Consider the following 115,343-nt stretch of genomic DNA (forward strand, 5'->3'; position numbering starts at 1 on the left):
GCAGCACCGGTGATCATGTTTTTCACATAGTCGGCGTGGCCTGGGCAGTCAACGTGCGCATAGTGGCGAGACGGGGTTTCATACTCAACGTGTGCAGTGTTGATGGTGATACCACGTGCTTTTTCTTCCGGGGTGCTGTCGATCTGGTCGAACGCACGCGCCTGGCCACCGTTGGTTTTAGCCAGAACGGTAGTGATAGCTGCAGTCAGGGTGGTTTTACCGTGGTCGACGTGACCGATGGTTCCCACGTTTACGTGCAGTTTGTTACGTTGAAATTGCTCTTTCGCCATGGCGATATTCCTTACGTTATGCCTTCATCACTTTGGATGAAGGCATCAGTTCAAATTTAAACCGTAGCTTATTTGCTACGAGCTTCAATAACGGCCTGCGCAACGTTGTTCGGCGCGTCGTCATACTTCAGGAACTCCATGGAGTACGAAGCACGACCTTTGGTCAGAGAGCGCAGCTGAGTTGCATATCCGAACATTTCAGACAGCGGGACTTCAGCGTGGATCTGAACGCCAGTAGCGTTAGATTCTTGCCCTTTGAGCATACCACGACGACGGCTAAGGTCACCGATTACGTCACCGGTGTTCTCTTCTGGGGTCTCGACTTCAACCTTCATGATAGGCTCAAGCAGAACTGGCTGCGCTTTCTTAAAGCCATCTTTAAAGGCAATAGACGCGGCTAGTTTAAACGCCAGCTCAGAGGAGTCAACGTCATGGTAAGAACCGAAGTGCAGACGAACACCCAGATCCACAACCGGATAACCGGCCAGTGGGCCTGACTTCAGCTGCTCCTGGATACCTTTATCAACCGCAGGGATGAATTCGCCAGGAATTACACCACCTTTGATATCGTTGACAAATTCGTAACCTTTCGGGTTCGAACCTGGCTCCAGTGGGTACATGTCGATAACAACATGACCGTACTGACCACGACCACCAGACTGCTTGGCGTGCTTACCTTCAATACCGGTAACTTTAGAGCGAATCGCTTCACGATAAGCAACCTGTGGTTTACCCACGTTTGCTTCAACGTTGAATTCACGCTTCATACGGTCAACGATGATGTCGAGGTGCAGCTCACCCATACCGGCGATGATGGTCTGGTTGGTTTCTTCATCAGTCCATACGCGGAATGATGGATCTTCCTTCGCCAGACGACCCAGAGCCAGACCCATTTTTTCCTGGTCAGCTTTGGTTTTCGGCTCAACGGCGATAGAGATTACCGGCTCAGGGAATTCCATGCGCTCAAGAATGATGACGTTGTCTGGATCACACAGCGTGTCACCCGTGGTTACGTCTTTCAAGCCGATCGCTGCTGCGATGTCGCCCGCACGAACTTCTTTGATCTCTTCACGTTTGTTGGCGTGCATCTGAACAATACGGCCCAGACGCTCACGGTTTGACTTAACCGGGTTGAACACGGTGTCGCCAGTGTTAACCACACCCGAGTAAACGCGGAAGAAGGTCAGGTTACCAACAAACGGATCGGTAGCGATTTTGAACGCCAGTGCAGCAAACGGCTCTTTGTCGTCTGAGTGACGCTCAGCCGGCGTGTCTTTACCGTCGTCCAGCATACCGTTAATCGCGGTAACGTCAGTCGGTGCTGGCAGGTATTCAACAACCGCATCCAGCATCGCCTGAACACCTTTGTTCTTAAATGCAGAACCACAGGTAACCAGGATGATTTCGTTCTTCAGAACGCGTTTGCGCAGAGATGTTTTGATCTCTTCTTCTGTCAGTTCTTCACCGCCGAAGAATTTCTCCATCAGCTCATCAGAACCTTCAGCTGCAGCTTCAACAAGCTTCGCACGCCATTCTTCAGCCAGTTCCTGCATATTAGCTGGGATATCTTCGTATACGAAGGTAACGCCCTGATCGGCATCGTTCCAGTTGATAGCTTTCATTTTCACCAGGTCAACAACACCGGTAAAGCCGTCTTCTGCGCCGATGGCCAGCTGAAGTGGAACTGGGTTTGCACCCAAGCGCGCTTTCATCTGATCAACAACTTTCAGGAAGTTAGCACCCATGCGGTCCATTTTGTTAACGAACGCAATGCGTGGAACTTTATATTTGTTCGCCTGGCGCCATACGGTTTCAGACTGTGGCTGAACACCACCAACCGCACAGTAAACCATGACTGCACCATCAAGCACACGCATAGAACGCTCAACTTCGATGGTGAAGTCAACGTGTCCCGGGGTGTCGATGATGTTTACGTGGTGTGGTTCAAACTGCTTAGCCATACCAGACCAGAAACAGGTGGTCGCAGCAGACGTGATGGTAATACCACGTTCCTGCTCCTGCTCCATCCAGTCCATGGTTGCTGCGCCGTCATGGACTTCACCGATTTTGTGGTTTACACCGGTGTAGAACAGAACACGTTCGGTAGTTGTAGTCTTACCGGCGTCGATGTGGGCACTGATACCAATGTTACGGTAGCGCTCAATGGGTGTTTTACGAGCCATTTGATTCCTCTGATTCTTAGACGTTCTAAGTTAAAAAAGCCCAGCAGGTGAGTCACTGGGACGCCCGCTGGGTTAATAACAACTACGAAGCTGTTACCAGCGGTAGTGTGCGAACGCCTTGTTGGCTTCTGCCATGCGGTGAACGTCTTCACGTTTCTTAACTGCAGTACCTTTGTTTTCTGCAGCATCAGAAAGTTCGTTCGCCAGGCGGAGAGCCATAGATTTATCACCGCGTTTACGAGCAGCTTCTACGATCCAACGCATTGCCAGGGCATTACGACGAACCGGACGGACTTCAACTGGAACCTGGTAGGTAGACCCACCAACGCGACGTGACTTAACTTCGACAGTCGGACGCACGTTCTCGAGAGCAACCTCGAACGCTTCCAGGCCATCTTTACCAGCGCGTTGAGCCAGGGTCTCAAGCGCGGTGTAGACGATAGTTTCGGCAGTAGACTTTTTACCATCTACCATCAGGATGTTTACAAATTTAGCCAGCAGCTCTGATCCGAACTTAGGATCCGGCAGAATTTTACGCTGACCAATGACGCGACGACGTGGCATGGAAATACTCCGTTGTTAATTCAGGATTGTCCAAAACTCTACGAGTTTAGTTTGACATTTAAGTTAAAACGTTTGGCCTTACTTAACGGAGAACCATTAAGCCTTTGGCTTCTTCACGCCGTACTTGGAGCGTGACTGCTTACGGTCTTTAACACCTGAGCAGTCCAGCGCGCCACGGACGGTGTGGTAACGCACACCTGGCAAGTCTTTAACACGACCGCCACGGATCAGGATCACGGAGTGTTCCTGCAGGTTATGACCTTCACCGCCGATGTAGGAGGTAACTTCAAAACCGTTAGTCAAACGCACACGGCAAACTTTACGCAGTGCTGAGTTTGGTTTTTTAGGAGTGGTAGTGTACACACGAGTACAAACACCACGTTTCTGCGGGCAAGCTTCCAGCGCCGGCACGTTGCTCTTTGCAACTTTGCGGACGCGTGGTTTGCGAACCAGCTGGTTAACTGTTGCCATTAAATAGCTCCTGGGATTTAGCTTTTTGCTTCGTAAACACGTAATAAATCACCTCGTAGAATTACGAGGAGGCAGAATTTTAGGGCTGTGTCAAAAGGGTGTCAAGAAATAACCAGGGGGTCAGCGAATTACCAGGCCATTTGTTGTCGATGTTTTACCGTTAACGCAACGAAAAAAGTATAGTCTACTGGCTGCACAATGGGAGAAATTTGCTCACTCAGCCCGCGTGCGCTCAGATCGTCTTGCAGCGCCCAGAGTTTTACACCGCAGGCGCTCAGTTTTTCCAGCGCCCTACTGCCCTGGATCGCTGCCAGTACGCCGTCCTGCAATAATAACAGGTCGTCGTCCGGGCTCAACAGTAAGGACAGCGTATCAATGTCGCTGTAAGCCGGCGAATGAAATAAAGTATGCAGCATGACTCGCTCTTAAAAAGTCAGGATTCGGTCAAAGCCAGCCAGTTTTTGACGCAGTAACGGCGCATCTAAAATCTCAGCATCCAAAATACGCGGAGCACTTTCCGCTAAACCGCGAACCCGCAACGCGTCCCGACACAGGTAACATTGCTCGATATCATACAGCGCCAGCACACCAAAGGTCGCGGCATAATGACGACTGTGAATATTTTCTGGCTGTTGCCCGCTGTTGAGCTGGAGTACACCGTCACCAATAAAAAACAGGCCGATGTCATCGCTTAATGCACCGGTCGCCAACGCAGCATCCAGCCCTTCACGACCTGCACTGGTGCCATGCGGCGCATGGGTAAAGACAAACGCAACACGATTCATCAGAACTGCACCATGCGTTCGCACCGCAGTGCCGCTTCAGCCAGCGCACCTAAGCCGGCCAGCGTGAAGCCGGGTTGCAGATTAGCGCCGGGCAATGCCAGCCTTGACGCTTCCTGTTGATCGGTCACGCCGCGCCGTAATGCTGCTGCGACACAGATATTCAGCGCGACGCCCTGTGCCTGGCTCAGTGACTGCCACGCCCGGACCAGATCAAACTCATCACTGGCCGGTGCCGTCAGCTGATTCGCATTCAGCACGCCTTCCCGGTAAAAAAACACACTGTCCAGTTGATGGCCGGCTGCCAGCAACGCGTTGGCAAACAGCAGAGCGCTGGTCGCCTGTTGCGTGCCATAGGCGGGGCCCGTGACCAACAGCGCGTAACGCATTAGCGATCCTGCCCCTGGAAATCACCGTTTTTAAACTGACGGATGTAGAGATACACGGTGTGCTTGGAAATATTTAAGCGGTCTGCAACCTGGTTGATGGCATCTTTGATGTCGAAAATACCTTTCTCATACAGGTTTAATACGATCTGACGGTTCTTGGCATTATTCGACACATTGCGATCGGCGCTCACTTCTTCAATAGTAAATTCCAGCGTTTGCATGACCAGGTCGTCTACCGAACTGGCAAAGTTAACGTTGGAGTCAACCTGCTGCATTTCAGGCGGCAGAAATGTCGACATAATCTGTGAAAACGGCACATCAAGGTTCATGTTGATACACAACAACCCAATAACCCGCTGCTGACGATTGCGAATCGCGATTGTCACTGACTTCATCAACACACCGCTTTTCGCACGGGTAAAGTAAGCGCGGGAAACATTGCTGTCTGCGCCCTGCATATCATGCAGCATGCGCAACGCTAAGTCCGTAATGGGCGATCCGACTTTACGACCAGTGTGCTCACCGTTAGCAATACGCACAGCCGAACAGTTCAAATCCTCCAGTGAGTGCAGGACGATTTCACAATGCGAGCCGATCAGCATGGCAAGGCCATCTACGACAGCCTCATACGACTTTAAAATATCGTAATCAGTTTGCTCGAACGGATGCTGCTCCAGAAGATCGAAGTCGCTCAGTTCACCGGGATTGAATGGATTAGACATTGAAGACATCACCCTACATGGCTGGAGCCTGTCACAGCGGCTTACGGGCAGACTCAATATTGGGATAATTATGCAGGCGATAGTCTGGCAAATGTCGCGGGCTTATGCCAGAGGTTTGTCATAACGCGCAGAAACCGCCACCCGAAGGTGGCGGCAGACAGATTACTGGGATTTCTTCGCGTCAGCAGCAGGTGCCTGCGTTTTTTCATCTGCTTTTGGTGCAGGTTTGATATCAAGCAGTTCAACATCAAAGACCAGGGTAGAGTTCGCTGGAATACCCGGAACGCCGTTCTTACCATAGGCAAGATTCGGTGGGATAACCAGTTTGATCTTACCGCCTTTCTTAACGTGCTTCAGGCCTTCGGTCCAGCCTGGGATCACGCCATCAAGACGGAATGACAGTGGCTCACCGCGGGTGTAAGAGTTATCGAACTCCGTACCGTCGATCAGCGTACCTTTGTAGTTTACGACCACGGTATCGCTGTCTTTCGGCGCATCACCGGTGCCTTCTTTCTCTACTTTGTACAGCAGACCGCTGTCGGTTTTCTTCACGCCGCTCTCTTTGGCAAACTTAGCGCTGTAAGCTTCACCTTTCTCGGCATTTTCTTTCGCATCTTTTTCCATCTTGGCTGAAGCCGCGCCTTTCACACGCACTTCAAACGCCTGCAGTGTTTGCTCGATCTCTTCGTCAGACAGTTTGCTCTTGCCACCAAACGCATCCTGAACACCGGCAATCAGCTGCTGTTTGTCCAGTTTGATGCCCAGCTTCTCTTGTTCTTTCAGAGAGTTGTCCATATAACGGCCCAGTGACGCACCCAAAGCATACGCAGATTGCTGATCTTCATTTTTGAAGGCTGCATTTTTTGGAGCCTGAGGAGCAGTCTGAGGCGCATCGGCTGCTGCCGGTGCCGCTGCAGTTTCTGCAGCCATTGCCAGCGGAGCATTCAGCGCGACGGCCATGGTGGTAGCTAACAATGTGACTTTGAACAGTGATTTCATCCTTTCTCCAAAACCGAAGCCTGACACCTCGGGAATCATTGCGGACTGCGGGCCCACACTATAACTTTACGTGGCAGTGGCGAACACTCCCACAGCGTAATTATCTGGTCTACTTCCGACCTTTTTTGCGTCAGGAAGTTTCACCAGAGATGATGCCATCTGGGCCTTTTTCAAGCTAAACGCTAAATAAAACATAAAAAATAGGGCAATTCTGCAACGTCAGCCTTTAGAATTATGCGCTGAGTAGCACCTTAACAGGAGAACAGGTCATGCAACAGTCAGAGTGGGAACAACGTATTGAAACGCTTGAAAGCAAACTGGCTTTTCAGGAGATGACTATCGATCAACTGAACAATACCGTGGTCCAGCATGAACTTGAAATGAGTAAGATGCGCGAACATATGCGTCTGTTGCTTGAGAAGTTTAAAGCCAGCGCGCCATCGATGATTGCCGATCCGTCAGAAGAAACCCCACCGCCGCATTACTGATACAGGCCTGGGTCCCCGGACATCTGGCGCGATCCGAAAGACGCAAAAAAGTAAGGCCACCCGGAGGTGGCCTTGAAATGCAGAGTCGAACTTAGTGGCTGCAACCACAACCGCCAGTACCGCAACCACCCTGACCGTGGTCATGGTCGTGGTCATGGTCGTGATCGTGGTGATGGCCATCAGCACCGTGAACGTGGCCATGAGCCAGCTCTTCCGGTGTGGCTTCACGAATCGCAACCACCTCAACATTGAAATTCAGGTTCTGACCCGCCAGCATGTGGTTACCGTCAACCACAACATGCTCGTCTTCAACTTCGGTGATTTCAACCGGCACTGGACCCTGGTCGGTTTCCGCCAGAAAACGCATGCCAACCTGTAATTCGTCAACGCCCATAAAGACGTCTTTAGGTACGCGCTGTACCAGGTTGTCATCGTACTGACCGTAAGCGTCGTTTGCCGGGATATGCACGTCAAACTTATCGCCCGCTACGTGGTTTTCCAGCGCGTTTTCCAGACCAGAAATCAGGGAACCATGACCGTGCAGATAGTCTAACGGTGCACTCACCGGTGACTCGTCAACCAACACACCGTCTTCTGTACGTACCTGATAGGCCAGGCTTACCACCAGGTCTTTTGCTACTTTCATGATATCTCCTAACCGTTGAGAACTAAGATCCCGTCTCATTGGTCTATTCTTGCGTGCAATAACACCAACCAGAAAGGTTCGGGGCTGAGTACAAGAGGCTGTCTTTTTCTCTTGCGACCACAGCGTTAATGGCGTCAATTGTAACGGAATTCAATCCCGCTGTGTGGTTAAGCTTAAAAAAAGCTGGGCCATTTCGCTACTCTGGATGGAAAATTCCTATCACTTGCTCATTGCCACGAACCTGATCGCGCGCCTGTTTATCCGCTTCGCGCATTTGATGGCCGCACTTCACACACTCAACGACATCGACATTGTTTTCGCGCCACATAGCCAGCGTGTCTTTTTCCTGGCAGTGCGGACAAACCGCACCGGCAATAAAACGTTTACGCATGATGCTCTACCTGCCTCTTCTGATTACTCATCGTCGTCCCAGTCATGGATCTGACGCCTTTCGTGCTGCATTTCGCGCTGAAAAATATCTTCAAGTTCACGCCGAGCTTCACGTACCCGAGAAATCTGTGCCTTGTCAGATTGGGCGGGCACTAGTTCCCGCAACATACGCATATCCAGCCGACGGAAGTGCTGCTGCGCACGGTGCGCCTGATGCGGATGCATCCCCAGCGACATCAATGTCTTGCGGCCCAGCTCCAGCGCACTGGAGAAGGTTTCACGCGAGAACTGCGTGACGCCTGCCTGCAGCAGTTCATGGGCTTCTACGCGGCCGCGAGCCCGCGCCATGATATGCAGATGCGGAAAATGCTGCTGGCAGAGATGCACAATCGTCATGGCATCTTCAGGATTGCTACAGGTAATTACGATGGATTGCGCGCTGGCCGCACCCGCTGCACGTAGCAGCTCCAGCTCGGTGGCATCACCATAATAAACCTTGTAGCCATATTTTCGCATCAGGCTCACTGCGCTGATATCCCGCTCCAGTACCGTGATACGTTTATTGTTCGCCATCAGTAAACGACCAACGACCTGACCAAAACGACCAAAGCCCACCACGATGACCTGGGGCTGATCGTCCTCGACGAACGGCTTTTCGGCATCTTCGTCAATTTCATTAAAACGACGCGCTAACAGCCGATCGATGACCTGCATCAGAAGTGGCGTGGTCATCATGGACAGGGTTACGGTAACCAGCAGGAGCGGCAGTTGATCGCCCGAAAACAGTTTGGCCGATGAGGCCGCAGAAAACAGCACAAAGGCAAACTCTCCGCCCTGGCTCAGTACACCGGCAAACTGCTGGCGCTCCGAGCTGCGCAAACCATAAATCCGTCCCAGCACATACAAGACCAGGATCTTCACCGCCACCAGCACCAGTACGCCCAGCAAGATCGCGATAATATGGGTATAGAGCACGCCAAGATTCAGCGCCATGCCTACCGAAATAAAAAACAGCCCCAGCAGTAAACCTTTAAACGGCTCGATCGCCACTTCCAGCTCGTGCCGGTATTCACTTTCCGCCAACAGGATACCGGCGATAAACGTCCCTAACGCCATGGATAAGCCCAGCGCATCCATAAACAGCGCCGAACCCAGCACCAACAACAATGAAGCCGCGGTAAACACCTCGCGTACGCCCGAGGCCGCGATATAGCGAAAAATGGGGCGCAGCAAATAGCGGCCCCCAATTAACATGCCGGCAAAGGCCAGCACCTTCATGCCCACTTTCATCCAGTCGATGCTGCCGCTGTCATTTCCTGCCAACAGTGGAATCAACGCCAGAGCCGGTATCACCGCCAGGTCCTGAAACAGCAGCACCGAAAAACCTAACTGCCCGGATTCGCTGCGATTCATGCCTTTATCGCGCATCAGCTGGAGCGCCATTGCCGTGGATGACATTGCCAGGCCAATACCGCCAATGACCGCGGCTCGCCAGTCAAACTTCGTCAGCCACAGCAGCGTGCCCAGAATCGCCGCTGAAAAAATGACCTGCGCCGCGCCAATACCAAAAATGGACCGGCGCAGCGCCCACAGCTTTGCCGGATTAAGTTCCAGCCCGATGATGAACATCAGGAACACGACGCCCAGCTCGGAAAAGTGCAGGATCTCGTCAACGTCGCTAATAAAACCCAGTCCCCAGGGTCCGATAGCAATACCGGCCAGCAAATATCCCAAAACTGCGCCAATACCGAGGCGCGCCGCTACCGGTACGATCAGTACCGCCGCGACCAGATAGATCACTCCCGCGGTCAGCAGCGTTTGTCCTTCCATTTATAACCCTCCATTCGGCAGCGGTGCTGCCAGCCAGTCGCTGTATGCGCGGGCATAATTTTTCAGTAAATCGGGGGGCTGGCGGCGGGCCCAGTAGATAATCATCGGCGGCATCCAGTGCATACGGCACATCTGCGCCGTCAGCTCAAAGGGGCGCAAAATGTCATTCATGGAATAACGGTTAAGCCCGTGCTTCTGGAACGCCGTTTCTGGCTCTCCTGTGGTCACAATGCTGCGCCAGTATTTTCCTTCCAGCGCATTACCATCTACGCCGTTGGCAAACCCCCGCGACAGTACGCGATCCAGCCACTCTTTTAACAGCGCCGGACAGCTATAGGTATAGAGCGGATGTTGAAAAATAATCACATCATGCTCACGCAGCAGCTGCTGCTCGTGGTAGACATCGATAAAAAAATCCGGGTAGGCAGCATAGAGATCGTGAACGGTGACATGTTCTGTTTTCTCAGCCGCCTCCAGCAAAATGCGATTTGCTTTCGAATCCTGTGCTTCAGGATGAGCAAATAGCAGCAAAATCTTAGGTGGCTGCGACATCCTTTCCCTCCAAAGCGTCGTCATTGGTGCAGATTTCCGCTACCATGCACAACGCAACAAGAACCCAATTATGTTGCAGGTAAATTAACATATTCTGACGATACGGCGCTTATGATTGTCTTCTCTGCCCTACAAATTCGCCGCGGTATTCGCGTCCTGCTCGATAACGCGACCGCTACCATCAATCCCGGCCAAAAAGTCGGGCTGGTGGGTAAAAACGGCTGTGGAAAATCCACGCTGCTGTCGTTGCTGAAAGGCGAGATCAGCAGCGATGCTGGCTCCTTCACCTTTCCCGGCAACTGGTCACTCGCCTGGGTTAATCAGGAAACCCCTGCCCTGAGCCAGGCCGCCCTTGACTATGTCATCGATGGCGATCGCGAGTACCGCCAGCTTGAAGCGGAACTGGCAGAGGCGAACATCAGCAATGACGGAAATGCCATCGCCCTGTTGCACGCTAAGCTCGACACCATTCAGGCATGGACGATTCAGTCACGTGCCTCAAGCTTGTTGCACGGGCTGGGATTTAGTCAGGAACAGCTTCAGCGTCCGGTGAGTGATTTTTCTGGCGGCTGGCGCATGCGACTTAACCTGGCGCAGGCGTTGCTGTGTCGTTCAGACCTGCTGTTGCTGGATGAACCGACTAACCACCTCGATCTGGATGCGGTTATCTGGCTGGAGCGCTGGCTGAAAAGCTATGAAGGCACGCTGATTCTAATCTCGCACGATCGCGACTTCCATGATCCTGTGGTGGATAAAATTATCCACATCGAGCAGCAAACGATGATCGAGTACACCGGCAACTACAGCTCCTTCGAACGCCAGCGCGTAGCCAAGCTGGCACAGCAGCAGGCGTTATATCATAGCCAGCAGGAAAAAGTGGCTCACCTGCAAAAATATATTGATCGCTTCCGCGCTCAGGCGACCAAAGCGAAGCAGGCCCAAAGCCGCATTAAGATGCTGGAGCGCATGGAGCTGATTGCGCCTGCGCACGTCGATAATCCCTTTAGTTTCAGCTTCCGCGCACCGGAAAGTCTGCCTAATCCGCTGCTGAAAATGGAAAAAGTGACCGCAGGCTATGGCGATCGCATTATTCTTGATGCCATTAAGCTTAACCTGGTGCCCGGCTCACGTATTGGCTTGCTGGGCCGCAACGGTGCCGGTAAATCCACGCTGATCAAGCTGTTGGCTGGCGAGCTTAGCGCGAAGGCGGGCGAGATTGGCCTGGCAAAAGGCATTAAGCTGGGTTACTTCGCCCAGCATCAGCTCGAATTCCTGCGTGCCGACGAATCGCCTTTACAGCACCTTTCCCGTATCGCACCGAAAGTGTTAGAGCAGCAGCTACGTGATTACCTTGGCGGCTTTGGCTTTCAGGGCGATAAAGTCACGGAGATCACCGAACGGTTCTCCGGTGGAGAAAAGGCACGCCTGGTGCTGGCGCTCATCGTCTGGCAGCGCCCTAACCTGCTGTTGCTGGATGAACCCACCAACCATCTGGATCTGGATATGCGTCAGGCATTAACCGAGGCGCTCATCGATTTCGAAGGGGCGTTAGTGGTGGTCTCGCACGATCGCCATCTGTTACGCGCCACAACGGACGATCTCTATCTGGTTCACGATGGCAGCGTCGATGTATTCCCCGGCGATCTGGAAGATTATCAGCAGTGGCTGAGCGATCTGCAAAAACAGCAGACGCAGCAGGACGCGGCACCTAAGCAGGACAATGGCAACAGCGCCCAGGCCCGTAAGGATCAGAAGCGCCGTGAGGCGGAGCTACGGACGCAAACCCAGCCGCTGCGCAAAGAGATAGAGAAATTAGAAAAGCAGATGGCGAAATGGCAAAGCCAGCTCGCCGACGCCGAAGCACTCCTCTCGGACAGCGCCATCTACGAACAACAGCGTAAGGCCGATCTCACTGCCGCGCTACAGAAGCAGGCCGAGAGTAAATCGGCGCTGGAAGAGGTGGAGATGGCCTGGCTGGAGGCGCAGGAGCAACTGGAAACGATGCTCACCGCCTGATCCAGGCGGCTGCGCGGGGACGTCTTCATCTCATCTGAATTTACACCGCCGTACCGGCTCAGCGTCCGGTACGGTTTAATAGGGTTTATCGCCCAGCACCGTTGCCCGTTGCATCACCCGCCGTGTTGGATAATAGTCCGCATTCGCATAGTGCTGTGTAACCCGGTTGTCCCATATGGCCAAATCGTTTGGCTGCCAGCGCCAGCGCACCTGAAACTCCGGTTTCGTCACGTGGGCAAACAAGAAGCCCAATAGCGCCTCGCTCTCTTTCTGACGGATATCCATGATTCGGGTAGTAAATCCCTCATTCACAAACAGGGCTTTTTTGCCGCTGACGGGATGCGTACGGATCACCGGATGGTACACCGGTGGGTTTTTCGCGACGGCCTGTTGCCAGCGCTGATGCTCCTCTGGCGTGTTGCGGTGCTTGTATTCGGGAAAGGATTTTGTAAAGTCATGTTCAGCCTGCAGTTCAGCCAGTAAGGTTTTAAAAGGCGCAGACAGCGCCTCATACGCCGCGATGCCGCTGGTCCACAGCGTGTCACCGCCACACTCCGGCAGCACTTTGGACGCAAGCAACGCCACGGCTGGCGGCGTTTGAATAAAGGTCACATCGGTGTGCCAGTTATCATTATCTGGCGGATTATCCTGATGCGTATCCAGAACAATGATCTCTTCAACGCCTTCCGCATGCGGATAAACCGGGTGGATATGAAGATCGCCAAAGCGAATCGCCAGCGCACGATGCTGTTCGGGCGTAATAACCTGCTCACGCAGGAACAGGACCTGGTGGCGCAGCAGCGCATGATAGAGCTGTTCAAACTGCGCATCACTGAGCGGACGGGATACATCAAGGTTGCCAACCTGGGCACCAATAAAAGGCCCGAGTGGCTTAATCTCTAACTTTTCGTTCATTTTTGCTCTCCATTCCAGGGCGTCAGGCGGCGCTGCAGCGCACGCAGACTCAGCTCTAAACTAAACGCAACCACGGCAATGACCGCGATCCCCGCCAGCACCACATCTGTCGCCAGAAACTCACCCGCCGACTGCACCATAAAACCTAAACCCCGGGTGGCCGCGATAAGCTCGGCGGCCACCAGCGTTGACCATCCCACACCAAGGCCAATTCGTAATCCCGTCAGTATCTCTGGCAAGGCGCCGGGTAAAATGACCCAACGTAGCTGCTGCCAGCGGTTCGCTCCCAGCGATGCCGCCGCGCGCAGACGCACCTGCTGCGCATTGCGCACGCCAGCGACCGTCGACAGCACCACCGGGGCGAATATCGCCAGAAAAATCAACAATATTTTCGATGTCTCACCAATACCGAACCAGATGACCATCAGGGGCAAATACGCCAGCGGCGGCACGGGCCGGTATAGCTCAATCAACGGGTCGATCAGCGCACGCACCACCGGGCTGATGCCCATGGCAATCCCCACCGGGATGCCGATCGCCGCTGCCGCAGTTAAGGCGATCAGCATACGTGTCAGGCTGGCGGACAAATGCTGCCACAGCGTGGCGTCCATAAAGCCTTGTGGACCGGCAACCAACAGCAGCTTTCGCACCACCTGCTGTGGCGAAGGTAAAAACAGTGGTGCAATCAGCCCCAGCGCGGTCACACTCCACCAGATGAACAGCAGCAGGAGCAGGCTTAGCGCGCTCAACGTAAACGGGGTGGAAAAAGGCCAGCGCAGGCGACGCTGGCGCACGGTTGTCGGCTCATCATTGACCAGCGCACTCATACAAATGCCTCCCGCTGTTCAAATACCCGACTCAGTACATATTCCCGCTGAGCAATAAAATCAGGATCGGATTTGATGCTGCGGCAGGGTTCGCCCTCCACAAAACGCTGACCGAAATTAAGCGTCAGTTTTTCCTGTACCCGGCCCGGCGACGGAGAGAGCAGCACCAGCTCGCTGGCCAAAAAGATGGCTTCTTCAATGTCATGGGTGATAAGCAGAATCTGCTTACCGCTGTTACGCCACAGCGTTAATAGCAGCGTTTGCATTTGCTCGCGGGTGAACGCGTCAAGCGCGCCGAAAGGCTCATCCAGCAGCAATAACTGTGGATCGGCCGCCAGCGCCCGGGCGATACCAACGCGCTGACGCTGACCACCGGATAGCTGCCAGATCTGCCGTTTTTCCGCGCCTTCCAGCCCAACGCTTTTGATAAAGCGCCGCGCAATCACCTCACGCGGCTGGCGCGCCATGCCGGCGAGCTGTAAACCGAAAGCCACATTATCCAGTACGTTACGCCACGGCAGCAGGCCTTCACTTTGAAACACCACGCCACGCTCTGCGCCCGGCCCGAGAACAGGCTTTTCGTCCAGGGAAATCGCGCCGGATTCGACCGGTAAAAACCCGGCAATCAGGTTAAGTAAGGTGGTTTTGCCACAGCCTGACGGCCCCAGAACCACCATCAGCGCTTTTTTATCAAGCTGCAGCGTGATGTCCTGTAACACAGGCTGACCGGCATAACTCGCGTTCAGGTGAGCGATACGTAACATGCTGTTCTCCTCAGGGTTTAACCAGGGGCGCAACAAAACGGCTGGTCACATAACTGCTGTAATCATTGCCCGCCTGCGGCACTTTGCCCTGCGCTTTCAAAAACTGCGCCGTATCCACAATGGCTTGATTAACAGGCTGTTCCAACTGCGTAACCTGTTGCGCGGCGGTGAGGTAGGTATTGCCCTTAACCAGCGCCGGAACCTGCTGTTCTGGCACGCCGCTTAAACGCGCGAGTTTGCGCAGATTGTCGGGCTGTTTAAGCCACTGCTCGGGATTGTCGAGATAGGCTTTCTGCGCCTCAAGGGCGCTGCGGGCAAAGGCGGTAACGATATCAGGATGTTGCTGAGCGAAGTCTTTGCGCACGACCCAGACATCCAGCGTGGGCGATCCCCAGCGGCCAACCTGTGAAGAGTCCGTTAAGACGTGGCCGTCATTTTCCAGCGCATTCACTGCGGGCGCCCAAACGTACGCACCGTCAATGTCGCCGCGTTGCCAGGCTGCCACAATGGCGGGCGGCTGTAGATTCACCAGTTGAACCTGGGAAGGCTTGATGCCCCAGTGTTTTAAGGCGGAGAGCAAGCTGTAGTGCGTGGTGGAAATGAACGGGACGGCGATGCGTTTACCTATCAGGTCCTGAGGACTGGCGAGGTTTTTTTTGACCACCAGCGCCTCTGAATTCCCTAACTGTGAGGCCAGTAAAAAAGCTTCGACAGGCAGCTGTTGCGTCGCCGCCACGGCTAACGGACTGGACCCAATATTGCCGATCTGGACATCACCCGAGGCCAGTGCCCGCAGTACGCCCGCGCCGCTGTCGAATTTGCGCCACGCAACCGTCGCACCGCTCTCTTTGGCAAAGGTGTTATCTGCCTGCGCCACTTTGGCCGGTTCCGCCGAGGTTTGATAAGCCACCGTCACGTTGACCGCGCAGGCCTGAAAGGCCAGCAGTGACAGCACAGAAGCCAGAATCGTTAATCGCCCTTTCAACATGATTTTTTCCCATCACTTTTATGATGTGGGCAGTGTTGCTGGCGGGATTAATTTCACAAAGGAATTAAAAGTTATCCCTAATAGAAAGAAATTCTTAGATCATCATCTGCAATAGATTGCCGTTATATGCAAATTAAAATTCAGACAAAAAGCCATAAATTTGTCAGGCGCTCACATGCAGGTTGTGCTATTGATATGCGCTATTATTTGCTCCCTGGTGAGGTCTGCGAGTTCGATGTCGATCGACAAAGTTGCCCTGTTAGCTGGCGTGTCTAAGGCCACGGTATCCCGCGTGCTTAACGCTCACCCAGGTGTGAAGGCGGATACGCGTCAGAAAGTGCTGGATGCCATTTCCACAAGCGGCTATCAACCCAACCTGTTAGCCCGTCAACTGCGTACCTCGCAAAGCCATATGTTGCTGGTACTGATTTCAGATATCACCAATCCCTTTTGCGCCCGGGTGGTGCAAGGCATTGAAGCGGAAGCAGAAATGCACGGCTACCACATCCTGCTGTGTAATTCTGCCTCACAGTTTAAACGTGAGGCTGCTTACCTGACGCTGTTAACGGGCAAAGTGGTTGATGGCGTCATTACGATGGACGCGGCGGCCGGCCTGCAAAGCCTTATTGATATCATCGGCGATTCGCCCTGGATTCAGTGCTGTGAGTTTGATCCACAGATTGCGGCCTCCTCGGTCTCCATTGATCATCTTGAAGCCGCCCGTGACACCATACATTACCTTGCCGCCAGGGGCCGCAAGCGCATCGCGCTGGTGAATGGCGACCTGCGTTATCTGTATTCCCAGTATCGTGAGCAGGGCTATCGCCAGGCCATCGAACAGTCGGATTTGGGCTGGGCAGAGGTGGTGTATACCGAAGGCATTTCCTGTGAGGAAGGCAGCCGGGCGTTACAGGAGATGTTGCGCCTGCCAGAACGACCGGACGCCGTCTTTGCCGTTTCCGATGTGCTGGCAGTTGGCGTGGTCCATGCGGCGCTGGAAGCTGGCTTGCGCGTACCGGACGATCTCGCCGTGGTCGGTTTTGACGGTATCCCGTTTACCAGTAGCCTGAATCCGCCGTTGACCACCATAGAGCAACCGATGTATCAGCTGGGTGCACGCAGCGTACAGTTGCTCCTGAAGAAAATTCGCCAGCCGCACGCGCCGGTTGTCAGGGAAGTGTTACCCTGGAAACGCCTGGAGCGTGCGTCCAGTTAGGATCAGTGCCAGATCAGCAGTACGCATGCCGCCGTTAACAGCCCCATGCTGAGGTTAAATATTTTCCACGCGCGCGGACTGCGTAAAATGCGGCCGATCATGGCGCCAAAGCCCATCCAGATAATGCCCGCCACCAGATTGACCATAAACATCCCCCCGCTGATTAACAGTACAGAGTGATGATAACCGGCACCGGCCAGGCTAAAGCTCGCTATCGCCCCCAGGGCCATTAACCAGGCTTTGGGATTGATCAGCTGCAACAATCCTCCCTGCCAGAAAGGCATGGGCGCGACCGGCACCGCATCAGTCTCGAGCTTTTCATAGGCAGCGGTGGCAATTTTCCATGCCAGCCACAGCAAATAGAGGCTACCGGCCACTTTCAGAATCAGGTGCAATGAGGGATAGAGCAGAATCAATCCCCCTACGCCAAACGCCACCATGAGGAGCATCAGCTGCATACCAATCATGATGCCAACCATCAACGGAATGGTGCGAATAAAACCAAAGTTGGCACCTGAGGCGGTGAGTAACATATTATTAGGTCCGGGTGTTATCGCCGCGACCCAGAGAAACCCTAACAGTGATAAAAAAAGACTGAGTTCCATTTAACCGGGTTCTCCCTCCATTATGTAAAAACTTATCGAAGCTAACAGTGTGATATGGAACAGACAAGCCTTTACAACATGAAATTTTCGGGCCCGGATGGCGCGGCGTTTATCCCTGTGCGCGGCCTGGCGAATCCTCATCTGCAAACCCTGCTGCCGCGCCTCATCCGCCGCACGATAAGAGTCACGCCTCACTGGCAACGGCTTGATTTACCCGATGGTGATTTTGTCGACCTGGCCTGGAGTGAAGATCCGCAGTTTGCACAGCATAAACCGCGCGTGGTGTTGTTTCATGGTCTGGAAGGCAGTTTCCACAGTCCTTATATCCACGGCCTGATGCAGGTCTGCAAACAACGTGGCTGGCTGGCCGTAGTGATGCACTTTCGCGGCTGCAGCGGCGAACCGAATCGTCTGAACCGGATTTATCACTCAGGAGAAACCGAGGATGCACGCTTTTTCCTGAACTGGCTGACGACGCGCTGGGGCCGCGTTCCGACCGCCGCGGTGGGGTTCTCACTGGGCGGGAACATGCTGGGTTGCCTGCTGGGGCAACAGGGCAATGATGCCGTCATTGATGCCGGCGTTATTGTTTCTGCGCCGCTGCTGCTTGAGCCCTGCAGCGCCCGACTGGAACGTGGTTTTTCCCAGGTTTATCAGCGTTACCTGCTGAGCCAGCTTAAAAAGAATGCTCAGCGCAAACTGCACGCATGGCCTGACACTTTACCGATTGATCTTAAACAGCTCAGCGCCCTGCGCCGCCTGCGAGACTTCGACGACGCGATCACCGCCCGCGCACATGGCTTTGCCGATGCCACGGATTATTATCGCCGCGCCAGCGCCATGCCGCTGCTTCGCTCGGTGGCAAAACCGTTGCTGATCATCCATGCGAAAGACGACCCGTTTATGAGTGATGAGGTGATCCCGCAGAATGACCAATTATCTGCCACTATTACCTATCAGCTGACGCGCCATGGCGGTCATGTTGGCTTTGTTGGTGGCACCTTGCGCCAGCCTCAGTTGTGGCTGGAACAGCGCGTGCCACAGTGGATTTCCCCTTATCTGGATAGCTAACCCTGTGATGATTCCCTGGCAACAGGTTTCCCCCGAAACCCTCGAAAATTTAATTGAAGCCTTTGTCCTGCGCGAAGGCACCGACTACGGTGAACAGGAGCTCAGCCTGACGGAAAAAGTCGCCGATGTGCGACGTCAGCTGCAGCAAGGTGAGGTGGTTCTGGTCTGGTCTGAGCTTCACGAATCGGTAAACATCATGCGCAAAAGCGAGTTTCGCGGCTGATGCACAGAATGAAAAATCGTGCTAACAATGCTCATCGCCCGACTTCACAGGGAGTTTTACTATGTCTGCACGCCATCCGATCATTGCGGTAACGGGTTCCAGTGGCGCGGGAACCACCACCACCAGCCTGGCATTCCGTAAAATTTTTCAGCAACTCAATTTGCACGCTGCCGAGCTGGAAGGTGACAGCTTTCACCGTTTTACCCGGCCAGAAATGGATATGGCGATTCGTAAAGCACGCGATCTGGGTCGCCACATCAGCTATTTTGGCCCGGAAGCGAATGACTTTGGCCTGCTGGAACAAACCTTTGTTGAATACGGTGAGCACGGCAAAGGCCAGTCACGGAAATACCTGCACACCTACGACGAAGCCGTGCCCTGGAATCAGGTGCCGGGCACCTTTACGCCGTGGCAGCCGCTGCCCCCGGATACGGACGTGCTTTTTTATGAAGGACTGCACGGCGGGGTGATGACGGCTCAGCATAACGTCGCTGAAAAGGTGGATTTACTGGTCGGCGTGGTGCCGATTGTCAACCTGGAGTGGATTCAGAAGCTGGTCCGCGATACCGGTGAACGCGGCCATTCCCGTGAGGCCGTCATGGATTCGGTTGTGCGCTCAATGGAAGATTACATCAACTTCATAACGCCACAATTCTCACGCACCCATATCAACTTTCAGCGCGTCCCTACCGTGGATACCTCCAACCCGTTTGCGGCCCGCACCATTCCTTCGCTGGATGAGAGTTTTGTCGTCATTCACTTTCAGTGTCTGGAAGATATTGATTTCCCTTATCTGCTGGCCATGCTGCAGGGATCGTTCATTTCCAATATCAATACGCTGGTGGTACCGGGCGGAAAAATGGGGCTGGCGATGGAGTTGATTATGGCGCCGTTGGTGAAACGGCTCATGGAAGGCAAAAGCATTGAATAAAATCAGAGGCCGCGCGGGCCTCTGAGAGATCACAGCTCGATAACCTCGTAGCTGTGGGTGATCGCGACCCCTTTGCCTAACATAATGGCAACCGAGCAATATTTTTCCGCCGACAGGTCGACCGCACGCGCCACGGCTTTATCTGAAAGTGCTTTTCCACTCACGATAAAATGCAGGTTGATACGGGTAAAGATGCGAGGGGCTTCTTCCCGACGCTCTGATTCGAGTTTTACTTCGCAATCAGCCACATCGTTGCGGCCTTTTTGCAAAATTGAAACCACATCAATTGCGCTGCATCCACCGGCCGCCATCAGCACCATTTCCATAGGACTGGGCGCTTTATCACCGGAATTACCATCCATTAAGACCTGATGGCCGGATGATGATTCGCCGAGGAATGTTAACCCTTCAACCCATTTGACTCTTGCCTGCATAATTTCGCCCCCAGAATACCCTGTTTTTGCGCCAGAGTACGCTTTTGCCTGGTAAACAGCAATCCAGAGAAATCAGCCTCATTGCTGAAGCGAGACAACACAAGACAGTCGGCGAAAGCTGTGCTACAAACAGTGCTGAAAAATATTTTTTCGTCATCCGAAGATGAAGCCGGGAAGAATTATGCGCTCTGCGCCGAATGCAGCCCGAATAATTTCCTGAATGGAAACACGCTTAACGCTTTCATCGCCTGGCAGGGAAACAGAGCCCTGTATTTTGGGCACGATTACAATAGAGGATAATAGCGAATGGTTCTCGGCAAACCGCAAACAGACCCTACACTTGAATGGTTCCTGTCCCATTGCCATATTCACAAGTATCCATCCAAAAGTACGCTGATTCATCAAGGTGAAAAAGCCGAAACGCTTTACTACATCGTGAAAGGTTCCGTCGCGGTACTGATTAAGGATGAAGAAGGCAAGGAGATGATTCTTTCTTACCTGAATCAAGGCGATTTTATTGGTGAGCTTGGCCTGTTTGAAGAAGGTCAGGAACGCAGCGCCTGGGTACGTGCGAAAACGGCGTGCGAAGTAGCAGAAATTTCCTACAAGAAATTCCGTCAGCTCATCCAGGTTAACCCGGATATTCTGATGCGTCTTTCTTCACAGATGGCGCGCCGTCTCCAGGTGACGTCAGAAAAAGTGGGAAATCTCGCGTTCCTGGATGTCACCGGACGCATTGCACAGACGTTGCTTAACCTGGCTAAACAGCCTGACGCCATGACGCATCCTGACGGCATGCAAATTAAAATTACTCGTCAGGAAATTGGCCAAATCGTTGGTTGTTCACGTGAAACCGTGGGCCGTATCTTGAAGATGCTGGAAGATCAGAATCTGATCTCCGCACACGGCAAAACCATCGTTGTTTACGGCACCCGCTAAGCCTTATTATTCACGGCGTGATGGCAACATTATGCCGTGAATATCTTGTGTTGAGCCCATGTGGCGAAGAATAATTTATCACCCCGAAGTTAACTATGCGCTGCGCCAGACTCTGGTGTTGTGCCTTCCGGTCGCGCTCGGCTGGCTGTTTGGCGATCTGCAAAAAGGGTTGCTGTTCTCATTAGTTCCCGCCTGCTGCAATATTGCTGGCCTGGATACACCGCACAAACGTTTCTTTAAGCGCCTGATTATTGGCGGCAGCCTGTTTGCCTTTGGCAGTTTGCTGATGCAGTGGCTACTGCTCAAAGACGTCCCTCTGCCGTTGATTCTGTTTGCGATGCCGTTACTCCTTGGCGTCACCGGTGAAATCAGCCCGCTGCACGCCCGACTGCTGCCCGGTACGCTCATTGCCGCGATTTTTACCATCAGCCTGATTGGCCGTATGCCCATTTACGTGCCTCCGCTGCTCTATATCGGCGGTACACTCTGGTACGGATTATTCAACTGGTTTTGGTTCTGGCTGTGGAAAGAGCAGCCGATGCGTGAAAGCCTGAGTTTAATCTACCGTGAGCTGGCAAATTACTGTGACGCAAAGTACAGCTTGCTGACGCAGCTTACCGATCCTGAAAAAGCCCTGCCGCCCCTGCTGGTGCGTCAGCAAAAAGCGGTCGACCTGATTAACACCTGCTACCAACAGATGCATATGTTGTCCGCAAGCCGCGATCACAGCCATAAACGTCTGACCCGGGCATTTCAGGTGGCGCTGGATTTACAGGAACATATCTCCGTCAGCCTGCATCAGCCGGAAGAAGTCCAGAAGCTGGTGGAACAAAGCCATGCGGAAGCCGTTATCCGCTGGAATGCCAGGACGATTTCAGCCCGACTGCGCGAGCTGGCCGACGATATTCTGTATCACCAACTCTCCAGCCGTTTTGATATGGACAAGCAGCTGGGTGCGCTGGAAAAAATCGCCCGCCAGCATCCGGACAATCCGGTGGGTAACTTCTGCCTCTATCATTTCAGCCGCATCGCCCGGGTACTTCGTACCCAAAAGCCGCTTTATCAACGTGACCTGATGGCCGATCGCCAGCGTCGTTTGCCGCTGCTGCCCGCGCTGCGAAGCTATCTGTCGTTGCGTTCTTCCGCGCTGCGCACCGCCGGTCGTTTTGCCGTCATGCTGATGCTGGGCAGCGCCCTGGCGGTGTTTTTCTCCATTCCAAAGCCCTACTGGATTTTGATGACAATCATGTTTGTCAGCCAGAGCAACTACAGTGCAACCCGGGTTCGTATCCAGCACCGGGCCCTGGGCACCTTTGCCGGGTTGGTCATTGCGGCAGCCTCGCTGCGCCTGGATGTGCCAGAACCGCTGGTGTTGAGCATCATGCTGGCCATTACCTTTATCAGCTATCGCTTTACCCGACAGTTTTACGGCTGGTCGATGGTAGGATTTACGGTCACGGCCGTTTATACGCTGCAACTGCTCTCCCTTAACGGGGCACAGTTTTTATTGCCCCGCCTGCTGGATACGCTGATGGGTTGCCTGATCGCCTTTGGTGGCATGTTATGGCTGTGGCCGCAGTGGCAGAGCGCGTTGTTGCGTCAGAATGCGCATGATGCACTGGAGGCCTGTCAGGACGCACTGCGGATGTTACTCGGCCCGGAGCAGTCTCCAGATAAGCTGGCTTACCAGCGGATTAAGGTCAACCAGGCCCATAACGCGGTGTTTAATTCCCTGAATCAGGCGATGCAGGAGCCGGGATTTAACTCACGCTACCTGCAGGATATGCGCTTATGGGTCACGCACTGCCAGTTTATTGTTGAACACATCAATGCCATGACGATTCTGGCGCGCGAACACACCATGCTGCCGCCCACGCTGGCTGAGCACTATCTGCAATGGTGCGAGATTGCGCTGCAACGTTGCCAGCAACGACTGGAATATGATGGGGAAAGTTCGCAGACGGATCTGCTGCAGGGCGTTGAAGATATTAACGAGGGGCCCGTCACGGTGCTGGAGCAGCACGTCCGGCGCATTCTTGATCATCTGAAAGTGATGCACACGATCTCATCTTTGGCCTGGAACCAGCGGCCTCATCATGGCCGCTGGCTGATGCGCAGTCTGCGCCGGAAATAACTCAGGCCGACAGCACCTTCTCTACCGCGTTGGCAAAGCGCGTCATGCCCTCTTCTATATCGGCAGGCTCGATAATCAGCGATGGCGCAAAGCGCATCACATCGGTCCCGGCCACCAGCACCATCACGCCTTCTGCGGCTGACGCATTCAGGATATCGCGCGCTTTGCCCGCATGTTGCGGTTTCAGGGCTGCACCAATCAGTAGACCTTTACCCCGGATATCGCTGAACAGATCGTGACGCGCATCAATCGCCTTAAGGGCCTCCACAAACTGCTGACGACGGATTTCCACGCCATTCAACACCTCTGGTGTATTGATGATATCCAGCGCGGTTTCTGCAATCGCACAGGCCAGCGGGTTTCCGCCATAGGTGGTGCCATGAACGCCAGGTGCCATGGTTGAGGCCACCTCATTCGTGGTCAGCATCGCACTGACCGGAAAACCACCGCCCAGCGCCTTCGCCGAGGTCAGAATGTCTGGCGTCACGCCACAGTGCTCATAGGCAAACAATTTACCGCTACGTCCCATGCCGCTTTGTACTTCATCCAGTACCAGCAGCGCCTGGTGTTTGTCGCACAGTTCACGTAAGCCCTGCAGAAACGCTGGCGTGGCCGGCATCACACCGCCCTCGCCCTGAATCGGCTCCACCACAATCGCGCAGGTATGATCGTCAATGACGGCTTTTACCGCATCCAGGTCGTTGAAAGGCACGTGAACGATATCGGCGGGTTTCGGACCAAAACCATCGGAATACTTTGGCTGTCCACCCACCGTTACGGTGAACAACGTCCGGCCGTGAAAGGCATTATGAAAGGCAATAATTTTACTTTTGAACGGGCTGTGGCGTTTGCAGGCATAATAACGAGCCAGCTTAAAGGCGGCTTCATTGGCTTCCGCACCGGAATTAGCAAAAAAGACCCGCTCCGCAAAGGTCGCGTTGATGAGTTTACTGGCCAGCCGCAGCGCAGGTTCATTGGTGAACAAATTGCTGGTATGCCACAAGGTTTCACCCTGTTTCTTCAGGGTTTCAACCAGCGCCGGGTGACAATGGCCCAGTGCGGTGACGGCAATCCCGCCAGAGAAGTCGATATACTCTTTGCCCTGCTGATCCCAGACTCGGCTCCCTTTGCCTTTTACCGGTACAAACTGTGCAGGTGCATAAACAGGCAAAATAACCTGATCGAACGTCTCCCGCGTTACCGCTATATTTTCCGCTGCCATTGACAACCTCGTTAACTGGTTCGTTGAGTCAAGATGAAATAATAATCATGAAATATGCATAAAAAATCACTTAAAGGCAAACACAACTTCACTGATTCAGGAAATTAGCTAACAGCAGGTGCCCCTGCTCACTGAGGATGCTCTCGGGGTGAAACTGCACGCCTTCCAGCGCCAGGGTTTTATGGCGAATCCCCATAATCTCATCCGGCTGACCGTCGCGCAGGCTCCAGGCCGTGACATCAAATTCATCAGGCAGCGTATCCGCTTTAACGATAAGAGAGTGGTAGCGCGTCACGGTCAACGGCTGATTAAGGCCACGGAACACACCACCACCATTGTGCTGTATCGCCGAGGTTTTACCATGCATCACGTCGCGGGCACGCACAATCTGCGCACCGAAAACCTGAGCGATGGCCTGATGACCCAGGCAAACACCTAACACCGGAAGACGACCAGCGAAGTGGCGAATGGCCTGCAACGAAATACCGCTCTGATCGGGCGTACAGGGGCCGGGCGAGATCACCAAATGGCTCAGCGGCAGGGCGCACATCTCATCAAGAGTGATGGCATCATTTCTCACTACCCGTACGTTAGCTCCCAGTTGGCAAAAATACTGGTAGAGGTTCCAGGTAAATGAGTCGTAGTTATCAATAAGCAGCAGCATGGTTATGGTTTCAGGCAGACCGGGAGGATGCGCGCATCGCTCGGCATCCAGAGTGATGTCCAGAGCGGCATCTTACCATGCTGTTCAGGGTGAGTGTGATGCGGGGAAGCAGGAAAGCCCATGTCGCACAGGGAGGCACACTGCTGGCGTCTCCCTTATGCTGCAACGGTTCAGACAGCGTTGGCTTCACTGACGATGCTGGCGAAAGCCTTTTCAAGCAGTTGCACATCACCGGACGCTCCGGCCTGATTTGCCGCAACCCATGCTTCCGCGCTCAGACTGTCCCATGCCAGCAGGTAGCCGGCATGCAGAGCCAACTGCTCGAAGAAAACACGCTGCGCCCTGCCGTTACCTTCGCGGAAGGGATGCAGCATATTGATTTCACAGTAGTACCAGGCAATCCGCTTCGCGAAATCAGCCAGAGGGAGATCGGCCAGGCCCTTCTCGTCTTCCAGTGCTGCCAGCAGCGCATTCCCCTCTTTTTCGATGTACTCGAAATGGCAGAAAGGGGTTTCGTCGCGCCAGATGTCGAGCGTACGCAGTTCGCCAGCCCAGTTGTAAACGTCCTGAAACAACGTACGGTGGATATGGCAAAGATAGGGTAATCCGGCGTTGCGCGGGCCCAGTTCAAGCGTGGCGAGTCGTGCGGCACTGAAGCTTAACTCGGCTTTACGCAGCTGTGCCGCATCGTGAATACCGAGACGGTTTTTTAGCACAGTGTCGTTTTGCCACAGGTAGGGGTCCTGAGTAACGGCAGTATTAGCAGCCATATTGCCTCCTCAGTGAGGCCAGGCGCTCTTCTGCATCTTCACCCTTGATTTCAGGTTCTGTCAGGGTAAAGCCTTCGAGTCGGCAACTTGCCCGATAGCTGGCATGTCGCCGCTGTTGCCAGAGCACTGCTTTTTGTTTATCTGTGAGTGTGTTTGCCATACCGCCTCCTGCTCAGGTTTGCCCTAAGTATAAGAGCAAATTTCCCCTTTGCCGGAGACGAGATGGCATTACACCGAATTAGGGTAAAACTTTAGCCGACAGAATGACCACGGGCTTGATGGGGACATTCTGATAGGGGCCCACGTCTTTGGTCGGCACCTGAGAGATTTTGTCCACGACGTCCTGGCCTTTTACAATCTTACCAAACACGGCATAACCGAAATCGCGTTGACCATGATCCAGGAAAGCGTTGTCAGTAACGTTCAGGAAGAACTGGCTGGTTGCGCTGTCTTTATCGGCGGTACGCGCCATAGAGATAGTGCCACGCAGATTGCGTAAGCCGTTATCCGCTTCGTTTTTGATCGGCGCGTTGGTCTGCTTTTGCTGCATTTCACTGGTGAAGCCACCACCCTGGATCATAAAGCCAGGAATCACGCGATGAAAAATCGTGTTGTTGTAAAAGCCGTTGTTCACATAGTCCACGAAGTTTTTAACGGAAACCGGCGCTTTTTGATTATTCAGTTCGAGTTCGATATTGCCGGCAGAGGTGTTAAGCAGGACATGCGTATCACCTTTAGCCGCTAAAGCTGAGACGGAAACAGAAGAGAGCGCTAACAGGGCAACTGCCGCTGTCAAAGTACGTTTAAACATGAGTAATTCCTTACTTTGGAGAGCTAGCTCAAAAACGATATTGATTGTAAAGAGCATGTAATACAAGAGCCAGCGTTTTACCTATATTTACGCTAACAATGCGCACTATAGCTGGAATAAAGCGGCTTCCGCTTCGTGACTAAAATCACAGTATTGATGAAATGAATGACATCTGTTTTCACTGTTAGTTTATTAAGATCACGGTTACGTTTACAATTTCTGACGCTTCAGGCCCTCCGGCTTCTCAACAGGTTCAGAACATGACAAATCGTAATCGTATCGGCCTTACCTGGATTAGCTTTCTCTCGTACGCGCTTACCGGCGCACTGGTGATTGTCACCGGCATGGTAATGGGCGATATTGCGAAAGATTTCCAGATTCCTATCGACAGTATGGGTAACACCTTCACCTTCCTGAACAGCGGCATTCTGGCTGCGGTTTTCCTTAATGCCTGGTTGATGGTGATTGTACCGCTCAAACGGCAACTGATTTTTGGCTTTGTACTCATGGTATTAGCCGTTATCGGCTTAATGACCAGCCGTGATCTGTCGGTATTTTCACTGTGCATGTTCGTACTTGGCGTGGTCAGCGGCATTACCATGTCGATTGGGACATTCCTGATTACCCACATGTATGAAGGCCGTCAGCGCGGTTCACGCCTGCTGTTCACGGATTCGTTTTTCAGCATGGCAGGCACCATTTTCCCAGTGCTTGCCGGTATTCTGCTGGCGCGCCATCTGCCGTGGTACTGGGTTTACGTCTGCATTGGTGTGATTTACGTCGGCATTTTCATCATGACGCTGTTTGTTGAGTTTCCCGTGCTGCGTAAGCCAGAGAACAGCCCGACCGTCGAGAAAGAAAAATGGGGCGTTGGCGTGCTGCTGCTGGCTATCGCGGCGCTATGCTACATCCTGGGTCAGTTAGGCTTTATTTCCTGGGTGCCCGAGTACGCGACGAAGGTCATGGGCATGAACATCGACGATGCCGGCCAACTGGTGGGAAGTTTCTGGACTGCCTATATGGTGGGCATGTGGGCGTTCAGCTTCCTGCTGCGCTTCTTCGATCTGCAACGTATTCTGATGGTTCTGGCTGGCCTGGCGACGGTGTTGATGTACTGGTTCGTGAGCAGTCACGACGCGGGCATGCTGAGGTGGATCATCTTAACGCTGGGCTTTAGCTCTAGTGCGATTTACACCACGATTATTACCCTGGGCTCGCTGCAAACCAAAGTCGCCTCACCCAAGCTGGTTAACTTTATCCTGACCTGCGGCACGGTCGGCACCATGCTGACCTTTATTGTCACGTCACCAATTGTGAAAAACAGCGGCGTTCACAGCGCGCTGTTAACCGCAAATGGCCTGTACGCGGTCGTGTTTATTATGTGCGTACTGTTAGGTCTGGTGACTAAACACCGTACCCACGGTCACAACACGCATTAATTCCGTCGGGCGGCGTTATCGCGCCGCCCACGTGTTTTAGCGTTTAAAGGTCACGTCTTCCCACTGTTCTAAACAGATGGCGCTGTTGGCAGGCTGTGTCGCGGCGATAACGTTTCCGCGACGAAGCGAATAACGCACCGGCACTTGCCTTCTCACCGCGTCGAAACCATTCTCCGCTGGCAGAATAATCAAGCTGGCATCATGACCGCGCTGAATGCCATATCCTGAAAGATTCATCGTTCTGGCACTGTTGTGAGTGATCAGATCGAGCCCGGCATTGATTTGTTCATAGCCCATCAACTGACACACGTGTAATCCCATATGTAGCACCTGGAGCATATTTCCCGTGCCCAGCGGATACCAGGGATCGAACACATCGTCGTGACCAAAGCAGACGTTGATGTCCGCCTCCAGCAGCTCTTTGACGCGGGTAATGCCACGGCGTTTGGGATAACTGTCGAAGCGGCCCTGTAAATGAATATTGACCAGCGGATTGGCGACAAAGTTAATGCCGGAGAGCTTCAGTAGCCGAAACAGACGCGATGTGTAAGCCCCGTTATAGGAGTGCATCGCCGTCGTATGGCTCGCGGTCACCCGCGCGCCCATGCCGTCGCGGTGTGCCAGCGCAGCCACGGTTTCAACGAAGCGCGACTGCTCATCGTCAATTTCGTCACAGTGCACATCCACCAGCCTGTCGTAACGGTTAGCCAATGCAAAGGTTTTATGCAGCGACTCTACGCCGTATTCCCGGGTGAACTCAAAATGGGGAATGGCCCCAACGACATCGGCACCGAGTCGAAGCGCCTCTTCAAGCAATGCTTCGCCATTGGGATAAGACAGGATGCCTTCCTGTGGAAACGCCACAATTTGAAGAGTAATCCAGGGCGCCATCTCGGCCTTAAGTTCCAGCATCGCCTTGAGTGCCGTTAAGGTAGGATCGGACACATCGACATGGGTGCGAACACACTGTATGCCGTTGGCTATTTGCCACTTCAGCGTCTGCATCGCCCGCCGTTTGACATCTTCATGACTCAGCAAGGCTTTGCGCTCTGCCCAGCGTTCAATGCCCTCAAACAGTGTACCAGACTGATTCCAGGCAGGCTCTCCCGCAGTTTGCGTTGTATCCAGGTGAATATGGGGTTCAATAAAGGGCGCGAGGGCCAGGCCGCCTTCCGCATCCAGCGCTGCACCGTCGGCGGCTATCTGCTGAGGCTGTGCCGAAATACGGGCGATTTTTCCTTCATCAATTTCTATCTGCCACAGGCCGTCACGCGTGGGCAAACGCAGATTATTGATCCAGCGAAGTGGTGCGGTTGTCATACCTGGCTCCTGATGAGTTAAGCGCTACTGATTAAAGCTAACACGTTAGCGCTGCCCTGCTCCAGATGACTTTGTGAACTGCACGCGCAGGACGCTGAATCGTGACACTCACCCTGAAGAGGTATATCGCATTACGATTGATGTACATCAATAAGCGCCAGGCAAGCCGCGCTATTGTAGCCGCAGATATCGCAAATTTGAGGCAAAAATGAGCAATCACAGTGTCGTCATTATCGGTAACGGCATGGTCGGTCACCGCTTCATCGAAGAACTCATGGATAAAGCCGCGCCTGGTCAGTTTTCCTTAACGGTTTTTTGTGAAGAACCCCGTGTCGCCTACGATCGCGTTCACCTCTCCGCTTACTTCGCTCACCATACCGCTGAAAAACTTTCCCTTGTCCGGGAGGGCTACTACGAAAAACATCAGGTCAATCTGCTGCTGGGCGAGCGTGCCATGACCATTAACCGTGATGAAAAGCGGGTTCACTCCAGCACCGGGCGCGCCGTGCATTATGACACGCTGGTCTTTGCGACCGGTTCCGTCCCGTGGATTCCGCCTGTTGCGGGCGCAGAGGGCAGTGGTTGCTTTGTCTACCGTACGATTGAAGATCTGAATGCCATTGAAGCCTGTTCGCGTCGTAGCCAGCGCGGTGCGGTAATCGGTGGTGGCCTGCTTGGCCTTGAAGCGGCAGGTGCGCTGAAAAATCTGGGCGTCGAAACCCACGTGATTGAATTCGCCCCCGTGTTAATGGCTGAGCAAGTAGACCAACAGGGCGGTGAGCTGTTACGTCATAAGATCGAGCAGATGGGCGTGCAGGTTCACACCGGCAAAAATACCCAGCAGATTGTGCATCATGATAACGGCGGCAAGACATTGCTGTTCGCTGATGGCAGCCATCTCGATGTCGACTTTATCGTGTTCTCCACCGGTATCCGCCCACAGGATAAGATCGCCAAACAGTGTGGTCTGACGCTGGGTACGCGCGGCGGTATCGCCATCAACGACCAGTGCCGGACCAGCGATCCGGCTATCTACGCCATCGGTGAGTGCGCCGCCTGGCACAATCGTGCCTATGGCCTGGTGGCGCCAGGTTATAAAATGGCGCAGGTGGCCAGCGATGTACTGTTGGGGCGCACTAATGCGTTTGCCGGTGCCGATATGAGTGCCAAACTGAAACTGCTGGGCGTTGACGTGGGCGGTATTGGTGACACCCGCGCCAGCACGCCGGGTGCCCGCAGCATTGTCTGGCTGGACGAGGCGAAATCCATCTACAAACGACTGATTGTGAGTCAGGACCACAAAACGCTGCTGGGCGCGGTGTTAGTGGGCGATACCGCCGATTACGGTAATCTGCTGCAGTTGGTGCTGAATGCCATTCCTCTGCCCGCCGATCCGGAAACGCTGATCTTACCCGCAGGCAGCGGTGAAAAAGCCTCGATTGGGGTGGACGCGCTGCCTGCCAGTGCGCAAATCTGCTCCTGCTTTGATGTCAGTAAAGGCGATATCGTTAACGCCGTGAAAGGCGGTTGCCACACTGTCGCCGCGCTCAAGGCCGAAACCCGAGCCGGCACCGGTTGTGGCGGCTGTATTCCCCTGATCACTCAGGTCCTGAACAGTGAGCTGAGTCATCAGGGCATTGAAGTGAATAATCATATATGTGAGCACTTCCCCTACTCTCGTCAGGCGTTGTATCACCTGATTAAGGTAGAAGGGATTAAAACCTTTGATGCGCTACTGGCGAAGCACGGCCATGGCTATGGCTGTGAAATCTGTAAACCGACTGTTGGCTCGCTGTTGGCGTCCTGCTGGAACGAGTACATTCTGAAACCCGAGCACGCCTCTCTGCAGGACAGCAACGACGACTTCCTGGGCAATATCCAGAAAGATGGCACCTATTCTGTCATTCCACGTTCACCGGGCGGGGAGATAACGCCACAGGGACTTAAGGTCATTGGCGACATCGCACAGCAGTATCATCTCTACACCAAAATCACCGGCTCCCAGCGTATTGGCCTGTTTGGTGCGCAAAAAGATGATTTACCCGCCATCTGGTCGCAGTTAATCGCCGCCGGATTTGAAACCGGTCAGGCCTATGCCAAAGCGCTCCGCATGGCAAAAACCTGTGTAGGCAGCAGCTGGTGTCGCTATGGCGTGGGTGACAGCCTTGGCTTCGGCATCATGCTGGAGAACCGCTATAAAGGCATTCGCACGCCGCATAAAATGAAGTTCGGCGTGTCGGGTTGCACCCGTGAATGCGCCGAAGCCCAGGGCAAAGATGTTGGGGTTATCGCGACGGAAAAAGGCTGGAACCTGTATGTGTGCGGTAATGGCGGCATGAAACCCCGTCATGGCGATCTGCTGGCGGCAGACCTTGATGACGCGACGCTGATTGCTTATCTGGACCGCTTTATGATGTTTTATATCCGCACCGCCGATCGGTTACAGCGAACCTCCCTGTGGCTGGAGAGCCTTGAAGGTGGTATCGACTACCTGCGCAGCGTCATCGTTGATGACAGCTTAGGGCTTAACCCGCAGCTCGAACAGGATCTGAGCATTCTGCGCGCCAGCGCCGAATGTGAGTGGCAAACGGCGCTGCAGGACCCGCAAGGTCTGGTGCGTTTTGCCCATTTCATCAATACACCTCAGCGCGATCCCAACGTACAGATCGTTGCCGAACGCCTTCAGCATCGTCCGGCGCGCCCGGATGAGCGTATCGCCGTCACGCTAATCGAGGAGAACACACTATGAGTGAATGGACCCGCGTCTGCCCGTTAGCGCAGATCCTGCCTGCCACCGGCGTCTGTGCCTGGGTCAGTGGTCATCAGATTGCCGTCTTCCGCCCCAGCGCTGACGATCGCGTATTTGCTCTCAGTAACCTTGACCCTTTTGCAGACGCCAGCGTTCTGTCTCGCGGGATTATCGGTGAACATCAGGGCGAACTGTGGGTCGCCAGCCCGTTGAAAAAACAGCGTTTCCGCCTGCGTGATGGATACTGCATGGAGGATGCATCACGCTCTGTGCCGGTGTATCCGGTCCGCGTCAATGCAGGCCAGGTTGAGGTTAAGGCACTGCCCGCGCGGATTTAGCGCCACCTGTTCCCCAAAACAATTATCATCGTTTATCCCTCTCAAGCCAGCCCGTGAATACGGGCTTTTAGCAGGACTGGCTATGGACTATTTCCCGCTTTTTTGTCGCCTGCAAGGCAAACGCTGCCTGCTGGTGGGTGCCGGCGACGTCGCCGAGCGTAAAGCCCGGCTGCTGCTGGCCGCCGGGGCCAGCCTCAGCGTGGGCGCACTGACCTTTTCTTCTGCGTTTCAGCACTGGGCGCAAGCGGGAGAGCTGACCTTGATACACGGTGAATTTCACCCGGACTGGCTGGCGGGCTGCTGGCTGGTCGTCGCGGCCACCAACGATGAGGGTGTTAATCAACAGGTCGCCGACGTGGCTGAAACGCAGCAAATCTTTTGTAATCTGGTCGATGCACCCGAGCAGGCCAGTGCCATCATGCCCTCCATTATTGACCGATCGCCGCTGATGATTGCCGTGTCCTCCGGTGGTCGGGCACCCGTGCTGGCAAGGCTTCTGCGTGAAAAACTGGAGGCGATGTTGCCGCAGCACCTGGGGAAACTGGCCCAGCGAGCCGGAACCTTGCGCAGCAGGGTGAAAAAGCAGTTCACCGCGATGGCGCAACGTCGCCACTTCTGGGAACGTTTTTTTAGCAGCGACAGGCTGGCGCAAAGCCTGGCGAATGGCGACAACACACGGGCAGATGAACTAACCGAAACCCTGTTCGCAGAGGATCGGCGAACACAAGGTGAAGTGGTGCTGGTCGGTGCAGGCCCGGGCGATGCGGGGTTACTGACGCTCAAAGGTTTACAGCAGATCCAGCAGGCGGATGTGATCGTTTACGACAGGCTGGTTTCCGATGCCGTTCTCGATCTCGTGCGTCGTGATGCGGAACGCGTCTTTGTGGGTAAACGTGCAGGTCACCACTGCGTGCCCCAGGATGAGATCAACCAGCTGTTGCTCCAGCAGGCCCAGCGCGGTAAACGGGTCGTACGTTTGAAAGGTGGCGATCCCTTTATCTTTGGCCGGGGCGGTGAAGAGCTGGAGATTCTGGCACAGCATCAGATCCCCTTTAGCGTGGTGCCCGGCATTACGGCAGCATCGGGCTGTGCCGCCTACAGCGGTATTCCCCTCACCCATCGCGACCATGCGCAAAGCGTACGGCTGGTCACCGGCCATCTGCAAAAGCAGGGCTCACTGGCCTGGCAGACGCTGGCGGCAGAACAGCAAACGTTGGTGTTTTATATGGGCCTCACGCAGGCAGCAGAAATTCAGCAACAGCTTATTCATCACGGCATGCGCGCCGATATGCCCGTAGCCCTGGTGGAGAAAGGCACCAGCACAGACCAACGCGTTCTTACCGGTACGCTGCTAGCGCTCAGCGATTTAGCGCAACAGGTTACCAGCCCCAGTCTGATTATCGTGGGCAGCGTGGTCAGCCTGCGCGAAACATTACGTTGGTTTTAAAACAACAACGGCGAGCTTTCGCTCGCCGTTGAGGTTATGCCAGCACTGACTAAGGCTGAGAAACAAAACCCACGGCGGCATACACCTTTTTCAGGGTTTCCTGCGCCTGAGCACGGGCTTTTTGTGCACCCTCACGCATCACCTGCTCCAGCAACGCTTCATCGTTACGGAAGCGATGATAACGTTCCTGCAGATCAGTCAGCATGCCAGATACCGCATCCGCGACCGCGCCTTTCAGGTGCCCGTACATTTTGCCTTCAAATTCCTGCTCCAGCTCCGCTACCGGCTTGCCGGTCACGCCGGACAGGATGTCCAGCAGGTTTGACACGCCCGCCTTCTCTTTAACGTCATAGCGAATGACCGGTGGCTCTTCAGAGTCAGTCATCGCACGCTTGATTTTTTTAACCACGGATTTGGGATCTTCCAGCAGGCCGATAACGTTATTGCGGTTATCGTCCGACTTAGACATCTTTTTCGTCGGTTCCAGCAGGGACATCACGCGTGCGCCAGATTTAGGAATGAACGGCTCAGGCACTTTAAAGACATCGCCATACAGGGCATTAAACCGGCTGGCAATGTCGCGACTCAGTTCAAGATGCTGTTTCTGATCTTCACCCACCGGCACCTGCGTCGTCTGATAAAGCAAAATATCTGCGGCCATCAGCACCGGATAGCTGAACAATCCCGCGTTAATGTTTTCTTCATAGCGCGAGGATTTGTCTTTGAACTGCGTCATACGGTTCAGCTCACCAAAATAGGTGTAGCAGTTCAGAATCCAGCTCAGCTGCGTGTGCTCTGGCACATGAGACTGAACGAAGACAGTGCTTTTCTTTGGATCAATACCGCAGGCCAGGTACAGCGCCAGCGTATCTAAGGTGGCTTTACGCAGTGCTGTCGGGTCCTGGCGAACGGTGATCGCGTGCAGGTCGACGATACAGTAAATGCAGTGGAAATCGTCCTGCATCTGCACCCACTGACGCAGCGCACCCATATAGTTGCCAATGGTCAGTTCGCCGGACGGCTGTGCGCCGCTGAAAACGATGGGTTTGCTCATGCTTATGTCCTGATAAATTACCGCCCGATAGCGGGCAAAAGGTCGTCAAAAGAGTCAAGGGTGAGATCGGGCTGGCTGGTGGCAATAGGTTCGCCATAGTTATAGCCAAAAGTCATACCGATATTGGGTACACCAGCCGACTGCGCAGCCAGAATATCATTGCGCGAATCGCCAACAAACAGCAGTTGGTCAGGCAACAGGCCAAATTTACCCAGCACCAGAAAAATAGCAGCAGGATGGGGTTTTTTAACCACCACGTCGTCACCGCCAATAATCAGTGAAAACGCGCCATCGATCCCCAGGGAGGCCAGCAAAGGCGCAACGAATGGCGTGGGCTTATTGGTGACAATCGCCATCGGGATGTTCAGCGCCTGAAGTTTTGCCAGCGTTTCTTTAACCTGAGGAAACAGCGTACTGCCGGCGTCCACCGTATTGGCGTAATGTTTGTCAAATAATACCCGGGCATCGCGCTGCTCATCCTGCTGAGGCTCGCGTCCCAGTGCCCAGGTCAGTGCGCGCGACATCATGATATCCGCACCGTTACCAATCCAGGTGGACACGCGCCCGACGCCAGCGGCAGGCAAACGCAGGTCCGCAAGCGTCAGATCGATAGCATCAGCCAGGCCCGGCGCGCTGTCGACCAGCGTGCCATCAAGGTCGAACGCCAGCGCGTGAATATCAGTGAAATGAGCCATTCGCTTTCTCCAGCTCGTTCCGCATGTCGTCGATCACTTTTTTATAGTCCGGATGCCCAAAGATGGCTGAACCGGCCACAAACATATCCGCACCCGCGGCGGCGATTTGGCCAATGTTATCAATTTTCACGCCACCATCCACTTCCAGACGAATGCTGTAGCCGCTCTGATCGATACGTTTACGCGCTTCACGAAGTTTATCCAGGGTGCCCGGAATAAATGACTGTCCACCGAAACCGGGATTCACCGACATCAGCAGAATGATATCCAGCTTATCCATCACGTAGTCGAGGTAGCTGAGCGGCGTGGCGGGGTTAAACACCAGACCGGCCTTGCAACCGTGCTCTTTAATCAGCTGCAGCGTACGGTCAACATGCTCGCTGGCTTCCGGGTGGAAGGTGATATAGGTGGCGCCGGCTTTGGCAAACTCGGGAATTAACGCGTCCACGGGCTTCACCATTAAATGCACATCGATCGGGGCCGTAATACCGTAGTCACGCAGCGCTTTCAGTACCATCGGTCCCATCGTCAGATTAGGAACATAGTGGTTGTCCATAACGTCGAAGTGAACCACGTCGCCTCCAGCCGCCAGTGCTTTCGCAGTGTCTTCACCCAGGCGGGCAAAGTCTGCCGAAAGGATTGAAGGGGCCAGCAAATATTGTTTCATCCGATTCTCCACTGTTGTGCGCCAGCATCACTGCTGGCGAAATACCCTGGCCGCGGACGAAACAGACTAGCGATAAAGTGCCAGCAGTTCGTCGACCTTGGTGCGGCCGGTTATGCTTCGGCTAATAGAACGCCGGACTTTGACCACATGTAACACGGCATCCTGATACCAGCAACGCGTCAGTTCAGTATCATGGTTAGAAATCAGCACCGGGATTTGACTCTCCGACGCCAGCTTCGCAGCCAGTTGCGCCAGATGTTGCTGCTCATTCAGACTGAAACTATTTGTATGGTAAGCCGTAAAGTTAGCCGTCGCGGACAGGGGCGCGTACGGCGGATCACAATATACCACAGAGCCTTTCTGGGCATTGTTCAGGGTAACATCGTATGATTCGCAGACAAACGTCGCTTTTTGCGCACGTTCAGCAAACCAGAGCAGCTCGGCTTCCGGAAAGTAAGGTTTGCGGTAGCGACCAAAAGGCACATTGAACTCGCCGCGCAAATTGTAACGACACAGGCCGTTGTAACAATGGCGATTGAGATAGAGGAATAACAGCGCACGCTGATAAGCGTCTTTGCTGAGATTAAATTCAGTACGGAGCTGATAATAGCAGGCTTCGTTATTGCCTTCAGGCGTGAACAGCAAACGCGCATCGCGAATAAAATCCGCCGTACGCGTTTTCACGATGTTGTAGAGATTGATGAGATCGTTGTTGATGTCGGCCAGGTGATAGCGATCAAAATCGGAGTTGAGAAACACTGAGCCAGCGCCGACAAAGGGTTCGATCAGGCAATCACCTTGCGGCAAATAACGGTGGATCTCTTCGACTAAGGGAAATTTTCCCCCCGCCCATTTTAAAAAAGCGCGATTTTTTTTCATGCTGTCGTGGTATTTACATCTTATTGTGAGGCTGTGGTTGAACCGACAGCAGATCTGCGCTTAAAACGGGACCAGCAGCTGCCGGCCCCATATCATTTATTGGCTGGCTTCTTTCCTGACCTGACTAACCGGTTTCACCCATGGATTCTGTGCGCGCACTTCAGCAGGCAACGCAGCTACGGCACGTTTCGCGTCTGCCGGTGTTGCATATGCACCACTTACCAGCACATACCAGGGCTGGCCGTTACGCGTTGTTTTATACACGTGATACGCGCTCAGATTTTGTTTCTTCGCCCAGGCATTCAGGCTCTCTGCCTTCGACGCACCGCTCAGCTGCAGCGTATAATTACCGCCAGGCAGGGATTTACTCGCCGTTGCACCGTTGCCAGCGGCTTTAGCAGGCGCATTATTCACTGCGGTGTGCGCTGGCGTGGTATGGGTTTTATGTTCACTGGCCGTCGGCTTAGCGGCGGTTTTCGCCGGCTGCTCACGCGTATGGCGTGGCGTCAATGCGGCCTGGCCTGCGTTGGTACGGCCTGCTGCGGGCGTATTGGCTGCGGCGGAACCGGCTTTGCCACTGACCGTTGCGGGTGCCGTAGGCAGTGAGCTGCTGTTTTCTGCCCCCTGAGCCGCGCCATCAACCTGCTGCTGTTGATTCGTCAGGGCGGTGTTCAGATCGCCAGGTAAAGTAACACGCTGCTGATTCGCCGGGGTTTCAACAGGCGCGGCCTGCGTCGGCGTGGATGCAACCGGCGGCATGGAAATGTCGCGTGGCGCATTCGTCGCCTCTGGAGAAGATGCCGTGCCAGGTGCATTCTGCGTTGTCGCAGACGGTGATGGCGTCCCGGCGGCATTCTGTCCACCGCTCATGGCGGTTGAGCCACTCAGGTCAATATTTTTTTCGCTGCCAGAACCTGTCGAGCCAGTAGCAGGCGTGCTCTTGTTGCCATTGGCCGAAGAAGACTTACTGTCGTCAGAACCATTCAGCGCAGAGCCAATTCCCAGCACTACCAGCAGTAACACCAGAATACCAACGCCCATCATGACATGCTGACGCGATACCGGTGCTTTCGTCGCAGAAGACGATTTACGTGGGCGCGAGGGACGGCGGTCGCTGGCGTCAGGTTTTAACTCATCATCCGGTTTGAATTCATCATCCGGTTTGAACTCATCCATTCTGCCTCCTCCGTAAAGCGGCATCCCGCACTGCGCACCCGCGCGCCGCGTCACCACTTACCTGCTTAATATCAAGATTTCTGGCAATCATTAATTGCAGCCATCACCATATCATGAGCTACGCCACCGCGCACTTCAGCACGTCCAATCGACAGCGGCAGTATCAGACGCAATTCACCAGCCAGAACCTTTTTGTCACGCATCATATGCGGCAAATAGTCTTCTGCCTGCATCTCTACCGGCCCGTTCACCGGTAAACCGGCACGTTGCAGTAGCGCAATGACGCGATCGCAGTCCTGTGCGCTGAACTGGCCCAGACGTTGCGCCGTGCGCGCCGCCATCACCATCCCAGCAGCAATCGCCTCACCGTGTAACCAGTTGCCATAGCCCATATGGGCTTCAATAGCATGACCAAAAGTATGACCAAGATTAAGTAATGCGCGCTGGCCGTGCTCGCGTTCATCTGCGGCGACGACCTCAGCCTTTAACTCACAGCAACGGCGGATACACCAGGCCAGTGCGGATTCATCCAGCGCCAGAAGACGATCAAGATTCTGCTCAAGCCACTGAAAGAATTCACCGTCCAGAATAATGCCGTACTTGATGACCTCAGCCAGACCGGAAGCCAGCTCACGCGGCGGCAGTGAGCGAAGACACTCGGTGTCGATCACGACAGACGCGGGCTGATAAAACGCGCCAATCATGTTTTTGCCAAGAGGATGATTAACGGCCGTTTTGCCACCAACCGAGGAGTCAACCTGGGACAGCAGCGTTGTCGGCACCTGAATAAAACGCACGCCACGCTGATAGCTTGCCGCCGCAAAACCCGTAAGATCGCCAATAACACCACCGCCAAGCGCCACCAGCGTGGTATCACGACCATGGGGTTTTTGCAGTAGTGCAGTAAAGACCTGATCCATCACGGCAAGCGTTTTAAACTGCTCACCGTCGGGCAAAATCACCTGATCCGTTGTCACCCCCGCCGCCTTCAGCAGAGCCGATACCTTATCAAGGTAGAGCGGTGCCAGCGTCTGGTTAGTCACCAGCATGGCATTATCACCCGCTTTTAACGGCCAAAAAGAAGCCGGATCGTTAAACAGTCCGGCGGAGATAGTGATGGGGTAACTACGTTCCCCCAGTGAAACGGTGATCTTCTCCATGGTGCTCGATACCTGTCAAAGAGCCTTCAAACGTTGGATCAACTTTTTTCCAACATGTTGATAATCTGATTCGCCACCACTTTTGCACTTTGATCGTCAGTGCGGATGGTAACATCGGCGATCTCTTCATAAAGCGGGTTGCGTTCATCTGCCAGCGCTTCAAGCACTTCACGTGGCGGCGACTCTACCTGCAGTAAGGGGCGTTTTTTATCACGCTGTGTACGTGCCAGTTGTTTCTCAATAGTGGTTTCAAGATAAACCACGACGCCGCGGGCGGAGAGACGATTACGTGTTTCCCGGGATTTTACGGAGCCGCCACCGGTCGCCAGGACGATGCCCTGCTTCTCGGTCAGTTCATTGATGATTTTTTCTTCACGATCGCGGAAGCCAGCTTCGCCTTCAACGTCAAAAACCCAGCCCACATCCGCTCCGGTGCGTCGCTCAATTTCCTGATCGGAATCGAAGAACTCCATATTGAGTTGCTGAGCCAACTGACGGCCAATAGTGCTTTTGCCGGCACCCATCGGCCCAACCAGAAAGATATTGCGTTTCTCTGCCATTTTGTCGGTATTACTAAGAATTCGTTAATGATACCCCGCTTTCAGCATTTTGCTGGCGGGACAGGAACTGAGACCTCATGAGCGTTAGCAAGAGTCAGACGAAAAATTATCTCAACACTCAAGGCTGTTTGGCAACCGATTATATTGCTAACAGCACATCCATTTCTGAATTGGCCCGTCGTTCGCGAAACTGTAATGCGTCAGTACAGCGTTGTGACATCACTGCTTACAGAGGAATTCTCTCATCTGTTTGCCTGGTTTTTCCAACACAGACGCTTACAACGTGTTAAAAATCGCTAAACCTTGTAAGCTAATTCCAGCCCTGCGTCAACGCAGTTGGACTTTATGGGCACATTTTCCGTTTTATCGTGCCGTAAGCGCTGCTTCCCTGACCAATCGCGGCGTCATAAAAATAACCAGCTCACGTTTCTTATGTTCTTCGGACTGCTGTCGAAACAGGTTGCCCACAGCGGGAAGATGACCAAGCAGTGGAACCTGGCGCTGCCCGCGCGTGCGCTGCTGATGGAAAATCCCGCCCAATGCCAGGGTTTGCCCGTCGTTGACCGTCACCTGGGTTTCAATTTCCTGCTTATCGATAGACAGGACCTGTGAATCACCGGTCTGAATCGCGCGCCCCGGTACGTTCTGGCTGATACGAATTTTTAGCTGAATGCGGCCATTGCCTAAAACGGTTGGCGTCACTTCCATGCCCAGCACCGCCTCTTTAAACTCGATACTGGTCGCCCCGCTGTTGCCCGCGGAGACTTCATAAGGGATTTCTGTTCCCTGTTTGATGGTGGCGGTTTGTTGATGCGAGGTAAACAGGCGTGGGCTGGCGATAATTTCGACCTGATTCTCCTGCTCCAGGGCGCTGAGTTCTAAATCCAGGAGTTTACCCCCAATTCGCGACAGTGTGACGCCAACCGAGACGGCGGGCGAATTCAGCCCTAACGGAATATCAAGCAGAGGATGACGTAACGCACGGTCAACGACGTCGCCCGCATTGTACAGCCGCCAGTTAACGCCCAGCTCATGCAGGTGATCTTCGCTGATGGTGACGATATGTGCCGCCAGTTCCACCTGCTCCAGCGGTACATCGAGCGCGCGCACCCAGCGCTCGGTTTCTTTCAGGGCCGCCGCGCTGTCGCGTAGCAGCATGCTGTTCGTCCGGCTGTCGACCGTGGCGCTTCCTCTTGCTGTCATCAGCGACTGACGTTCGCCCTGCAGGCTGCGATGAACCTCACTGGCACTGGCATAGTGCAGGCTTATCCTGCGCTGTTGTAGGGGCTGTTGCTGCAACACCTCTGCTTGCTGCGCCTGTTCTGCCTCGCGCCGCTGCTGTTGCCAGTGCTCTGGATAAACCAGCAGAACGTTGTCCTCTTCCAGCAAGGCCAGCCGCGCCATGCGGGCGACCAGCGACAGCGCCTGCTGCCAGGGCACGTTATCCAGCCGCAGTGAGAGCGTCCCCTGAACCTCGGGGGAAATCATCAGGTTGATCTGTTGATAATCGGCCAGTGCCTGTAAAACCCGCTCAATGGGCGCATCGTCAAAGGCCAGGCTCAAGCCCTCATCATGGCTGGCGCGGGCGGACGTCAGGCAGATCAGCAGAAACGTCAGAATCGATATCCTTATCATGCGGGCTTCCTTTGAGATGAAAGGTGAAATATTGAGACGAACAGCTACCGGGCACCGACAGCCTGAGTGTGCGCGACGTAAACTGGTCGGTTTGCCAGGGAACCAGGGGAAAGGGTTGGTCGCTGAGCACTTTCACGGCGTTACCCTGCGGGGTCAGGAGCCAGCCCTGGAACCTCGCCGCACGGCCGATAATTCCCTGTAAGCGCCATTCGCTGAGCGGTTCAACTTCTGCCACACAAGCCACGCCGGTAAGAGGACGAAACGGATCGCGCGCCTGCGCAACGCCACAGCAGAGCAAGAGCAGTATGACGCTAAAAGGTTTCATCAGCGTCCAGCCAGAGCTGCGCCACCAGGTGCGCCGGGTGTGCGGTGAGTTGAAAACGGCCAGGGAAAGCCGTCGCAGATTGGGACAGCGCTGTAAAAAGGGGCTGAAACTGCGACCATTCCAGGTGGAGCGTCAGCGCACGCGGCTGTTCATCGCTAAGCCACGCCTCCAGTTGTGCGCCTCGCTCTGCGATAATGGCCTCCAGCGTCAGTTGCGCTGCGGGTTGCCTCGCCGCCGCCTGCGCCAGCTCAGCCTGTAACGCGTCAATGTCAGGATGCCGGGCCAGTTGCACCTGCTGCTGGTGCAGGCGTTGCTGCTGTTGCGCCAGCTGGTGCACGGCAGCGTCTAACGCTTGCCGCTGTGGCGCTAACACCGTCCACCAGGCAACAAAGAACAGGCCGGAAGCAGCGGCCAGCAGGCTGCCATAGCGAAGCGGCACGGCTAACTGTAGCCAGAACTGAAACCCGTTACTCACTGCTCTCCTCCTTCAGCCTGATGCGCAACATGAAGTGGTAATCCCCTTCTGACTGGCGCTGCACATTGCCCTGCCTAATCTGTGAAAAAAGCGCCACGCCCGTTAAACGCTGGCGAAAGTGGCGGATATCCTGCATCTGCTGCGCCTTGCCCTCCAGAAGCAAATCCGTATTGCGCTTCTCCAATCGGGTTAACCACAGCCCGTCGGGCAGCAAGCCGGGCAAGTCCAGCCAAAGCTGTTGCCAGACGCTAAACTGCCTGGCCTGCTGACGCAGCCAGCTGCGGCGTTGCTGTACCTCGGCCAGCTGTTGCAGCAGCAGTTTTTGCTGTTCCACGCGCTGCACAAGCGTCTCAAGGGCACGCGTAAGCCGGATATGCTGAAGCTCAACCTGAATGAGCGCCTGATGCCCTTGCCAGAACCGCAGTGCGACCGCTGACACTAAAATCAGTAACGTTATGGCCAGCGCAACAAGGCCCTGGCGTCGTTGGCGTTGCCAGCGCCAGCGACGCCAGGGTAAAAGGTTAACCGCGACCATTAGCGATCCTCTTGTCGCAACGCCAGGCCAGTCGCCAGTACAAATGCAGCGGGGTTGTCAGGCAAAGGCGGCGACGGACAGCGCAACAGCTGCAAAGGTGAAAAAGGAACCGTACCGGCGGGGGATGAAACGCTATCAGCATCACAATAAAAAACGCGGCTTGCCTGAGGAAAAGCCTGCTTATACAGCGCCGCCAGCCCGCCCTCATCGGCAAAAGATGCGGCGTTGATGCCGTCACTCCACAGGTAGCGTGCATCCTGTCGTAAAACCACTACACTTCCCGCAGTTAATTGCGCCTGTTCAGTAACGATATTGAGCGCCTGGGTGGCAAGTTCAAATACGCTGGGTTTCAGTCCTGCCTGTGCCAGCGGAGCGTGCCACTGTTTAACCACATCCAGCCGGGCGGCCGTGACACACAGTTGCCCATGCGCGGGATCGAGACGGTAATCCAGCGCCAGTTCGCGCGGATCAACGGGAAAAAGACGTTGGGCAGCCGCCCGGACAAAACGGCTTAATGCCGGTTCTTTTAACGGCGGTTCGGGAAGCGAAAGCGGCTGCTGCAGTACCAACTGGGCAGGAAGCCCTACACGCAGTGAGTAGCGCTGGGGTAAGCACTTTCGCCAGCGGTCTAACACTGACAGCAATTCAGGGGAAGATTGCAGCACGCCGTTTCTTAACGTATCTTGCGCCAGCCGCTGCTGCCACCAGTGGCATAATTGCCAACCCTGGCGGCGACGCAGGATGGCAAGGGCACAGCACTGCCTGTTCTGGATATCCAGCCCAATTTGCCAGGTGTGAAAAGCCATGCGCGCGATCTCCTTATCGTCCGGAAAAATGGACATATCAAAGCGTCTGGCTTGCCTTTATACTACTGCGCGGTTGCTTATAAACTGCCCAAACGACAACAGATGGGAAATCTCAGGTGAAGTTCGTAAAGTATTTATTAATCCTTGCAGTGTGTTGCATCTTGCTGGGAGCTGGCTCGATTTATGGTTTGTACAAATATATTGAGCCACAGTTACCCGACGTTAACACGCTGAAAGATGTGCGTTTGCAAACCCCTATGCAGGTTTACAGCGCTGAGGGCGACCTTATCGCCCAGTACGGTGAAATGCGCCGTATACCGCTTAGCCTGCAACAGGTTCCGCCTGAGATGGTTAAAGCATTTATTGCAACGGAAGACAGCCGCTTTTATGAGCATCACGGTGTAGATCCCATCGGGATTTTCCGTGCTGCCAGTGTTGCGCTGGTGTCAGGCCATGCTTCGCAGGGGGCCAGTACGATTACCCAGCAGCTGGCACGTAACTTCTTTCTTAGCCCAGAACGCTCCCTGATGCGAAAAATCAAGGAAGCCTTTCTGGCGATTCGTATTGAGCAGTTGCTGAATAAAGACGAGATTCTTGAGCTTTACCTGAACAAAATCTACCTCGGCTACCGGGCTTACGGTGTGGGTGCCGCCTCACAGGTTTATTTTGGTAAGCCCGTTAATGAGCTGTCATTGAGCGAAATGGCGACCATCGCCGGTCTGCCTAAAGCCCCGTCGACCTTTAACCCGCTTTATTCACACAGCCGCGCCGTCGCACGTCGCAATGTCGTTCTGGCCCGTATGCTGGATCAGCATTACATCACCCAGCAACAGTACGATGAGGCGCGTAACACACCGTTAGTCGCCACCTATCATGGCCCTAAAATCGTCTTCTCTGCGCCTTATCTCAGTGAGATGGCACGCCAGGAGATGGTAAAACGCTATGGTAATAATGCTTACACCGATGGCTACAAGGTTTACACCACCGTCACACGACGTCTGCAGCAGTCTGCGCAGGAGGCCGTGCAGAACAACGTAATGGCTTATGATATGCGTCATGGCTACCGTGGCCCGACCAGCGTGCTGTGGAAAGTCGGTGAACCTGCATGGGGACAGGCGCAGATTGTTAAAGCGTTAAAAAATCTTCCTCTGTACGGTCCCCTTCATCCGGCCGTTGTTACCCATGCGCAGAGCGATGAAGCCACCGTCATGATGAAAGATGGTAGCAACGTGTCACTGACCATGGCTGGCGTTCGCTGGGCGCGTGCCTTTAAGTCTGACACGGTGCAAGGGCCAACCCCTAAAAGCCTGACTCAGGTTCTGCAGCCAGGCCAGCAGGTTTGGGTACGCCAGGTCGGCGATACATGGTGGCTGGGCCAGGTCCCGGACGTGAACTCGGCACTGGTTTCGTTAGATCCGACCAACGGTGCCGTGCGCGCACTGGTGGGCGGTTTTGACTTTAACCAAAGCATGTTCAACCGCGCCACTCAGGCACTGCGCCAGGTGGGCTCGAACATTAAGCCGTTCCTTTACACGGCCGCGATGGATCGGGGGTTAACGCTGGCATCCATTCTTAACGATGTGCCTATTTCCCGCTGGGATGCAGGTGCCGGTGCGGACTGGCGTCCGAAAAACTCACCGCCTACTTACGATGGCCCGATTCGTCTGCGCCAGGGGCTGGGTCAGTCGAAAAACGTTGTGATGGTTCGCGCGATGCGTGCGATGGGCGTGGATTACGCGGCCGAGTACTTACAGCGCTTTGGCTTCCCGGCGCAGAACATTGTGCATACTGAATCACTGGCCCTTGGGGCAGCCTCGTTTACCCCTCTGCAGGTGGTGCGCGGTTATTCCGTCATGGCGAATGGCGGCTTCCTGATTGATCCTTACTTCATTAGCAAGATTGAAAATGAACAGGGACAAACTGTTTTTGAAGAAAAACCGAGAATTGCCTGCCCTCAGTGCAACTTACCGGTGATTTACGGTGAAACCAAAAAAGCGCTGGCGCTGAACGCCGAGAGCGTTGAGAACGTTGCGCCTTCGGCTCAGCAGCAAAACCAGACGGTGCCGCAGCCTGAGCTGGAGCAGGTACCTGCACAGCCGCAGCCGGGTGGTGAACAGCAGTATGCGCCGCACGTGATTAATACGCCGCTGTCATTCCTGATCAAAAGTGCGCTGAACAGTAATATTTTTGGCGAACCGGGCTGGATGGGCACGGGCTGGCGTGCCGGGCGCGACCTGAAGCGTAATGATATTGGCGGAAAAACGGGCACAACCAACAGTTCCAAAGATGCCTGGTTCTCGGGCTACGGCCCCGGCGTCGTCACCTCGGTGTGGATCGGCTTTGACGATGCGCGTCGCGATCTGGGTCGCAGTACCCTTTCTGGCGCGATTCCCGATCAAATATCGGGTTATGAAGGCGGCGCGAAGAGTGCACAGCCTGCCTGGGATGACTTTATGAAGGTCGCTCTGGATGGCGTGCCGGTTCAGCCGCTCACGCCACCGGATGGCATCGTGACCGTCACCATCGATCGGAGTACGGGCAAACTGGCAAACGGCAGTGGTAATACGCGCCAGGAGTACTTTATCAACGGGACGCAGCCAACCGAGTATTCGGTGCATGATGCCGGCACCACCATCATGGACAATGGCGAGAGCCACGAACTGTTCTGATAATCCTCAGGGGCGGCGCGAGTCGCCCCTGGTTATCCGGCCTGTCTTGCGCGGGTGTTAATAGCTGATACGTCCCTGCTTCACCAGCCACTCACGTACCATAAACAATGCACTGACGTTGCGCGCTTCGCGAAAATCAGGCTCCTGCAATAATGCCAGCATGTTGCTTAACGGCCAGTGATGCACCACCAGCGGCTCAGGCTCATCGCCTTCCAGCTTCTCCTGATAAAGCCCTTCTGCCACGACAATATTCATCTTGCTGGAAAAGTACGACGGCGCCATGGTCAGTTTGCCCAGGGTAGTCAGCTGGCCCGCACCAAATCCCGCCTCCTCTTTGAGTTCACGGTCCGCAGCCTGGTTTACAGTTTCACCCGGATCGATCAAGCCTTTAGGGAAGCCCAGTTCGTAGGTCTCCAGACCCACCGCGTACTCTTCAATCAGCACCAGGTGATCATCGATAATCGGCACGATCATCACTGCTTCACGTTCCGAGGGCTTCATGCGCTCGTAAATACGCCGTGCGCCATTACTGAAGGCCAGGTCTACCGCTTCAACAGTAAACAATCGTGACCTTGCCACGGTTTCTACATTGAGGATGTCAGGTTTTTTTAACGACTTTTTCATATCAGCCTCAAACTTGCTGCGCCAGCACTCAGGAGCGAATTAGCATACCTAACGATCCGCCTTTGTGCGACTCTCCAACCGCACGCAGCGCGTATGCCGCTTTTATCTACGATAACACTGGTTTCCTGAGTACAAAAAATTTGTGTTAGTCAATATCTCGCTTCAAAATTCAGATAATGCCGATACAATAACGGGTGCACTGTCGTTACTATTCTGGCAGTGTGTGATGTCATAACGCCTAATTAAATGATTTACAGAACTATTTCGTTTATTGTTAAACGTGTCAGAGTTGTTTAACCTCCCATAAATCGTCTTGCATCGTGGGCGAATCTGGGGATGTAAGTTTAAAGTGAAGGCAGTATTTTGGCTGAATTGAGCAAAGCATGAGCACAATAATTATTATATTGGCCGTAGTGCTAACCTGTTCAATTCTGGCAGGTATTGGATTTTGGTACGCTATGCGGCGCAGGCCCCCGTTGGCGAAACCGCTGCCATTCATTAGCCCGCCCTGCCGTAAGCTGTCTGAACGGGAGCGCAAGGCGGTTGAACAGTACCTTGCTGCCCTTGAAAAACAGCCCCGTATCCTCAGTCCCGGTGAATCCCGCCGTCAACATGACAAGCTGGTGCTGACTGCGCAAAGCAACAATGTCTATCCTGTCACGCGGGCGATTACCCGTTATGGCCTCTCCACCGACGATCCCCATAAGTGGCGCTACTATCTGGATGAAGTCGAAGTCCATTTGCCGCCGCTGTGGGAACAGTACATCACGGATGAAAACTACGTTGAGCTCATCCGCACCCAGTCCGTTCCATTAATCATCTCTTTGAATGGACACTCGCTGGTGGATTACGCCGTTGATCAGCAGTCGCTACCCAGCCTGATACGTCCGGCTTCCACCAACGCATCGATCCGCAAAGCGGAAAGTGAAAACGTGGAATTAGTGCGGGTGCGCAAAGAAACCCTGGAAGAGTACCGGCTGTCTCGCCCTGACGGCACGCGGGAAGCGGTCATTATTTCTTTTGCCTTGATGTTGTTTTTTATCGGCTTGCTGTTGCCAGCCAGCCTGATGATCTGGCTGTCGGTGATTGCCGGCATCATGATCGTCGCCAGTCTGTGGCTGATGTATCGTGTGCCTGGTGAGAATGGCCTGCGTGAAATTCACTGTCTGCGCGGCGCGCCCAAGCGCTGGGGCTTATTTGGTGAGTCAAATCAGGAACAGAGCAACATTACGCTGGGGATTATCGATCTGGCTTATCCTGCCCACTGGCAGCCCTACGTTGCTCACGATCTGGGTCAGGTGACGGACGTCGATATTTATCTGAATCGCCAGGTGGTGCGCCAGGGGCGCTTTCTTTCACTGCAGGATGAGGTCAGAAATTTTCCGCTGCAACGCTGGCGTAAAAATGTCGTGCTGGCCTGCGGCTCGCTGATTGTTCTGGCTTTGTTAATCACCTGGATTCCGCTCAGCATGCCCATCAAGCTGAGTCTGGCCTGGGCTAAAGGCACCGACAGCCTGGATGTCAGCAGCGTTAACCAACTGAGTAGCGTGGATCTTAAAGTCGGCGACAGCCTGAAGGTCACAGGGACCGGCATGTGTGCGGTGCCGGACAACTACCAAAGCAATCGCACCTATACCTATATGCCGTTCGATTGCTCACAAATTTACTGGAATAACGCAACGCCCCTGCCGCTGCCCCACTCAGATATTATTGAGAAAGCCTCGGCATTGCTGGATACCACGACGAAACAGCTGCATCCCGAAACCAACACCGATCCCAAACTGAATCCTCAGTTAGCCTCGGCAATTCAGAAATCGGGCATGATTCTGCTGGATGACTTTTCAGACCTGGTGCTGAAAACGCAGGCGCTCTGCAGCCAGGCACAGGACTGTATGCGCCTTAAAAATGCCCTGGTGAACCTGGGTAATGCCAAAGACTGGGACACCTTAGTCAGCCGCGCCGATTCCGGTCAGCTTAACGGGATGAATGTCCTGCTGCGTCCGGTCAGTGCTGAAGCGCTGGAAAACCTGGTACACACCGCGACCTCCACCTTCTTCTTCCGTGAAACGCGTCGCGCCGCTGAGAACCTTAACAGCCCACCGCCGGGCGGATTCGTTATCGCCAGCGATGAAGGGCACCAGCTCGTCAATCAGCCCCAGCCTGCTGTTCCGCTGTTTGATCTGGATGCATCGTCACAGTGGCAAGAGCTGCAACGTCTGTCCTCACTGTTGCTGCATACGCCGTTCAGCGCCACCGGCATCATTACCAATATCTATACCGATGCAAACGGCACACGCCACATCGCCCTGCACAATGAGCCTGATGCCATGGCAAAATGGCGCTATCTGGGTGCCGCGCTGTTGCTGATGGTGCTGCTGGCCTGCGGCATCGTGAACGGCCTGCTGGCATTGCGGCGCATTCATCTGAATCGTCAGCGTATGCATGCTATCCAGCAATATTACGATAAATGCTTTAATCCTACGTTAAGCACTATACAGGGCGTGCGCTCCATATTTTGAGCCCCCTGCAACTGTGCTACCCTGTTGCGCTAACTGGCAACGGGTAAATTCACCATGATGTTCAACCGGTCTGACTTTGACACCGTGCTGCTCGATATGGACGGCACGTTGCTCGATCTGGCGTTTGACCGCTTTTTCTGGCTGGAGCTTGTCCCTGATACCCTGCGTACCCAACGCGGTATTTCTGCTGCTCAGGCGCGTCAGATTATTGAAGAAAAATATCAGGCCGTGGCGCATACGCTAAACTGGTATTGTCTGGATTACTGGTCGCAGGCGCTGCAGTTAGACATTCATGCCATGACCTGGGAACAGCGCCATCGCGTCAGCTTGCGTGTTGATACACTGCCTTTTTTACAGGCTTTACGTCAGGCGGGTAAACGCACCATCCTGCTCACCAATGCGCATCCCTGGAATCTGGACGTTAAACTGAGACAAACAGGTTTAGCATCACACCTTGATTTATTACTTTCCACCCATACCTTTGGCTATCCGAAAGAAGATCAACGTTTGTGGCAGGCGGTTGAGCAGCACACTGGCTTTGATGCATCACGGACAGTGTTCATCGATGACAACGAAACCATTCTTGATGCCGCCAAATCATGGGGAATCGGCTGGTGCCTGGGCGTTAGTAATCCTGACTCCGGTCGTCCTGAACAACACTTTCAGCGTCACGGTGCAATAAGCGACTACCGCACACTGATTCAGGCCTGGGAGCAGCAATGAAAGAAAAACCAAGCGAAGGCGTTCGTCTTGATAAATGGCTTTGGGCGGCGCGTTTCTACAAAACCCGTTCTATCGCACGCGAGATGATTGAAGGTGGCAAGGTTCATTACAACGGCCAGCGCAGTAAACCCAGCAAGCTTGTCGAGCGGGATGCTGAGTTAACCCTGCGTCAGGGTAATGATGAGCGCACCGTAGTGATCGCCGACATCAGCGAGCAGCGCCGTTCTGCCAGTGAAGCACAGCTGCTTTACCGCGAGACGGAAGCCAGTATTGAAAAACGTGAAAAAGTAGCCCTGGCGCGCAAGATGAATGCGCTGACCATGCCCCATCCCGATCGCCGGCCCGACAAGAAAGAACGCCGCGATTTGATGAAATTTAAGTTATCGGGTGATGAATAAACAGGTTACTGAACCTATCACCGCCCGCCAAAAGAGAGAAAATTATGTCTGAGCACGATCAACTGCGTCGTTATCTGTTTGAAAATGCGTCCGTTCGCGGCGAACTGGTCAATGTTTCAAACACCTGGCAAGCCATCCTGAAAAATCACGACTATCCGCCTGCGGTACAAACCCTGCTGGGCGAATTGCTGGTGGCGACCAGCCTGCTTACCGCAACGCTAAAATTTGACGGTGAAATTACCGTTCAGCTTCAGGGCGATGGTCCCCTGACGTTAGCCGTGATTAATGGCAACAATCAGCAGGAGTTACGCGGCATCGCACGGATGAAAGGTGACATTCCTGACGACAGCACGCTGAAGAGCATGGTGGGCAATGGCTATTTGGTCATTACCATCACGCCTGAAAAAGGCGAGCGCTATCAGGGCGTGGTCGGTCTGGAAGGCGAGACGCTAAGTGAATGTCTGGAAGACTATTTTATGCGCTCCGAACAGTTGCCGACTCGTCTGTTTATTCGCACCAGCAACGCAGGCGCAGCCGGGATTCTGTTGCAGGTTTTACCGGCTCAGGACACCGATAAAGAAGACTTTGCGCATCTGGCTACGCTGACCGAGACGATTAAAACGGAAGAGCTGATCGATTTGCCCGCGACCGATGTGCTGTGGCGTCTTTACCATCAGGAAGAAGTGACCGTTTACGACCCGCAACCGGTTGTCTACAAATGCACCTGTTCGCGCGAACGTTGCAGCGAGGTACTGAGAACGCTGCCGCAGGAAGAAGTCGACGAGATTATTGCTGAAGATGGCAAAATCGATATGAACTGCGACTACTGCGGATCACATTACGTGTTCGATGCGGTAGACATTGCCGGGATTCGTAGCCACTCCCTTGAGAACAGCAATCGCCTTCACTGATCGGACCAGGGCGGTCAGGCCGCCCTGCCTGCCCCATCGCTATGCCCTTAATTTACATAGCAAATTATCTTTTTTTACTTTCTTAACATCTTAAAAACGTTCGAAACATACCCTTAACGCGCCCTGAGTCTCATTTTTAACGAACAAGCCTTTCTCGCCTGACACAGTAGCGTAAACTGCGCGCGATCGTGTTTCCGCACCTGGCCGTGCGGCATGTTACAGACGCGATCCCACACTCTCTTTGCCCTACAGAACAGACACCGATTTAAGGAGCAGTAAAATGCGCGTTAACGGCCTGACCTCGAAAGCCCTTGCCGATCTGGGCATCACCGATACCACTGACGTGGTTCATAACCCTGATTACGATACGTTGTTTCAGGAAGAGATGCGCCCGGAGCTCGAAGGTTTTGAGCGCGGCACCCTGACGCAAAGCGGCGCTATCGCAGTCGATACCGGGATTTTTACCGGGCGCTCGCCTAAGGATAAATATATTGTTCGTGATGACACCACGCGCGATACGCTGTGGTGGAACGATCAAGGCACCGGCAAGAACGATAACCAACCGCTGTCCCAGGAAACCTGGCAGGCGCTGAAAAAATGCGTCACCCAGCAGCTCTCCGGGAAACGCCTGTTTGTTATTGATGCCTTCTGCGGTGCCAACCCGGATTCACGTCTGAGCGTACGCTTTGTGACTGAAGTTGCCTGGCAGGCGCATTTCGTTAAAAACATGTTCATTCAGCCGAGCGCGGCCGAACTGGATAACTTCACGCCTGATTTTGTGGTGATGAATGGCGCAAAATGCACCAATCCTGACTGGCAGGCCCAGGGGCTGCATTCTGAGAACTTCGTCGCCTTTAATCTGACCGAACGTATGCAGTTGATTGGTGGCACGTGGTACGGCGGAGAAATGAAAAAAGGGCTGTTCGCGGTGATGAACTACCTGTTGCCGTTGAAGGGCATTGCCTCCATGCACTGCTCCGCTAACGTGGGTAAAGCAGGCGACGTCGCGGTGTTTTTTGGGCTTTCCGGTACGGGTAAAACCACGCTGTCTACCGATCCGGATCGCCAGTTAATCGGCGATGATGAACACGGCTGGGATGACGATGGCGTGTTTAACTTCGAAGGCGGTTGCTACGCCAAGACGATTAACCTCTCCGAACAGGCTGAGCCAGAAATCTATCGCGCTATTCGTCGTAATGCCCTGCTGGAAAACGTGGTGGTGCGTGAAGACGGGAGCATCGATTTTGCGGATGGTAGCAAAACCGAAAATACCCGCGTGTCTTATCCGATTAACCACATCGACAATATCGTGCAGCCGGTTTCCAAAGCAGGCCATGCGAAGAAAGTCATTTTCCTGACTGCCGATGCCTTTGGCGTGCTACCGCCGGTCTCCAGGCTGACGCCAGAGCAGACCCAGTATCATTTCCTGTCTGGATTTACCGCGAAGCTGGCCGGCACGGAACGAGGTGTGACCGCACCAACCCCGACCTTCTCAGCCTGTTTTGGCGCAGCCTTCCTGACGCTGCATCCCACACAGTATGCAGAAGTGTTGGTGAAACGCATGGAAGCGGCGGGCGCGCAGGCTTATCTGGTTAATACGGGCTGGAACGGCAGTGGCAAGCGTATCTCATTGAAGAATACCCGCGCTATCATCAACGCCATTCTCGCAGGTGAGCTGGACGATGCGCCAACGGAGACCCTGCCGGTGTTCAACCTGCAGGTGCCAAAAACCCTGGGCGATTTGGATGCCGAAACGCTCGACCCGCGTCGTACATGGGAAAGCGAAGAGAAGTGGCACGCTGCCGCAGATGATTTAGCACAGCGTTTTATCACCAACTTTGAAAAGTATACCGATAATGCGGCCGGTGCCGCGTTGGTAAAAGCAGGTCCACTGCGCTAATAACAACGGCGCGGCTTAACCGGCCGCGCCGTTGTTGCTCAACTCAGCGTCAGGTTGCCGCTATGTGGAACCACCTCGGGGTTTTCCGCTAAGGGTAGCCAGGCACGGATGCGTAATCCGCCTCGTTCACTGTCACCTATCTCCAGCGACCCTTGATGCGCATCGATGATGCGTTGCACTATCGCCAGCCCCAGGCCCGTGCCGCTGGTGCTTCGTGCGCTGTCACCGCGCACAAAAGGCTGAAACAGATGGGCCAACTGGTCAGGCTTAATGCCGGGACCATCATCTTCAACCTGGAACCAGGCCCGGTGCAGTTCCCGTCCACTGCTGACCTTAATCCAGCCGTTACCGTAGCGCGCGGCGTTCACCACCAGGTTAGCCAGAGCGCGCTTGATGGAGAGCGGATTGATCTCCAGCATGAGCTCTTCCGCCATGACCGCATTTTCAATTTCGCGTTCGTAACCGCTTTCTGCTGCCACCACCTCACCCAGCACGCTATTGAGATCGGCCAGCTCAGTCTGCATCTCCTGCCCGGTGCGCAGGTAATCAATGAATTGCTCAATGATGGCGTTACACTCTTCGATGTCTTTGTTAATCGACTCGGCCAGGTAGCCATCCTGCTCATTCATCATTTCGGTCGCAAGGCGAATACGGGTTAACGGCGTGCGTAAATCATGACTGACGCCCGCCATCAGCAGCGTTCTGTCATCGGCAAGCTGCTTGACGCCCGCCGCCATTTGGTTAAAAGCTCGCGTGACCGATCGCACTTCCGACGCGCCATATTCACGTAACGGTGGCGGAATGATGCCTTTACCCACCTGGAGTGCGGCATGCTCTAAATCGACCAGCGGGCGGTTTTGAATTCGGATAAAAAGCCAGGCACCGCCTATCGCCAGCAACATAATCGCCAGGGTATAGCGGAACAGCGGCGAGAAGTCACCCTGATGGATCTCGGTTAACGGCACCCGTACCCAGATATCGGGCGATAGCCAGGTCTTTAACCAGACAACGGGGGAGTTTTTGTTTACCTCGACGCGAACGTCCGTGGGGCCGCCAAGCTGCTGGCCCATCTGATCGCTAAGAAACTTATAGTGCTGCGCCCAGCGCAGTCCGCTCTCCTCTGCTGCCGCATTGGTATAGAGCGAAATACCCAGTTCACGATAAATTTCGCGGCGAAAAGCGGGCGGCACTTCAAGCTGCGTGCCATCTTCCAGCTGTAAACGGTCTGTCATCAACATACGCACTTCATACGCGAGGACTTTATTAAACTGTTGCAGACTGGGAAGAATGGCAAAGTTCAGCACCACCAGGTAGGTCGTTACCAGGCTGACAAACAGCAAGGTAACGATCAACAACAGGGTGCGGGCAAACGAACTTCGTGGCGAGAAGCGCAGCCGCCTCATGCTTTACTGCCGTCCGGAACAAACACATAACCCAGGCCCCAAACGGTCTGGATATAGCGTGGGTGAGCAGGATCTTCTTCCACCATGCGGCGCAGACGAGAAATCTGAACGTCGATAGAACGTTCCATGGCGCTGTATTCACGACCACGGGCCAGGTTCATCAGTTTGTCGCGCGACAGCGGCTCACGTGGGTGGCTGACCAGCGCCTTGAGCACGGCGAATTCACCGCTGGTCAATGGCATAGGTTCATCTTCACGGAACATCTCGCGCGTGCCCAGGTTGAGTTTGAACTTACCAAAGGCAATGACCGCTTCTTCCTGAGAAGGCGCGCCTGGCAGTTCGTTGGCCTGACGGCGCAACACGGCGCGAATACGCGCCAGCAGCTCACGCGGGTTAAACGGTTTTGGAATATAGTCGTCAGCACCGATCTCCAGTCCGACAATACGGTCCACTTCTTCACCCTTGGCTGTCACCATGATGATAGGCATCGGGTTGCTCTGACTACGCAGACGGCGGCAGATGGAAAGGCCATCTTCGCCCGGCAGCATCAGGTCAAGCACCATTAAATGGAAGGATTCGCGGGTTAACAGACGATCCATTTGTTCGGCGTTGGCGACACTGCGCACCTGAAAGCCCTGCTCGGTAAGATAGCGCTCCAGTAGTGCACGCAAACGCATATCGTCATCGACGACCAGAATCTTGTAGTTTTCTTGCATTTTTAACTCCCAAAGGCGCGATTGCCTGAGCCGATATTGTTAAAAAAAGATGCGGCACAGTGACAGTGTTTAATGGTTTATATTCTAGTCAAAATTGTTACAAAGCATATTAAACAGCAGCTTATATTTAAATTTCGGTCTGACTGCCTGAGAAGCTGTGTCATCACCACCTGCGTTAAACAGAATACGGCAAATCTGAAATATTAGGTAAAATTCCGCTATTGCCTGGTTTAAACAGGATGCACTGGCTGACAGTGCGTGTAAATTCAACTGCTTGCCAGAAAATTTGCCTTAAATTAAATCAGTGACGGATGACATATCTGGCATGTGGCGGTTTTCCCCTCTGATAACAGCATAATATCCCGCAAAAAAACAGGTTAATACGCGACCTCTCTCGGATTAGTTTGAGATTCACCCCCAATAAGGCCAGTTACAGGTAAAGAGAGATAAATCAATCAGTAAAGCCCGCTTTGCGCCCGGATAAATATCACCCAGACTGTAGCGACACCAATTTGCCGTTTTACGGGGAAACCATAATGAAAAAAACGATTTTACTGCTGAGCGCGCTGGCTTTATTCAGTGTGGGTCAGACTTATGCCGCAACCGCAACCGGTGAAGCTGCGGGCGCACAGGCCACCACCACAGCCCAGGGTAACTCAAATGCTATCGGTATTGGCGCAGTCGGCGCACTGTTAGGCGTAGCACTGGCAACGGCGGGCGGCGGCGGCGGTGACGGCAACGGAAGCAGCACCTCGACCACGACATCGACCAAGGCCGGTAAGTAAGACTTGCCCCTCAGGGACGCGCATTGGTCTGACTAAGGCCGTGCCGTCCCCTGCAAAAGCCGTACAAGGGTTTTTTGATCCGTAAAAAACCCTTTTCTCGCCTCTTTTTCGCTACGCCTGATTTGCTTTACACTGAAGCACTTTCGATTTTACCGGCTGCTGTACCATGAGAACCCGACTGATTACGCGTGAAGGTTTTAATACCTTAAAAGCAGAACTCGATCACCTGTGGCGTGAAGAGCGACCTGAAGTCACCAAAAAAGTGACCTGGGCTGCCAGCCTTGGCGACCGCAGTGAAAATGCGGATTATCAATACAACAAGAAGCGCCTGCGTGAAATTGACCGCCGTGTCCGTTATCTCAGCAAAAGCATTGAGCAACTGCGCATTGTGGATTACTCGCCGCAGCAGGACGGCAAAGTGTTTTTTGGTGCCTGGGTTGAAGTCGAAAACGACGACGGCGACATCAAGCGCTTTCGAATTGTGGGTTACGATGAGATTTTTGGCCGCAAGGATTACATCTCCATTGACTCGCCCATGGCCCGCGCACTGTTAAAAAAAGCGGTCGGCGACGCGGCGGTGGTCGAGACGCCAGCTGGCCCGGCATGCTGGTATGTTAATGAAATTAGTTATATTGAAGCCTGATTCAGAATATCGCTGAAAGCGGGCCGCTTCTCTGGCAATTTCAGCCATCAATCCGTATAACTATCGGCTATTTCTCAACCCAGAAAGCAAAATAGTCCGATGATGAATGTTCTTAGCCAGCTAATTGCAAGTGAGCTACAGGCGCGCCCCGAGCAAGTTGATGCGGCCGTCCGCCTGTTGGATGAAGGGAATACCGTGCCGTTTATTGCACGTTATCGTAAAGAGGTGACGGGCGGCCTGGATGACACACAGCTCCGCCAGCTCGAAACCCGCCTCAGCTACCTGCGTGAATTAACCGAGCGTCGGCAGGCCATCCTGAAATCCATTGAGGAACAAGGAAAACTCACCGACGAACTGGCGAATGCCATCAATACCACCCTCAGCAAAACCGAACTCGAAGATCTCTACCTGCCCTATAAACCTAAGCGCCGTACACGTGGACAGATTGCGATTGAAGCCGGGCTGGAACCGCTGGCCGACACGTTATGGCAGGACCCGTCACAAGATCCTGAGCAGGTGGCGGCAGGCTATGTCAATGCAGATAACGGCGTCGCTGATGTCCGCGCCGCGCTGGATGGCGCGCGTTACATTCTGATGGAACGCTTCGCTGAAGATGCCGCGCTGCTGGCTAAAGTCCGTCACTATCTGTGGAAAAACGCCCACCTGGTTTCAAAAGTGGTGGAAGGTAAAGAGGAAGAAGGCGCTAAATTCCGCGACTATTTCGATCACCATGAGCCGCTGCACAGCGTTCCATCACATCGCGCGCTGGCCATGCTGCGCGGTCGTAATGAAGGTGTGTTACAGCTGTCGCTGAATGCCGATCCCCAGTTTGATGAGCCGCCGCGCGAAAGCCACGGCGAAACCTTGATTACAGAGCACCTGAATCTGCGACTGAATAATGCACCGGCCGACAGCTGGCGCAAAGCCGTGGTCAGTTGGACATGGCGCATCAAGGTTATGCTGCATCTGGAAACCGAGCTGATGGGCACCGTACGTGAGCGCGCTGAAGATGAGGCCATTAACGTCTTTGCCCGTAACCTGCACGACCTGTTAATGGCGGCACCTGCGGGCATGAGAGCCACGATGGGCCTGGACCCCGGCCTGCGTACCGGTGTGAAAGTTGCCGTGGTTGACGCGACCGGCAAGGTGGTTGCTACCGACACGGTCTATCCGCACACAGGACAAACCGCCAAAGCAGCCGCTGCGGTCGCGGCGCTGTGCGTGAAACATCAGGTCGAACTGGTGGCCATCGGCAATGGTACGGGCTCACGTGAAACCGAGCGTTTCTTCCTGGATCTGCAAAAGCAGTTCCCGCAGGTCACGGCACAGAAAGTTATCGTCAGCGAAGCCGGCGCTTCGGTTTACTCTGCGTCTGAATTAGCCGCGCTGGAATTCCCGGATCTTGATGTCTCACTGCGTGGCGCGGTCTCGATCGCCCGTCGTCTGCAAGATCCCCTGGCCGAGCTGGTGAAAATCGATCCGAAATCGATCGGCGTAGGTCAGTATCAGCATGACGTCAGCCAGAGCCAGTTAGCGAAAAAACTGGATGCGGTAGTAGAAGACTGTGTGAACGCCGTCGGTGTCGATCTGAATACAGCCTCGGTTCCGCTGTTGACGCGCGTGGCCGGGTTAACCCGTATGATGGCGCAAAATATTGTGGGCTGGCGTGATGAGAATGGCCGTTTCCAGAACCGCCAGCAGCTACTCAAGGTCAGCCGTTTAGGGCCTAAAGCGTTTGAGCAGTGCGCGGGCTTTCTGCGTATCAACCACGGCGACAATCCACTGGATGCTTCAACGGTGCACCCGGAAGCCTATCCGGTAGTCGAGCGTATTCTGGCGGCGACCGAGCAGGCGCTGAATGAGCTGATGGGCAACCCCACCAGCCTGCGTAACCTGAAAGCGGTGGACTTTACCGACGACCGCTTTGGCTTACCGACCGTTACCGACATCATGAAAGAGCTGGAAAAGCCGGGCCGCGATCCTCGTCCTGAATTTAAAACGGCGCAGTTTGCCGAGGGCGTGGAAACCATGAACGATCTGATGCCGGGCATGGTACTGGAAGGTGCCGTCACTAACGTCACGAACTTTGGTGCGTTCGTCGATATTGGCGTGCATCAGGATGGCCTGGTGCATATCTCTTCGCTATCAGACAAGTTTGTGGAAGATCCTCATCAGGTCGTCAAAGCGGGCGACATCGTTAAAGTCAAAGTGATGGAAGTGGATCTGCAACGTAAGCGCATTGCCTTGACCATGCGCCTTGACGAGCAGCCGGGTGAAGGAAATGCCCGGGGTGGTAAGAGCAATACGGCACGTGAAGAAAAACGTCCGGCCGCCAATAAGGGCCGCCCACGTCCCGTCAGCCAGCCCGCAGGCAATAGCGCCATGAGTGACGCTCTCGCGGCGGCACTGGGTAAAAAACGCTAGATAAAAACCACGCAGTCACCTCTTATCCCTGCTGTCGGGGTGGAGGTGACTGTCATTCCTGCCCCCACCGTCATTATCCCCTGTCCCGCGGCTGATTCGGTTTACCTGAACGAACCAAACCCTGTGGCCATTCATTGTTTACCGCGCAACGCCTGTGGGTATTTGTGATGGATGCAGAGCATCCCGTCCGCTTCACGCTGACGGCTTTTCAGCGGTTTTTCAGACCGGCCTTGCACGATTAAGTTGAAAATCCCCACCCTGACGCTACGCTAAAAAGACGCCCGTCATAATAACGACACCTGCTGTGGCACCCTTTTACATGGAAAAGATCACTGCTTTAATCGATAAGATTTATGACGATGCCTTTCCTGAGGCCATGCGTGAACGCCTGCTCGCCGCGATCGTCGAGGCCCGCGACACAACCAAGCTGCCAAGAAAGGCGCACTGGGATGAGCAGGACGTGGTGCTGATTACCTATGCCGATCAGTTTCGCGAGCCGGGTAAACCCACACTCAACACCTTTTCGCGTTTTTATCAGCAGCATCTGCAATCCACCTTTCCGCTGGTGCATCTCCTGCCGTTTTATCCCTATTCGTCCGACGACGGTTTTTCGGTCATTGATTACCATCAGGTCGATCCGCTGTGTGGCGACTGGCACGACATTGCCTTGCTGCATCAGGAAACACGCCTGATGTTTGATTTTGTCTGTAACCATATGTCGGCACACAGCGCGTGGTTTAAACATTATCTGGCTCAGGATGAGGGCTGGGATGATTTTTTTATTAGTCTGCCGCCCAGCACCGATCTCAGTGCGGTCACGCGACCCCGTACATCGCCGCTGCTGACGCCGTTCACGCTGGCGAACGGTGAAATCCGGTTTATCTGGACCACGTTCAGCGCCGATCAGATTGACCTGAACTTTGCCAGTCCTAGAGTGCTCATGCGCATGGTTGAGGTCTTACTCGACTATCTGAAGCATGGGGCGGACTATGTGCGGCTGGATGCGGTGGGCTACATGTGGAAAACGCCGGGCACCCGCTGTATTCATCTGGAAAAAACCCATCTGCTGGTCAAACTGTTTCGCGCCATTGCCGATGTCGTCGCACCAGGCACTGTTATCATCACGGAAACCAACGTGCCGCATAAAGACAACATCAGCTACTTTGGTAACGGGCAAGACGAAGCCCAGATGGTCTATCAGTTTTCCCTGCCGCCGCTGGTGCTGCACGCCATTCACACCGGCTCGGCTCGTGCACTGCGTCAATGGGCCAGCACCCTGGAAGTGGGCAAGGGCAACACAACCTTTTTTAATTTTCTGGCCTCGCACGATGGCATAGGCCTGAATCCGGCTCGCGGAATTTTATCTGAAGTGGAGATTACGGCCCTGGTGCGCGATCTGGCGCTGGAAGGCGCACTGATTTCCTATAAAAATAACCCCGACGGCACCACCAGCCCCTATGAAATCAACGTCACCTATTTCGACGCGCTTAACCGTGAAGATGATGACGATGAAACGCGCCTCAGACGCTTTATGCTGGCACATGCTATTTTACTGGCCTTCCCCGGTGTGCCGGCGATCTATATCCAAAGCATACTGGGTTCACGTAATGATTATGACGGCGTGCGTGAGGCAGGGCATAACCGCGCGATCAACCGGCAAAAGTACCCGCTCTCCGTTATCGAAGACGCGCTGGTAAACAGCAGCGGCTTACGCCATCAGGTTTATACACAGCTAAGCAAACTGATTCAGCAGCGTCGGCGTTTGTCGGCCTTTCACCCAGATAATCCAGTGATGATATTTCAGAGCGACAATGCGCTACTGATGATGAAACGCTATCATCCAGACAGTGGTGAGGGATTGCTCTGTGTTTTCAATCTCAGTGGCAGGCAGGTCAAGGCGCAGTTACCGGAGGCGCACCTTTTTCAGGATGTGATAAGGGGTGAGAAGATTGATGGCACCCAGCCAGTAACGCTGGATGCCTGGCAATTCATGTGGCTACGATAATTACTTGTAAACTTCCGCTGTCGCACTGAACTTACCGTGCTCACGACCGGCGATCACCAGGAAATACTTGCCGCCCTTCTCGTCAGCTGCTTCGGACAGCTTCTTCTTGGCATCCATCGGCGAGGTGGTTTCTGCCGTGGTATTCACGGTGCCGATTTTGGTCAGGTTCATCTTCTGCACTTCTTCTTTGGTGACTTCTTTCGCCGCAAAAGCAGAGAATGACACTGCGCCCATCATCATTGATGCAACGACCCATTTCATAACCTTCATTTGTCTACCCTCATTCATGATCCATTGTTGAGATGTAAGCAGCCGCAAATCGCTTAAGGCTATATCGAACGGCATAGTCATCTCCCTGACTAATCGCATAGAAGTGCAGCGGCCTTGCTCACTCATGAAGTATTGTCGCTGTGCAGAAATTTGCCAGTTACGGCAGCGGTTATCTGTCTAATTGGCTGATAAAAGACACAATCTGCTGGCAGAACGCATCAGGATGCGAAATAAAGGGCGCGTGGGCGGCTTTGTCCATCACGACAGAAGGCGACATCGGCAGCAACGCGTCCAGTTGCTGCGCGATACGGCGCGGTACCAGGCCATCCAGCGCGCCATATATCCGCAGAAAGGGCAGCCTAATGGCGGTAAGCCTGTCCCGTAAGTCTTCGTCGCTCAGTATTGTCAGCCCAGCGTTGAGCACCGCCACATCAGGCACAGGCTGCGACAAAACAATGTCTTTGAGTTTGCGCGCATCGGCACGTGCGGTTTCTGTTCCCATCGTCTGCAGCGCCAGAAAACGCTCCACGGTGCGCTGAAAGTCGTGGCTGAGCTGCTGCTGGAAGTTATGCAAGGTTAAGGGAGCAATACCCGGCCAGTCATCACGGGCGGTAAAACAGGGCGAAGAGGCCACCATGATCAGCGCACGCAACCGTTCTGGCTCGCTCAACGCCAACTGCGTGGCGACCAGCCCGCCAAGCGACCAACCCAGGACAACAGCGCGCGGCGGCAGACGCGGCAGCAGTGCCTGCGCCATCTGTTCCAGCGACAGGGCGCTGAAGCCCTGGCTGCGGCCATAGCCTGGCAGATCGACCAGGTGCAGGCGATATTGTGCGCTGAGTCGCGGCACAATGTTTTGCCACACTTCCGCATTCAGTCCCCAGCCGTGCAGCAGCACAAGATCGTCATCGCCTTCGCCACAGGTATGCCAGTAAAGTGAGCTCATCCGTTACTATTCCATGATTGATAAGGAGGTCACTATGCTACCAATGCCTGCCCTGTGTTGGCTATGTCAGTTGCCGCTGCGCATCGCGCTGCATGGCCTGTGCTGCGTCTGTATGCGTCAGTTACCTCGCCTGCCGTCACGCTGTCCACGCTGCGGCCTGCCAGCCGCATCCGGCAGCCTGTCCTGTGGCCGCTGTTTGCGTAAACCGCCGCCCTGGCAGGCGTTAGTCTGCGTCAGCCATTATCAGCCACCGCTCAGTTCCTGGGTGAATCAATTAAAATTCTCGGGCATTACCGCACTTAGGGTGATGCTGGCCCGGCTGCTTTTGCTAAGCTGGTTGGATGCGTATCGCAGAGGACAGGCCCGTCGTCCCGACTTACTGATGTGTGTTCCGCTGCATTCACAACGCTGCTGGTGGCGCGGTTACAATCAAACAGCCCTGCTGGCGACACCGCTGTCACGCTGGCTGGGCTGCGAATTCAGCCAGGCGTTATCCCGTCAGCGCGCAGCCGCCATTCAGCATCAGTTAAGTGCCCGTCAGCGTCGCCGCAATTTACGCGGCGCGTTTTGCCTTGAAACGGATGTGACCGGCCGCCATATTGCCTTAATCGATGATGTGGTCACGACCGGCAGCACGGTAAGAGAAATTAGCCGCCTGCTACACAGGCGAGGCGCAGCCAGCGTGCAAGTCTGGTGCCTGTGCCGTACCTTGTAGAGCCTGGATGATGGGCGTATTATAACCAACTAAATTAGTCAACTATTGAGCAAATGACATGATCCGAATTACTGATTCTGCCCAAGAGCATTTTTCAAAACTGCTATCCAAACAAGAAGATGGCACCCAGATTCGCGTATTCGTGATTAACCCGGGTACGCCAACTGCCGAATGCGGTGTGTCCTACTGCCCACCTGATGCGGTGGAAGCGACTGATACTGAACTGAAGTTTGAAAAGCTGTCAGCCTATGTTGATGAGCTGAGCGCGCCTTATCTGGAAGACGCTGAAATCGACTTCGTGACGGATAACCTGGGTTCGCAACTGACGCTTAAGGCGCCTAACGCTAAAATGCGCAAAGTGTCCGATGATGCGCCCATGGTCGAGCGCGTTGAATACCTGTTACAGGCTCAGATTAACCCGCAACTGGCCGGTCATGGCGGTCGCGTTTCGCTGATGGAAATCACCGAAGACGGTTTTGCGATTCTGCAATTCGGTGGCGGCTGTAACGGCTGTTCGATGATTGACGTCACCCTGAAGGATGGCATTGAGAAAGAACTGCTGGCGGCCTTCCCACAACTGAAAGGCGTGCGCGATATCACCGAACACCAGCGCGGCGAGCACTCCTTCTACTGATGTATCCGCGCGACAGCCCCGCTGTCGCGCGTCCTGACACTATCCTGCCTTACGTCGTTTGGTCACGGTTTTCAGCAGTTTATTCACCTCTTCATCGGCAAAGATGCTTTCCAGCGGTTGGGCCAGCTTACGCCGCCAGTTGGGATATTGCTCCACCGTTCCCGGCACATTCACCGGCGTGGTCATCCCCAGCCAGTCCTCTGGCTGCAGCCCGAGCAGTGCACTGTTTGTGTCCGCCAGAAAACGGTGGACGGACTGATTCAGTTCAGCCGTCATCGCCAGAGAATCCGCCCGTTTTGCGCTACGCGCCGGCACGGCTCCCGCTTTATGCAGCGCGTCGAGTAACGCCTGTTTCTGTTTCATCCGCTGCTGCTGCAAATTGAGTACCGTTTGCGCGTCAGGATACAGCCCGATTTTCTCACCAAGCTGCAAATCGCCTGCACTCCAGAAGCCGGTCAGCGTAGGGAGATCGTGCGTACTGGCGCTGGCGATGGACTGGCGTGGATAATGCTGTGGCGCGCGATAATCGCCCTGTTTTTCCTGCTCAAACCACAACACTTTCCAGGAAAACACGCCGCTGTCGCGGAGCAGACTGACGATCTCTTTGGGTACGGTGCCTAAGTCCTCGCCAATCACCATGCAGCGCTGGCGCTGGCTTTCCAGAGCCAGAATGCCAAGCAGGTCGTGCACCGGGTAAGCGACGTACGCGCCTTTATCCGCCGTTTCCCCTGCCGGGACCCACCAGAGACGTAGCAGAGCCATCACGTGATCGATACGTAATGCACCGCAGTCACGCATATTGGCGCGCAATATATCGATAAAAGGCTGATAGCCCCTGGCCTGCAATACGTGAGGGTCCATTGGCGGCAGTCCCCAGTTTTGTCCCAACGGGCCAAGTCTGTCAGGCGGCGCGCCGATGGACGCCTTGAGGCGATAAAGCTCGGGATCGTGCCAGGTTTCGGCACTGCCCTCTGCCACGCCGACGGCCAGATCGCGATACAGCCCCACGCTCATTCCCAGCGCCTGACTCCGCGCCCAGCACTGAGAAAACTGTTGCTGAGCCAGCCACTGCAACCACTGCCAGAAGGCAATCTCATCCGCGTGCTGTGCGCACCAATCCTGAACGTCAGAAGACTGGCTGTTACGCCAGCCCTCAGGCCATGCTGGCCAGCCGGCGTGCGCGGCACCTTTGCCCTGCATTTCAACCTGCAGGCCATCATAGGCAGCCTGATAGCGCAGGCTGTCACCGCCCTGCTGGATAAACGCTGCAAACTGCCGCTTCTGCTCATCGTCTGCACCCCGGGCCTGAAACTGTGCCCAGCCGTGACGTAATGCCGTAATTTTCAGTGCCATGACGGCGTCGTAATCCACCCACTCGGTTTCACGAGCCTGATTTAACGCCTTTTGGGTTTTGGCACTTTTCCACCACTTCTGACCTGCGCTGCTTTGTTGAAAATCGGCAACCTGTGACACATCGATGTAGATGATATTCAGCCAGCGACGCGATGAGGGGCTGTAAGGACTGGCAAAAGCGGGGCTGGCCGGATAGAGCGCATGCAAGGGGTTGAGTCCGACAAAGTCGCCGCCGCGAGCGGCAAGCTGCTCCAGCAGGGTTTCCAGATCGCCAAAATCACCGATGCCCCAGTTTTTACCGGAACGCACGGTGTAAAGCTGAACCAGCGCGCCCCAGCGTTTCTCTCCGGCGCGCAAGGCCGGAGGCAGATAGCAGCGGCGCGGTGTAATGATCACGCGCGTGTGCCACTCACGTTTCCCCTTGCTCAGGGTAAGTTGGTGATAGCCCTGTCCCAAAGGGGAAGGCAATGTAAAGGCTTCACCGCCCGTCAGCGATCCGCTAAAAGTCTTTCCTATTTCCGTCTGTAACTGCCAGTTTATGCTGCCGTCGATCTCGGGCGTGAGCACGCGTTGACGATTGCCACTGAAGACAACGACGGGCGGCAGCGGGGATTTACCGGCTTTCTGCGGGTTTTCCATCACGGCCAGTAAGGCGCGCTTGGTGTCATCACTGATGGCTTCGGGTTCACCGTTCGCATCGAAATACGTGAGCGCGATTCCCGCCGCCAGTGCGGCTTTATCAAGTGACGTAGATTTCATCGCAATTCCTTAGCGTTGCGCCTGCCAGATGCGCTGTTGGTAGTCCCGAATCGATCGATCCGAACTAAAAATACCGGTGCGCGCCGTATTAAGAATCGCCGCGCGCGTCCAGGCTTCCTGATCACGCCACAAGGCCTCAACCCGTTTTTGCGCATCGATATAAGCCTGATAATCCGCCAGCACCAGCCAGGGATCGCCATTTTTTGTCAGGCTATCCAACATTAGGTCGAATGCATGCTTATCGCCATGACTGAACTTCCCTTTTTTCAGTGACGTCAGCAGTGCATCCAGTTCTTTGTTGTGCTTACGGACTTTTTGCGGCTTATAACCTCCAGCTTTCAGGGCTTTAACGTCATCCACGGTATTGCCGAAAATAAAAATATTTTCTGCGCCGACCTGCTCCGCAATTTCCACGTTTGCGCCATCCAGCGTGCCAATCGTCAGCGCGCCATTTAGCGCCAGCTTCATGTTGCCGGTGCCGGACGCTTCATAGCCCGCCGTTGAAATTTGCTCTGACAAATCGGCGGCGGGAATCAGATATTCGGCTGCCGTGATGCGGTAATCAGGAATGAAAACCACCTTGAGTTTGTCGCCGACAAGCGGGTCGTTATTCACCACCTCAGCCACCTTGTTGATGGCATAGATAATGTTTTTTGCCAGGTAATAGCCCGGTGCAGCTTTAGCGCCAAACAGAAACACGCGGGGGATAATACTGGCATCGTTGGGGTTGTCGCGGACGTTTTTATAGCAGTGCAGGATATGCAACAGGCCGAGATGCTGGCGTTTGTATTCGTGCAGACGTTTGATCTGCACGTCAAAAATCGCGTTCGGGTTAACCACAATGCCGGTGCGCTGCGCAATGTAAGTGGCCAGACGCGCCTTGTTATGTTGCTTAACGGCACGAAAGCGCTGACGGAAAGCGGGATCGTCGGCGAAAGGCTCCAGCCCCTGCAACGCGGTCAGGTTATTGACCCATTCACGCTTCAGGGTTTCATCAATCAGCCCCGCTAAGGCGGGATTACACTGCTTGATCCAGCGGCGTGGCGTAATGCCGTTGGTGACATTATGAAACTTCTGTGGCCAGAGCTGATGGTACTCGGGGAAAAGATCCGTCACGACCAGCCCGGAATGCAGTGCAGCCACGCCATTCACCGCAAAACCACTGACGACGCAGAGGTTGGCCATTCTGACCTGACCGTCGGCGACCACCGCCAGCTTGTTCCAAAGCGCTTTGTCATCAGGCCAGCGCTGCTTTATCTGCTGCTTCAGGCGACGATTAATCTCTTTGATAATCATCATGTGGCGCGGCAGCAGGCTGCGCATCAGCTTCTCATCCCAGCGCTCCAGGGCTTCGGGCATTAAGGTGTGATTGGTGTAAGCAAACACGCGGCTGGTGATATGCCAGGCTTCATCCCAACTTAACTGGTGCTCATCCAGCAGCAGGCGCAGCATCTCCGGAATGGCGATAGTGGGATGCGTATCGTTAAGCTGAATCACTTCAAAATCCGGCAGGGCATGAATGCTTCTGCCCGCCTGATGATGGCGACGCAGAATATCGGCAACCGCACAGGCACACTGAAAATATTGCTGCATCAAACGCAGGCGTTTGCCCTGTGGATGATTGTCATTGGGATAGAGCACTTTGGTCAGGCTGGCGGCATCAATCCCCTGCTTCTCAGCCTGTAAAAACTTACCGTCGTTGAACAGGGTCAGGTCAAAGGGATGCTCACTGGTGGCTTTCCACAGCCGCAACGGCAGGGTGACGCCATTGCGATAACCCGTTACCGGCAAATCCCAGGCTTCTCCACGAAGATAAATGGCGGGCTCCCACACTTTACGCCCGTCATCCTGCTTTATGATTTTTCCGCCCATCGCGACGCGGACATCCAGCGCGGCGTTATGACGAAACCAGGGATAGGTCTCGCGCTCCCAGTCATCGGGTGCCTCAACCTGTTTCCCCTCTTCAAAGCGCTGACGAAACAAACCGTACTGGTAGTTAAGCCCATGCCCAGTGGCGGGCTGCCCAACCGTCGCCATCGAGTCCATGTAACAGGCCGCCAGCCTGCCGAGGCCGCCATTGCCCAATGCCGGATCGACCTCTTCTTCCAGTAATTCGCTTAATTCAACCTGATATTCAGCCAGCAGGGATTTGACCTCATCATACCAACCTAAATTCAGCAGGTTATTTCCCGTAAGACGTCCCAGCAGAAACTCCATGGAAAGATAGTTCACGTGGCGCTGTGGTGTCGCGCCCCGGACGGTCGGTTGCGCATTGAGCAGTTCACTTACTGTGGCACTGATAGCCTGCCACCACTGGTGGGATGTCATTTGCCTTGCGGAGGAGAAACCAAGATGCTGCCAGTGACGGGTTAACGCAGCCTGAAAACGGGATTTGTTGAATTTCTGCTGTGGCATATCACTCCCTTCTGTATCCATATGGGTGAAGCAAAAATGGAATGCACATGGGCCAGCAATATTGCCAGCGACCCTATTCATTAAATACGTGAGTGGAGAAAAAAGCGACAGGCAGGTTTGAAAAACGCCAGTTGTCTAACTGGCGTAGAGGGGTTAGCAGAGTTCGAGATGAACCTCATGCTGTTCAATAACTTTCATAATGCTGTTAGGCGGCATTTTATCAGTGTAGAGATAATCAAGCTGGCTCATGTTGCCCAGATTGACCATCGCATTACGGCCAAATTTAGAGTGGTCGACGACCAGCATGACGCAGCGCGAGTTTTCGATAATGGCGCGTTTGGTGCGGACTTCGTGATAGTCGAACTCCAGCAATGAGCCGTCCATATCGATACCGCTGATGCCGAGGATGCCGTAATCGAGGCGAAATTGTGAAATAAAATCGAGCGTCGCTTCCCCCATGACCGCACCATCACGGGTACGCACTTCTCCGCCAGCGATAATGACCCGGAAGTCTGGCTTGCCCATCAACAGCATTGCCACGTTCAGGTTATTGGTCACCACGCGTAAATCACTGTGATTTAGCAACGCATGAGCCACGGCTTCCGGCGTGGTACCAATATCGATAAACAGCGTTGCGCCGTCCGGTATCTGGCTGGCAACCCGCTGTGCAATACGCGCTTTCTCTGCTGACCACATCATCTTGCGATCCTGCCAGGCGGTATTCTCTGAACTGGAAGGCAAGGCCGCGCCGCCGTGATGGCGCTGAATTTTATTTTGATCGGCAAGGTCGTTTAAATCACGACGAATCGTTTGTGGGCTGACCTCAAAATGATCGACCAGCTCCTCGGTACTGACATATCCCTGACGCCGAACCAGATCAATAATGGCGTCATGACGTTGCGTCTGCTTCACATTCCTCTCCTGTTTCGGGCTTATTCTTATTCGTTGTGACTACCGTTTACGCTTGCGTGTGTCGACAAACGCCATTGCCAGTCCGACAAGCAGTCCACCAACGTGTGCTGCGTTAGCGATAGCCAGACCAAATGCACCAAACCAGCCCACCACCAGCCAGACAAGTGCAAAACCGATTAACCCACGCTCCAGATAAATACCGCTGTCCGGATCGCGTTCACCGCGCAGCCAGCAGTAACCCATCAGGGCATAGACCACGCCGGACAAGCCGCCAAACCAGATGCCGCTAAATTTCGACTGAAGCCAGCCGCTGAGCAACGCTGAAATGATAAAAATGACAAAAAGCTTACCACTGCCCAGCCGTTTTTCTACCGCACCACCGAGATACCACCACCACATCAGATTAAACAGGATGTGAAGCAGAGAGAAGTGAAGCAGCACATGGCTGAACCAGCGCCAGACTTCAAAATGCTGATCGCTATCTGGCCATGCCAGCCAGTACATTACGGTGCGATCGCCCAGGACCTGCATCAGCACAAACACCGCAATACAGGCGAACATCACTACCATGGTCAGTGGCCCGGCACGTTCACGGATATTTGCCCAAATATTGCCTCGCTCATAGCGCAAGCCGCTGTCGGTTTTGCCACTGTGCCAGCTTGCAGCCTGATAGCGAGGATGGTTGGGATCGCGCACAAACTGCTGAAGTTCGTTTTCGACCATCGAAAGCTGACTTTCATCATCCAGCATAATGACGTACTGACTTTCACGCTCTATACGCAATTTCACGCCGCGCGTTGCCATGTAGTCAACAAAAGCCTGCGCCATGCGCGGCTGATTAAATTGGGTAATGCGCATTGCTCACTCTCCGTGTTACGCCTGACCAGTCACTCAGCGCCACTGATCACCTGTTGGGGGAAGGCGGCGCGCCAGGCATCAAACCCGCCATCAATACTGTAAGCCGTCGTAAATCCCTGGCTGTGCAAATAATCTGCTGCACTTTTACTGCTGTTGCCGTGATAGCACATCACCAGCACCGGCAGGCTCGTGTCGGTTGAGCTGATAAAATCATTGAGGTTGGCGTTCGACAAATGCAAGGCGCCGCTGGCATGACCAAGAGCAAAGCTTTGCGCATCGCGGATATCCACCATCACTGCGCCTTGTGCCAGACGCTGCTCAGCCTGATGAACATCAATACATTGGTAGGTTTCCATGGTGTCTCTCATCACATCGTCAAAATGGCGTCTAGTGTAACCCGATAATCCTCGCCAATAACCTGACAATGACTACGGCTATTCACCTTTACGCCGACATAATGTTATCCATATCACGCAAAATTGTTTTTAGGTGGTTAAATACTGGCGTCAATGTTGGTTTGCGATTATGATTATGCTCGAAAACGAACATAAGTGAACTATTCCGAACATCGGAGGAGACAACGTGGAAACCAAAGACCTGATCGTTATCGGCGGCGGCATCAACGGTGCTGGCATCGCAGCAGACGCTGCAGGACGCGGACTGTCGGTGTTAATGCTAGAGGCGCGGGACCTGGCTTGCGCGACCTCTTCCGCCAGCTCAAAACTGATTCATGGTGGCCTGCGCTACCTTGAACATTATGAATTCCGTCTGGTGAGCGAAGCCCTGGCAGAACGCGAAGTGCTGTTAAAGATGGCGCCTCATATCGCGTTCCCTATGCGATTTCGCTTACCGCATCGCCCGCATCTGCGTCCGGCATGGATGATCCGCACCGGGTTGTTTATGTACGACCATCTGGGCAAACGTACCAGCCTGCCGAGCAGTAAGAGCCTGAGCTTCGGTGCAGAGTCAGCACTCAAACCCGAAATTAAGCGCGGTTTCGAGTATTCAGACTGCTGGGTGGACGATGCCCGCATGGTGGTACTGAACGCGCAGGAAGTGGTTAAGCATGGTGGTGAAGTGCGTACCCGCACGCGTGTGACCCGCGCCTGGCGTGAAAAGGGTTTGTGGATGGTGGAAGCTGAGGATATCGACAGCGGCAAAACCTTCACCTGGCAGGCTAAAGGCCTGGTCAACGCCGCAGGCCCGTGGGTTAAGCAGTTCTTTGATGATGGCCTGGAACTGAAATCACCTTATGGTATTCGTCTGATCAAAGGCAGCCATATCGTGGTGCCGCGCGTACACAATGAGAAGCAGGCTTATATTCTGCAAAACGAAGACAACCGCATTGTGTTTGTTATTCCGTGGATGGACGAGTTTTCCATCATCGGTACCACCGACGTGGAATACAAAGGCGATCCGAAAAACGTTGCCATTGACGATAGCGAAATCGACTACATCCTGAAGGTGTACAACGGCCATTTCAAAAAGCAGTTAACGCCTGATGATATCGTCTGGACCTATTCCGGCGTGCGCCCACTGTGTGACGATGAGTCAGATTCGCCGCAGGCTATTACGCGCGATTACACACTGGATGTGCGTGATGACAACGGTGAAACGCCGCTGCTGTCCGTTTTCGGCGGTAAATTAACGACCTATCGCAAGCTGGCCGAACATGCGATGGAGAAGTTGTCGAAGTATTATCCTGACGCAGGTGCGGCCTGGACTAAAAACTGCGTGCTGCCCGGCGGTAATATTTCCGGCAGCAGCGACGATTACGCGGCCAGCCTGCGCCGCCGTTATCCGTTCATTACTGAAAACATGGCACGTCACTACGCCCGCACTTACGGTAGCAGCACCGAAGTGTTGCTTAAAGATGCGACATCGCTGGAAGATCTGGGTGAAAACTTCGGTCATGAGTTTTATGAAGCTGAGTTGCGTTACCTGGTGCAGCACGAGTGGGTGCGTGAAGTGGATGACGCGATCTGGCGTCGTACCAAACAGGGTATGTGGCTGAACGAAGCCCAGCAGGCACGCATTGCCGAATGGCTGGCGGTCAAGGCGAAACCAACGCTTTCACTGGCTTCGTAATAGCGCGTCAGCGCTGAGAAAGCGGTACAACGGGTTACGGCCTGTTGTGCCGTTTTTTTTTTGCCTGAGCGGCATCCAGTTATGTAACTCTGAGAAGGTTTCGCTCGCCAGGCGGCGGGCAGTTTCAGTCCGCCCCCTGCGGGCGACCGACAAGGGGCCGCCAGTCGCCGCGGCCCCTTGACCCCGGGCTCCCGTCCTGCCCACCCGCCGCTGCGCGGTCCCTTCGCTGCTTCAGGATTTCTGCCGGACCGTCAGGACGCGCCGTCCCTGGCGCGGCCTGACTTTCGCCGACGTCCTGTCGGCTCATCCGGAAATCCTGCATCCGCTCAGCGGGACGGGAAGGCCGGCCCAACTCCCCCGCTTTGATACCTGTGTTAAAACCAACGCCTGTATCGCTTCAGATGTCAGGAAACATCGCTTCAGATACCACAAAAGCATCACAGCTTATTGCTGTTCATTTTTTCATTTTCGTCAGGTTTCCCTGTCTTCAGTTCTGATTACGCATGTTAATAACAGGCGAAGCAGTATTTCGGAAAAATATACGCCCTAACAGGCGAGGGTTTGCTGGAGGCATCCGGCGCGCTGAGGAAAGAACGAAGGCCAGGACGGCGCGGCAGGGACGCCGCGACGAGGACGGCTGCGCCACGGAGGGCGCATCCGGACGGTCCGTCAGGCCGCAGTGAGTGACGAAGGGACAGCGACGGCTGCCGGACGCCTGGCGGGCGGAACCTGCACAGTGCAAAACCGCATCCCCACCGCCTCACAGGCAGAACATCCCTGAAGCAGGATCAGAGCGCCTCCCGCATGTCAGCCGGAACATGTCCGATACAAAACAATACTCACCTGCCCACAGGCAGAGCCAAACCAAAGGAGGAATAAGCCCTCACAGGCGGGGTTTCCGGAGGCATCCGGCGCGCTGAGGAAGGAACGGAGGCCAGGACGGCGCGGCAGGGATGCCGCGACGAGGACGGCTGCGCCACGGAGGGCGCATCCGGACGGTCCGTCAGGCCGCAGTGAGTGACGAAGGGACAGCGACGGCTGCCGGACGCCGGGATTGTTAAGGGGCTGGCGCGAGCCCCTTAACCCGACCGCCTGCTCGGACAGGCTGAAACTCCCTGCCGCCTGGCGGGCGGAACCTGCACAGTGCAAAACGGTATCCCACCGCCTCACAGGCAGAACATCCCTGAAGCAGGATCAGATCGCCTCCCGCATGTCAGCCGGAACACGTCCGATACAAAACAATATTCACCTGCCCACAGGCAGAACCAAACCAAAGGAGGAATAAGCCCTCACAGGCGGGGTTTCCGGAGGCATCCGGCGCGCTGAGGAAAGAACGGAGGCCAGGACGGCGCGGCAGGGACGCCGCGACGAGGACGGCTGCGCCACGGAGGGCGCATCCGGACGGTCCGTCAGGCCGCAGTGAGCGACGAAGGGACAGCGACGGCTGCCGGACGCCGGGATTGTTAAGGGGCTGGCGCGAGCCCCTTAACCCGACCGCCTGCACGGGCAGGCTGAAACTCCCCGACGCCTGGCGGGCGGAATCCTCTCAGAGCAGAAACGCTACCGCCAAACTACAACCTTACCGGTGAAATATTCCAAATCTCATCCGCGTACTCCTGAATCGTACGGTCAGACGAGAAATAGCCCATGCCAGCAATGTTCATCGCCGCGCGGTACTGCCATTCATCCGGCTGGCGATACAGCTCATCAACCTTATCCTGGGTATCCACATAGCTGCGGTAATCCGCTAACAATTGATAGTGATCGCCGAAGTTAACCAGCAAATCGAACAGATTCCGATAGCGACCAGGGTCCTGCGGGCTAAAGACACCTGAGGCCAGCTGAGTCAGCACCTGATGCAGCTCGGCATCTTCTTCATAGTATTTCCGCGGGTTATAGCCTGCTTTACGCAAGGCTTCGACCTGCGGCGTGGTATTACCAAAAATGAAGATGTTTTCTTTGCCCACATGATCAAGCATCTCAACGTTAGCACCGTCCAGCGTGCCGATAGTCAGCGCACCGTTGAGCGCAAACTTCATGTTACTGGTGCCCGATGCTTCAGTCCCTGCCGTGGAAATCTGCTCGGAGAGATCGGCGGCAGGAATAATAATTTGCGCCAGGCTCACGCTGTAGTTAGGAATAAACACGACCTTCAGTTTGTTTTTAACCTGCGGATCGTTATTAATGACCTTAGCCACATCGTTGATCAGATGAATAATGTGCTTGGCAACGTAGTAAGCCGATGCCGCTTTACCCGCAAAAATGTTAACACGCGGTACCCACTCGGCGTCAGGATCGGCCTTGATACGGTTGTAGCGCGTAATCACGTGCAAAACGTTAAGTAGCTGACGCTTGTACTCATGAATGCGCTTAATCTGCACATCAAACAGCGCATTCGGATCGATAACAACATCCAGATTCTTCGCTACCCAGGTCGCTAAACGCTTTTTGTTTTCGAGTTTGGCTTCCGCCACTTTCTCAATAAACGCCGGGTAATCAATACACGTCTTCAGCTCGCTGAGCTGGCTTAAGTCTGTACGCCAGTTACGACCGATTTGTTCGTCCAGTAATTCTGACAGCGGCGGGTTAGCCAGCGCCAGCCAACGACGCGGTGTCACCCCGTTGGTTTTGTTACAGAAGCGGCCAGGGAACAGGCGGGAGAAATCAGCAAACAGGGACTGAACCATCAGGTTCGAGTGCAGCTCAGAAACGCCGTTAACTTTATGGCTGACGACAACAGCCAGCCAGGCCATACGTACACGGCGTCCGTCGTTCTCATCAATGATTGAAATACGCGCCAGCAGATCCCAGTCATCAGGGTAGTATTCCTGAATCGTTTTCAGGAAGAAGTCGTTAATTTCAAAAATAATGCTGAGGTGACGCGGCAGGATCTTACCGATCATATCGATCGGCCACGTTTCCAGCGCTTCGCTCATTAACGTATGGTTGGTGTAAGAGAACACCTGGCAGCACACATCAAACGCATCATCCCAGGTAAACTTGTGCTCATCAATCAATAAGCGCATGAATTCCGGAATAGCCAATACCGGGTGCGTGTCATTGAGGTGGATAGCAATTTTGTCCGCCAGGTTGTCCCAGGTACGATGCATCATCCAGTGACGATTCAGGATATCCTGCACAGTGGCTGACACCAGGAAGTACTCCTGACGCAAGCGCAGTTCACGGCCGGAATAGGTCGAGTCATCGGGATAGAGTACGCGCGACACGTTTTCTGAGTGGTTTTTATCTTCCACTGCCGCAAAATAGTCGCCCTGATTAAATTTACCCAGGTTGATTTCGTTACTGGCCTGCGCGCCCCACAAGCGTAACGTATTGGTCGAGTCTGTGTCGTAGCCAGGGATAATTTGATCGTAGGCCATGGCCAGAATTTCTTCGGTTTCGAGCCAACGCACCTTGGCACCTTCGTGCTGGAGGCGACCACCGAAGCGGACTTTATAGCGAGTGTTGAAACGCTGAAACTCCCACGGGTTACCATATTCCAGCCAGTAATCCGGGGATTCTTTCTGCTCGCCATCGACAATGTTCTGTTTGAACATGCCGTAATCATAACGGATGCCATAGCCGCGTCCTGGCATGCCCAGCGTCGCCAGAGAATCCAAGAAGCAGGCAGCCAGGCGGCCTAAACCACCGTTACCCAGCCCAGGATCGTTCTCTTCTTCCATCAGCTCGGCCAGATCGAGACCCATTTCGTCCAGCGCCATATTGAGATCGTCGTAGATCCCCATGGCCAACAGCGCATTGCCCAGTGTGCGGCCCATCAGGAATTCCATCGACAGATAATAAACCTGACGAACGTCCTGAGAAAGTTGAGCGCGGTTAGAACGCAGCCAGCGCTCGACCATGCGATCGCGCACGGCAAGCAGCGCAGCATTCAGCCACTCATGTTTGTTAGCAATTGAAGGGTCTTTACCAATGGTGAACATCAGCTTGTAAGCAATTGAGTGCTTTAAAGCATCAACCGTCAACGTAGGTGAAGCGTAAGTGAATGGTGTCGTCATTTTCTGTTTCCCAGTCCGTTACAACAAACGTTGGTAAAGATCGCGGTAGGCTTGTGCGGCGACCTGCCAGCTAAAGTCCATGCCCATCGCCTGACGCTGCACGTAGCGCCAGAGTGAAGGACGAGACCACAATACGAACGCGCGACGAATTGCCCTCAACAGTGACCAGGCATTACTGTCTTCGAAACTGAAGCCGCTGGCAATGCCATCTGCCAGATTTTCTAATGAGCTGTCGTTAACCGTATCAGCCAGTCCGCCGGTCCGGCGAACCAAGGGCAACGTACCATATTTCAGTCCATACAGTTGTGTCAGACCGCAGGGCTCAAAGCGGCTCGGCACCATAATGACGTCGGCTCCGCCAACAATACGGTGAGAAAAGGCTTCGTGATAGCCAATCTGTACGCCTACGCTGCCGGGATGTTCCGCCGCCGCGGCCAGAAAGCCTTGCTGCAGCTCGGCATCGCCCTGCCCTAATAGCACCAACTGTCCGCCCTGCGCCAGTAAACCCGGCAGCGCTTCCAGCACCAAATCCAACCCTTTTTGCCGGGTCAGACGGCTGATAACGGCAAATACCGGTGCTTTGTCATCGACCTTCAGGCCCATCGCGACCTGTAACTGGCGCTTGTTTTCTGCTTTCGCTTCCAGCGTATCCCGGTTGTAACGGGAGCTCAGCAGGAGATCGTGTGAAGGGTCCCAAATCGCTGGATCGACCCCGTTCAGAACCCCACTCAGCCGGCCTTCGCGCATGCGCTGTGCCAGCAGCGTTTCCATGCCATAGCCATACTCTGGCGTGGTGATTTCATGTGCGTAGGTCGGGCTGACCGCCGTCACGTGATCGGCGTAAAATAAGCCGGCTTTCAGGTAAGAGATCTGACCGAAGAATTCGAGGCCAAACATATTAAAAAAGGCGCGCGGCAGTTGAATCTCGTCCAGATGGTGCGCTGAGAACAGTCCCTGATAAGCCAGGTTATGGACGGTGAAGACAGATTTGGCCGGTCGGCCGCGTGCCTCCAGATAAGCACAGGTCAGGCCGGCATGCCAGTCGTGCGCATGAACGATATCTGGCCGCCAGTAGCTATCCAGCCCGCAGCCCAGCTCACAGCCCATCCATCCCAGTAAAGCAAACCGTAAATAGTTGTCGACGTAGGCAAACTGCGATTCATCATGGTAAGGGCTTCCCGGCCGATCGTAGAGATCGGGGGCGTCGATAAGATAGATGCCCACCCCATCGAAGCGCCCAAAAAGCAGGCGAACCGGACCGGCAAAGGTTTGCAGCTCCGCGACCACCTGAGTATCCGGTATTCCTTTACGCAATGCAGGAAACGCGGGCAATAACACACGCGTATCTGTTCCACCCGCAATTTGTGCCTGAGGTAATGCTCCGACTACATCAGCCAGCCCGCCCGTTTTCAGCAGCGGGAAAAGTTCTGAACAGACATGTAAAACCTGCATCCTCGACCTCATTAAGTTACCAGGCACGATCCTCGTGCCGATTGGGTGTGTGCCGCTTGTCGTTTATGATCCCGCACTATTTAATTTGGCAAGCATGGTGCGGGTGACCAGTACAATGCCTTCTTCTGAACGGAAAAAACGGCGGCTGTCTTCATCAGGGTTTTCACCAATCACCATCCCTTCTGGCAGCACACAAGCACGGTCAATGACACAGCGGCGCAGACGACAGGATCGGCCAACTACCACATCAGGCAGCAGTACCGTTGAATCAATATTGCAAAATGAGTTCACCCGCACGCGGGAAAACATGACCGAATTCACCACCACCGAGCCCGAGATAATACAGCCCCCAGACACCAGTGAATTCATCGTCATACCATGGCTACCAGAACGGTCCTGGACAAACTTTGCCGGTGGCAAAGGTTCCATGTGCGTACGAATCGGCCAGGTGCTGTCGTACATATCCAGTTCAGGTGTCACTGAAGCCAAATCAAGGTTGGCGCGCCAGTAGGCTTCCAGCGTCCCAACATCCCGCCAGTAAGGCGGTGCCTCGTGATCGTTTTGCACACAAGAGATCGCAAACGAATGGGCGTAACCCTCACCACTCGCGACCACTTTGGGCAGAATATCTTTGCCGAAGTCGTGGCTTGAACCCGCCTCGTTCAGATCGTCTTCCAGTAAGCCATAAAGGTAATCGGCGTCGAACACATAAATCCCCATACTGGCCAGCGATTTTGTGTCGTCACCCGGCATGGTCGGTGGCTTCGGCGGTTTCTCCACGAAATCGATTACTTTATTGTTTTCGTCTACGGCCATCACGCCAAATGCGGTCGCCTCATGCACCGGTACGGGCAGGCAGGCAATGGTGCACCGGGCTTCATTCAGCACGTGATCCAACAACATCCTTGAATAATCCATCTTGTAGATATGATCGCCGGCAAGGATCACCACGTACTGTGCGCCATAGCGCCGAATGACGTCGAGGTTCTGTGTGACGGCATCGGCTGTACCGCGATACCACTGCTCAGTGGAAAAGCGCTGCTGAGCCGGTAGCAGATCGACAAATTCATTCATCTCTTCGTTGAAGATAGACCAACCGCGCTGAATATGTTGGGTTAACGTATGAGATTGATACTGCGTAATGACCCCAATACGGCGAATGCCTGAGTTAACACAGTTGGAAAGGGCAAAGTCGATAATACGGAATTTACCACCAAAGTGAACGGCGGGCTTGGCACGCTTAGCGGTAAGATCCACCAGACGCGTACCGCGTCCACCAGCCAGTACAAGGGCAACAGTTTGTGTAGGGAGCTGGCGCGCCAGCATAAGATGTTCTGCTCTTTCTAATTTGACCATGTCTGACTCCTTATCATTGCTTTTGGAACACACACACAGCGTGTGCGGGACCATGCCAGACAGTTAACCGGATGGGATGACTTTCCCCGGTGAAAGGAGGAAGGACTTGCCATTCTCCGTCTGGTAAGGCGATATCACATATCGAATCTGTCGCATTTATTGTTATTAACCAGCGGCCTGAGAGCAGAATTTGCAACCTGCGCACGCGCTGCTTCCAGCCATCTTCTTCTATAGGTTTACCCTGGTCGTCCAGCCACTGAACGTTGCCGTCATCGTTCTGCCACCAGCGATCCGAGGTAAGTGCCGGGATGCGCTTACGCAGTTGAATCAGTGATGCAGTAAAATCGACCAGTCCTTTTTCTTCTTCGTCCCAGTTGATCCAGCTCAGCGGGTTGTCCTGGCAATAGGCATTGTTATTACCCTGCTGACTTTGACCGCGTTCGTCCCCTGCCAACAACATGGGCGTTCCCTGTGAAAGCAGCAACGTCGTCAGCAGCCCTTCCATGCTGCGCCTACGGCGTTGTGCCACCTCAGCACTGCTCTCCAGACCTTCTGTACCATGATTGTGACTATAGTTGTTACCGTGCCCGTCACGGTTTTCTTCACCGTTACCTTCATTATGTTTGCCATTGAAGCTCACCAGGTCGCGCAGCGTAAAACCATCATGGGCGGTGATCAGATTGATGGTCGCATGCGGCTTGCGATCGTCATGCTGGAAAAGATCGCTTGAAGCGGCAAACCGGCAGGCAACATCACCGTTAGTGACATCGCCATGCAACCAGGCACGCCGGGCTGTATCACGGAACCGATCGTTCCACTCTGCAAAAGGCGAAGGGAAATTTCCCACCTGATAACCACCGGGGCCGATATCCCAGGGTTCCGCGATCAGTTTGACCGTTGACAGGATTGGGCAGGCGCGAATGGCCTCAAACAAGGCAGCGTCACGGTGATAGTCAGGTTCGCGTCCCAGTACGGGAGCAAGGTCAAAACGAAAACCATCAACGTGGCAGGTGCGTACCCAGTAACGCAGCGCCTCCAGTATCCAGTTCATGACCTGCGGATGACTGAGATTCAAGGTATTGCCGCAGCCGGTCCAGTTCAGATAAGCGCCTTGATCGTCCAGCCAGTAATAGCTGGCGTTATCAATGCCGCGAAAGGAAAGGGTTGGCCCGGTGTCATCCAGTTCTGCCGTATGGTTAAACACCACATCCAGCAGCACCTCAATACCGGCAGCGTGCAGGCGTTTGACCGCCTGTTGGAACTCCTGCAGCGGAGACAAGCCGTTCTGACCAGACGCATAACGGGGATCGACAGCCCAGAGCGCAAAAGGGTTATAGCCCCAGTAGTTGGTCAGCCCCAAACGCAGCAGGCGGGGTTCGCTGGCGAAGTGGGCGATGGGCAGTAGCTCAATAGCAGTAATGCCCATCTTAAGCAGATAATCCACCATCACCGGATGGCCAAGCGCCGCATAGGTGCCGCGCAACGCTGTTGGAATGCCGGGATGCTGCTGCGTCAGACCGCGTACGTGCGCTTCGTAAATGACACTGCGGCCCCATGACGTGCGTGGCGGCACATCGCCTTGCCAGTCGAAATCATCCGTCACCACCACACATTTCGGTGCCAGTGCGGCGTTGTCGCGACTGTCAGGTTCAGTGTAGCCACAGTGAAAACGCGGGTCATCGGGCACATCGCCCTGCACCGCTCTGGCACAGGGATCGACTAACAGTTTGGCAGGATTAAAAAAGTGTCCCTGCTGGGGCGCCCAAGGCCCGTGTACCCGATAGCCATAACGCTGTCCGGGTTTGAGTCCGGGAAGATAGCCGTGCCAGATATCGCCGCTCCGGTCAGTGAGTTCAACGCGCTGCTCAATGCCGTTCTCATCGAACAGGCACAGTTCAACGCGCTCAGCATGGTGAGAGAACAGCGTAAAGTTGACGCCCTTCCCGTCATAGCTTGCACCCAGCGGTTGGGGATGTCCGGCACCTAATGTCATTCCCCCTCCCGCACTAACCATACCGTAGAGAGCGGTGGTAAATTCAGGCTCAGTGACTGCGGGCGACCGTGGCTTTCCTGTTGATCGGTGTGCACCAGATGATTACGCACGTCACTGCCGTGGTACTCATGTTGGTCGGTATTGAGCACCTCGCGCCAGCTGCCAGCCTGATTAACGCCAAAGCGATAAGCAGGGCGCGGCACAGGCGTAAAGTTGCTGACAACGATCACTTCGTTGCCGTCGCGGTCACGACGAACAAAAGCAAAGACCGAATGTTCAGCATCGTCCACCACCAACCATTCAAATCCTGACGGATCAAAATCAAGCTGATGGAGCGGCGTGTAATATTGATAGGTGTGGTTCAGGTCGCGTACCAGACGCTGCACGCCGTGATGCCAGTTGTCCTCACCTTCCAGCAGGTGCCAGTCAAGACTGACATCGTGATTCCACTCTCTGCCCTGGGCGAACTCATTGCCCATAAACAGCAGTTTTTTACCTGGGAAAGCCCACATCCATCCGTAGTAGGCACGCAGGTTGGCAAATTTCTGCCAGGCATCGCCTGGCATGCGGTCAAGGATAGATCGTTTACCGTGCACCACTTCATCGTGCGACAGCGGTAATACGAAGTTTTCGCTGTAGTTATACATGATGCCGAAGCTCATCAGATTATGATGATAGCGGCGATGTATTGGGTCGAGCTTCATGTAGTCGAGCGTGTCATGCATCCAACCCAGGTTCCACTTATACCAGAACCCCAGACCGCCACCTTCCGGGGGCCGTGAGACGCCAGGATAGTCCGTCGACTCCTCAGCCATGGTTACGGAGCCAGGTGCGACATGCCCCAGCGTGCGGTTGGTATAGCGCAGGAAATTGATGGCTTCGAGATTTTCCCGACCGCCGTACTGATTGGGAATCCACTCACCCTCGGCGCGGCTGTAATCGCGGTAAATCATTGAGGCCACCGCATCGACACGCAGGCCATCAATACCAAAACGTTCCATCCAGTAAAGCGCGTTGCCCGCCAGGAAGTTACTGACTTCACGGCGGCCAAAGTTGTAAATCAGCGTATTCCAGTCCTGATGATAACCTTCGCGCGGATCGCTGTGCTCATACAGTTCGGTGCCATCAAACTTCGCCAGGCCAAAGTCATCGCTGGGGAAATGGCCCGGCACCCAGTCCAGTAGCACATTCAACCCCGCCGCATGGGCGCTTTCGATAAAGTAGCGGAAATCATCACGGGTGCCGAAACGTCGTGTTGGCGCATACATACCCAGCGGCTGATAGCCCCAGCTGCCGTCAAACGGATGTTCGTTGATGGGGAGCAGTTCGATATGGGTAAAACCCATCTCTTTGACGTAGGGCACGAGCTGCTCAGCCAGCTCTTTGTAGCTGAGCCAGAAGTTATCGTCGGTATGACGACGCCATGATCCCAAATGAACTTCATAAATGGAGATGGGTTTATCAAACGCATTCGCCGCCCTGCGCGAGGCCGGCATCTCCACCTTTTCTGGCAGGCCGCAAATCATTGAGGCGGTTTGAGGACGCATTTGGGCTTCAAACGCTAAGGGATCGGCCTTGATGCGTAACTGGCCATGCGCATCGATGATTTCAAATTTATAGAGTTGCCCGTTAATGGCACCGGGAACAAACAGCTCCCAGACGCCCATCTCCTGACGCAGACGCATCGGATGGCGGCGGCCATCCCAAAAGTTGAAATCACCGACAACGGAGACACGACGAGCGTTGGGTGCCCAGACAGAAAACCGCGTACCAATGACACCATCGATCACATCGCCGTGCGCGCCTAAGGTTTCATAAGGTCGCAGGTGAGTGCCTTCCCCCAATAACCACAAATCCATCTCTTGTAACAACGGGCCAAAACGATAAGCATCATCAATCAGATTTTGCTGGCCATGCCAGTTAACCGCCAGTTGATAGCGAAAAGGATTTTTACGGCGAGGCACCACGCCACTGAAAAAGCCACGGGGATCATCGCACTTCAGTTGGACAAGTTTGCGCCCTGTTGAGGTTTCAATGACCCAGACTTCAAGTGCTTCAGGAAGCAGCGCCCGCACTTCGAGTCCGTTGTCTGTTTTGTGCATCCCTAGTAGTGAAAAGGGGTCGGAATAATTACCCGCAAAAAGGGCATTGATCGCCTGGCGATCGGGTAGCTCTGACATGACTTTCTTCCTGTGATAGTTGGCAGGCGAAAAGACCACGATGCAGATTTATCGCGAGTCTCGTGCGCTGCTCTTCATTGAGCCATGAGTACAGCGGCGTGGGTGCCAGAACGAAACGCCTGTCACCACGCGCCTCCTTGAATCACAACCAGTTCGCATTAAGCCTGTCTGCTTGATGCAAGGCCCGAAGTTGCGCCAGACACTTGTCCGGCAACGACCCAGACCTTAAATGATATTCACGCGACGTCTCAGGCGGATGCCGTCTACCTTAAACGTGATTTGCCCACTTGTGCTGCTTGCATTCCGTCCGGTTTAAGGTTGAAAACCCGTCACCGTCGTTTCTGCGCGAATCGGGTACACCATTAAAGGATATTTATGTATAGCGGATCTGCGTTTCACATTCTTTAATAAAATACGGCGTTTTTCTCCTGCAAGGATAAATCAGCACGTTTACCGCATCATTTTTGCCAGGAGAGGCCAGACTGAGAGAGGAACGTTTCACTGCCCGCCAGTCTGCCGTGCTGAGGCCTTCTGCCTCATAAGCATTTCACCCGTCAGTTTCAGCGCAGAGTAAAACAGTCACAGTAGTTGGTGTGCTGCCAGCGAGAGACGCTTTTTGTCGCCTCGCGTGACCGATGCACGTTGCTAAAAACGGCACCACATCATGTCTTGTCAACGTCGCTTTACCCACTACGCCAACCCTGTCGTTGATAAAACAAAACCCTTAACTCGCGTTACGCCTTTGTTAAAGGATAGCTTGATGGCGGACGTTATCAGTGCAGAAAAGCAAAAATTTATTTCTAAACAGGCAAAAAGGGGAAGCGGATCACTTCGTGATCGTAACGGTAGAACGGTTTGCAGTGATTTGTGGGAAAAAGACCGGGAAAGCCCGGTCTTATAGGTAATTCAGATTTAGTCTATCAGCAGGCGCAACATACGACGCAGTGGCTCAGCCGCGCCCCAAAGCAACTGGTCGCCCACGGTAAAGGCAGAAAGGTATTCTGGCCCCATATTCAGTTTGCGCAGACGACCGACCGGCGTGCTCAACGTGCCGGTAACGGCGGCAGGCGTGAGTTCACGCATCGTGATCTCACGGTCGTTAGGCACCACTTTCACCCATTCATTATGGGCGGCCAGCAGTTGCTCGATTTCCGCCAGCGGCAGGTCCTTTTTAAGCTTCAGCGTAAAGGCCTGGCTATGGCAACGCAGCGCACCCACGCGGACGCACAGCCCGTCGACAGGAATCACGCGTTGGGTTGCCAGAATCTTGTTGGTTTCAGCCTGGCCTTTCCACTCTTCGCGGCTCTGACCGTTTTCGAGTTGCTTATCGATCCAGGGAATCAGGCTGCCCGCTAACGGCACGCCGAAGTTATCCGTCGGCAATGTGCCGGAGCGAGTGAAATCCGTTACGCTACGCTCGATATCCAGAATCGCTGAAGCCGGATTTTGCAGAGAGGTGGCGACGTGATCGTGCAACATGCCCATTTGCGTTAACAGTTCACGCATATGACGCGCACCGCCGCCAGAGGCCGCCTGATACGTTGCCACGGACGCCCACTCTACCAGATCCTGCGCAAACAGGCCGCCCAGCGACATTAACATCAGGCTGACGGTGCAGTTGCCGCCCACAAAGGTTTTCACGCCGCTGTCGATGCCCTGACGGATAACCTGGTGGTTAACCGGGTCCAGAATAATGATGGCATCGTCTTTCATGCGTAACGTGGAGGCCGCATCAATCCAGTAACCGTTCCAGCCGCTGGAACGCAGCTTTGGATAGACCTCAGAGGTATAGTCGCCGCCCTGGCAGGTAATAATGATATCCAGCGCCTTCAACGCCTCAATATCAAAAGCGTCCTGCAATGTACCCTGCTGTTTACCGGCAAATGCCGGGGCCGCCTCACCGTGCTGTGAAGTGGAGAAGAAGACCGGATTGATCACATCAAAATCACGCTCTTCGCTCATGCGGGACATCAGCACTGAGCCAACCATTCCGCGCCAACCAACTAAACCTACATTCTTCATGTCATGTCCGTTTCAGGATGATCTACACCTGACTTTCTTATCGAAGGGAAAAGTGTCGTGGTACTCTCACGCCACTCTGCGTAATAATCAGCATTGCCTGTGTTGATTAACTCTACAAAATGCAGCTTTTCTGGCAAGTGAATTAATGTAATCAGGCCAACTTTTTCAGCAACAGTGCTAATAACCTGACTTTATCTATAACGAGAAGACCTAAAACGAATGACTGAAATGATCTCGGCAACAATATTATTGTTGTTAATAATGGATCCATTAGGCAATTTGCCGATTTTTATGTCGGTTTTAAAGCATCTGGAACCGAAACGTCGGCGAGTTGTGCTTATTCGCGAAATGTTGATTGCGCTCATTATCATGTTGCTGTTTTTGTTTACCGGCGAGCGAATCCTGGCCTTTCTAAACCTGCGCACCGAAACCGTGTCTATTTCCGGTGGCGTTATCCTGTTTTTAATCGCCATCAAAATGATTTTCCCGTCCCCTGAAAGCAGCAGCACAGGCTTGCCTGCCGGGGAGGAGCCTTTTCTGGTGCCGCTGGCGATTCCCCTGGTCGCCGGCCCCTCACTGTTGGCAACCCTGATGCTGCTGTCGCATCAGTATCCCCATCAAATGTCGCATCTGGTGGGGGCACTGCTGATTGCCTGGGGCGTGACGGTCATGATTCTGCTGTTATCGGGGCTGTTTCTTCGCCTGCTGGGAGACAAAGGCGTAAACGCGCTGGAGCGCCTGATGGGATTGATTCTGATTATGCTGGCAACGCAGATGTTTTTAGATGGGATTCGCGTGTATCTGAAGTTATAGCGATGGCCGGTTTCAACCGGGCAGCCCTGCCCGGTTGAAACGCATCAGGAAAGCAGCGTGAAGGCGATCATGCCCACGACGGCACCGACGGTGCCCAAAATGGTTTCCATGAGCGTCCATGTCTTTAAGGTTTCCCCTTCTGTCGCCCCGGTAAATCGCCCAAACAGCCAGAAGCCTGCATCGTTAACGTGGCTGATAATAATGGAACCGCCACCGATACAAATGGATAAGGCTGCCAGCTGCGCGCCGTTATAATGCAGCGGCTCAATCACAGGCATGATTAACCCTACCGTCGTCAGACAGGCAACCGTTGCCGATCCCTGAATCACACGCACCGCACCTGACAGAATAAAACAGGCCAGCGCAACGGGCAGACCGGCACCGGTCAGGGCATTCCCCAGCACCGGGCCGACGCCAGAATCGACCAGCACCTGTTTAAAGACGTCGCCCGCACCAATCACCAGCAAAATAATGCCCGCAGGCTGCAGGGCGCTGCCGCATATCTGCATCACTTTCTCTTTGTCCATGCCCTGACGATAAGCCAGGCCGTAAATGGCAACCAGGCAGGCCAGCAGAATGGCGATGAAAGGATGTCCGATGAACTCCAGCCACTGGTAAAGCGTGGAGCCTTCGCGGGTGAAGCGCGCGCCAATGGTTTTAAGTCCAACCAACACCAAAGGAAACAGGATTAAGGACAGGCTGAAACCAAAAGAGGGCAGCTTGTTTTCATCAATATCGGGCTGATGATCTTCAGGTGGCGCGCTGAACGACACGCGCTTAGCAATAAAATTACCAAACAGCGGTCCTGCAATCAGCATCCCAGGCAGGGCGGCACACAGGCCGATTAAAATCATCCAGCCGAAATCTGCATGCATTTGCGAGGCTAACAGCATGGGCGCCGGCCCCGGCAGCAGAAAGGCCGCGGCTGCCGCCACACCGGCAAACAGCGGAATCACCAGCTTCACCAGATTGTCGCCCGTGCGTCGCGCAACGGCGAAAGCGATGCTGATGAGCAGCACCACGGCGACTTCAAAGAAGAGCGGTAAGGCGCAGATTAACCCGGCGATGCCCATGGCAAAGTGAGCGCGGTTTTCGCCAAAGGTTTTCAGCATACGAATGGCAATCTGGTCAACGGCCCCGGTTTCATGCAGGATTTTGCCAAACATCGCGCCCAGCGCCACCACGATAGCCAGAAAGCCGAGCGTACCGCCCATCCCTTTCTGCATGGTTTCTGCGATTTTCTCCAGCGGCATACCGGATAACAGCCCGGCCCCAACCGATACCACCATCAGGGCGAGAAAGGCATGCATACGGGCTTTCATCACCAGAAAAAGCAGCAGCAGGACAGAGCCTGCTGCGGTCAAAATAAGTGTTGCGGTATTCATGGCCTAGCCTTGATTGATAGCGTCCTTGATAGTCGCAACCGTAGCCGCCACAACCTCGTCCAGCGGGTTCGCGATATCCACGACCAGCACATCTGTCTCGTCACTGCCCGGCTCTTCCAGGGTGGCAAACTGTGTTACCAGCATTTGCGGCTTAAAGAAGTGACCTTTGCGCGCTTTCAGGCGGGATTCGATGGTATCGAAATCCCCTTTCAGATAGACAAAACGCAGGTTGTCATTGCCCTGGCGCAGAATATCGCGGTAATGCTTTTTCAATGCAGAACAGACGATGATCGAGATGGCCTGAGTCCGCTGCATGGCGAAAGCCGCATCGTTCAGCGCCTGTAACCATGGCAAACGGTCATCATCATTCAGCGGATGACCTTCTGCCATCTTCAGAATATTGGCGCGCGGATGGAGGAAATCACCATCCAGAAAAGCGGTGTTTAACTGGTGGGAAACCTGGTTGGCGACAACGGATTTACCGCTGCCTGAAACACCCATCAGAATAAAGACGTGATGTGGCGTGGATTGCGTTGTCATTTTTTCACTCCGGCAAGTTCAGCTTGCCATGTTACCGATAACAATGATGGATGACATTGTCCTGGCGGTATTACACGCTGGCAACCTTTTTACTTCACAAAGCGTTAAAGTGTGAGCTGACTCATAAAATCGTGTTAATCAGATACTGCCACCTTCCAGAATCTCAAATCCGATATCCAGCGGTTGGGTGACGCTGTGTTCACCGGCGATACGCGCCAGTAACAACGCGGCAGACTCACGTCCCATTCGGTCACGTGGCGTTAATACGGTCGCCAGCTGTGGCGTCACAACCTGACTAATATCATGGCCGTGGAAGCCAGCAATCGCCATCTGCGAAGGCACCTTAAGGCCCTGTCGCTGGCACTCAAACATCGCGCCAACCGCCAAATCATCATTGGTGCAGAACAGGCTGTCTGTTTGGGGATAACGGCGCTGCGCTTCACGCAGGAGATCGCCACCGGCACTAAAAGAAGAGGCTTCTTCCATCATCACGCTGCGCGGCGTTAAGCCGGCTTCACGCATTGCGGCTTCATAACCACGTTGCTTTTGCAGCGTACGCTCATCCAGGCGCGCGCCCAGATAAACGGTGTGCCGATGACCTTTGTTTAAAATCGCCAGCGTCATTTGCCGGGCCGCTTCGACATTGTCAAAGCCCACCGCCATATCAAGACAGGGGGTGACGCTGTCCATCATTTCAATAACCGGAATACCGGCCACTTCCAGCATGCGCAACGTTCCCGGCGTATGGGTACGCTCCGTGAGAATAACGCCGTCGATGTTCCAGCCCAGCAGCGAACGGAGCTGGCGCTCCTCTTTTTCCGGGTTATAGCCAAAGTGCGCCACCAGCGTCTGGTAACCGGCTTCATCGGTAACGGCTTCAATGCCACGCAGTACGTCGGCGAAAACCTGATTGGTCAGGGAAGGCAGCAACACGCCAATGGCCCGGCTGGTCGCATTCGAAAGCATATCAGGGGCACGATTCGGGATGTAACCCAGTTCATCCAGCGCCACGGCAATCTTTTCCCCCAGCGCAACAGACACTTGATCGGGATTGCGCAGATAACGACTGACAGTCATTTTGGTGATACCGATACGATCGGCAACGTCCTGTAAAACCGGTCTTTTCTTCTTCATCGTAAGCGCCTGGGTAGACCTGAAAGCAAATTACGACGAGTCTATCACTTTTTTACGGCCAGATTGCCAGTGGGGCGAGATATGCCCGCCCCACACAGCCTTACACCGGCGGCAGATCAAACAGCAGAACTTCTGCGTCGCTGTCGGCCTCAAGCACAAGACGGCTTTCATCCCAGACGGCAAAGGCATCGCTGTTTGAAGCTGGCTGACCATTCACCTTCACCTCGCCCTTCACGACCTGGACCCAGATACGGCGGCCCGCATCGAGAGTCACGCTGTCGCTATCACCCGCAGCAAACACCCAGCGCGACAATGTCATGTCCTGCCAGACTTTGAGCGAGCCATCACGCGCGTCCGGCGTCAGAATAAACTGACGGCCCTGTACGTCCGGGAAGCGACGCTGAGCGTAGCGCGGCTCAATACCGGTGCGCTCTGGAATAATCCAGATTTGATAAAGGTGCAGGGGTTCGGTTTTGCTGGCGTTATATTCTGAATGACGCACGCCAGTACCGGCACTCATAATCTGAAATTCGCCCGCCGGAATCTGCTCTTTATTCCCCATGCTGTCCTGATGTTCAACCGTACCCGACAGCACATAGGTCAAAATTTCCATGTCTTTATGGGGATGCGTACCAAAGCCCTGACCCGGGTCGATCACGTCTTCGTTAATGACGCGCAACGCCGAGAAGCCCATAAAATTCGCGTCGTGATAGTTGGCAAATGAAAAGGTATGCCAGCTGTCCAGCCAGCCATGATTCGCGTGACCACGTTCTTCAGCTTTACGTAAATAGATCATGTTCAAATCTCCTCAATGTTTTTTATAGTGTGGTATCAGGTGGAAAAGATTGATAGCTGAAAAACTTCACCTCTCTGTTCAAAAATTATGAACATTGAATGAAGGGTTGTTGAAAGGCGCTGAAGAAGGTGTCGCGGAAGAGCGGGCAAAAAAAAGCCAGCACGTGGCTGGCTAAATAATACTGGAAGCAATGTGAGCAATGTCGTGCTTTCTAAAGTGTCGCTGACACTGGAGAACGCATGGCAATAATAATCATTATCATTCGCGTCTGTAAAGTCTTTTTGCGCATTATTTCATTGACGCCCAACGTGAATTCCTTGATGTTTAAAGGGTTTATCGCGCCACCCACAAGGAAAATAGCCATGAGCCCAGTGAGCATCCGTCATGCCATTCCCACGGATGCGCCCGCATTAACGCGCCTCTATAGTCAGCCGGAGACCCAGGCGGCGACGCTGCACTTGCCCTATCCATCGCCCACGTTGTGGGAGCAAAAACTTAGCCATCCGCGCGCGGGCGTCCACATGCTCGTGGTGTGTCTCGATGAACAGGTTGTTGGGCAACTGACGCTTGAGGCCATGACGGCTGCGCGGCGTCGGCACTGTGCCACACTTGGAATGGGCGTCGATCCGGCGTTTCATCGTCGGGGCATTGGCAAAGCTTTGATGGCGGCCATGATCGATCTGTGCGACAACTGGCTACAGATTACGCGTATTGAACTCTCGGTATTTACCGACAATGACAAAGCGATAGCGCTCTATCACGCGTTCGGTTTCCGGATTGAAGGCACCGCGCAAGGCTATGCCATGCGCGACGGTGCCATGATTGATACACATTATATGGCGAGACTGAAAGTATAGCGTGACGGGCAACCCCAAGGTTGCCCTTTTAAATCAATATCCTGCACTCAGATCGTCTACAGAGCGCGGATCAGAAGCCCCGTAGAGCGTTCCGTCAGGTCCAATCATAATACTTTGTGTACTGCCCATCGACGGCAGCACTTTCACATGCTGACCTTTGGCTTCCAGCAACCGCAAGGTATCCGGGCTGAACCCCTTCTCAACCCGCAGTTGATCGGGCAGCCACTGGTGATGGAAGCGTGGAGCATTGGTTGCCTCTGCCACGTTCATACCGTAATCAATGCTGTTTACCACCATCTGTAATACCGTCGTGATAATGCGGCTACCGCCAGGGCTGCCCGTTACCAGCCAGGTTTTCCCGTCTTTCGCCACGATAGTCGGTGACATCGAAGAGAGCGGACGTTTCCTGGCCTGCACGGCATTGGCTTCGCCACCGACTAACCCATAAACATTTGGCGTACCCGGCTTGGCTGAGAAATCATCCATCTGGTTATTCATCAGAATGCCGCTGTTACCGGCGACGATACCGCTGCCGAAGTAGGTGTTAAGCGTATAGGTGACAGCGACCGCATTGCCACTTTTGTCCACAACCGAAAAATGGGTGGTTTGGTTACTTTCATACGGTGCCAGTTTACCCGGCTTGATGTCGCTGGACGGGCGGGCTTTGGCAATATCAATCTGCTGCGCCAGGGACTTTGCATAAGCTTTACTGGTCAGCGCCTGCCACGGCACCTTAACGAAATCCGGGTCGCCGAGATATTCTGAACGGTCCGCGTAGGCATATTTCTCCGCTTCCGCCATGACCTGCATCGCGTCCGCACTGCCGAAGCCCATTTTGCCCAGGTCAAAATTTTCCAGGATATTCAGGATCTGCACAATATGAATACCGCCCGATGAAGGCGGTGGCATGGAGAACACCTCATAGCCACGATAGGTGCCGCTGACAGGCTTACGTTCAACCGCGTGATAGGCTGCTAAATCGGCTTTATTGATTAACCCACCATGCTGGGCCATTTCGGCAGCGATTTGATCGGCAATTTTCCCTTTATAGAAGGCATCCGGGCCTTGCTGAGCAATCAACTGTAAGCTGTGGGCCAGATTTTTTTGTACCAGACGGTCGCCCTTTATCCACGGCGTGCCATCTGGCTTATAGAAAATGGCTTTGCTGTTGGGATGGGTGATCAGCACTTCCTTTCCGTAGGTTTTCAGATCATCAGCCAGCGCATCGTTGACGACAAAACCGTCGCGCGCCAGTTTAATGGCAGGAGCCAGCAGCTTGCTGAGCGGCAGCGTGCCATATTTGTTGACGGCTAAAGCAAAACCCGCCACGGTGCCGGGCGTACCTGAGGCCAGATGTGAAGTGAGTGAAAGCTTGCTATCGGCATTTCCCTCCTTATCCAGGAACATGTCGCGTGAAGCCGCCGCCGGGGCCATTTCACGGAAATCGATGGCCGTGGTCTGTCCTGATGCCGTGCGCAGCAGCATAAAGCCCCCACCGCCCAGGTTGCCCGCCTGCGGATGCGTCACCGCTAGCGCAAAACCTACCGCAACGGCGGCATCCACCGCGTTACCACCCTGGCGCAGGATATCAACGCCGACCTGGGTTGCCAGCGCATCCACTGAGGCCACCATACCGTTATGCGCCTTAACCGGATGAAACGTATCGCTGTCGATACCATAAGAGACTGGCGGTGCCTGAACCGGCGCGGCACCCGCGCCGGTCACAACAGTAAAACTCATCAATAATGACCAGCCCAGCTGGCGAAGTTTGCCTTGCATCATCATGTTGTTTCCACTCTCCACTTTTATTTACATTTCTTTATTCTTTACGTAACTGACTACAAACACAGTCGAATATCAAGAAGTAACGCAAATTCAGCGCACTCCTGGAGCAGTAATTTGAACTCGTGCATAAACTTATCTGCACGACCCCGTGACCCGATTCGGGCATGCGCACACAGCATCCGGTCGTTTACTGGAGGATAAAAATGAAAAAGTGGCTTATGGTTTTCGCCGCCCTGTTGCCGTTAACCGGCATGGCAAACATGTTGAATAACACCAACAATCCTAATCAACCTGGCTATAACCCCAGCCAGCAGCGAATGCAAACGCAGATGCTCAATCAGTCGCAGCAACAGCAGAATAAACTGCAGCAGGACCAGCAGCGTCAGAACCAGGATTTACAGCGGAAATTGCAGGAACAGCGGGACAGTGCCCAGCAGCGCGTAATTAAATCGCAGCCGGGCCAGCAGCAGAATCAACAGACTCAACAGAATGCGTATTAACTAAAATCGGGGCCAATCAGGTCGATGCTGTCGGTACAGATGGCATCGACGCCCCATTTCAGCAGCGTTCTGGCCCGGTCAGGGCTGTTGACGGTGTAAACCAGAATACGCAGATCGGCCTCTTTTAGCTCTGCCACCCGCGCTTCGGTTAAAACCTTGTGATTCAGATGAATTGAGGTGCAATCCAGCGCGCCAGTTTTCTCTTTCCATGCCGTATCCCAACTGTGAGATAACAGCCCACGCGGTAGCTGAGGCTCAGCCTGCATAGCGGCTTCCAGCGCCGCATACGAAAAAGAAGAAAGCAGCGGCAAGGTTTGCCCCTGCCACAGCGTTGCCGCTGCCTGAGCGATAGCGCGCCCGGTTTCCGCGTCCGTTCCTGTTGTGGGTTTAATTTCGATGTTTGCCATCATGCCATGCTGACGGCAGCGTTCTGCCACCTCATCCAGCCGGGCCAGTTTTTCGCCCTGGAAGACGTCACTAAACCAGCTGCCAGCATCGAGTTGCGACAGCTTGTCCCATGGCAGCTCACCGGCAACGCCCCAGCCGTTACTGGTGCGATCTAACATATCGTCATGCAGCAGGAAGATGTGCGCATCGGCCGACAATTTGGCGTCAAATTCAATCATCAGATGGCCATATTTTGCCCCCACATCAATCGCCGCAAGGGTATTTTCCGGGGCGAGTTTGCCACCGCCACGATGGGCGACGATCGACGGATAAGGCCACAGTTTTTTGCTCATTCCAGACGTTTCCCGTGCGTTGAATCGAAGAAATGTAGCGACCCTACAGGCAGATGTAACCATAAGGTACTGCCTGCTTCAGGGCGCTCGCTGTGTGGCAAGCGTACCACTAAACGCGCCTCACCGATGCGGCCGTGTGCCAGATTATCCGCGCCCAACATTTCCAGGGTTTCCACCCGGAACGGAATGCCGCCCTGCTCCTGGCTGCTGATCTGAATATGTTCGGGTCGGACGCCCAGTACCACAGGACGATTGGCCCACTTCGCTTTCCCCTCGCCAACAGCGATGCCGTGAGAGGCATCAACCGTAAAGCGTGAGCCATCCTGGCTGATATTGCCATGGATCAGATTCATGGCCGGTGAACCCATAAATGAAGCCACAAACTGGCTTGCTGGTCGTTCATAGACCTCAACCGGTGTGCCGATCTGCTCAAGAATCCCTTTATTCATGACCATAACGCGCTGGGCCAGCGTCATCGCCTCTACCTGATCGTGCGTCACGTATAAGCTGGTGGTTTGCAAACGACGATGCAACTGCTGAAGCTCCAGCCGCATCTGAACGCGCAGGCGGGCATCAAGGTTAGAGAGTGGCTCATCAAACAGAAAGACGGCTGGCTCACGCACAATGGCGCGTCCCATGGCAACGCGCTGGCGCTGCCCACCGGATAACTCGCGTGGACGGCGCGTCAGCAGATGATCCAGCTCCAGGCTCCGCGCGGCTTCCAGCACCCGTTGACGAACCTGTTCTTTGCTCATGCCGCGAATTTTCAGGCCATAGGCCATATTCTCTTCGACGGACATATGGGGATAGAGTGCATAGTTTTGGAACACCATGGCAATGCCGCGATCTTTCGGCTCTTCATGGGTCACGCGTTTATCGGCTATATAGATATCACCAGAGGTTACCCGTTCGAGTCCGGCGACCATGCGCAACAGCGTGGATTTGCCGCAGCCGGAGGGGCCAACCATAACCATAAACTCACCGTCATTAATCGTGACGTTGAGCGGTTGGATGATCTGATTTTTACCGTCGTAAGACTTGGTCACCGCCTGAAGGGTTACGCCTGCCATCTCTATTTCTCGCTCTCAACCAGACCACGCACAAAGGCGCGCTGCATAACAAATACCACCACTACCGGTGGAATCAGGGTTAATAACATTGCCGCCATCACTTCATTCCACTGGGTCGGCGAACCGCTGGTAGAGATCATGCTTTTGATCCCGGCCACGGCGGTGCCCAGGTTTGCGTTATCGATAATTAACAGCGGCCAGAGATACTGGTTCCAGCCGTAGATAAAGGTGATAACGAACAGCGCCGCCAGGTTGGTTTTCGACAGGGGCAGCACAATGTCCCAGAAAAAACGCATCGCGCTGGCACCGTCAATGCGCGCCGCTTCGATTAACTCATCTGGTAGCGACATAAAAAACTGCCGAAACAGAAAGGTGGCGGTGGCCGAGGCCATCAGGGGCAGAGTCAGCCCGCTGTAGCTGTCCAGCAGGTTGAGATCGGCAATAACCTGCACTGTCGGGAAAATACGCACTTCGACCGGCAGCATCAGGGTGATAAAGATCATCCAGAAGAACAGGGAGCGCAGCGGAAAACGAAACCACACCAGCGCAAAGGCCGACAGAATCGACACCAGGATTTTGCCAATGGTTATCCCCAGCGCCATGATGACGCTGTTCATCAGCATCACACTAAAGGCCGGGCCGTTGCCGTTAACGCCGCGCGTCCAGATGTGCGAAATGTTTTCCCACAGGTGCGTGCCGGGAATCAGCGTCATCGGGACGTTATACACGGCGTCGTTATCCAGTGTTGCCGCCACAAAGGCGACATAGAGCGGAAACAGGATGGTCAGGATGCCGAGCACCAGCACCACATGGCTGAAAATGTCCAGCCCGCGACGATTTTCAATCATTGGTATTGCACCTTACGCTCAACGAAGCGGAACTGAATGACCGTCAGGCCAATAACCAGCAGCATCAACACCACGGACTGTGCCGCTGAAGAGGAGAGATCCAGGCCGGTAAAACCTTCCCGATAAATTTTATAGATAAGCGTCGTCGTCGCCTGTACCGGGCCACCGCCTGTCGCGGCATCAATGACCGGGAAGGTATCGAAGAAGGCATAAATCAGGTTGACCACCAGCAGGAAGAAACTCACGGGCGTGATCAAGGGCAGCGAAATCGAGAAGAAGCGACGCACCGGGCCTGCACCATCAATGGCGGCGGCTTCAACCAGTGACTTCGGTATCGACTGTAATGCGGCGAAAAAGAACAGGAAGTTGTAGCTCATCTGTTGCCACACCGAGGCCAGCACCACCAGAAACATGGCCTGTCCGCTGTTCTGAGCAAAGTTCCAGTTATAACCCATGTGGTTAAGCAGATAGCTTAATAAACCCAGACCGGGGCTGAACAGGAACATCCACAACACGGCAGCAATAACCGGCGCCACCGCGTAGGGCAGCAACAGCAGCATCTGATAGAGCTTGCGCAGGCGCACCACGTAGTCCACCAGCGCGGCCAGCAGTAACGATGACACCATGCCAAAGAAAGCCACCATGCCGCTAAACTTGATGGTGGTCCAGAAGGTATCCAGATAAAGACCGTCGGCAAACAGCCGTTTGAAGTTGTCCAGCCCGACAAAGGTACTGGAGATACCGAAGGGATCAAGATTTTGCAGGGAATACCACAGGGCTTCACCGGCCGGCCAGACAAAGAAAATAGCGGTGATCAAGAGCTGCGGCAGCACCAGAAAATAGGGTAACAGTCGATTGCGAAACACCGGGCGAGAGGGAGACATAGCGTTCTCTGACTTTTAAGGAAAAAAGGCCAGCCGCAGCTGGCCCTGCAGAACGGATTACTTATTCTGTTGCTCGAAACGACGCAGCAGTTCGTTACCACGCTTCACTGCACTATCCAGCGCGGCCTGCGGCGACTGCTTGCCGGTCCAGACGCCTTCCAGCTCTTCATCCAGAATGGTACGGATCTGCGGCATATTCCCCAGACGCATGCCTTTGGTATAAGGCAATGGCGGCTTGTTCATCATCTGGCGAATCGCAATATCGGCACCTGGGTTTTTCTCATAGAAGCCTTCTTTCTTCGTCAGATCATAAGCGGCAGTGGTAATCGGCAGGTAGCCGGTTTTCTGATGCCATTCCGCCGCAATTTTTGGCTCGGTGAGGAATTTCATAAATTCCGCTGCGCCTTTATAGGTATTGGCATCTTTGCCCTTCATGACCCACAAGCTGGCGCCGCCGATAATGGCGTTCTGCGGTGCATTCGGGATATCCGCATCGTAAGGCATCATGCCGACGCCGTAGTTAAATTTGGCGTAATGGCGAATATCCGCCAGCGAGCCCGATGAGGCCGTGGTCATGCCACAGTCACCGTTATAGAACTTGGCGGTTGATTCGTCTTTACGACCGAAATAGGTGAAGTCCCCTTTCTTGTTCATATCTTCCAGTAGCTGGATATGACGAACCTGAGCCGGTTTGTTGAACTCCAGTACCGCATCGGTGCCGTCGAAACCGTTGTTTTTGGTGGCGACCGGCAGGCCGTTCCAGGCGCTGAAGTTTTCAATCTGAATCCAGCCCTGCCAGCCGCTGGCATAACCGCAACTCATGCCGGATTTACGCAGTGCAGCCGCATCCTTAGCCAGTTCCTGCCAGGTTTTGGGGGCCTGATCCGGATTCAAACCTGCTTTTTTAAACGCATCTTTGTTGTAGTACAACACCGGTGTGGAGCTGTTGAAGGGTTGAGAGATCAGCTGACCTTGTGCGTTGCTGTAGTAGCCGGCGACCGCAGGGACAAACTGCTTCTCATCCATTGGGATGCCAGCATCTTTGAACACCTGGTACACCGGCACGATGGCTTTGGAGGCCATCATCGTGGCGGTACCCACTTCATAAACCTGTAACAGGGCCGGGGCTTTTCCTGTGCGGACCGCAGCGATACCTGCCGCCAGACTTTGTTCGTAGTTCCCTTTGTACACCGGGACGATTTTGTAATCCGGGTGTTCCTGGTTAAAACGTTGCGCCAGTGAGTCAACCTCTTTGCCTAACTCGCCTTCCATTGAGTGCCAGAAAGGGATCTCAGTAGCGGCCATTGCATTACCACTGATCGCCAGACCGAGCAGTGCGCTCATCAGGCTACGACGAAAAGTAACAACGGACATAGAATTTTCCTGTTCAGGTAGGTACGCGCGTTATCACGCATTTTTTGCTCGCGAAGTAACATGACACGCTGAAATGACGGAAAAATAACAGTCAGATGACGGAAAAATGACAGCGGAATGTCAGAAGATGACAGGGATAAGCGGGATTAATGCATGAGGACGATACGACGAGGGCAGGAAAGGTGAGCCAGATAACTGAAGTGTGACAGCGCCCCACCCTCGAAACCCAAAAAAGCGATAACGAGAGTGAGCGCTGCCCGACATGCGCCAGGCCTGAGAGCCAGGCCTGCCACCTATGCGCCCAGATATGCGCTGCGCACGGCCTCATTGGAAAGTAACGCCTCGCCGCTGTCCTCCAGCACCACGTGACCGTTTTCCAGCACGTAACCCCGATCGGCCAGCTTCAGAGCCTGGTTAGCATTTTGCTCTACCAGGAAAATCGTCATGCCTTCGCTGCGTAACTGCTCAATCGTATCGAATATTTGCTGAATAATAATCGGCGCCAGGCCCAGGGAAGGCTCATCCAGTAACAACAGGCGCGGTTGACTCATCAGTGCCCGGCCAATCGCCAGCATCTGCTGTTCGCCACCCGACATGGTGCCTGCCCGCTGAATTTTACGCTCAGCCAGACGCGGAAACAGCGTATACACCCGTTCGATGCGTTGCAGATACTGCTGGCGGCTGGCAAAAAAACCGCCCATTGCCAGATTCTCTTCCACGGTCATGCGTGAAAACACGCGGCGTCCTTCGGGCACGATGGCAATGGCTTCGCGCATAATCCGCGCCGTTTGCCAGTCGGTGATGGCTTTGCCGTCAAAGGTGATGGTGCCGCTGGTCGCACGCGGTTCACCGCATAACGTGCCCAGCAGCGTGGTTTTGCCCGCCCCGTTTGCACCAATCAGGGTCACAATTTCACCCTGGTCAATATGCAGGCTAACGCCGTGCAGGGCCTGGATTTTTCCGTAATGCGCACTGACGTTATCAATGGTTAACATGGTCATATTACGCCTCTCCTAAATAGGCACGGATCACATCCGGGTTATTACGAATCTCTTCCGGTGTGCCGTTAGCCAGCGGCGTTCCCTGATTCACCACATAGATACGATCGGAAATCCCCATGACCAGCTTCATATCGTGTTCAATCAACAACACGGAAACCTTATGCTCACCACGTAGCTCGGCGATCAACTCATCCAGCTCGTGCGTCTCTCGCGGGTTAAGCCCGGCAGCCGGCTCATCCAGCATTAAAATCTCCGGGCGCGTCACCATGCAGCGGGCAATCTCCAGTCGGCGCTGCTGACCATAGGCCAGATTACCGGCCTGACGATTGGCCATGTCCAGCAAGCCGACGCGCTCAAGCCAGGTGGCAGCACGATCCAGCGCGTCGCCTTCACTGCGGCGAAAAGCGGGCGTTTTAATCAGGCCCGAAAAGACGCCGCTTTTCAGATGCTGATGCTGCGCGACCAGCAGATTTTCAATCACCGTCATTTCGCGGAACAGACGTACGTGCTGGAACGTACGCACAATCCCCATGCGGGCGATCTTCTGCCCGGATAAACCGGCCAGATTCTTGTCACGCAGCGTAATGCTGCCGCCAGTGGGCTTGTAGAAGCCAGTCAGGCAGTTGAAGACGGTGGTTTTACCCGCGCCGTTTGGCCCGATAAGCGACACGATTTCCTGGGGTCGCAGTTCCAGCTTTACGTTGTTCACGGCTAACAGACCGCCGAAGCGCATCATCAGGCCTTCAACGGCTAACAAAGGCTGACTCATGCCTGCTCTCCTTGTTTACCCTGCCTGAGTTTCAGGTGCGGACGCTTCATGGGCAGTAAGCCCTGTGGACGCCAGATCATCATCAGCACCATCAATCCACCCAATACCAGCATGCTGTACTCATTGAGATCGCGCATCAGTTCACGTGAAACCACCAGCAAAATGGCGGCCAGAATAACGGCGAACTGCGATCCCATCCCGCCCAGCACGACGATGGCTAAGACAAAAGCAGATTCGACGAAGGTAAAAGATTCCGGGCTGACAAATCCCTGACGGGCAGCAAACAGCGTACCGGCAAACCCCGCAAAGGCAGCACTGATGGTAAAGGCCGTGAGTTTAATACGGGTCGGGCTTAAGCCCAGCGAGCGACAGGCAATCTCATCTTCACGCAATGCTTCCCAGGCCCGGCCGAGCGGCATACGCAGCAGGCGGTTAATCACAAACAGCGTCAGCACCACCAACAGTAATGCCACCAGATACAGGAAAATCACCCTGTCGCTGGGATCGTATTTCATGCCAAAGACGTCGTGAAACGTGCCCCATCCACCTTCACTGACGCGGCGGCCAAACTCCAGGCCGAAGAACGTGGGTTTGGGAATCTGGGCAATACCGTTCGGCCCACCGGTAATCGCGGTATTATTCAGCAGCAGGATACGGACGATTTCGCCGAAGCCGAGCGTCACAATCGCCAGATAATCACCACGCAACCGCAACACCGGGAACCCCAGCAGCAGACCAAACGCGGCGGCCACTAAACCAGCCAGCGGCAGGCTCTGCCAGAAACCGAAACCATAGTAATGATTGAGCAGGGCAAAGGTATAAGCGCCTATCGCATAGAACCCGCCGTAACCCAGAACCAGCAGCCCTGACAGCCCAACCACCACGTTCAACCCCAGGCCCAGCATGATGTAGATGAGCGTCAGCGTCGCGATATCAACGCTGCCGCGCGAGACCAGGAATGGCCAGATAACGGCGGCGGCGATCATCAATGCCATGACGAGCTTTTGCTTTGGCGTGGAACCATCAAAGCCGGGCAGCACCAGGCCGCCGCTGCGTTTCAGCTTGCCCTGAAACAGCGGGCGCAGCAGCTGGAACAGGAACACCACCGCACAACCGATAAATATCCAGTTCCAGCGCACGCTACCGGCATTCACCACCTGCAGCTTCGTACCATTCAGATCGAGGCGCATTCCCATAAAGAACGCGGCCAGAACCAGCAGCATGACCGTAGAGATCAGTGCATTGACCAGACCAAGGCGTTTCATACTTTCTCTACCTCCGGACGGCCCAGAATGCCGGTCGGCATCACCAGCAGCACCACAATCAGTAAGGCAAACGACACCACATCTTTATATTCGGTTGAGAGATAAGCCGAGGTCAGGGCTTCAGCAATGCCCAGCACCAGACCGCCAATCATCGCGCCGGGAATACTGCCAATGCCGCCCAGTACCGCTGCGGTAAAGGCTTTCATGCCTGCCATAAAGCCGATAAACGGGTTGATCGAGCCATAAAACTGGCCTAAGAGCACACCGGCCACTGCCGCCATCGCCGCACCAATCACGAAGGTCAGCGATATCACGCGGTCCGTGTTAATCCCCAGCAGGCTGGCCATTTTCAGGTCTTCAGCACAGGCCCGGCAGGCGCGGCCCATGCGGGAATAGCGAATAAACAAGGTCAGTGCCAGCATGGTCAGGAACGTCACCACCCAGATCACCACCTGCATGGTCGACAGCGTGGCCGCAAAACCATTGCTTTCGCCCAGCGTCCACTGGCCGGTAATGAGACTCGGCAGCGCAAGATCGCGTGAGCCCTGGGTCAGGCTGACGTAGTTTTGTAGAAAGATAGACATCCCGATGGCGGAGATCAGGGCAATGAGGCGCTTGGAGGAGCGGACCGGCCGGTAAGCCACCCGCTCAATGCTCCAGCCATAGGCGCTGGAAATAATCACCGCCATCACAAAACCGGCGGCAATCATCAGCCATGTGGTATCAATGCCCATCATCATCAGGGCGGCAATCACGATAAAAGAGACATAGCTGCCGATCATATAGACCTCGCCGTGGGCGAAGTTGATCATGCCAATAATGCCGTAAACCATGGTGTAGCCAATGGCGATCAGCGCGTAGGTGCTCCCGAGGGTTACCCCGTTGAACATCTGCTGAATGAAATAGAGAAACTGCTCGGACATAGTGAGGACCTACTCAGGAACCAGAAAACCCCTCTCCTGCCAGCAGAAGAGGGTTAGCAAGGCGAAGGCGGCACGACAGCGTGCGCATGGCCTTCGCCTGCTTCCCCGATCACCGATCACGGGGAAGAGTCATTGCCTTATTTAACAGCGGTAGACGAACCGTCTTTGTGCCATTTGAAGACACCAAATTCAAAGCCCTTCAGATCGCCTTTCTGATCCCAGCTCAGGTCGCCCATAACCGTTGGAACAGGTGCGCCGGTTTTCAGGTTCTTCGCAATCGCATCGGGTTCATCGCTCTTGCTGCGCTCGATGCCGGTGACCAGAGACTGGATAGCCGCATAGGTGGTCCAGACGAAAGGTCCGGTAGGATCTTTACGGTTAGACGCGGTGTTGGCTTTAATGGCTTCAACAATCGCCTTGTTCTGTGGCAGTTGGTCGTAACGTTTTGGTAATGTGACGTACAGCCCTTCAGACGCATCGCCCGCAATATTAGACAGCGAGGCATTGCCCACGCCTTCTGGTCCCATAAAGCCGGCCTTCAGGCCTGCGGCTTTAGCCTGGCGCAGAATCTGGCCCAGCTCCGGGTAGTAACCGCCGTAATAAACGAAATCCACGTTTTCTTTCTTCAGACGGGCAATCAGGGTAGAGAAATCTTTATCGCCTGCGGTGATCCCTTCAAACATCACCACGTTGCCACCTTTGGCTTTCAGGGTTTTCTGGACGGATTCCGCCAGGCCCTGTCCGTACTGCTGTTTGTCATGCACAACAGCGATACGTTTTGGTTTAATCACATCCAGGATGTAGTTCGCTGCGGTTGGGCCCTGATCAGAATCCAGACCGGTGGTGCGCATCACGTCTGCATAACCCCGTGCGGTCAGTTCAGGTGCCGTGGCGGCCGGGGTAATCATCAGCACGCCTTCGTCATTGTAGATGTCTGAAGCAGGCTGCGTTGAGGAAGAACACAGGTGTCCGATGACATATTTAATGCCGTCGTTAATCACCTTGTTGGCCACTGCAACCGCTTGTTTTGGGTCACAGGCATCGTCATATTCCACACCGACCAGTTTGTCGCCGTTTACGCCACCTTTGGCATTAATATCTTTAATCGCCTGTGCAGCGCCGGTAAATTCCATATCACCATACTGCGCGACCGGGCCAGTAGCGGCACCTACGATAGCTATTTTAATATCTTTCGCCATTGCCGCATGGCTCATCGCCAATGCAACGCATCCTGCCAGTAACGCGCGACCTGTCATTTTCATGCGAACTACCCCATCAGTTATGTCGTGTTTGTTGTGAGTGATGTTATTTTCTGCCAGATAAAGTGGAAAACTGATTTAACAATAATGAGTTAGCACGCTTTTCTGGCTTTTATTAGTAATAAGGCTTTATATTTCAGACTATTAAACAGGAAGTATATTCTGTAAAGCAACTGACATATTCATGATTCGCAATGTTAAGCAGCATAATCATCTGGAGGCAATGCACAGCTTTTGCTTACCAGGCCAGCGCGTTATGCTGTCTTTAAAATCGGAATACCTGTTTATCACTATTATCCTGGCACTCGGTCGCGGTTTTGACCTGTTTTATTGCTTAAAATGTGTCGGGGTTCCGGTTACGGGAATTGACTACATTATCGGCTTTTTACACATACAGGTGTTTGTTATGAAGCTCACCATTATGCGTCTGACCTCGCTGACGCAGCAGGACCGGACAGACCTGGGGAAGATCTGGCCTGAAAGGGATATCGCGCAGTTGGAGGCGTCGTTAAATGAAAGCCATCGTCTTTACGCCGCGCGCTTCAACGATCGTTTGCTGGCGGCATTGCAGTTAGAAATTTCAGGGATTCATGGCAAGGTGCATCATCTGACGGTAAGAGAGGCCACCAAACGGCGTGGTGTCGGTCAGTATCTCCTGGAAGAAACGATGCAGCAGAATCCATCGCTGAACGACTGGTGGATTGCCGATGACGGCAGTGACGATCAACGCATCCGGGCGGCGTTTATGCAGGCGTGTGGTTTTCGTGCGCAGGTTGACGGCTGGGTGAAATAACGCGCAGGCAGTAAAAAGGGCGACCTGAGGTCGCCCTGTCTCGTCAGGCTTCGATCGCCATTCGGAGTTTTTTCATCGCGTTCTTTTCAAGCTGTCGGACGCGCTCTGCGGAAACGCCGTAACGATCGGCCAGTTCCTGCAGGGTCGTTTTGTTGTCCTCATCCAGCCAGCGGGCACGGATAATATGCTGGCTGCGCTCGTCCAGGCCTTCCATTGCGTATGTCAGCTTATCGGCCGCATGGGATTCCCAGTTATCCTCTTCAATGCCGTCGGCAAAATCAGAGGTTTTATCCTGGAGATACAGCACCGGGGCCATGGATTTGCCTTCGCCGCTTTCATCGTCAGCGGACATATCAAAGGTCATATCCTGAGCCGCCATGCGCGATTCCATTTCTCGCACATCTTTGCTGCTTACGCCCAGCTCACGCGCGACCATTTCCACTTCATCCTGATTAAACCAGCCCAGACGCTGCTTGGTTTTACGCAGGTTAAAGAACAGCTTACGCTGTGCCTTAGTGGTCGCCACTTTCACGATACGCCAGTTACGCAGCACGTATTCGTGAATTTCCGCTTTGATCCAGTGAACGGCAAAGGACACCAGACGGACGCCAACTTCAGGATTAAAGCGACGAACGGCTTTCATCAAGCCGATGTTACCTTCCTGAATCAGGTCAGCCTGAGGCAGGCCGTAGCCTGAGTAGTTACGAGCGATATGAACAACAAAGCGTAGGTGAGACAGGATCAGCGTCTTTGCCGCATCCAGATCGCCCTGGTAATGCAGCCGTTCAGCCAACGCCTTTTCCTCTTCTGCCGACAACATCGGCCAGGTATTGGCAGCCCGAACATAAGATTCCAGGTTGCCCAGAGGAGCAATAGCTAAAGTTTGCATTTCTTTGGTCATTCAAACCCTCACAAAATCAGTGGAATTGCCGCATCTTTCCTTAAGCGCACGTCACATTATGTCAACGACGCAGGAAAACCAAAAGCAATCTGTGCTACTTGGAAAACAAAGTTATCCACAAGTTCAATTATAGCAGTGTATATTTTACACACAGATGACAGCGGGGCAACATCCTCTGCACCCATTGTCGGCAGCAGAGGATGATTATAACAAAAAAATGTTGCAGCAGTTTACTGGGGCGTAAATCGGCGTAAATGTTGTACCGTCGCCAGCCAGGCCGCAATCCATCCGATGATGGCCGCAATCAGCAGCAGCAGTAGCGCCTCATCCCAGGAAAAACCTTCCAGAGAGAATGTCGTGCCAAACACCGACGCAACATGCGCGACGACGGACTGCAGACGCAGGACCAACACTTCAGACAGAATCAGCGATAATACCGCCCCGGTGAAACCTAATAACGCCCCGCCATACAGGAACGGACGCAGGATAAACCCATCGGTGGCCCCGATCAGCTTCTGTACGTTGATGGTATCGCGCCGGGCAAAAATGCTCAGCCTGACGCTGTTGCCAATCACCAGGAACACCGCCACGATCATTAAGATACCGATCATGGAGGCAATTTGTCCCACCAGCCCGGTCAGGGCCGCAAGACGGGCGAACCAACTGTCATCCATGCGCACTTCGTCTACGCCCTGCACTTTTGCCACCCTGTCGCGCAGGGTTTGCAGGGTATCGGAATTCTGGAAGTTGAGCTTAGGCGTAATAATGACAACGGCCGGCAGAGGATTCTGCTCCAGCATATCCATCGCGCCACCAAAGCCTGACCAGTTACGGAATTCGTTCAGGGCCTCTTCACGCGTCAGATAGTTGACGTGCTCTACGCCATCGACCTGCTTTAGCTGGGCCGTCACGTTTTCCGCCGCGGTGTCGTCCAGGGTTTTAGAGAGATAAACCGTAAGCTGCGGAGCCGGATACCATTGCGTGGCGGCCTGGCTGACGTTTTTCCACACCATATAACACACGCTGGGCAGCGTCAGAGAAATGGCGATAACCATCACCGTCAGCAACGTCGCCAGTGGCTGACGCCACATGTCAGACAACGTACCGCGCAGCGCATAGCGCCACTGCTCCTGCATGCCGCCGCGTAACGCTTTGCTTTTCGACGGTTGCTTCGCCTTCGGCGCTGTCGCGCGTTTATTGCGTTTATTGACCATCGTGGCCTCCGTGCAGGCGTCCTTTGTTCAGCGTCATCACCCGATAATTTCGGCGACCGATAAGCGCCACATCATGTGTCGCCATCAAGACCGTCACCCCAACGCGGTTAAACTCTTCAAACAGCCGCAGAATGTCTTCAGACAGGGCCTCATCAAGGTTACCCGTCGGTTCATCCGCCAGCAGTACCGCAGGTTTATTCACGACGGCACGCGCAATGCCGACGCGCTGCTGTTCACCACCAGAAAGTTGAATAGGATAACTTTTCGCTTTGTCGAGCAGGCCCACTTTGTCTAAGGCCGCGGAAACACGACGCCGGATATCCTCACCGCTGGCCCCGGATATGATCAACGGAATCGCCACGTTGTCGTACACGGAACGATCCATCAGCAGGTGGTGATCCTGAAAGATCATCCCAATCTGACGGCGCAGAAACGGCACCTCGCTGTTACGCAGACGTGAAATATCATGCCCGCTAAACCAGATTTGTCCGGCGCTGGGACGTTCAATGCCACAAATCAGCTTCAGCAAGGTACTTTTCCCTGCGCCAGAATGGCCGGTCAGAAACGCCATTTCACCAGGACGCAGATGAAAATCTACTCCCTGCAGCGCCTGACGTCCGCCGAGATATGCCTTACTGACCTCTTCAAAGCGAATCATCCTAATTAGTCCTCTCGGGCAAACAGTGCCTCAATAAAATCCTCGGCCTTGAAGGGCCGTAAATCTTCGATGCCTTCTCCAACACCGATATAACGGATAGGTATGCCAAACTGATCCGCCACCGAGAAAATCACGCCACCTTTGGCCGTGCCATCCAGTTTCGTCAGGGTAATGCCGGTCAGACCGACGGCTTCATTGAACAGTTTGGCCTGGCTGATGGCATTCTGCCCGGTGCTGGCATCAATTGTCAGCATGACTTCATGCGGCGCCTGCTCATCCAGCTTTTTCATCACGCGTGTGATTTTCTTCAGCTCTTCCATCAGGTGCGATTTGTTTTGCAAACGCCCCGCGGTGTCGGCGATTAAGACGTCAACGCCACGGGATTTGGCAGCCTGAATGGCGTCGAAAATCACCGAGGCAGAATCCGCGCCGGTGTGCTGCGCCACCACAGGAATGTTGTTGCGCTGGCCCCATACCTGAAGCTGTTCAACGGCCGCCGCACGGAAGGTATCGCCCGCCGCCAGCATGACCGACTTCCCTTCAGCCTGATACTGACGAGCCAGCTTACCGATGGTGGTGGTTTTACCCACACCGTTCACGCCGACCATCAAAATGACGAACGGGGTTTTACCTTCAAGATTGAGCGGTGCTTCGACTTTCGCCAGAATCCCGGCCATCTCGCTTTTCAGCAGGCCATAAAGCGCCTCTGCATCGCGAAGCTGTTTACGATCGGCCTGCTGCGTCAGGCTGGTAATAATGCGGCGCGTCGTTTCAACCCCCACATCCGCAATCAGCAGTTGCTCTTCCAGCTCTTCGAAAAGCTCATCATCGATCTTCTTGCCACGAAACAGGCCGATAAAACCCGAGCCCAGGTTCTGGCGGGTTTTCACCAGGCTGCGTTTCAGGCGAGCAAAGAAGCCTTCTTTCGTCGGACGATCCTGCTCCTGCGTCACTAGCGGCGCGGCGGCCAGGGGAAGATCGCTGACGGTATCGGTAGGTTCTGCCTGACCCGCATGGTGAGGCGCTTCCTCAACGGCATCCGCGCCCGCTAAAGCCAGCGCGGTTAGTTCGTCATCGCTCAGCGGTGCGTCGTCTGCAACAGGGGCAGGTTCTGACATTACAGTTTCAGGCTCGTGAGGCGTAACCTCAACGATATCCGCATCGGCCAGCGCCAGCGCGGTCAGTTCGTCGTCGCTCAGCGGTGCGTCGTCTGCCACAGGGACAGGTTCTGACATTACAGTTTCAGGCTCGTGAGGCGTAACCTCCACGATATCCGCATCGGCCAGCGCCAGCGCGGTCAGTTCGTCGTCGCTCAGCGGTGCGTCGTCTGCAACAGGGGCAGGTTCTGACGCCACAGTTTCAGGCTCGTGAGGCGTAACCTCCACGATATCCGCATCGGCCAGCGCCAGCGCGGCCAGTTCATCGTCGCTCAGCGGTGCATCATCTTCTGCGGGAACGGGCGCAGGCTCAGTGGTTTTCGCCGGTGCTATCCCGCCCTCCTGCTGAGTCAACGCACGTTCAGCGTCTGACGCAGGGGGCGTCGGCTCTACTGTGGCGCCGGGAGCGAGGGGGCGTTGCGGTTCAACGACGTGTTCAGGGGTTGCAACGGTCTCTTCCGCATGGCTTTTCGCCTGACTTATTGCCGGGGCTTCCTGTTCTGGCTGCTGGACTTCCGATTGTGCAGTCTGTGATGTCTGCTCTTCCGTTGAGGGTTGTTTCTCTTCTTCTTTGCCAAATCCCAGCCAGGAAAAAAAGCCTCGTTTTTTCTCTTTTGCCATTGTGTAACCACACTCCTCGATGGCTTCATCCCGGTAGCACAATGTACCCAGGGTTAAAAACAGTAATGGGTGATAAACGCCAGATGAGCGTCAAACCGCAGAATTATGCATAACAGCAGCAACGCTGTAGTCTAACACTTTCCAGCCAGCTCACCACAGCACCCTTTTTTAACGTTTCTTCTCATCGTTTCGCCCGTTAAACTACGCAACAAATTATGAAGATTTGTGAGCAAAATGATAAAACCTCCCCGTAAGACTGGTGGTGCAGGCCAAATCCGCATCATTGGCGGACAGTGGCGCGGCCGCAAATTGCCGGTGCCGGACAGCGCCGGGCTCCGGCCGACTACCGACAGGGTGCGTGAAACCCTGTTTAACTGGCTGGCACCCTCTATTCAACAGGCCGACTGCCTGGACTGCTTTGCCGGTAGCGGCGCGCTGGGGCTGGAAGCCTTGTCGCGTTTCGCCGCATCGGCAACCTTACTGGAGCTGGAACGCCCGGTGGCGCAGCAGCTGTCAAAAAATTTACAGACGCTACAGGCTGCTAACGGCAAGGTTGTGCAGACAAACACCCTCACCTGGCTGGCTCAGGACGGTAAACCCTTTCATATCGTGTTTATCGATCCCCCCTTTCGCCAGGGCCTGCTGGAACAAACGCTGCAACTGCTGGAGAATAACGGCTGGCTGACTGCTGATGCACTCATCTACGTTGAAAGTGAAGTCGAGCGCGGCGCACCGCCGGTTCCGGCGCACTGGAATCTTTACCGCGAAAAAATTGCCGGCCAGGTGGCCTATCGCTTATATCAGCGCCAACAGGAGACACACGATGTTACTTAATTTAGGACGCCTGCTGATGCTGTGCGTGTGGGGTTTTTTACTGTTTAACCTGATTCATCCTTATCCGAAGCCATTGACCTGGTTTATCAATGTGGCCCTGATATTTATGATTCTGATGCATGGTTTGCAGTTGGTTCTGCTGCGCACCACACAAGGCAAAGATGCACCGCCGATCGATCGTGTCACCCAGATAAAGGTCTTTTTGTTTGGCGTTTTCGAACTGGTTGCGTGGCAGAAAAAAAATTTCCCACGCAAGTAACATCAGTAACATCGTCACGGCGGGCACCGGCCCCGCCGTTAACGCTGGGTGGGCGTAAAACGAATAAAACGCGTGCCCTGCAGGGTAAGCTCCCCTTCCGTGCCCTTGTCCATCAAATGGTAGTCGCCCTCGCTCACCCGCATTTTGATATCGCTTTCGCCGTTCAGCGGATGAAACCAGGCTTCGTAGCGCATTTCGTCTCCGGCGATGACTTCACGCTCACGCGACCGGCGGCTGGAAACCGAAAACTCACGTTTGGTTTTCACTTCGACCGCCAGCGTACGTACCGGCGAAGCATCGTTAACGGCGGCCTCACGCCGCTGCCTGATGAACTGGCGGGTCGCTAAAACCGCAATAACAGCCAGTACAATAATAAAAAGGAGCGGTGGTTTCATACTATCCCAGCTTTATCAGGTTACAGAGGGTGCAGGTTACGTGCTAAAGCATACAACCAGACTTCACCGATTGTCACATCGTGCTGGCGTAACCTAGACTGATAGGAGTTTTTCAGGAACTGTCACCATTTTTGGTAAAAAGGGAGAAGCAATGCTCTGGTCCTTTCTCGCTGTACTTTTCTCCGGCTGGCTGTATGTGGATGCCTCTTACCGGGGGCCGCAATGGCAACGCTGGTTATTCAAACCGGTCACCTTACTGCTGTTAGTCGGGCTGGCCTGGCAAGCGCCGACGCGTAGCACCTCTGACTATCTGATTGTGGCCGGACTGGTCGCCACCCTCATCGGCGACACGCTGACGCTGCTGCCACGGCAGCAAACGCTCTATGCGCTGGGGGCGTTTTTCCTGTCGCATCTGCTCTATACGCTGTGCTTTGCCGCCAACATGACCATGAGTTTCTACTGGCCTATTCCGCTGACCTTTTTGATTATCGGGGTTGTCGTGATTGGTGTGCTGTGGAGTAAGCTGGAAACGCTACGCTGGCCGGTCTGTACGCTTATCGGTATGACGCTGGTCATGAACTGGATGGCAACAGAGCAGTATTTTTTCCGCCCGAGCGATTACAGCTTCTCGATTCTTGTCGGTTCTGCTCTGCTTCTGCTGGCCAATATTGTGTGGTTTATCAGCCATTACCGCCGCCGCTTTAGCGCGGACAGCGCCATCGTCGCCGCCTGCTATTTTGCCGGTCACTTTATGATTGTCCGTTCCCTGTGGATCGCCTAAGAAACCGTCACAATAAATCTGGAGATGGATGAAACCGTCGGGTGTAAGATAAGCCGTGGGCATGTTGCCCACGACTTCCGGAGGTTATATGCATCAACATCATGCTTGTGGCTGCGGTAAGCCCTGCGGCACGCACCGTGCCGCGAAACCGCTTTGTGCGATTCGCCCTGTCCGTTCCGGCACTCTCTCTATTATTGCTGCGACGCCCGAAACCGCTGACGGCAACGGTGGTGGTAGTGACTGCCCGTGTGCTGGCTCATCCGGCAGCGAAGCCGATGACGAAGGTGACCGACGACGGTCCTCTGATGCCTTTCAGTTCAGCTGGCTGGTCAGCGGTATGGACTGCCCCAGTTGCGCCCGCTCCATCGAAACCGCCGTTCGCCAACTGCCCGATGTTACTCAGGCCCGCGTGCTGTTCACCAGCGAAAAACTGGTCGTTGACGCCCGTGCGCCGGTTCAGTCTGCAATAGAAGACGCCGTCAGAAAAGCCGGCTTCCAGCTCTCCTCAACATCGGTTTCCGCCCCGGTACCATCCCCATGGCAAACCTGTTTCCCCCTGATACTGCTTGCCGGGTTGATGCTAGCCAGTACGGCGCTCAGCCAGGTCAGTGCTGTGTGGGGCGATCGATTATTTATTCTGACCACGCTGGTTGGTCTGATTCCGGTAGCGCGTAAGGCATGGCAACGCCTGCGAACGGGTTCCGCCTTTACTATTGAAACCCTGATGACCCTGGCATCGGCAGGGGCGCTGTTGATTGGCGCTCATGCGGAAGCGGCCATGGTCCTGCTGCTGTTTCAACTGGGTGAACGACTGGAAGCCTATGCGGCAACCCGCGCACGCAGTGGTGTGAGCCAGCTGATGGCGCTGCGCCCCGAATCAGCCGTGCGCCTGCAAAATGGCATTCGCACTGAGGTTCCACTGGCGGCGCTGCAGCCCGGCGACCGCATTGAGATTGCCGCCGGTGGTCGTCTGCCGGTAGATGGATGTTTAGTCGCTGAAAGCGCCAGTTTCGATGAAAGTGCCTTAACCGGGGAGTCGTTGCCGGTTCTGCGCTCGCGGGGCGAAAAGGTGCTGGCAGGCGCCACCAGCGTGGATCGCCTGGTGGAACTGGACGTGGTGTCAAAACCCGGCGAGAGTGCCATTGACCGCATCTTGCAACTGATTGAGGAAGCGGAAACCCATCGCGCGCCGGTGGAACGTTTTATTGACCATTTCAGTCGACTTTACACGCCAGCGATTATGCTGTTGGCCCTGCTGGTCATGGTGTTACCGCCCCTGTTCGGCGCGGGCCCCTGGCTACCATGGATTTATAAAGGCCTGACGTTACTCCTGATTGGTTGTCCCTGTGCGTTGGTGATCTCAACGCCCGCCGCCATTACCTCCGGCCTGGCGGCGGCGGCACGTCGTGGCGCACTCATCAAAGGTGGCGCGGCACTGGAGCGCCTGAGTACGGTGCAGACGATTACGTTCGACAAAACCGGTACGCTGACAGAAGGTAAACCGCAGCTAACCCAAATTTTACCGTTCGGCGATCTCACTGAAGAACAGATTCTGCTGCTGGGCGCAGCCGTGGAGCAGGGTTCAACGCATCCGCTGGCGACGGCCATCGTGGCCACCGCACAGGCCCGAGGCTTGACTATCCCGTCAGCCACTCACCAACAGGCGATGGCCGGAAGCGGTATCAGGGCAGAGATTGAAGGCCAGCGCGTTGAACTGCTGGCACCGGCGCGCGTCAGCCTTCTGGACCCGCAGCAACAACGCCTGATTAGTGAGCAGGAAGCGCAAGGCGACACGCTCGTTATCCTGCTGCGTGAGGGCAAAGCGCTGGGTGCGCTGGCATTGCGCGATCGCCTGCGCAGTGAAACCCCTGCCGCTTTGCAGGCGTTAAAAGCGCTTGGCATCAACAGTATTATGCTGACAGGGGATAACCCACGTGCGGCAGCCGTGGTGGCGCAGCAACTGGATATCGCATGGCACGCGGGCTTATTACCTGCCGACAAAGTTGAGAAGGTTCGCCAGCTCAGTCAGCAGCAGGTCGTCGCGATGGTGGGTGACGGCATCAATGATGCACCTGCCATGAAGGCGGCAACGCTGGGCATTGCGATGGGCAACGGCACCGATGTCGCGCTGGAAGCGGCCGATGCGGCTTTAACGCGCAATCAGCTTAGCCATCTGGCTCCGATGATCAGGTTGGCACGTCGTACCCGGGGCATTATTCGCCAGAATATTGGTATTGCACTGGGGCTTAAGGCACTGTTTCTGGTCACGACGCTGCTCGGTCTGACCGGATTATGGCTGGCGGTACTGGCTGATTCAGGTGCCACCGCGCTGGTCACGGCGAACGCGTTGCGGCTGTTGCGCTCGCGGGATTAACCCTCTGACGGCGGCAAACGCCGCCGTTATTCGCCCATCCCTTTCTTGATCAAAAACTGATAGGGCAGCGTTTCCGTTTGCGCGGCCAGCAGGCGATGTTCCATAAAACGGCAAAAACCGGGAATATCCCGCGTGGTTGCCGGATCGTCAGCGACGATCAGCAGCGTTTCCCCCTCCTGCATGCCGCGTACGGTTTTGCGCACCATCATGACCGGTTCGGGACAGCGCAGGCCTTTAGCATCCAGCTGATGGTCGGCGGAAGAAAATACATCACTCATGACGATCTCAATTCAGGTTGGCGGGCGCCTATTCTAGCGCGTCGGCCCTCTGACGCAAGGCGGTAACGATTGCGTTAAAATTAGCCATTGCATTAATAGCACAACAGGGTAAGATGCGGCCGTTTTTTGTTCATGAAACCGCCGGGCGCTGAATCCTCTACGCACGGCAATGGGTTCCCTCACCCCACCATTAAAAAGGCTTATTATGCTCGCATTTACACCGCTTCAGCGCACCTACGCGCTTCTTTGGCTGTCCCTGTTTCACCTGTTGGTGATTACCTCCAGTAATTATCTGGTGCAGTTGCCCGTTTCCCTGTTCGGCTTCCATACCACCTGGGGCGCGTTTAGCTTCCCGTTTATTTTCCTGGCAACCGATCTGACCGTTCGCATTTTTGGTGCGCCGCTTGCACGACGGATTATTCTGGCGGTGATGGTTCCTGCCCTGTTTATCTCCTATACCATTTCCAGCCTGTTTTATCAGGGCGAGTGGCAAGGCTGGCAGGCACTGCAACAGGTGAATCTGTTTGTCGCCCGTATCGCCTGTGCCAGCTTTATGGCTTATGCACTGGGCCAGATTTTGGATGTGCACGTATTTAATCGCCTGCGCCGTTTGCCGCAGTGGTGGGTAGCGCCGGGCTGCGCCATGTTTTTAGGAAATATCAGCGATACGCTGGCGTTCTTTTTTATCGCCTTTTACAAAAGCTCCGACCCGTTTATGGCGCAGCACTGGGTGGAAATCGCCCTGGTGGATTACAGCTTCAAGGTGCTGATCTGCATGGTGTTCTTCCTGCCCGCCTACGGTGTGTTGCTGAATGCGGCGCTGAAACGTCTGGCCGAACGCCAGGCTCAGCCACAGATACATTTCGGCTAACCGGCCATTCAGCCTTTCCTGACAATCCGCTAAAATCTTCTGACAATACTCAGGTTGCGTTTGCAACCTGATTCCTGTTGTATAAACGCCTGAGCGGAAATTTAAAAAGGGATTCTGATGCGTAATTTAGTGAAATATGCGGGAATTGGTTTGCTGGTCCTCGGCCTCGCGGCCTGTGACCAAAAGAAAGATGAAGCGGCAAACGACAACGGCGCATCTGCCAGTCAGTCGGCACAAACCGTGACGCTGATGGATGGCAAGTTAAGCTTCTCCTTACCACCGGGCATGTCCGACAAGAGCGGCAAGCTGGGTTCACAAAGTACCAACATGCACGTTTATGCTGATGAGAGCGGCGCGCGGGCAATTATCGTGATTGCGGGTGATCCCACCAACGAAGGTCTGGATGTTTTATCTCAACGTATGGAACAGCAGCAGCGTAACCGCGATCCGCAGCTACAGGTTGTCTCGAACAAAGC

110 protein-coding genes (1 of these 110 running past the window's edge) are annotated in these 115,343 nt (G+C 54.4%); 36 read left to right on the forward strand and 74 right to left on the reverse strand.

Annotation, left to right across the window (positions count from 1 at the left end):
• The 9 genes from FBY13_RS16045 to fkpA all read right to left on the reverse strand — a co-directional run.
• On the reverse strand, positions 1-290 hold a 290-nt coding region (locus FBY13_RS16045; protein WP_255474498.1), incomplete at its 3' end, for a GTP-binding protein.
• A gap of 68 nt (positions 291-358) precedes the next feature.
• The gene (gene fusA, locus FBY13_RS16050; RefSeq protein WP_063877470.1) at positions 359-2,473 is read right to left on the reverse strand and encodes an elongation factor G; all 2,115 of its coding nucleotides are present in this window, start codon (positions 2,471-2,473) and stop codon (positions 359-361) included.
• Positions 2,474-2,566: 93 nt separating this feature from the next.
• A complete protein-coding gene (gene rpsG, locus FBY13_RS16055) occupies positions 2,567-3,037 on the reverse strand; it encodes a 30S ribosomal protein S7 (protein ID WP_063877471.1) in 471 nt (156 codons plus the stop codon).
• 96 nt (positions 3,038-3,133) lie between these two features.
• Positions 3,134-3,508 (reverse strand): 30S ribosomal protein S12, encoded by a 375-nt coding sequence (rpsL, locus tag FBY13_RS16060; protein WP_006120575.1) that lies wholly within the window; start codon positions 3,506-3,508, stop codon positions 3,134-3,136.
• 128 nt (positions 3,509-3,636) lie between these two features.
• Positions 3,637-3,924 carry a sulfurtransferase complex subunit TusB gene (gene tusB / locus FBY13_RS16065; protein ID WP_063877472.1) on the reverse strand — a complete coding sequence of 96 codons (288 nt, stop codon included), beginning with the start codon at positions 3,922-3,924 and terminating at the stop codon, positions 3,637-3,639.
• 9 nt (positions 3,925-3,933) lie between these two features.
• On the reverse strand, positions 3,934-4,293 hold the full coding sequence (tusC, locus tag FBY13_RS16070; protein WP_145394599.1) for a sulfurtransferase complex subunit TusC: 360 nt from the start codon (positions 4,291-4,293) through the stop codon (positions 3,934-3,936).
• The gene (gene tusD, locus FBY13_RS16075) at positions 4,293-4,679 is read right to left on the reverse strand and encodes a sulfurtransferase complex subunit TusD (RefSeq protein WP_096011084.1); all 387 of its coding nucleotides are present in this window, start codon (positions 4,677-4,679) and stop codon (positions 4,293-4,295) included. Before tusD ends, tusC begins: the two co-directional genes overlap by 1 nt.
• Positions 4,679-5,401: a transcriptional regulator gene (locus tag FBY13_RS16080; protein ID WP_063877475.1), complete on the reverse strand. Its 723-nt coding sequence runs from the start codon at positions 5,399-5,401 to the stop codon at positions 4,679-4,681. Before FBY13_RS16080 ends, tusD begins: the two co-directional genes overlap by 1 nt.
• 162 nt (positions 5,402-5,563) lie before the next feature.
• On the reverse strand, positions 5,564-6,400 hold the full coding sequence (gene fkpA / locus FBY13_RS16085; RefSeq protein ID WP_024471368.1) for an FKBP-type peptidyl-prolyl cis-trans isomerase: 837 nt from the start codon (positions 6,398-6,400) through the stop codon (positions 5,564-5,566).
• A gap of 269 nt (positions 6,401-6,669) precedes the next feature.
• On the opposite strand from fkpA, the gene FBY13_RS16090 reads away from it, so the two are divergent.
• Complete coding sequence (locus FBY13_RS16090) at positions 6,670-6,888, forward strand: protein SlyX (RefSeq protein ID WP_013027478.1); 219 nt, start codon at positions 6,670-6,672, stop codon at positions 6,886-6,888.
• 91 nt (positions 6,889-6,979) lie between these two features.
• Here the strand turns inward: FBY13_RS16090 and slyD are convergent, their stop codons facing one another.
• From slyD to kefG, 4 genes are all read right to left on the reverse strand, one after another.
• Entirely contained in the window at positions 6,980-7,534 is a 555-nt protein-coding gene (slyD, locus tag FBY13_RS16095; protein WP_145394600.1) for a peptidylprolyl isomerase, read from the reverse strand.
• A gap of 196 nt (positions 7,535-7,730) precedes the next feature.
• On the reverse strand, positions 7,731-7,925 hold the full coding sequence (locus FBY13_RS16100; RefSeq protein WP_063877477.1) for a YheV family putative zinc ribbon protein: 195 nt from the start codon (positions 7,923-7,925) through the stop codon (positions 7,731-7,733).
• A 23-nt stretch (positions 7,926-7,948) separates the two neighbouring features.
• The gene (gene kefB, locus FBY13_RS16105) at positions 7,949-9,754 is read right to left on the reverse strand and encodes a glutathione-regulated potassium-efflux system protein KefB (RefSeq protein WP_063877478.1); all 1,806 of its coding nucleotides are present in this window, start codon (positions 9,752-9,754) and stop codon (positions 7,949-7,951) included.
• Positions 9,755-10,306, reverse strand: a complete 552-nt coding sequence (gene kefG, locus FBY13_RS16110) for a glutathione-regulated potassium-efflux system ancillary protein KefG (protein WP_145394601.1) — start codon at positions 10,304-10,306, stop codon at positions 9,755-9,757.
• Between the two features lie 111 nt (positions 10,307-10,417).
• On the opposite strand from kefG, the gene FBY13_RS16115 reads away from it, so the two are divergent.
• Entirely contained in the window at positions 10,418-12,322 is a 1,905-nt protein-coding gene (locus FBY13_RS16115; RefSeq protein ID WP_145394602.1) for an ABC transporter ATP-binding protein, read from the forward strand.
• A gap of 75 nt (positions 12,323-12,397) precedes the next feature.
• On the opposite strand, the gene tauD is transcribed toward FBY13_RS16115, so the two are convergent.
• The 4 genes from tauD to tauA are packed head-to-tail and all read right to left on the reverse strand — an operon-like array spanning position 12,398 to position 15,816.
• Positions 12,398-13,237: a taurine dioxygenase gene (tauD, locus tag FBY13_RS16120; protein ID WP_063877481.1), complete on the reverse strand. Its 840-nt coding sequence runs from the start codon at positions 13,235-13,237 to the stop codon at positions 12,398-12,400.
• A complete protein-coding gene (gene tauC, locus FBY13_RS16125; protein ID WP_145394603.1) occupies positions 13,234-14,064 on the reverse strand; it encodes a taurine ABC transporter permease TauC in 831 nt (276 codons plus the stop codon). Before tauC ends, tauD begins: the two co-directional genes overlap by 4 nt.
• Positions 14,061-14,828, reverse strand: coding sequence for a taurine ABC transporter ATP-binding subunit (tauB, locus tag FBY13_RS16130; RefSeq protein WP_109717791.1), 768 nt, complete (start codon positions 14,826-14,828; stop codon positions 14,061-14,063). Before tauB ends, tauC begins: the two co-directional genes overlap by 4 nt.
• Positions 14,829-14,838: 10 nt before the next feature.
• Positions 14,839-15,816, reverse strand: coding sequence for a taurine ABC transporter substrate-binding protein (gene tauA / locus FBY13_RS16135; RefSeq protein WP_096011077.1), 978 nt, complete (start codon positions 15,814-15,816; stop codon positions 14,839-14,841).
• 235 nt (positions 15,817-16,051) lie between these two features.
• Here tauA and FBY13_RS16140 point away from each other — a divergent pair, with 235 nt between their 5' ends.
• Complete coding sequence (locus FBY13_RS16140) at positions 16,052-17,032, forward strand: LacI family DNA-binding transcriptional regulator (protein ID WP_096011076.1); 981 nt, start codon at positions 16,052-16,054, stop codon at positions 17,030-17,032.
• A 2-nt stretch (positions 17,033-17,034) separates the two neighbouring features.
• On the opposite strand, the gene FBY13_RS16145 is transcribed toward FBY13_RS16140, so the two are convergent.
• A complete protein-coding gene (locus FBY13_RS16145) occupies positions 17,035-17,637 on the reverse strand; it encodes a LysE family translocator (protein WP_063877486.1) in 603 nt (200 codons plus the stop codon).
• Between the two features lie 54 nt (positions 17,638-17,691).
• Between FBY13_RS16145 and FBY13_RS16150 the strand changes: the two genes are divergently transcribed.
• From FBY13_RS16150 to FBY13_RS16160, 3 genes are all read left to right on the forward strand, one after another.
• Positions 17,692-18,708, forward strand: coding sequence for a hydrolase (locus FBY13_RS16150; RefSeq protein WP_063877487.1), 1,017 nt, complete (start codon positions 17,692-17,694; stop codon positions 18,706-18,708).
• Between the two features lie 4 nt (positions 18,709-18,712).
• Entirely contained in the window at positions 18,713-18,931 is a 219-nt protein-coding gene (locus tag FBY13_RS16155) for a YheU family protein (RefSeq protein WP_063877488.1), read from the forward strand.
• Positions 18,932-18,992: 61 nt separating this feature from the next.
• Positions 18,993-19,862, forward strand: a complete 870-nt coding sequence (locus tag FBY13_RS16160) for a phosphoribulokinase (RefSeq protein ID WP_145394604.1) — start codon at positions 18,993-18,995, stop codon at positions 19,860-19,862.
• A 29-nt stretch (positions 19,863-19,891) separates the two neighbouring features.
• On the opposite strand, the gene FBY13_RS16165 is transcribed toward FBY13_RS16160, so the two are convergent.
• Positions 19,892-20,296: an OsmC family protein gene (locus FBY13_RS16165; protein ID WP_063877490.1), complete on the reverse strand. Its 405-nt coding sequence runs from the start codon at positions 20,294-20,296 to the stop codon at positions 19,892-19,894.
• Positions 20,297-20,602: 306 nt separating this feature from the next.
• Here FBY13_RS16165 and crp point away from each other — a divergent pair, with 306 nt between their 5' ends.
• Both crp and FBY13_RS16175 read left to right on the forward strand, forming a co-directional pair.
• Positions 20,603-21,235 carry a cAMP-activated global transcriptional regulator CRP gene (gene crp, locus FBY13_RS16170; RefSeq protein WP_000242758.1) on the forward strand — a complete coding sequence of 211 codons (633 nt, stop codon included), beginning with the start codon at positions 20,603-20,605 and terminating at the stop codon, positions 21,233-21,235.
• Positions 21,236-21,293: 58 nt separating this feature from the next.
• The gene (locus FBY13_RS16175) at positions 21,294-23,369 is read left to right on the forward strand and encodes a YccS/YhfK family putative transporter (RefSeq protein WP_063877491.1); all 2,076 of its coding nucleotides are present in this window, start codon (positions 21,294-21,296) and stop codon (positions 23,367-23,369) included.
• A gap of 1 nt (position 23,370) precedes the next feature.
• Here the strand turns inward: FBY13_RS16175 and FBY13_RS16180 are convergent, their stop codons facing one another.
• The 5 genes from FBY13_RS16180 to ppiA all read right to left on the reverse strand — a co-directional run bounded on the left by FBY13_RS16180 (position 23,371) and on the right by ppiA (position 26,836).
• Positions 23,371-24,591 (reverse strand): aspartate aminotransferase family protein, encoded by a 1,221-nt coding sequence (locus FBY13_RS16180; RefSeq protein ID WP_145394605.1) that lies wholly within the window; start codon positions 24,589-24,591, stop codon positions 23,371-23,373.
• Between the two features lie 88 nt (positions 24,592-24,679).
• A complete protein-coding gene (locus FBY13_RS16185) occupies positions 24,680-25,255 on the reverse strand; it encodes an aminodeoxychorismate synthase component II (RefSeq protein WP_145394606.1) in 576 nt (191 codons plus the stop codon).
• Between the two features lie 170 nt (positions 25,256-25,425).
• On the reverse strand, positions 25,426-26,025 hold the full coding sequence (locus FBY13_RS16190) for a putative adenosine monophosphate-protein transferase Fic (protein ID WP_145394607.1): 600 nt from the start codon (positions 26,023-26,025) through the stop codon (positions 25,426-25,428).
• Positions 26,015-26,185: a YhfG family protein gene (locus tag FBY13_RS16195; protein ID WP_074180980.1), complete on the reverse strand. Its 171-nt coding sequence runs from the start codon at positions 26,183-26,185 to the stop codon at positions 26,015-26,017. The genes FBY13_RS16190 and FBY13_RS16195 overlap by 11 nt, the downstream gene beginning before the upstream one ends.
• 78 nt (positions 26,186-26,263) lie before the next feature.
• Positions 26,264-26,836: a peptidylprolyl isomerase A gene (gene ppiA / locus FBY13_RS16200; RefSeq protein WP_063877495.1), complete on the reverse strand. Its 573-nt coding sequence runs from the start codon at positions 26,834-26,836 to the stop codon at positions 26,264-26,266.
• Positions 26,837-27,096: 260 nt separating this feature from the next.
• Between ppiA and tsgA the strand changes: the two genes are divergently transcribed.
• Entirely contained in the window at positions 27,097-28,275 is a 1,179-nt protein-coding gene (gene tsgA / locus FBY13_RS16205; RefSeq protein WP_063877496.1) for an MFS transporter TsgA, read from the forward strand.
• Between the two features lie 36 nt (positions 28,276-28,311).
• Here tsgA and FBY13_RS16210 read toward each other — a convergent pair whose 3' ends face one another.
• Entirely contained in the window at positions 28,312-29,595 is a 1,284-nt protein-coding gene (locus tag FBY13_RS16210; RefSeq protein ID WP_063877497.1) for a cytosine deaminase, read from the reverse strand.
• Between the two features lie 208 nt (positions 29,596-29,803).
• On the opposite strand from FBY13_RS16210, the gene nirB reads away from it, so the two are divergent.
• The 3 genes from nirB (at position 29,804) to cysG (ending at position 34,129) form a co-directional block, all read left to right on the forward strand.
• Positions 29,804-32,344 carry a nitrite reductase large subunit NirB gene (nirB, locus tag FBY13_RS16215; RefSeq protein WP_145394608.1) on the forward strand — a complete coding sequence of 847 codons (2,541 nt, stop codon included), beginning with the start codon at positions 29,804-29,806 and terminating at the stop codon, positions 32,342-32,344.
• On the forward strand, positions 32,341-32,682 hold the full coding sequence (nirD, locus tag FBY13_RS16220) for a nitrite reductase small subunit NirD (protein WP_063877499.1): 342 nt from the start codon (positions 32,341-32,343) through the stop codon (positions 32,680-32,682). Before nirB ends, nirD begins: the two co-directional genes overlap by 4 nt.
• 82 nt (positions 32,683-32,764) lie before the next feature.
• On the forward strand, positions 32,765-34,129 hold the full coding sequence (gene cysG / locus FBY13_RS16225; RefSeq protein ID WP_145394609.1) for a siroheme synthase CysG: 1,365 nt from the start codon (positions 32,765-32,767) through the stop codon (positions 34,127-34,129).
• A 49-nt stretch (positions 34,130-34,178) separates the two neighbouring features.
• Here cysG and trpS read toward each other — a convergent pair whose 3' ends face one another.
• From trpS to pilM, 12 genes are all read right to left on the reverse strand, one after another.
• Positions 34,179-35,183, reverse strand: coding sequence for a tryptophan--tRNA ligase (gene trpS, locus FBY13_RS16230; protein ID WP_063877501.1), 1,005 nt, complete (start codon positions 35,181-35,183; stop codon positions 34,179-34,181).
• 17 nt (positions 35,184-35,200) lie between these two features.
• A complete protein-coding gene (locus tag FBY13_RS16235) occupies positions 35,201-35,878 on the reverse strand; it encodes a phosphoglycolate phosphatase (protein ID WP_096011069.1) in 678 nt (225 codons plus the stop codon).
• Entirely contained in the window at positions 35,862-36,545 is a 684-nt protein-coding gene (gene rpe, locus FBY13_RS16240; RefSeq protein ID WP_014594778.1) for a ribulose-phosphate 3-epimerase, read from the reverse strand. Before rpe ends, FBY13_RS16235 begins: the two co-directional genes overlap by 17 nt.
• 66 nt (positions 36,546-36,611) lie before the next feature.
• Entirely contained in the window at positions 36,612-37,424 is an 813-nt protein-coding gene (gene dam / locus FBY13_RS16245; RefSeq protein WP_096011068.1) for an adenine-specific DNA-methyltransferase, read from the reverse strand.
• A gap of 96 nt (positions 37,425-37,520) precedes the next feature.
• Positions 37,521-38,624, reverse strand: a complete 1,104-nt coding sequence (locus FBY13_RS16250; protein ID WP_145394681.1) for an SPOR domain-containing protein — start codon at positions 38,622-38,624, stop codon at positions 37,521-37,523.
• 47 nt (positions 38,625-38,671) lie between these two features.
• Complete coding sequence (gene aroB, locus FBY13_RS16255; protein WP_145394610.1) at positions 38,672-39,760, reverse strand: 3-dehydroquinate synthase; 1,089 nt, start codon at positions 39,758-39,760, stop codon at positions 38,672-38,674.
• Between the two features lie 38 nt (positions 39,761-39,798).
• Positions 39,799-40,320 carry a shikimate kinase AroK gene (gene aroK, locus FBY13_RS16260; protein WP_063877505.1) on the reverse strand — a complete coding sequence of 174 codons (522 nt, stop codon included), beginning with the start codon at positions 40,318-40,320 and terminating at the stop codon, positions 39,799-39,801.
• A gap of 363 nt (positions 40,321-40,683) precedes the next feature.
• Entirely contained in the window at positions 40,684-41,955 is a 1,272-nt protein-coding gene (hofQ, locus tag FBY13_RS16270; protein WP_145394611.1) for a DNA uptake porin HofQ, read from the reverse strand.
• Positions 41,891-42,280 carry a HofP DNA utilization family protein gene (locus tag FBY13_RS16275; protein ID WP_145394612.1) on the reverse strand — a complete coding sequence of 130 codons (390 nt, stop codon included), beginning with the start codon at positions 42,278-42,280 and terminating at the stop codon, positions 41,891-41,893. Before FBY13_RS16275 ends, hofQ begins: the two co-directional genes overlap by 65 nt.
• Entirely contained in the window at positions 42,267-42,755 is a 489-nt protein-coding gene (locus tag FBY13_RS16280; RefSeq protein ID WP_145394613.1) for a hypothetical protein, read from the reverse strand. The genes FBY13_RS16275 and FBY13_RS16280 overlap by 14 nt, the downstream gene beginning before the upstream one ends.
• Positions 42,748-43,290: a PilN domain-containing protein gene (locus tag FBY13_RS16285; RefSeq protein ID WP_145394614.1), complete on the reverse strand. Its 543-nt coding sequence runs from the start codon at positions 43,288-43,290 to the stop codon at positions 42,748-42,750. The genes FBY13_RS16280 and FBY13_RS16285 overlap by 8 nt, the downstream gene beginning before the upstream one ends.
• On the reverse strand, positions 43,290-44,096 hold the full coding sequence (pilM, locus tag FBY13_RS16290) for a pilus assembly protein PilM (protein WP_145394615.1): 807 nt from the start codon (positions 44,094-44,096) through the stop codon (positions 43,290-43,292). The genes FBY13_RS16285 and pilM overlap by 1 nt, the downstream gene beginning before the upstream one ends.
• A gap of 116 nt (positions 44,097-44,212) precedes the next feature.
• On the opposite strand from pilM, the gene mrcA reads away from it, so the two are divergent.
• Positions 44,213-46,765: a peptidoglycan glycosyltransferase/peptidoglycan DD-transpeptidase MrcA gene (mrcA, locus tag FBY13_RS16295; protein WP_096011061.1), complete on the forward strand. Its 2,553-nt coding sequence runs from the start codon at positions 44,213-44,215 to the stop codon at positions 46,763-46,765.
• Between the two features lie 57 nt (positions 46,766-46,822).
• On the opposite strand, the gene nudE is transcribed toward mrcA, so the two are convergent.
• On the reverse strand, positions 46,823-47,389 hold the full coding sequence (nudE, locus tag FBY13_RS16300) for an ADP compounds hydrolase NudE (protein WP_063877511.1): 567 nt from the start codon (positions 47,387-47,389) through the stop codon (positions 46,823-46,825).
• A 383-nt stretch (positions 47,390-47,772) separates the two neighbouring features.
• Here nudE and FBY13_RS16305 point away from each other — a divergent pair, with 383 nt between their 5' ends.
• The 5 genes from FBY13_RS16305 (at position 47,773) to pckA (ending at position 53,840) form a co-directional block, all read left to right on the forward strand.
• Positions 47,773-49,908, forward strand: coding sequence for an intracellular growth attenuator family protein (locus FBY13_RS16305; RefSeq protein ID WP_145394616.1), 2,136 nt, complete (start codon positions 47,773-47,775; stop codon positions 49,906-49,908).
• A gap of 57 nt (positions 49,909-49,965) precedes the next feature.
• Complete coding sequence (yrfG, locus tag FBY13_RS16310) at positions 49,966-50,631, forward strand: GMP/IMP nucleotidase (RefSeq protein ID WP_370513241.1); 666 nt, start codon at positions 49,966-49,968, stop codon at positions 50,629-50,631.
• A complete protein-coding gene (gene hslR, locus FBY13_RS16315; protein ID WP_063877514.1) occupies positions 50,628-51,029 on the forward strand; it encodes a ribosome-associated heat shock protein Hsp15 in 402 nt (133 codons plus the stop codon). Before yrfG ends, hslR begins: the two co-directional genes overlap by 4 nt.
• Before the next feature lie 44 nt (positions 51,030-51,073).
• The gene (gene hslO, locus FBY13_RS16320; protein WP_109717806.1) at positions 51,074-51,940 is read left to right on the forward strand and encodes an Hsp33 family molecular chaperone HslO; all 867 of its coding nucleotides are present in this window, start codon (positions 51,074-51,076) and stop codon (positions 51,938-51,940) included.
• Between the two features lie 280 nt (positions 51,941-52,220).
• The gene (pckA, locus tag FBY13_RS16325) at positions 52,221-53,840 is read left to right on the forward strand and encodes a phosphoenolpyruvate carboxykinase (ATP) (protein ID WP_145394618.1); all 1,620 of its coding nucleotides are present in this window, start codon (positions 52,221-52,223) and stop codon (positions 53,838-53,840) included.
• Between the two features lie 38 nt (positions 53,841-53,878).
• Here pckA and envZ read toward each other — a convergent pair whose 3' ends face one another.
• Together envZ and ompR are read right to left on the reverse strand one after the other, a co-directional pair.
• Positions 53,879-55,243, reverse strand: coding sequence for a two-component system sensor histidine kinase EnvZ (gene envZ, locus FBY13_RS16330; protein ID WP_063877517.1), 1,365 nt, complete (start codon positions 55,241-55,243; stop codon positions 53,879-53,881).
• Positions 55,240-55,959 carry a two-component system response regulator OmpR gene (gene ompR / locus FBY13_RS16335; protein WP_001157751.1) on the reverse strand — a complete coding sequence of 240 codons (720 nt, stop codon included), beginning with the start codon at positions 55,957-55,959 and terminating at the stop codon, positions 55,240-55,242. The genes envZ and ompR overlap by 4 nt, the downstream gene beginning before the upstream one ends.
• A gap of 536 nt (positions 55,960-56,495) precedes the next feature.
• On the opposite strand from ompR, the gene yjbE reads away from it, so the two are divergent.
• The 4 genes from yjbE to FBY13_RS16355 all read left to right on the forward strand — a co-directional run bounded on the left by yjbE (position 56,496) and on the right by FBY13_RS16355 (position 61,816).
• Positions 56,496-56,744, forward strand: a complete 249-nt coding sequence (yjbE, locus tag FBY13_RS16340; protein WP_063877518.1) for an exopolysaccharide production protein YjbE — start codon at positions 56,496-56,498, stop codon at positions 56,742-56,744.
• Between the two features lie 166 nt (positions 56,745-56,910).
• A complete protein-coding gene (gene greB / locus FBY13_RS16345) occupies positions 56,911-57,387 on the forward strand; it encodes a transcription elongation factor GreB (RefSeq protein ID WP_096011057.1) in 477 nt (158 codons plus the stop codon).
• 99 nt (positions 57,388-57,486) lie between these two features.
• Positions 57,487-59,811 carry a Tex family protein gene (locus tag FBY13_RS16350; RefSeq protein ID WP_145394619.1) on the forward strand — a complete coding sequence of 775 codons (2,325 nt, stop codon included), beginning with the start codon at positions 57,487-57,489 and terminating at the stop codon, positions 59,809-59,811.
• A 319-nt stretch (positions 59,812-60,130) separates the two neighbouring features.
• Complete coding sequence (locus tag FBY13_RS16355; RefSeq protein ID WP_145394620.1) at positions 60,131-61,816, forward strand: alpha-amylase family glycosyl hydrolase; 1,686 nt, start codon at positions 60,131-60,133, stop codon at positions 61,814-61,816.
• Here FBY13_RS16355 and FBY13_RS16360 read toward each other — a convergent pair whose 3' ends face one another.
• Positions 61,817-62,086, reverse strand: a complete 270-nt coding sequence (locus FBY13_RS16360; protein ID WP_063881049.1) for a YdgH/BhsA/McbA-like domain containing protein — start codon at positions 62,084-62,086, stop codon at positions 61,817-61,819.
• Positions 62,087-62,255: 169 nt separating this feature from the next.
• The gene (gene bioH, locus FBY13_RS16365; RefSeq protein ID WP_145394621.1) at positions 62,256-63,032 is read right to left on the reverse strand and encodes a pimeloyl-ACP methyl ester esterase BioH; all 777 of its coding nucleotides are present in this window, start codon (positions 63,030-63,032) and stop codon (positions 62,256-62,258) included.
• Between the two features lie 34 nt (positions 63,033-63,066).
• On the opposite strand from bioH, the gene gntX reads away from it, so the two are divergent.
• Both gntX and nfuA read left to right on the forward strand, forming a co-directional pair.
• On the forward strand, positions 63,067-63,747 hold the full coding sequence (gene gntX, locus FBY13_RS16370; RefSeq protein WP_145394622.1) for a DNA utilization protein GntX: 681 nt from the start codon (positions 63,067-63,069) through the stop codon (positions 63,745-63,747).
• A 58-nt stretch (positions 63,748-63,805) separates the two neighbouring features.
• On the forward strand, positions 63,806-64,381 hold the full coding sequence (nfuA, locus tag FBY13_RS16375; protein ID WP_063877524.1) for a Fe-S biogenesis protein NfuA: 576 nt from the start codon (positions 63,806-63,808) through the stop codon (positions 64,379-64,381).
• 39 nt (positions 64,382-64,420) lie between these two features.
• On the opposite strand, the gene malQ is transcribed toward nfuA, so the two are convergent.
• The 5 genes from malQ to glpE all read right to left on the reverse strand — a co-directional run bounded on the left by malQ (position 64,421) and on the right by glpE (position 71,034).
• Positions 64,421-66,493, reverse strand: coding sequence for a 4-alpha-glucanotransferase (malQ, locus tag FBY13_RS16380; protein ID WP_145394623.1), 2,073 nt, complete (start codon positions 66,491-66,493; stop codon positions 64,421-64,423).
• Positions 66,494-66,502: 9 nt separating this feature from the next.
• The gene (malP, locus tag FBY13_RS16385; protein WP_109717813.1) at positions 66,503-68,908 is read right to left on the reverse strand and encodes a maltodextrin phosphorylase; all 2,406 of its coding nucleotides are present in this window, start codon (positions 68,906-68,908) and stop codon (positions 66,503-66,505) included.
• A gap of 153 nt (positions 68,909-69,061) precedes the next feature.
• On the reverse strand, positions 69,062-69,820 hold the full coding sequence (locus FBY13_RS16390; RefSeq protein WP_013027531.1) for a DeoR/GlpR family transcriptional regulator: 759 nt from the start codon (positions 69,818-69,820) through the stop codon (positions 69,062-69,064).
• 39 nt (positions 69,821-69,859) lie between these two features.
• On the reverse strand, positions 69,860-70,678 hold the full coding sequence (gene glpG / locus FBY13_RS16395; RefSeq protein ID WP_063877528.1) for a rhomboid family intramembrane serine protease GlpG: 819 nt from the start codon (positions 70,676-70,678) through the stop codon (positions 69,860-69,862).
• A 29-nt stretch (positions 70,679-70,707) separates the two neighbouring features.
• A complete protein-coding gene (glpE, locus tag FBY13_RS16400) occupies positions 70,708-71,034 on the reverse strand; it encodes a thiosulfate sulfurtransferase GlpE (protein WP_063877529.1) in 327 nt (108 codons plus the stop codon).
• 226 nt (positions 71,035-71,260) lie between these two features.
• Between glpE and glpD the strand changes: the two genes are divergently transcribed.
• The gene (gene glpD / locus FBY13_RS16410; protein ID WP_063877530.1) at positions 71,261-72,766 is read left to right on the forward strand and encodes a glycerol-3-phosphate dehydrogenase; all 1,506 of its coding nucleotides are present in this window, start codon (positions 71,261-71,263) and stop codon (positions 72,764-72,766) included.
• Positions 72,767-74,337: 1,571 nt separating this feature from the next.
• On the opposite strand, the gene glgP is transcribed toward glpD, so the two are convergent.
• The 5 genes from glgP to glgB all read right to left on the reverse strand — a co-directional run bounded on the left by glgP (position 74,338) and on the right by glgB (position 83,766).
• Positions 74,338-76,785 carry a glycogen phosphorylase gene (gene glgP / locus FBY13_RS16420; RefSeq protein WP_145394625.1) on the reverse strand — a complete coding sequence of 816 codons (2,448 nt, stop codon included), beginning with the start codon at positions 76,783-76,785 and terminating at the stop codon, positions 74,338-74,340.
• Between the two features lie 18 nt (positions 76,786-76,803).
• Positions 76,804-78,237, reverse strand: a complete 1,434-nt coding sequence (gene glgA, locus FBY13_RS16425) for a glycogen synthase GlgA (protein ID WP_063877532.1) — start codon at positions 78,235-78,237, stop codon at positions 76,804-76,806.
• A 63-nt stretch (positions 78,238-78,300) separates the two neighbouring features.
• Complete coding sequence (glgC, locus tag FBY13_RS16430; RefSeq protein WP_063877533.1) at positions 78,301-79,593, reverse strand: glucose-1-phosphate adenylyltransferase; 1,293 nt, start codon at positions 79,591-79,593, stop codon at positions 78,301-78,303.
• Between the two features lie 13 nt (positions 79,594-79,606).
• Positions 79,607-81,586 (reverse strand): glycogen debranching protein GlgX, encoded by a 1,980-nt coding sequence (gene glgX, locus FBY13_RS16435; protein ID WP_186440824.1) that lies wholly within the window; start codon positions 81,584-81,586, stop codon positions 79,607-79,609.
• The gene (gene glgB / locus FBY13_RS16440) at positions 81,583-83,766 is read right to left on the reverse strand and encodes a 1,4-alpha-glucan branching enzyme (protein ID WP_145394627.1); all 2,184 of its coding nucleotides are present in this window, start codon (positions 83,764-83,766) and stop codon (positions 81,583-81,585) included. Before glgB ends, glgX begins: the two co-directional genes overlap by 4 nt.
• A gap of 664 nt (positions 83,767-84,430) precedes the next feature.
• Here glgB and FBY13_RS16445 point away from each other — a divergent pair.
• A complete protein-coding gene (locus tag FBY13_RS16445; protein ID WP_145394628.1) occupies positions 84,431-84,667 on the forward strand; it encodes a hypothetical protein in 237 nt (78 codons plus the stop codon).
• Between the two features lie 11 nt (positions 84,668-84,678).
• Here FBY13_RS16445 and asd read toward each other — a convergent pair whose 3' ends face one another.
• Positions 84,679-85,788 (reverse strand): aspartate-semialdehyde dehydrogenase, encoded by a 1,110-nt coding sequence (asd, locus tag FBY13_RS16450; RefSeq protein ID WP_063877536.1) that lies wholly within the window; start codon positions 85,786-85,788, stop codon positions 84,679-84,681.
• A 219-nt stretch (positions 85,789-86,007) separates the two neighbouring features.
• On the opposite strand from asd, the gene FBY13_RS16455 reads away from it, so the two are divergent.
• A complete protein-coding gene (locus FBY13_RS16455; RefSeq protein WP_063877537.1) occupies positions 86,008-86,601 on the forward strand; it encodes a YhgN family NAAT transporter in 594 nt (197 codons plus the stop codon).
• A gap of 44 nt (positions 86,602-86,645) precedes the next feature.
• Here the strand turns inward: FBY13_RS16455 and gntU are convergent, their stop codons facing one another.
• The 4 genes from gntU to FBY13_RS16475 all read right to left on the reverse strand — a co-directional run bounded on the left by gntU (position 86,646) and on the right by FBY13_RS16475 (position 90,456).
• On the reverse strand, positions 86,646-87,986 hold the full coding sequence (gntU, locus tag FBY13_RS16460) for a gluconate transporter (protein WP_145394629.1): 1,341 nt from the start codon (positions 87,984-87,986) through the stop codon (positions 86,646-86,648).
• 3 nt (positions 87,987-87,989) lie between these two features.
• On the reverse strand, positions 87,990-88,526 hold the full coding sequence (gene gntK / locus FBY13_RS16465) for a gluconokinase (protein ID WP_063877539.1): 537 nt from the start codon (positions 88,524-88,526) through the stop codon (positions 87,990-87,992).
• 138 nt (positions 88,527-88,664) lie between these two features.
• Positions 88,665-89,660, reverse strand: a complete 996-nt coding sequence (gene gntR / locus FBY13_RS16470) for a gluconate operon transcriptional repressor GntR (protein ID WP_063877540.1) — start codon at positions 89,658-89,660, stop codon at positions 88,665-88,667.
• Positions 89,661-89,760: 100 nt separating this feature from the next.
• Positions 89,761-90,456, reverse strand: coding sequence for a pirin family protein (locus tag FBY13_RS16475; protein WP_063877541.1), 696 nt, complete (start codon positions 90,454-90,456; stop codon positions 89,761-89,763).
• 362 nt (positions 90,457-90,818) lie between these two features.
• Here FBY13_RS16475 and FBY13_RS16480 point away from each other — a divergent pair, with 362 nt between their 5' ends.
• A complete protein-coding gene (locus FBY13_RS16480; protein ID WP_145394630.1) occupies positions 90,819-91,313 on the forward strand; it encodes a GNAT family N-acetyltransferase in 495 nt (164 codons plus the stop codon).
• A gap of 33 nt (positions 91,314-91,346) precedes the next feature.
• Here FBY13_RS16480 and ggt read toward each other — a convergent pair whose 3' ends face one another.
• A complete protein-coding gene (ggt, locus tag FBY13_RS16485; RefSeq protein WP_096012669.1) occupies positions 91,347-93,098 on the reverse strand; it encodes a gamma-glutamyltransferase in 1,752 nt (583 codons plus the stop codon).
• A gap of 203 nt (positions 93,099-93,301) precedes the next feature.
• Between ggt and FBY13_RS16490 the strand changes: the two genes are divergently transcribed.
• On the forward strand, positions 93,302-93,598 hold the full coding sequence (locus FBY13_RS16490; protein WP_145394631.1) for a DUF2756 domain-containing protein: 297 nt from the start codon (positions 93,302-93,304) through the stop codon (positions 93,596-93,598).
• Here FBY13_RS16490 and ugpQ read toward each other — a convergent pair.
• The 10 genes from ugpQ to FBY13_RS16540 all read right to left on the reverse strand — a co-directional run bounded on the left by ugpQ (position 93,595) and on the right by FBY13_RS16540 (position 103,734).
• A complete protein-coding gene (ugpQ, locus tag FBY13_RS16495) occupies positions 93,595-94,338 on the reverse strand; it encodes a glycerophosphodiester phosphodiesterase (protein ID WP_145394632.1) in 744 nt (247 codons plus the stop codon). The genes FBY13_RS16490 and ugpQ overlap by 4 nt on opposite strands.
• The gene (locus FBY13_RS16500; RefSeq protein WP_145394633.1) at positions 94,335-95,408 is read right to left on the reverse strand and encodes a sn-glycerol-3-phosphate import ATP-binding protein UgpC; all 1,074 of its coding nucleotides are present in this window, start codon (positions 95,406-95,408) and stop codon (positions 94,335-94,337) included. Before FBY13_RS16500 ends, ugpQ begins: the two co-directional genes overlap by 4 nt.
• Before the next feature lie 2 nt (positions 95,409-95,410).
• Positions 95,411-96,256 carry a sn-glycerol-3-phosphate ABC transporter permease UgpE gene (gene ugpE / locus FBY13_RS16505; protein ID WP_063877548.1) on the reverse strand — a complete coding sequence of 282 codons (846 nt, stop codon included), beginning with the start codon at positions 96,254-96,256 and terminating at the stop codon, positions 95,411-95,413.
• Positions 96,253-97,140 carry a sn-glycerol-3-phosphate ABC transporter permease UgpA gene (gene ugpA, locus FBY13_RS16510; protein WP_063877549.1) on the reverse strand — a complete coding sequence of 296 codons (888 nt, stop codon included), beginning with the start codon at positions 97,138-97,140 and terminating at the stop codon, positions 96,253-96,255. Before ugpA ends, ugpE begins: the two co-directional genes overlap by 4 nt.
• A 57-nt stretch (positions 97,141-97,197) precedes the next feature.
• On the reverse strand, positions 97,198-98,514 hold the full coding sequence (gene ugpB, locus FBY13_RS16515) for a sn-glycerol-3-phosphate ABC transporter substrate-binding protein UgpB (protein ID WP_145394634.1): 1,317 nt from the start codon (positions 98,512-98,514) through the stop codon (positions 97,198-97,200).
• Positions 98,515-98,807: 293 nt separating this feature from the next.
• Positions 98,808-99,515 (reverse strand): high-affinity branched-chain amino acid ABC transporter ATP-binding protein LivF, encoded by a 708-nt coding sequence (livF, locus tag FBY13_RS16520; RefSeq protein ID WP_186440825.1) that lies wholly within the window; start codon positions 99,513-99,515, stop codon positions 98,808-98,810.
• A gap of 1 nt (position 99,516) precedes the next feature.
• Positions 99,517-100,284, reverse strand: a complete 768-nt coding sequence (gene livG, locus FBY13_RS16525) for a high-affinity branched-chain amino acid ABC transporter ATP-binding protein LivG (protein WP_063877552.1) — start codon at positions 100,282-100,284, stop codon at positions 99,517-99,519.
• Positions 100,281-101,549, reverse strand: a complete 1,269-nt coding sequence (locus tag FBY13_RS16530) for a high-affinity branched-chain amino acid ABC transporter permease LivM (protein ID WP_063877553.1) — start codon at positions 101,547-101,549, stop codon at positions 100,281-100,283. The genes livG and FBY13_RS16530 overlap by 4 nt, the downstream gene beginning before the upstream one ends.
• Positions 101,546-102,472, reverse strand: a complete 927-nt coding sequence (livH, locus tag FBY13_RS16535) for a high-affinity branched-chain amino acid ABC transporter permease LivH (protein ID WP_063877554.1) — start codon at positions 102,470-102,472, stop codon at positions 101,546-101,548. Before livH ends, FBY13_RS16530 begins: the two co-directional genes overlap by 4 nt.
• A gap of 137 nt (positions 102,473-102,609) precedes the next feature.
• Positions 102,610-103,734, reverse strand: coding sequence for a branched-chain amino acid ABC transporter substrate-binding protein (locus FBY13_RS16540; RefSeq protein WP_145394635.1), 1,125 nt, complete (start codon positions 103,732-103,734; stop codon positions 102,610-102,612).
• Positions 103,735-104,137: 403 nt separating this feature from the next.
• On the opposite strand from FBY13_RS16540, the gene panM reads away from it, so the two are divergent.
• The gene (panM, locus tag FBY13_RS16545; protein WP_063881050.1) at positions 104,138-104,524 is read left to right on the forward strand and encodes an aspartate 1-decarboxylase autocleavage activator PanM; all 387 of its coding nucleotides are present in this window, start codon (positions 104,138-104,140) and stop codon (positions 104,522-104,524) included.
• A gap of 43 nt (positions 104,525-104,567) precedes the next feature.
• On the opposite strand, the gene rpoH is transcribed toward panM, so the two are convergent.
• The 4 genes from rpoH to ftsY all read right to left on the reverse strand — a co-directional run bounded on the left by rpoH (position 104,568) and on the right by ftsY (position 109,075).
• Positions 104,568-105,425, reverse strand: coding sequence for an RNA polymerase sigma factor RpoH (gene rpoH / locus FBY13_RS16550; RefSeq protein ID WP_013027559.1), 858 nt, complete (start codon positions 105,423-105,425; stop codon positions 104,568-104,570).
• A gap of 230 nt (positions 105,426-105,655) precedes the next feature.
• Positions 105,656-106,639 (reverse strand): permease-like cell division protein FtsX, encoded by a 984-nt coding sequence (ftsX, locus tag FBY13_RS16555; protein ID WP_063877556.1) that lies wholly within the window; start codon positions 106,637-106,639, stop codon positions 105,656-105,658.
• On the reverse strand, positions 106,629-107,297 hold the full coding sequence (gene ftsE / locus FBY13_RS16560) for a cell division ATP-binding protein FtsE (protein WP_063877557.1): 669 nt from the start codon (positions 107,295-107,297) through the stop codon (positions 106,629-106,631). The genes ftsX and ftsE overlap by 11 nt, the downstream gene beginning before the upstream one ends.
• A gap of 5 nt (positions 107,298-107,302) precedes the next feature.
• Positions 107,303-109,075 carry a signal recognition particle-docking protein FtsY gene (ftsY, locus tag FBY13_RS16565; RefSeq protein ID WP_145394636.1) on the reverse strand — a complete coding sequence of 591 codons (1,773 nt, stop codon included), beginning with the start codon at positions 109,073-109,075 and terminating at the stop codon, positions 107,303-107,305.
• Positions 109,076-109,309: 234 nt separating this feature from the next.
• Here ftsY and rsmD point away from each other — a divergent pair, with 234 nt between their 5' ends.
• Both rsmD and FBY13_RS16575 read left to right on the forward strand, forming a co-directional pair.
• Complete coding sequence (gene rsmD / locus FBY13_RS16570; protein WP_145394637.1) at positions 109,310-109,909, forward strand: 16S rRNA (guanine(966)-N(2))-methyltransferase; 600 nt, start codon at positions 109,310-109,312, stop codon at positions 109,907-109,909.
• The gene (locus tag FBY13_RS16575; protein ID WP_013027564.1) at positions 109,899-110,168 is read left to right on the forward strand and encodes a DUF1145 family protein; all 270 of its coding nucleotides are present in this window, start codon (positions 109,899-109,901) and stop codon (positions 110,166-110,168) included. The genes rsmD and FBY13_RS16575 overlap by 11 nt, the downstream gene beginning before the upstream one ends.
• Positions 110,169-110,206: 38 nt before the next feature.
• On the opposite strand, the gene FBY13_RS16580 is transcribed toward FBY13_RS16575, so the two are convergent.
• Positions 110,207-110,563 carry a DUF2500 domain-containing protein gene (locus FBY13_RS16580; RefSeq protein ID WP_063877559.1) on the reverse strand — a complete coding sequence of 119 codons (357 nt, stop codon included), beginning with the start codon at positions 110,561-110,563 and terminating at the stop codon, positions 110,207-110,209.
• Positions 110,564-110,714: 151 nt separating this feature from the next.
• On the opposite strand from FBY13_RS16580, the gene FBY13_RS16585 reads away from it, so the two are divergent.
• Entirely contained in the window at positions 110,715-111,344 is a 630-nt protein-coding gene (locus FBY13_RS16585) for a lysoplasmalogenase (protein ID WP_096012677.1), read from the forward strand.
• Positions 111,345-111,432: 88 nt separating this feature from the next.
• Positions 111,433-113,718 carry a zinc/cadmium/mercury/lead-transporting ATPase gene (locus tag FBY13_RS16590; protein ID WP_145394638.1) on the forward strand — a complete coding sequence of 762 codons (2,286 nt, stop codon included), beginning with the start codon at positions 111,433-111,435 and terminating at the stop codon, positions 113,716-113,718.
• 26 nt (positions 113,719-113,744) lie between these two features.
• Here FBY13_RS16590 and tusA read toward each other — a convergent pair whose 3' ends face one another.
• Positions 113,745-113,996 carry a sulfurtransferase TusA gene (gene tusA, locus FBY13_RS16595; protein WP_063877562.1) on the reverse strand — a complete coding sequence of 84 codons (252 nt, stop codon included), beginning with the start codon at positions 113,994-113,996 and terminating at the stop codon, positions 113,745-113,747.
• Between the two features lie 205 nt (positions 113,997-114,201).
• Between tusA and FBY13_RS16600 the strand changes: the two genes are divergently transcribed.
• On the forward strand, positions 114,202-114,867 hold the full coding sequence (locus tag FBY13_RS16600; protein WP_145394639.1) for a 7-cyano-7-deazaguanine/7-aminomethyl-7-deazaguanine transporter: 666 nt from the start codon (positions 114,202-114,204) through the stop codon (positions 114,865-114,867).
• Positions 114,868-114,984: 117 nt separating this feature from the next.
• Positions 114,985-115,343, forward strand: partial view of a DcrB family lipoprotein gene (locus FBY13_RS16605; RefSeq protein WP_063877564.1) — the 5' portion only. It continues 196 nt past the right edge of the window; the window shows 359 of its 555 coding nt (coding positions 1-359); the start codon lies at positions 114,985-114,987; its stop codon lies beyond the right edge, outside the window.

The organism is Pantoea sp. SJZ147 (assembly GCF_007828605.1).
GTDB classification, from domain to species: domain Bacteria; phylum Pseudomonadota; class Gammaproteobacteria; order Enterobacterales; family Enterobacteriaceae; genus Pantoea; species Pantoea allii.

Coding starts and splice junctions, on each gene's coding strand:
- fusA (WP_063877470.1), bottom strand. CDS start 2,473: ATGGCTCGTAAAACACCCATTGAGCGCTACCGTAACATTGGTATCAGT.
- rpsG (WP_063877471.1), bottom strand. CDS start 3,037: ATGCCACGTCGTCGCGTCATTGGTCAGCGTAAAATTCTGCCGGATCCT.
- rpsL (WP_006120575.1), bottom strand. CDS start 3,508: ATGGCAACAGTTAACCAGCTGGTTCGCAAACCACGCGTCCGCAAAGTT.
- tusB (WP_063877472.1), bottom strand. CDS start 3,924: ATGCTGCATACTTTATTTCATTCGCCGGCTTACAGCGACATTGATACG.
- tusC (WP_145394599.1), bottom strand. CDS start 4,293: ATGAATCGTGTTGCGTTTGTCTTTACCCATGCGCCGCATGGCACCAGT.
- tusD (WP_096011084.1), bottom strand. CDS start 4,679: ATGCGTTACGCGCTGTTGGTCACGGGCCCCGCCTATGGCACGCAACAG.
- FBY13_RS16080 (WP_063877475.1), bottom strand. CDS start 5,401: ATGTCTAATCCATTCAATCCCGGTGAACTGAGCGACTTCGATCTTCTG.
- fkpA (WP_024471368.1), bottom strand. CDS start 6,400: ATGAAATCACTGTTCAAAGTCACATTGTTAGCTACCACCATGGCCGTC.
- FBY13_RS16090 (WP_013027478.1), top strand. CDS start 6,670: ATGCAACAGTCAGAGTGGGAACAACGTATTGAAACGCTTGAAAGCAAA.
- slyD (WP_145394600.1), bottom strand. CDS start 7,534: ATGAAAGTAGCAAAAGACCTGGTGGTAAGCCTGGCCTATCAGGTACGT.
- FBY13_RS16100 (WP_063877477.1), bottom strand. CDS start 7,925: ATGCGTAAACGTTTTATTGCCGGTGCGGTTTGTCCGCACTGCCAGGAA.
- kefB (WP_063877478.1), bottom strand. CDS start 9,754: ATGGAAGGACAAACGCTGCTGACCGCGGGAGTGATCTATCTGGTCGCG.
- kefG (WP_145394601.1), bottom strand. CDS start 10,306: ATGTCGCAGCCACCTAAGATTTTGCTGCTATTTGCTCATCCTGAAGCA.
- FBY13_RS16115 (WP_145394602.1), top strand. CDS start 10,418: ATGATTGTCTTCTCTGCCCTACAAATTCGCCGCGGTATTCGCGTCCTG.
- tauD (WP_063877481.1), bottom strand. CDS start 13,237: ATGAACGAAAAGTTAGAGATTAAGCCACTCGGGCCTTTTATTGGTGCC.
- tauC (WP_145394603.1), bottom strand. CDS start 14,064: ATGAGTGCGCTGGTCAATGATGAGCCGACAACCGTGCGCCAGCGTCGC.
- tauB (WP_109717791.1), bottom strand. CDS start 14,828: ATGTTACGTATCGCTCACCTGAACGCGAGTTATGCCGGTCAGCCTGTG.
- tauA (WP_096011077.1), bottom strand. CDS start 15,816: ATGTTGAAAGGGCGATTAACGATTCTGGCTTCTGTGCTGTCACTGCTG.
- FBY13_RS16140 (WP_096011076.1), top strand. CDS start 16,052: ATGTCGATCGACAAAGTTGCCCTGTTAGCTGGCGTGTCTAAGGCCACG.
- FBY13_RS16145 (WP_063877486.1), bottom strand. CDS start 17,637: ATGGAACTCAGTCTTTTTTTATCACTGTTAGGGTTTCTCTGGGTCGCG.
- FBY13_RS16150 (WP_063877487.1), top strand. CDS start 17,692: ATGGAACAGACAAGCCTTTACAACATGAAATTTTCGGGCCCGGATGGC.
- FBY13_RS16160 (WP_145394604.1), top strand. CDS start 18,993: ATGTCTGCACGCCATCCGATCATTGCGGTAACGGGTTCCAGTGGCGCG.
- FBY13_RS16165 (WP_063877490.1), bottom strand. CDS start 20,296: ATGCAGGCAAGAGTCAAATGGGTTGAAGGGTTAACATTCCTCGGCGAA.
- crp (WP_000242758.1), top strand. CDS start 20,603: ATGGTTCTCGGCAAACCGCAAACAGACCCTACACTTGAATGGTTCCTG.
- FBY13_RS16175 (WP_063877491.1), top strand. CDS start 21,294: ATGTGGCGAAGAATAATTTATCACCCCGAAGTTAACTATGCGCTGCGC.
- FBY13_RS16180 (WP_145394605.1), bottom strand. CDS start 24,591: ATGGCAGCGGAAAATATAGCGGTAACGCGGGAGACGTTCGATCAGGTT.
- FBY13_RS16185 (WP_145394606.1), bottom strand. CDS start 25,255: ATGCTGCTGCTTATTGATAACTACGACTCATTTACCTGGAACCTCTAC.
- FBY13_RS16190 (WP_145394607.1), bottom strand. CDS start 26,025: ATGGCTGCTAATACTGCCGTTACTCAGGACCCCTACCTGTGGCAAAAC.
- FBY13_RS16195 (WP_074180980.1), bottom strand. CDS start 26,185: ATGGCAAACACACTCACAGATAAACAAAAAGCAGTGCTCTGGCAACAG.
- ppiA (WP_063877495.1), bottom strand. CDS start 26,836: ATGTTTAAACGTACTTTGACAGCGGCAGTTGCCCTGTTAGCGCTCTCT.
- tsgA (WP_063877496.1), top strand. CDS start 27,097: ATGACAAATCGTAATCGTATCGGCCTTACCTGGATTAGCTTTCTCTCG.
- FBY13_RS16210 (WP_063877497.1), bottom strand. CDS start 29,595: ATGACAACCGCACCACTTCGCTGGATCAATAATCTGCGTTTGCCCACG.
- nirB (WP_145394608.1), top strand. CDS start 29,804: ATGAGCAATCACAGTGTCGTCATTATCGGTAACGGCATGGTCGGTCAC.
- nirD (WP_063877499.1), top strand. CDS start 32,341: ATGAGTGAATGGACCCGCGTCTGCCCGTTAGCGCAGATCCTGCCTGCC.
- cysG (WP_145394609.1), top strand. CDS start 32,765: ATGGACTATTTCCCGCTTTTTTGTCGCCTGCAAGGCAAACGCTGCCTG.
- trpS (WP_063877501.1), bottom strand. CDS start 35,183: ATGAGCAAACCCATCGTTTTCAGCGGCGCACAGCCGTCCGGCGAACTG.
- FBY13_RS16235 (WP_096011069.1), bottom strand. CDS start 35,878: ATGGCTCATTTCACTGATATTCACGCGCTGGCGTTCGACCTTGATGGC.
- rpe (WP_014594778.1), bottom strand. CDS start 36,545: ATGAAACAATATTTGCTGGCCCCTTCAATCCTTTCGGCAGACTTTGCC.
- dam (WP_096011068.1), bottom strand. CDS start 37,424: ATGAAAAAAAATCGCGCTTTTTTAAAATGGGCGGGGGGAAAATTTCCC.
- FBY13_RS16250 (WP_145394681.1), bottom strand. CDS start 38,624: ATGCCGCTTTACGGAGGAGGCAGAATGGATGAGTTCAAACCGGATGAT.
- aroB (WP_145394610.1), bottom strand. CDS start 39,760: ATGGAGAAGATCACCGTTTCACTGGGGGAACGTAGTTACCCCATCACT.
- aroK (WP_063877505.1), bottom strand. CDS start 40,320: ATGGCAGAGAAACGCAATATCTTTCTGGTTGGGCCGATGGGTGCCGGC.
- hofQ (WP_145394611.1), bottom strand. CDS start 41,955: ATGATAAGGATATCGATTCTGACGTTTCTGCTGATCTGCCTGACGTCC.
- FBY13_RS16275 (WP_145394612.1), bottom strand. CDS start 42,280: ATGAAACCTTTTAGCGTCATACTGCTCTTGCTCTGCTGTGGCGTTGCG.
- FBY13_RS16285 (WP_145394614.1), bottom strand. CDS start 43,290: ATGGTCGCGGTTAACCTTTTACCCTGGCGTCGCTGGCGCTGGCAACGC.
- pilM (WP_145394615.1), bottom strand. CDS start 44,096: ATGGCTTTTCACACCTGGCAAATTGGGCTGGATATCCAGAACAGGCAG.
- nudE (WP_063877511.1), bottom strand. CDS start 47,389: ATGAAAAAGTCGTTAAAAAAACCTGACATCCTCAATGTAGAAACCGTG.
- FBY13_RS16305 (WP_145394616.1), top strand. CDS start 47,773: ATGAGCACAATAATTATTATATTGGCCGTAGTGCTAACCTGTTCAATT.
- yrfG (WP_370513241.1), top strand. CDS start 49,966: ATGTTCAACCGGTCTGACTTTGACACCGTGCTGCTCGATATGGACGGC.
- hslR (WP_063877514.1), top strand. CDS start 50,628: ATGAAAGAAAAACCAAGCGAAGGCGTTCGTCTTGATAAATGGCTTTGG.
- hslO (WP_109717806.1), top strand. CDS start 51,074: ATGTCTGAGCACGATCAACTGCGTCGTTATCTGTTTGAAAATGCGTCC.
- pckA (WP_145394618.1), top strand. CDS start 52,221: ATGCGCGTTAACGGCCTGACCTCGAAAGCCCTTGCCGATCTGGGCATC.
- envZ (WP_063877517.1), bottom strand. CDS start 55,243: ATGAGGCGGCTGCGCTTCTCGCCACGAAGTTCGTTTGCCCGCACCCTG.
- ompR (WP_001157751.1), bottom strand. CDS start 55,959: ATGCAAGAAAACTACAAGATTCTGGTCGTCGATGACGATATGCGTTTG.
- yjbE (WP_063877518.1), top strand. CDS start 56,496: ATGAAAAAAACGATTTTACTGCTGAGCGCGCTGGCTTTATTCAGTGTG.
- greB (WP_096011057.1), top strand. CDS start 56,911: ATGAGAACCCGACTGATTACGCGTGAAGGTTTTAATACCTTAAAAGCA.
- FBY13_RS16350 (WP_145394619.1), top strand. CDS start 57,487: ATGATGAATGTTCTTAGCCAGCTAATTGCAAGTGAGCTACAGGCGCGC.
- FBY13_RS16355 (WP_145394620.1), top strand. CDS start 60,131: ATGGAAAAGATCACTGCTTTAATCGATAAGATTTATGACGATGCCTTT.
- FBY13_RS16360 (WP_063881049.1), bottom strand. CDS start 62,086: ATGAAGGTTATGAAATGGGTCGTTGCATCAATGATGATGGGCGCAGTG.
- bioH (WP_145394621.1), bottom strand. CDS start 63,032: ATGAGCTCACTTTACTGGCATACCTGTGGCGAAGGCGATGACGATCTT.
- gntX (WP_145394622.1), top strand. CDS start 63,067: ATGCTACCAATGCCTGCCCTGTGTTGGCTATGTCAGTTGCCGCTGCGC.
- nfuA (WP_063877524.1), top strand. CDS start 63,806: ATGATCCGAATTACTGATTCTGCCCAAGAGCATTTTTCAAAACTGCTA.
- malQ (WP_145394623.1), bottom strand. CDS start 66,493: ATGAAATCTACGTCACTTGATAAAGCCGCACTGGCGGCGGGAATCGCG.
- malP (WP_109717813.1), bottom strand. CDS start 68,908: ATGCCACAGCAGAAATTCAACAAATCCCGTTTTCAGGCTGCGTTAACC.
- glpG (WP_063877528.1), bottom strand. CDS start 70,678: ATGCGCATTACCCAATTTAATCAGCCGCGCATGGCGCAGGCTTTTGTT.
- glpE (WP_063877529.1), bottom strand. CDS start 71,034: ATGGAAACCTACCAATGTATTGATGTTCATCAGGCTGAGCAGCGTCTG.
- glgP (WP_145394625.1), bottom strand. CDS start 76,785: ATGACGACACCATTCACTTACGCTTCACCTACGTTGACGGTTGATGCT.
- glgA (WP_063877532.1), bottom strand. CDS start 78,237: ATGCAGGTTTTACATGTCTGTTCAGAACTTTTCCCGCTGCTGAAAACG.
- glgC (WP_063877533.1), bottom strand. CDS start 79,593: ATGGTCAAATTAGAAAGAGCAGAACATCTTATGCTGGCGCGCCAGCTC.
- glgX (WP_186440824.1), bottom strand. CDS start 81,586: ATGACATTAGGTGCCGGACATCCCCAACCGCTGGGTGCAAGCTATGAC.
- glgB (WP_145394627.1), bottom strand. CDS start 83,766: ATGTCAGAGCTACCCGATCGCCAGGCGATCAATGCCCTTTTTGCGGGT.
- FBY13_RS16445 (WP_145394628.1), top strand. CDS start 84,431: ATGTCTTGTCAACGTCGCTTTACCCACTACGCCAACCCTGTCGTTGAT.
- asd (WP_063877536.1), bottom strand. CDS start 85,788: ATGAAGAATGTAGGTTTAGTTGGTTGGCGCGGAATGGTTGGCTCAGTG.
- FBY13_RS16455 (WP_063877537.1), top strand. CDS start 86,008: ATGACTGAAATGATCTCGGCAACAATATTATTGTTGTTAATAATGGAT.
- gntU (WP_145394629.1), bottom strand. CDS start 87,986: ATGAATACCGCAACACTTATTTTGACCGCAGCAGGCTCTGTCCTGCTG.
- gntK (WP_063877539.1), bottom strand. CDS start 88,526: ATGACAACGCAATCCACGCCACATCACGTCTTTATTCTGATGGGTGTT.
- gntR (WP_063877540.1), bottom strand. CDS start 89,660: ATGAAGAAGAAAAGACCGGTTTTACAGGACGTTGCCGATCGTATCGGT.
- FBY13_RS16475 (WP_063877541.1), bottom strand. CDS start 90,456: ATGATCTATTTACGTAAAGCTGAAGAACGTGGTCACGCGAATCATGGC.
- FBY13_RS16480 (WP_145394630.1), top strand. CDS start 90,819: ATGAGCCCAGTGAGCATCCGTCATGCCATTCCCACGGATGCGCCCGCA.
- ggt (WP_096012669.1), bottom strand. CDS start 93,098: ATGATGATGCAAGGCAAACTTCGCCAGCTGGGCTGGTCATTATTGATG.
- FBY13_RS16490 (WP_145394631.1), top strand. CDS start 93,302: ATGAAAAAGTGGCTTATGGTTTTCGCCGCCCTGTTGCCGTTAACCGGC.
- ugpQ (WP_145394632.1), bottom strand. CDS start 94,338: ATGAGCAAAAAACTGTGGCCTTATCCGTCGATCGTCGCCCATCGTGGC.
- FBY13_RS16500 (WP_145394633.1), bottom strand. CDS start 95,408: ATGGCAGGCGTAACCCTTCAGGCGGTGACCAAGTCTTACGACGGTAAA.
- ugpE (WP_063877548.1), bottom strand. CDS start 96,256: ATGATTGAAAATCGTCGCGGGCTGGACATTTTCAGCCATGTGGTGCTG.
- ugpA (WP_063877549.1), bottom strand. CDS start 97,140: ATGTCTCCCTCTCGCCCGGTGTTTCGCAATCGACTGTTACCCTATTTT.
- ugpB (WP_145394634.1), bottom strand. CDS start 98,514: ATGTCCGTTGTTACTTTTCGTCGTAGCCTGATGAGCGCACTGCTCGGT.
- livF (WP_186440825.1), bottom strand. CDS start 99,515: ATGACCATGTTAACCATTGATAACGTCAGTGCGCATTACGGAAAAATC.
- livG (WP_063877552.1), bottom strand. CDS start 100,284: ATGAGTCAGCCTTTGTTAGCCGTTGAAGGCCTGATGATGCGCTTCGGC.
- FBY13_RS16530 (WP_063877553.1), bottom strand. CDS start 101,549: ATGAAACGCCTTGGTCTGGTCAATGCACTGATCTCTACGGTCATGCTG.
- livH (WP_063877554.1), bottom strand. CDS start 102,472: ATGTCCGAGCAGTTTCTCTATTTCATTCAGCAGATGTTCAACGGGGTA.
- FBY13_RS16540 (WP_145394635.1), bottom strand. CDS start 103,734: ATGAAAATGACAGGTCGCGCGTTACTGGCAGGATGCGTTGCATTGGCG.
- panM (WP_063881050.1), top strand. CDS start 104,138: ATGAAGCTCACCATTATGCGTCTGACCTCGCTGACGCAGCAGGACCGG.
- rpoH (WP_013027559.1), bottom strand. CDS start 105,425: ATGACCAAAGAAATGCAAACTTTAGCTATTGCTCCTCTGGGCAACCTG.
- ftsX (WP_063877556.1), bottom strand. CDS start 106,639: ATGGTCAATAAACGCAATAAACGCGCGACAGCGCCGAAGGCGAAGCAA.
- ftsE (WP_063877557.1), bottom strand. CDS start 107,297: ATGATTCGCTTTGAAGAGGTCAGTAAGGCATATCTCGGCGGACGTCAG.
- ftsY (WP_145394636.1), bottom strand. CDS start 109,075: ATGGCAAAAGAGAAAAAACGAGGCTTTTTTTCCTGGCTGGGATTTGGC.
- rsmD (WP_145394637.1), top strand. CDS start 109,310: ATGATAAAACCTCCCCGTAAGACTGGTGGTGCAGGCCAAATCCGCATC.
- FBY13_RS16575 (WP_013027564.1), top strand. CDS start 109,899: ATGTTACTTAATTTAGGACGCCTGCTGATGCTGTGCGTGTGGGGTTTT.
- FBY13_RS16580 (WP_063877559.1), bottom strand. CDS start 110,563: ATGAAACCACCGCTCCTTTTTATTATTGTACTGGCTGTTATTGCGGTT.
- FBY13_RS16585 (WP_096012677.1), top strand. CDS start 110,715: ATGCTCTGGTCCTTTCTCGCTGTACTTTTCTCCGGCTGGCTGTATGTG.
- FBY13_RS16590 (WP_145394638.1), top strand. CDS start 111,433: ATGCATCAACATCATGCTTGTGGCTGCGGTAAGCCCTGCGGCACGCAC.
- tusA (WP_063877562.1), bottom strand. CDS start 113,996: ATGAGTGATGTATTTTCTTCCGCCGACCATCAGCTGGATGCTAAAGGC.
- FBY13_RS16600 (WP_145394639.1), top strand. CDS start 114,202: ATGCTCGCATTTACACCGCTTCAGCGCACCTACGCGCTTCTTTGGCTG.